The sequence below is a fragment of the Schleiferia thermophila genome, from assembly GCF_003337435.1.
Classification (GTDB): Bacteria; Bacteroidota; Bacteroidia; order Flavobacteriales; family Schleiferiaceae; genus Schleiferia; species Schleiferia thermophila.
Genome location: NZ_QPJS01000002.1, coordinates 57,672 through 173,014, shown reverse-complemented (window position 1 = coordinate 173,014; position 115,343 = coordinate 57,672). Strand labels below are relative to the sequence as shown.

The 115,343-nt window shown below is 41.1% G+C and carries 96 protein-coding genes, 3 tRNA genes and 1 riboswitch (2 of these 100 cut by a window edge); of the genes, 47 read left to right on the top strand and 52 right to left on the bottom strand.

Going from position 1 to position 115,343, the window contains the following annotated elements; genetic code table 11:
• The 5 genes from DES35_RS05905 to DES35_RS05885 all read right to left on the bottom strand — a co-directional run.
• On the bottom strand, window positions 1-530 hold the 5' end (the start) of the coding sequence (locus DES35_RS05905; RefSeq protein WP_114366101.1) for a SusD/RagB family nutrient-binding outer membrane lipoprotein. The gene continues 790 nt to the left of window position 1, outside the view; 530 of the gene's 1,320 nt are visible here — the first part of the coding sequence; the start codon lies at window positions 528-530; its stop codon lies off the left edge, out of view.
• 18 nt (window positions 531-548) lie between these two features.
• A complete protein-coding gene (locus DES35_RS05900; RefSeq protein WP_170125712.1) occupies window positions 549-3,740 on the bottom strand; it encodes a SusC/RagA family TonB-linked outer membrane protein in 3,192 nt (1,063 codons plus the stop codon).
• A 205-nt stretch (window positions 3,741-3,945) separates the two neighbouring features.
• Window positions 3,946-5,376 (bottom strand): O-antigen ligase family protein, encoded by a 1,431-nt coding sequence (locus DES35_RS05895; protein WP_125039399.1) that lies wholly within the window; start codon window positions 5,374-5,376, stop codon window positions 3,946-3,948.
• The gene (locus DES35_RS05890; protein ID WP_037359357.1) at window positions 5,373-6,404 is read right to left on the bottom strand and encodes a GumC domain-containing protein; all 1,032 of its coding nucleotides are present in this window, start codon (window positions 6,402-6,404) and stop codon (window positions 5,373-5,375) included. Before DES35_RS05890 ends, DES35_RS05895 begins: the two co-directional genes overlap by 4 nt.
• Before the next feature lie 274 nt (window positions 6,405-6,678).
• Window positions 6,679-7,701, bottom strand: coding sequence for a radical SAM protein (locus DES35_RS05885; protein WP_037359352.1), 1,023 nt, complete (start codon window positions 7,699-7,701; stop codon window positions 6,679-6,681).
• A gap of 196 nt (window positions 7,702-7,897) precedes the next feature.
• Between DES35_RS05885 and DES35_RS05880 the strand changes: the two genes are divergently transcribed.
• Both DES35_RS05880 and DES35_RS05875 read left to right on the top strand, forming a co-directional pair.
• Window positions 7,898-9,184, top strand: coding sequence for an acetyl-CoA hydrolase/transferase family protein (locus tag DES35_RS05880; protein ID WP_037359350.1), 1,287 nt, complete (start codon window positions 7,898-7,900; stop codon window positions 9,182-9,184).
• A 187-nt stretch (window positions 9,185-9,371) separates the two neighbouring features.
• A complete protein-coding gene (locus tag DES35_RS05875; protein ID WP_037359515.1) occupies window positions 9,372-11,561 on the top strand; it encodes a glutamine synthetase III family protein in 2,190 nt (729 codons plus the stop codon).
• A 68-nt stretch (window positions 11,562-11,629) separates the two neighbouring features.
• Here DES35_RS05875 and DES35_RS05870 read toward each other — a convergent pair whose 3' ends face one another.
• The 4 genes from DES35_RS05870 to DES35_RS05855 form a co-directional block, all read right to left on the bottom strand.
• The gene (locus tag DES35_RS05870) at window positions 11,630-12,037 is read right to left on the bottom strand and encodes a response regulator (RefSeq protein WP_051889345.1); all 408 of its coding nucleotides are present in this window, start codon (window positions 12,035-12,037) and stop codon (window positions 11,630-11,632) included.
• Window positions 12,034-12,579 carry a PAS domain-containing protein gene (locus DES35_RS05865; protein ID WP_114366099.1) on the bottom strand — a complete coding sequence of 182 codons (546 nt, stop codon included), beginning with the start codon at window positions 12,577-12,579 and terminating at the stop codon, window positions 12,034-12,036. Before DES35_RS05865 ends, DES35_RS05870 begins: the two co-directional genes overlap by 4 nt.
• Window positions 12,545-14,092 (bottom strand): PAS domain-containing protein, encoded by a 1,548-nt coding sequence (locus DES35_RS05860; RefSeq protein WP_114366098.1) that lies wholly within the window; start codon window positions 14,090-14,092, stop codon window positions 12,545-12,547. The genes DES35_RS05865 and DES35_RS05860 overlap by 35 nt, the downstream gene beginning before the upstream one ends.
• Window positions 14,093-14,166: 74 nt before the next feature.
• A complete protein-coding gene (locus DES35_RS05855; RefSeq protein ID WP_114366097.1) occupies window positions 14,167-14,358 on the bottom strand; it encodes a hypothetical protein in 192 nt (63 codons plus the stop codon).
• Window positions 14,359-14,396: 38 nt separating this feature from the next.
• Here DES35_RS05855 and DES35_RS05850 point away from each other — a divergent pair, with 38 nt between their 5' ends.
• From DES35_RS05850 to folE, 8 genes are all read left to right on the top strand, one after another.
• On the top strand, window positions 14,397-15,647 hold the full coding sequence (locus tag DES35_RS05850) for an efflux RND transporter periplasmic adaptor subunit (RefSeq protein ID WP_051889344.1): 1,251 nt from the start codon (window positions 14,397-14,399) through the stop codon (window positions 15,645-15,647).
• Between the two features lie 8 nt (window positions 15,648-15,655).
• Window positions 15,656-18,766: an efflux RND transporter permease subunit gene (locus DES35_RS05845; RefSeq protein WP_114366096.1), complete on the top strand. Its 3,111-nt coding sequence runs from the start codon at window positions 15,656-15,658 to the stop codon at window positions 18,764-18,766.
• Window positions 18,756-20,228, top strand: coding sequence for a TolC family protein (locus DES35_RS05840; RefSeq protein ID WP_114366095.1), 1,473 nt, complete (start codon window positions 18,756-18,758; stop codon window positions 20,226-20,228). The genes DES35_RS05845 and DES35_RS05840 overlap by 11 nt, the downstream gene beginning before the upstream one ends.
• A 67-nt stretch (window positions 20,229-20,295) precedes the next feature.
• Window positions 20,296-22,410 (top strand): prolyl oligopeptidase family serine peptidase, encoded by a 2,115-nt coding sequence (locus tag DES35_RS05835; RefSeq protein ID WP_114366094.1) that lies wholly within the window; start codon window positions 20,296-20,298, stop codon window positions 22,408-22,410.
• 76 nt (window positions 22,411-22,486) lie between these two features.
• Entirely contained in the window at window positions 22,487-22,930 is a 444-nt protein-coding gene (locus DES35_RS05830; protein WP_037359341.1) for a DUF1573 domain-containing protein, read from the top strand.
• A 68-nt stretch (window positions 22,931-22,998) separates the two neighbouring features.
• Entirely contained in the window at window positions 22,999-24,195 is a 1,197-nt protein-coding gene (locus tag DES35_RS05825; protein WP_114366093.1) for a pyridoxal phosphate-dependent aminotransferase, read from the top strand.
• Window positions 24,195-25,229, top strand: a complete 1,035-nt coding sequence (gene murB, locus DES35_RS05820; RefSeq protein WP_037359334.1) for a UDP-N-acetylmuramate dehydrogenase — start codon at window positions 24,195-24,197, stop codon at window positions 25,227-25,229. The genes DES35_RS05825 and murB overlap by 1 nt, the downstream gene beginning before the upstream one ends.
• 64 nt (window positions 25,230-25,293) lie before the next feature.
• Window positions 25,294-25,980 carry a GTP cyclohydrolase I FolE gene (folE, locus tag DES35_RS05815; RefSeq protein ID WP_114366092.1) on the top strand — a complete coding sequence of 229 codons (687 nt, stop codon included), beginning with the start codon at window positions 25,294-25,296 and terminating at the stop codon, window positions 25,978-25,980.
• A 252-nt stretch (window positions 25,981-26,232) separates the two neighbouring features.
• Here folE and coaD read toward each other — a convergent pair whose 3' ends face one another.
• The 4 genes from coaD to rfbA form a co-directional block, all read right to left on the bottom strand.
• Window positions 26,233-26,691, bottom strand: a complete 459-nt coding sequence (gene coaD / locus DES35_RS05810) for a pantetheine-phosphate adenylyltransferase (protein ID WP_037359329.1) — start codon at window positions 26,689-26,691, stop codon at window positions 26,233-26,235.
• Window positions 26,679-27,674, bottom strand: coding sequence for a D-alanine--D-alanine ligase family protein (locus DES35_RS05805; RefSeq protein ID WP_037359327.1), 996 nt, complete (start codon window positions 27,672-27,674; stop codon window positions 26,679-26,681). The genes coaD and DES35_RS05805 overlap by 13 nt, the downstream gene beginning before the upstream one ends.
• A 94-nt stretch (window positions 27,675-27,768) precedes the next feature.
• Window positions 27,769-28,380, bottom strand: coding sequence for a superoxide dismutase (locus DES35_RS05800; RefSeq protein ID WP_037359325.1), 612 nt, complete (start codon window positions 28,378-28,380; stop codon window positions 27,769-27,771).
• A gap of 93 nt (window positions 28,381-28,473) precedes the next feature.
• Window positions 28,474-29,343, bottom strand: a complete 870-nt coding sequence (gene rfbA / locus DES35_RS05795; RefSeq protein ID WP_114366091.1) for a glucose-1-phosphate thymidylyltransferase RfbA — start codon at window positions 29,341-29,343, stop codon at window positions 28,474-28,476.
• A gap of 149 nt (window positions 29,344-29,492) precedes the next feature.
• On the opposite strand from rfbA, the gene DES35_RS05790 reads away from it, so the two are divergent.
• Window positions 29,493-29,566, top strand: a tRNA-Ala gene (locus DES35_RS05790).
• A gap of 76 nt (window positions 29,567-29,642) precedes the next feature.
• Here the strand turns inward: DES35_RS05790 and metF are convergent.
• From metF to DES35_RS05750, 7 genes are all read right to left on the bottom strand, one after another.
• Window positions 29,643-30,596 (bottom strand): methylenetetrahydrofolate reductase [NAD(P)H], encoded by a 954-nt coding sequence (metF, locus tag DES35_RS05785; protein ID WP_037359319.1) that lies wholly within the window; start codon window positions 30,594-30,596, stop codon window positions 29,643-29,645.
• A 16-nt stretch (window positions 30,597-30,612) separates the two neighbouring features.
• Window positions 30,613-34,320 carry a methionine synthase gene (metH, locus tag DES35_RS05780; protein ID WP_114366090.1) on the bottom strand — a complete coding sequence of 1,236 codons (3,708 nt, stop codon included), beginning with the start codon at window positions 34,318-34,320 and terminating at the stop codon, window positions 30,613-30,615.
• Window positions 34,321-34,410: 90 nt separating this feature from the next.
• Window positions 34,411-34,527, bottom strand: a riboswitch (SAM riboswitch).
• 566 nt (window positions 34,528-35,093) lie between these two features.
• Window positions 35,094-36,935 (bottom strand): CHRD domain-containing protein, encoded by a 1,842-nt coding sequence (locus DES35_RS05775; RefSeq protein WP_037359317.1) that lies wholly within the window; start codon window positions 36,933-36,935, stop codon window positions 35,094-35,096.
• Between the two features lie 239 nt (window positions 36,936-37,174).
• Window positions 37,175-38,002, bottom strand: coding sequence for an anti-sigma factor (locus tag DES35_RS05770; protein ID WP_114366089.1), 828 nt, complete (start codon window positions 38,000-38,002; stop codon window positions 37,175-37,177).
• A gap of 3 nt (window positions 38,003-38,005) precedes the next feature.
• Window positions 38,006-38,545, bottom strand: coding sequence for an RNA polymerase sigma factor (locus DES35_RS05765; RefSeq protein WP_037359313.1), 540 nt, complete (start codon window positions 38,543-38,545; stop codon window positions 38,006-38,008).
• A gap of 888 nt (window positions 38,546-39,433) precedes the next feature.
• On the bottom strand, window positions 39,434-40,705 hold the full coding sequence (purD, locus tag DES35_RS05755; protein WP_114366088.1) for a phosphoribosylamine--glycine ligase: 1,272 nt from the start codon (window positions 40,703-40,705) through the stop codon (window positions 39,434-39,436).
• 12 nt (window positions 40,706-40,717) lie between these two features.
• Window positions 40,718-41,233 carry an acyl-CoA thioesterase gene (locus DES35_RS05750; protein ID WP_037359306.1) on the bottom strand — a complete coding sequence of 172 codons (516 nt, stop codon included), beginning with the start codon at window positions 41,231-41,233 and terminating at the stop codon, window positions 40,718-40,720.
• A gap of 276 nt (window positions 41,234-41,509) precedes the next feature.
• Here DES35_RS05750 and DES35_RS05740 point away from each other — a divergent pair, with 276 nt between their 5' ends.
• Entirely contained in the window at window positions 41,510-42,952 is a 1,443-nt protein-coding gene (locus DES35_RS05740; protein ID WP_037359301.1) for an NADP-dependent isocitrate dehydrogenase, read from the top strand.
• A 54-nt stretch (window positions 42,953-43,006) separates the two neighbouring features.
• Here the strand turns inward: DES35_RS05740 and DES35_RS05735 are convergent, their stop codons facing one another.
• On the bottom strand, window positions 43,007-44,014 hold the full coding sequence (locus DES35_RS05735) for a tetratricopeptide repeat protein (protein ID WP_037359300.1): 1,008 nt from the start codon (window positions 44,012-44,014) through the stop codon (window positions 43,007-43,009).
• Between the two features lie 31 nt (window positions 44,015-44,045).
• On the opposite strand from DES35_RS05735, the gene DES35_RS05730 reads away from it, so the two are divergent.
• The 7 genes from DES35_RS05730 (at window position 44,046) to DES35_RS05700 (ending at window position 51,480) form a co-directional block, all read left to right on the top strand.
• Window positions 44,046-44,828, top strand: coding sequence for an amidohydrolase (locus DES35_RS05730; protein ID WP_037359298.1), 783 nt, complete (start codon window positions 44,046-44,048; stop codon window positions 44,826-44,828).
• 55 nt (window positions 44,829-44,883) lie between these two features.
• Window positions 44,884-45,444 (top strand): hypothetical protein, encoded by a 561-nt coding sequence (locus DES35_RS05725; RefSeq protein ID WP_125039398.1) that lies wholly within the window; start codon window positions 44,884-44,886, stop codon window positions 45,442-45,444.
• Window positions 45,441-47,243, top strand: a complete 1,803-nt coding sequence (locus DES35_RS05720; RefSeq protein ID WP_037359294.1) for a tetratricopeptide repeat protein — start codon at window positions 45,441-45,443, stop codon at window positions 47,241-47,243. The genes DES35_RS05725 and DES35_RS05720 overlap by 4 nt, the downstream gene beginning before the upstream one ends.
• Window positions 47,240-47,557: a DUF4286 family protein gene (locus tag DES35_RS05715; RefSeq protein ID WP_114366087.1), complete on the top strand. Its 318-nt coding sequence runs from the start codon at window positions 47,240-47,242 to the stop codon at window positions 47,555-47,557. Before DES35_RS05720 ends, DES35_RS05715 begins: the two co-directional genes overlap by 4 nt.
• Before the next feature lie 319 nt (window positions 47,558-47,876).
• Window positions 47,877-50,360, top strand: a complete 2,484-nt coding sequence (locus DES35_RS05710) for a PAS domain-containing sensor histidine kinase (RefSeq protein WP_114366086.1) — start codon at window positions 47,877-47,879, stop codon at window positions 50,358-50,360.
• Window positions 50,357-50,836, top strand: coding sequence for a hypothetical protein (locus tag DES35_RS05705; RefSeq protein WP_037359290.1), 480 nt, complete (start codon window positions 50,357-50,359; stop codon window positions 50,834-50,836). Before DES35_RS05710 ends, DES35_RS05705 begins: the two co-directional genes overlap by 4 nt.
• Window positions 50,833-51,480, top strand: coding sequence for an HAD-IA family hydrolase (locus DES35_RS05700; RefSeq protein WP_051889339.1), 648 nt, complete (start codon window positions 50,833-50,835; stop codon window positions 51,478-51,480). Before DES35_RS05705 ends, DES35_RS05700 begins: the two co-directional genes overlap by 4 nt.
• Here DES35_RS05700 and mce read toward each other — a convergent pair.
• Window positions 51,416-51,817 carry a methylmalonyl-CoA epimerase gene (gene mce, locus DES35_RS05695; protein WP_037359287.1) on the bottom strand — a complete coding sequence of 134 codons (402 nt, stop codon included), beginning with the start codon at window positions 51,815-51,817 and terminating at the stop codon, window positions 51,416-51,418. The genes DES35_RS05700 and mce overlap by 65 nt on opposite strands.
• A 33-nt stretch (window positions 51,818-51,850) precedes the next feature.
• Between mce and pdeM the strand changes: the two genes are divergently transcribed.
• A complete protein-coding gene (gene pdeM, locus DES35_RS05690; protein ID WP_114366085.1) occupies window positions 51,851-52,519 on the top strand; it encodes a ligase-associated DNA damage response endonuclease PdeM in 669 nt (222 codons plus the stop codon).
• Between the two features lie 25 nt (window positions 52,520-52,544).
• On the opposite strand, the gene DES35_RS05685 is transcribed toward pdeM, so the two are convergent.
• The 3 genes from DES35_RS05685 to DES35_RS05675 all read right to left on the bottom strand — a co-directional run bounded on the left by DES35_RS05685 (window position 52,545) and on the right by DES35_RS05675 (window position 54,047).
• Window positions 52,545-52,958 (bottom strand): BrxA/BrxB family bacilliredoxin, encoded by a 414-nt coding sequence (locus DES35_RS05685; RefSeq protein ID WP_037359284.1) that lies wholly within the window; start codon window positions 52,956-52,958, stop codon window positions 52,545-52,547.
• Between the two features lie 40 nt (window positions 52,959-52,998).
• Window positions 52,999-53,466 (bottom strand): hypothetical protein, encoded by a 468-nt coding sequence (locus DES35_RS05680; RefSeq protein WP_037359282.1) that lies wholly within the window; start codon window positions 53,464-53,466, stop codon window positions 52,999-53,001.
• A 146-nt stretch (window positions 53,467-53,612) separates the two neighbouring features.
• The gene (locus DES35_RS05675) at window positions 53,613-54,047 is read right to left on the bottom strand and encodes a nucleoside deaminase (protein WP_114366084.1); all 435 of its coding nucleotides are present in this window, start codon (window positions 54,045-54,047) and stop codon (window positions 53,613-53,615) included.
• A gap of 473 nt (window positions 54,048-54,520) precedes the next feature.
• Between DES35_RS05675 and DES35_RS05665 the strand changes: the two genes are divergently transcribed.
• Genes DES35_RS05665 through DES35_RS05655 form a run of 3 tightly spaced genes read left to right on the top strand, consistent with a single transcriptional unit; the run spans window position 54,521 to window position 60,812 of the window.
• A complete protein-coding gene (locus DES35_RS05665) occupies window positions 54,521-58,831 on the top strand; it encodes a CusA/CzcA family heavy metal efflux RND transporter (protein ID WP_114366083.1) in 4,311 nt (1,436 codons plus the stop codon).
• Between the two features lie 46 nt (window positions 58,832-58,877).
• Entirely contained in the window at window positions 58,878-59,939 is a 1,062-nt protein-coding gene (locus DES35_RS05660; RefSeq protein ID WP_160171984.1) for an efflux RND transporter periplasmic adaptor subunit, read from the top strand.
• A gap of 42 nt (window positions 59,940-59,981) precedes the next feature.
• A complete protein-coding gene (locus DES35_RS05655) occupies window positions 59,982-60,812 on the top strand; it encodes a DUF3298 and DUF4163 domain-containing protein (RefSeq protein WP_037359266.1) in 831 nt (276 codons plus the stop codon).
• Here the strand turns inward: DES35_RS05655 and DES35_RS05650 are convergent.
• Window positions 60,803-61,231, bottom strand: coding sequence for an RpiB/LacA/LacB family sugar-phosphate isomerase (locus tag DES35_RS05650; protein WP_037359263.1), 429 nt, complete (start codon window positions 61,229-61,231; stop codon window positions 60,803-60,805). The two genes, DES35_RS05655 and DES35_RS05650, sit on opposite strands and share 10 nt — an antisense overlap.
• Window positions 61,232-61,675: 444 nt before the next feature.
• Here DES35_RS05650 and DES35_RS05645 point away from each other — a divergent pair, with 444 nt between their 5' ends.
• Window positions 61,676-63,103, top strand: a complete 1,428-nt coding sequence (locus DES35_RS05645; protein ID WP_125039397.1) for a toxin-antitoxin system YwqK family antitoxin — start codon at window positions 61,676-61,678, stop codon at window positions 63,101-63,103.
• Between the two features lie 194 nt (window positions 63,104-63,297).
• Here the strand turns inward: DES35_RS05645 and amaB are convergent, their stop codons facing one another.
• From amaB to gltX, 4 genes are all read right to left on the bottom strand, one after another.
• Window positions 63,298-64,809 carry an L-piperidine-6-carboxylate dehydrogenase gene (gene amaB, locus DES35_RS05640; protein ID WP_114366081.1) on the bottom strand — a complete coding sequence of 504 codons (1,512 nt, stop codon included), beginning with the start codon at window positions 64,807-64,809 and terminating at the stop codon, window positions 63,298-63,300.
• 14 nt (window positions 64,810-64,823) lie between these two features.
• Window positions 64,824-64,894, bottom strand: a tRNA-Cys gene (locus DES35_RS05635).
• 3 nt (window positions 64,895-64,897) lie between these two features.
• Window positions 64,898-65,245, bottom strand: coding sequence for a dihydroneopterin aldolase (gene folB, locus DES35_RS05630; protein ID WP_114366080.1), 348 nt, complete (start codon window positions 65,243-65,245; stop codon window positions 64,898-64,900).
• The gene (gene gltX, locus DES35_RS05625; protein ID WP_037360368.1) at window positions 65,235-66,734 is read right to left on the bottom strand and encodes a glutamate--tRNA ligase; all 1,500 of its coding nucleotides are present in this window, start codon (window positions 66,732-66,734) and stop codon (window positions 65,235-65,237) included. Before gltX ends, folB begins: the two co-directional genes overlap by 11 nt.
• A gap of 278 nt (window positions 66,735-67,012) precedes the next feature.
• Here gltX and DES35_RS05620 point away from each other — a divergent pair, with 278 nt between their 5' ends.
• Genes DES35_RS05620 through DES35_RS05605 form a run of 4 tightly spaced genes read left to right on the top strand, consistent with a single transcriptional unit; the run spans window position 67,013 to window position 72,311 of the window.
• On the top strand, window positions 67,013-69,142 hold the full coding sequence (locus DES35_RS05620) for a hypothetical protein (RefSeq protein WP_125039396.1): 2,130 nt from the start codon (window positions 67,013-67,015) through the stop codon (window positions 69,140-69,142).
• Window positions 69,129-69,563 (top strand): rRNA maturation RNase YbeY, encoded by a 435-nt coding sequence (ybeY, locus tag DES35_RS05615; RefSeq protein WP_114366078.1) that lies wholly within the window; start codon window positions 69,129-69,131, stop codon window positions 69,561-69,563. The genes DES35_RS05620 and ybeY overlap by 14 nt, the downstream gene beginning before the upstream one ends.
• A complete protein-coding gene (mnmG, locus tag DES35_RS05610; protein WP_037360363.1) occupies window positions 69,553-71,424 on the top strand; it encodes a tRNA uridine-5-carboxymethylaminomethyl(34) synthesis enzyme MnmG in 1,872 nt (623 codons plus the stop codon). The genes ybeY and mnmG overlap by 11 nt, the downstream gene beginning before the upstream one ends.
• A complete protein-coding gene (locus DES35_RS05605; RefSeq protein ID WP_114366077.1) occupies window positions 71,421-72,311 on the top strand; it encodes a class I SAM-dependent methyltransferase in 891 nt (296 codons plus the stop codon). Before mnmG ends, DES35_RS05605 begins: the two co-directional genes overlap by 4 nt.
• Here the strand turns inward: DES35_RS05605 and DES35_RS05600 are convergent, their stop codons facing one another.
• Entirely contained in the window at window positions 72,312-74,108 is a 1,797-nt protein-coding gene (locus tag DES35_RS05600; RefSeq protein WP_114366076.1) for a glycosyltransferase, read from the bottom strand.
• Window positions 74,105-75,214 (bottom strand): DNA polymerase III subunit, encoded by a 1,110-nt coding sequence (locus tag DES35_RS05595; RefSeq protein WP_114366075.1) that lies wholly within the window; start codon window positions 75,212-75,214, stop codon window positions 74,105-74,107. The genes DES35_RS05600 and DES35_RS05595 overlap by 4 nt, the downstream gene beginning before the upstream one ends.
• Before the next feature lie 71 nt (window positions 75,215-75,285).
• On the opposite strand from DES35_RS05595, the gene DES35_RS05590 reads away from it, so the two are divergent.
• Entirely contained in the window at window positions 75,286-76,479 is a 1,194-nt protein-coding gene (locus DES35_RS05590; RefSeq protein WP_114366074.1) for a phosphoglycerate kinase, read from the top strand.
• Here DES35_RS05590 and DES35_RS05585 read toward each other — a convergent pair.
• Genes DES35_RS05585 through DES35_RS05560 form a run of 6 tightly spaced genes read right to left on the bottom strand, consistent with a single transcriptional unit; the run spans window position 76,476 to window position 80,949 of the window.
• Window positions 76,476-77,174, bottom strand: a complete 699-nt coding sequence (locus DES35_RS05585) for an SDR family oxidoreductase (protein ID WP_037360356.1) — start codon at window positions 77,172-77,174, stop codon at window positions 76,476-76,478. The two genes, DES35_RS05590 and DES35_RS05585, sit on opposite strands and share 4 nt — an antisense overlap.
• Window positions 77,167-78,153, bottom strand: a complete 987-nt coding sequence (locus DES35_RS05580) for a spore photoproduct lyase family protein (RefSeq protein ID WP_051889434.1) — start codon at window positions 78,151-78,153, stop codon at window positions 77,167-77,169. Before DES35_RS05580 ends, DES35_RS05585 begins: the two co-directional genes overlap by 8 nt.
• The gene (locus tag DES35_RS05575) at window positions 78,146-78,967 is read right to left on the bottom strand and encodes a nucleoside phosphorylase-I family protein (protein WP_037360353.1); all 822 of its coding nucleotides are present in this window, start codon (window positions 78,965-78,967) and stop codon (window positions 78,146-78,148) included. The genes DES35_RS05580 and DES35_RS05575 overlap by 8 nt, the downstream gene beginning before the upstream one ends.
• 7 nt (window positions 78,968-78,974) lie before the next feature.
• Window positions 78,975-79,865 (bottom strand): ChaN family lipoprotein, encoded by an 891-nt coding sequence (locus DES35_RS05570; RefSeq protein WP_084180222.1) that lies wholly within the window; start codon window positions 79,863-79,865, stop codon window positions 78,975-78,977.
• Window positions 79,832-80,125, bottom strand: a complete 294-nt coding sequence (locus DES35_RS05565) for a putative quinol monooxygenase (protein ID WP_037360437.1) — start codon at window positions 80,123-80,125, stop codon at window positions 79,832-79,834. Before DES35_RS05565 ends, DES35_RS05570 begins: the two co-directional genes overlap by 34 nt.
• The gene (locus tag DES35_RS05560; RefSeq protein WP_037360351.1) at window positions 80,122-80,949 is read right to left on the bottom strand and encodes an SAM hydrolase/SAM-dependent halogenase family protein; all 828 of its coding nucleotides are present in this window, start codon (window positions 80,947-80,949) and stop codon (window positions 80,122-80,124) included. The genes DES35_RS05565 and DES35_RS05560 overlap by 4 nt, the downstream gene beginning before the upstream one ends.
• A gap of 103 nt (window positions 80,950-81,052) precedes the next feature.
• Here DES35_RS05560 and DES35_RS05555 point away from each other — a divergent pair, with 103 nt between their 5' ends.
• The 3 genes from DES35_RS05555 to DES35_RS05545 all read left to right on the top strand — a co-directional run bounded on the left by DES35_RS05555 (window position 81,053) and on the right by DES35_RS05545 (window position 83,689).
• Window positions 81,053-82,048, top strand: a complete 996-nt coding sequence (locus DES35_RS05555) for a PhoH family protein (protein ID WP_051889432.1) — start codon at window positions 81,053-81,055, stop codon at window positions 82,046-82,048.
• A gap of 9 nt (window positions 82,049-82,057) precedes the next feature.
• Entirely contained in the window at window positions 82,058-82,984 is a 927-nt protein-coding gene (locus DES35_RS05550; RefSeq protein ID WP_051889431.1) for a phosphoribosylaminoimidazolesuccinocarboxamide synthase, read from the top strand.
• Between the two features lie 102 nt (window positions 82,985-83,086).
• Window positions 83,087-83,689 carry a porin family protein gene (locus DES35_RS05545; protein WP_037360348.1) on the top strand — a complete coding sequence of 201 codons (603 nt, stop codon included), beginning with the start codon at window positions 83,087-83,089 and terminating at the stop codon, window positions 83,687-83,689.
• Here DES35_RS05545 and DES35_RS05540 read toward each other — a convergent pair.
• Together DES35_RS05540 and DES35_RS05535 are read right to left on the bottom strand one after the other, a co-directional pair.
• Window positions 83,686-86,187, bottom strand: a complete 2,502-nt coding sequence (locus DES35_RS05540; protein WP_114366073.1) for a bifunctional UDP-N-acetylmuramoyl-tripeptide:D-alanyl-D-alanine ligase/alanine racemase — start codon at window positions 86,185-86,187, stop codon at window positions 83,686-83,688. The two genes, DES35_RS05545 and DES35_RS05540, sit on opposite strands and share 4 nt — an antisense overlap.
• Entirely contained in the window at window positions 86,187-86,774 is a 588-nt protein-coding gene (locus tag DES35_RS05535) for a thymidine kinase (protein WP_037360346.1), read from the bottom strand. Before DES35_RS05535 ends, DES35_RS05540 begins: the two co-directional genes overlap by 1 nt.
• A gap of 41 nt (window positions 86,775-86,815) precedes the next feature.
• On the opposite strand from DES35_RS05535, the gene DES35_RS05530 reads away from it, so the two are divergent.
• The 8 genes from DES35_RS05530 (at window position 86,816) to DES35_RS05495 (ending at window position 95,867) form a co-directional block, all read left to right on the top strand.
• Window positions 86,816-87,538 (top strand): hypothetical protein, encoded by a 723-nt coding sequence (locus DES35_RS05530; RefSeq protein WP_037360343.1) that lies wholly within the window; start codon window positions 86,816-86,818, stop codon window positions 87,536-87,538.
• Window positions 87,538-88,230, top strand: a complete 693-nt coding sequence (gene rsmI / locus DES35_RS05525) for a 16S rRNA (cytidine(1402)-2'-O)-methyltransferase (protein WP_037360340.1) — start codon at window positions 87,538-87,540, stop codon at window positions 88,228-88,230. Before DES35_RS05530 ends, rsmI begins: the two co-directional genes overlap by 1 nt.
• Window positions 88,230-89,015, top strand: coding sequence for a TraB/GumN family protein (locus DES35_RS05520; RefSeq protein WP_037360338.1), 786 nt, complete (start codon window positions 88,230-88,232; stop codon window positions 89,013-89,015). Before rsmI ends, DES35_RS05520 begins: the two co-directional genes overlap by 1 nt.
• Window positions 89,012-90,991 (top strand): M1 family aminopeptidase, encoded by a 1,980-nt coding sequence (locus tag DES35_RS05515; RefSeq protein ID WP_051889429.1) that lies wholly within the window; start codon window positions 89,012-89,014, stop codon window positions 90,989-90,991. The genes DES35_RS05520 and DES35_RS05515 overlap by 4 nt, the downstream gene beginning before the upstream one ends.
• A gap of 47 nt (window positions 90,992-91,038) precedes the next feature.
• Window positions 91,039-91,947: a DMT family transporter gene (locus tag DES35_RS05510; RefSeq protein ID WP_244906324.1), complete on the top strand. Its 909-nt coding sequence runs from the start codon at window positions 91,039-91,041 to the stop codon at window positions 91,945-91,947.
• Window positions 91,948-91,977: 30 nt separating this feature from the next.
• Window positions 91,978-93,657, top strand: coding sequence for a Kelch repeat-containing protein (locus tag DES35_RS05505; RefSeq protein WP_244906323.1), 1,680 nt, complete (start codon window positions 91,978-91,980; stop codon window positions 93,655-93,657).
• Window positions 93,658-93,916: 259 nt separating this feature from the next.
• Window positions 93,917-95,416 carry a T9SS type A sorting domain-containing protein gene (locus tag DES35_RS11755; RefSeq protein ID WP_051889428.1) on the top strand — a complete coding sequence of 500 codons (1,500 nt, stop codon included), beginning with the start codon at window positions 93,917-93,919 and terminating at the stop codon, window positions 95,414-95,416.
• Window positions 95,391-95,867: a hypothetical protein gene (locus DES35_RS05495; protein ID WP_037360333.1), complete on the top strand. Its 477-nt coding sequence runs from the start codon at window positions 95,391-95,393 to the stop codon at window positions 95,865-95,867. The genes DES35_RS11755 and DES35_RS05495 overlap by 26 nt, the downstream gene beginning before the upstream one ends.
• A 371-nt stretch (window positions 95,868-96,238) precedes the next feature.
• Here DES35_RS05495 and DES35_RS05490 read toward each other — a convergent pair.
• The 3 genes from DES35_RS05490 to DES35_RS05480 all read right to left on the bottom strand — a co-directional run bounded on the left by DES35_RS05490 (window position 96,239) and on the right by DES35_RS05480 (window position 98,568).
• Window positions 96,239-96,309: transfer RNA gene (locus DES35_RS05490), tRNA-Gln, on the bottom strand.
• A 72-nt stretch (window positions 96,310-96,381) separates the two neighbouring features.
• The gene (locus DES35_RS05485) at window positions 96,382-97,806 is read right to left on the bottom strand and encodes a TonB-dependent receptor (RefSeq protein WP_114366071.1); all 1,425 of its coding nucleotides are present in this window, start codon (window positions 97,804-97,806) and stop codon (window positions 96,382-96,384) included.
• 51 nt (window positions 97,807-97,857) lie between these two features.
• Window positions 97,858-98,568, bottom strand: a complete 711-nt coding sequence (locus tag DES35_RS05480) for a DUF2461 domain-containing protein (RefSeq protein ID WP_051889427.1) — start codon at window positions 98,566-98,568, stop codon at window positions 97,858-97,860.
• Between the two features lie 80 nt (window positions 98,569-98,648).
• Between DES35_RS05480 and DES35_RS11540 the strand changes: the two genes are divergently transcribed.
• Both DES35_RS11540 and DES35_RS05470 read left to right on the top strand, forming a co-directional pair.
• Window positions 98,649-98,804 carry a hypothetical protein gene (locus tag DES35_RS11540; RefSeq protein ID WP_160172006.1) on the top strand — a complete coding sequence of 52 codons (156 nt, stop codon included), beginning with the start codon at window positions 98,649-98,651 and terminating at the stop codon, window positions 98,802-98,804.
• A 77-nt stretch (window positions 98,805-98,881) separates the two neighbouring features.
• On the top strand, window positions 98,882-99,937 hold the full coding sequence (locus DES35_RS05470) for a TerC/Alx family metal homeostasis membrane protein (protein ID WP_200876152.1): 1,056 nt from the start codon (window positions 98,882-98,884) through the stop codon (window positions 99,935-99,937).
• A 325-nt stretch (window positions 99,938-100,262) separates the two neighbouring features.
• Here DES35_RS05470 and DES35_RS05465 read toward each other — a convergent pair whose 3' ends face one another.
• The 3 genes from DES35_RS05465 to DES35_RS05455 form a co-directional block, all read right to left on the bottom strand.
• On the bottom strand, window positions 100,263-101,471 hold the full coding sequence (locus tag DES35_RS05465) for an ATP-grasp domain-containing protein (protein WP_114366070.1): 1,209 nt from the start codon (window positions 101,469-101,471) through the stop codon (window positions 100,263-100,265).
• A gap of 12 nt (window positions 101,472-101,483) precedes the next feature.
• Complete coding sequence (locus DES35_RS05460) at window positions 101,484-102,950, bottom strand: leucyl aminopeptidase family protein (protein WP_051889426.1); 1,467 nt, start codon at window positions 102,948-102,950, stop codon at window positions 101,484-101,486.
• Between the two features lie 148 nt (window positions 102,951-103,098).
• Complete coding sequence (locus DES35_RS05455) at window positions 103,099-103,719, bottom strand: polysaccharide deacetylase family protein (protein WP_037360417.1); 621 nt, start codon at window positions 103,717-103,719, stop codon at window positions 103,099-103,101.
• A 91-nt stretch (window positions 103,720-103,810) separates the two neighbouring features.
• Between DES35_RS05455 and DES35_RS05450 the strand changes: the two genes are divergently transcribed.
• The 4 genes from DES35_RS05450 (at window position 103,811) to DES35_RS05435 (ending at window position 108,318) form a co-directional block, all read left to right on the top strand.
• The gene (locus DES35_RS05450) at window positions 103,811-104,545 is read left to right on the top strand and encodes a YdcF family protein (protein WP_114366069.1); all 735 of its coding nucleotides are present in this window, start codon (window positions 103,811-103,813) and stop codon (window positions 104,543-104,545) included.
• A gap of 3 nt (window positions 104,546-104,548) precedes the next feature.
• Window positions 104,549-106,066 carry a M20/M25/M40 family metallo-hydrolase gene (locus DES35_RS05445; RefSeq protein ID WP_051889424.1) on the top strand — a complete coding sequence of 506 codons (1,518 nt, stop codon included), beginning with the start codon at window positions 104,549-104,551 and terminating at the stop codon, window positions 106,064-106,066.
• A gap of 74 nt (window positions 106,067-106,140) precedes the next feature.
• On the top strand, window positions 106,141-107,211 hold the full coding sequence (gene trhO / locus DES35_RS05440) for an oxygen-dependent tRNA uridine(34) hydroxylase TrhO (RefSeq protein WP_235183090.1): 1,071 nt from the start codon (window positions 106,141-106,143) through the stop codon (window positions 107,209-107,211).
• Between the two features lie 90 nt (window positions 107,212-107,301).
• Window positions 107,302-108,318, top strand: coding sequence for an NAD(P)H-dependent glycerol-3-phosphate dehydrogenase (locus DES35_RS05435; protein WP_260429779.1), 1,017 nt, complete (start codon window positions 107,302-107,304; stop codon window positions 108,316-108,318).
• A 334-nt stretch (window positions 108,319-108,652) separates the two neighbouring features.
• Here the strand turns inward: DES35_RS05435 and DES35_RS05430 are convergent, their stop codons facing one another.
• The 6 genes from DES35_RS05430 to DES35_RS05400 all read right to left on the bottom strand — a co-directional run bounded on the left by DES35_RS05430 (window position 108,653) and on the right by DES35_RS05400 (window position 113,819).
• A complete protein-coding gene (locus DES35_RS05430) occupies window positions 108,653-109,402 on the bottom strand; it encodes an HvfC/BufC N-terminal domain-containing protein (RefSeq protein WP_114366068.1) in 750 nt (249 codons plus the stop codon).
• Window positions 109,392-110,225 carry an HvfB family MNIO-type RiPP peptide maturase gene (locus DES35_RS05425; RefSeq protein WP_114366067.1) on the bottom strand — a complete coding sequence of 278 codons (834 nt, stop codon included), beginning with the start codon at window positions 110,223-110,225 and terminating at the stop codon, window positions 109,392-109,394. The genes DES35_RS05430 and DES35_RS05425 overlap by 11 nt, the downstream gene beginning before the upstream one ends.
• 228 nt (window positions 110,226-110,453) lie before the next feature.
• On the bottom strand, window positions 110,454-111,005 hold the full coding sequence (locus tag DES35_RS05415; RefSeq protein ID WP_037360310.1) for a sigma-70 family RNA polymerase sigma factor: 552 nt from the start codon (window positions 111,003-111,005) through the stop codon (window positions 110,454-110,456).
• Window positions 111,006-111,062: 57 nt separating this feature from the next.
• On the bottom strand, window positions 111,063-111,437 hold the full coding sequence (locus DES35_RS05410) for an HvfA family oxazolone/thioamide-modified RiPP metallophore (protein ID WP_114366065.1): 375 nt from the start codon (window positions 111,435-111,437) through the stop codon (window positions 111,063-111,065).
• Window positions 111,434-111,829: a hypothetical protein gene (locus tag DES35_RS05405; RefSeq protein WP_114366064.1), complete on the bottom strand. Its 396-nt coding sequence runs from the start codon at window positions 111,827-111,829 to the stop codon at window positions 111,434-111,436. Before DES35_RS05405 ends, DES35_RS05410 begins: the two co-directional genes overlap by 4 nt.
• A gap of 253 nt (window positions 111,830-112,082) precedes the next feature.
• Entirely contained in the window at window positions 112,083-113,819 is a 1,737-nt protein-coding gene (locus DES35_RS05400) for a DUF255 domain-containing protein (RefSeq protein ID WP_051889422.1), read from the bottom strand.
• 1,213 nt (window positions 113,820-115,032) lie between these two features.
• On the opposite strand from DES35_RS05400, the gene asnB reads away from it, so the two are divergent.
• A protein-coding gene (gene asnB / locus DES35_RS05395) for an asparagine synthase (glutamine-hydrolyzing) (RefSeq protein ID WP_114366063.1) crosses the window boundary here: on the top strand, window positions 115,033-115,343 show its beginning. The gene runs 1,522 nt beyond the window's last position; 311 of the gene's 1,833 nt are visible here — the first part of the coding sequence; the start codon lies at window positions 115,033-115,035; the stop codon falls past the right edge of the window.

Sequence of the window (115,343 nt, the reverse complement as noted above, 5' to 3'; positions counted from 1 at the left end):
ATAGCTTCATCGAGCAATGATTGGATGGTTTGATAGATTTGCTGTTGGGTGTCGTATCTGGGATTCAAATTGTCTGTTCCTTGTAAGGCTTCAGAATACGGAATGTCACCCCATATATCGGTGAAAAGCCCCAGATACATAGCCATCATTACTTTAGCAACACCGGAGTAGTTTGGCGACGTTCCTTCTGTCTTTTCAATGATGATTTTAAGGTCTTTCATTCCACCCGAATATCCGTTGGACCCCCATGTTTGATTAAAGTCACCTTCACCAATTTGCGCATATCGCTGATGTGCTAGCGACTGGCGGTCTGTTCCGGTCATTTGTTGAATAAACAATGAGGTCATTCGGGGGAGCACATCGCCTTGTGCCATGGCATATGATACCTGTGCACTTGGTAAAAGCACTCTCACGGACACATCTATGGGCCTTGTAGGATCTTCGGTATAGTCTTCAAGCCACTTTTTTGAACAGCTCACTGTGAGCCCTGCCAACAAAAGTGATGTTAATAGTAGGTTGATCTTTTTCATTGCGTTGAAATTTTAAATTTAGAAATTAGCTCTTACACCAAGGATGTACCCTCTAGTGTTTGGCATATTGAAGTAGTCAGCACCTTGGCTGTTGGTAGCGCCGGAAAGATTGGTTTCAGGATCAATACCGGTGTATTTGGTAAAGAGCAGCAGGTTTCTTCCGGTAAAGTTAATGCTCAATCCTTTGATAAATTTAGAACCTTCAAACACTTTGTTTGGCAACGTATATCCAATGGTCAGCTGACGCAGACGCACCCAAGAACCATCTTCAATAAACGGACGGCTGGCACCTGTAAAACCTGATAACGGACCGGCAGCGTATGAGAGGTGGTTGTTGGGAATTGGAGTGGTATTTGGCTTTCCGGACACATCCTCGCCATTAATGATGGTACCAGGAGCATATACACCGCTATTGCCTTTTACTACGTCGTTGAAAACAATAGTACCATTTCTATCGCCACCCACATCGGCATGCGTACCAAAGTAATAGAGTGCACCTCGGGTTCCATTCCAAATGTCGCCACCTCTACGGATATCCCATACCATGTTGAGCGTCCAGTTTTTGTAGGTTACTCCACCGGTGATACCAAGTAGCCAATCCGGGTTGGGGTCCCCTACTTTTACTTCAGTAGGCGAGTAAATGGGATAACCGTTTTCATCTACTAGCACATTTCCATCAGCATCTCTTTGCCAATCATCGCCAAAGAGGGTTCCATATGCCTCCCCAACCATCAGGCGCTGATTTGCTCCAAAGAATCCCCATGGAAGATTGATAACATCTACACCAGGGGCAAGCTCTAGCACTTTATTGCGATACCAGGTATACACTGCCCCCAGGTCTACACCCCAGTTGTTGTTTTCAAATATTCTGTAGTTTGCAGAAATTTCCCATCCTCTGTTTCTCATTCTACCTATGTTTTGAAAGAGCTGGTTGAAACCAGAAGATGATGCCACCGGGACGGCTACAATAAGATCGGTAGAAAGCTTGTCGTACCAGGTAACATCCAGATTGAGTTTGTTGTCAAAAAATCCTAGGTCAAGACCAAACTCTGTGGTAGTAGTAAATTCTGGTCCGAGCGCAGGGTTGCCGGCTGTATTTCCCAAGGTAAATCCTGTTGCACCTCTAAAGGGAAATTGAATTCCATCAATCCAACCCGAAAGAGAAGATGCGCGACTATAGTAAGTGCGGTTGCTACCAAAGGCCGGCTCAAGACCTACTTTGGCCCATGAAGCCCTGAACTTACCTCTCGAAAGTAGTCCTTCATTAAGTCCCAATGTTTCGCTAAATAACCAAGAGTAGCTCGCCGAAGGATAAAAAATTACTGTACTTACATCGCCAAAAGTAGAAGCTTGGTCGCCACGGGCTGTTAAGGTAATAAAGTGTTGATCATCCCAGGAAAGCTGTACTTCACCAAAAATACCTGCTATCCGGCGACGATCAATACCCTGACTTGCAATAATAGTGGACGCATTGCTCAGATTATAAAACTCTTCTACTGCCAGATTATCTCCCTGCACGAAGACATTGTCCAGCAATCTTTGGTTTAAATTCCAACCCACAAGATATTGTGTCTTCAGTCGCTCGTAATTTTTCCTGGCGGTGACTATCAGGTCACTGTTCCATTCGTGGTATTTGTAATTGTCTTCCAACAAACGTCCGTTTACAGCAGCTCTTGACTGGCGCGCTATAATCTGAGTACGTCTATCCTGATAAAAATCAGTACCTAGTCTCCACATTACGCTCAACCACTCCACTGGCACGTAGTCAATCTGAACATTCCCCTGAAGACGATTTACATTGTCAAAGAATGGGTTTCTATTGATGGTCCAGTATGGGTTGTCGTATCCTGTAAAATATCTCCTCTGAGTACCATCCGGGCTCAGGAATGCCTTTTCATCAGTTGGGTCCTTTACCCCATTGGAGTTGTCGAAAGATGGGGGTGTTCTCAGCAGACCAAGCATCAGACCAGAAGTATTGGAACCTTGCTGGATTCTGCGACCGCCAGAGTTTGCATAGTTGGCAGAAGCCGATACTTTTAATGAATTGGACACCCTTGCACCACCCGAAAGCCTGACGGTAGTACGCTGAAAGGTATTCAATGGAATTACGCCGTTTTCAGTGAGATTTGCAATCGATAGTGCATAGCTGGTTCTATCATTTCCTCCGGATAAGCTTACACTGTTATTGATTCTGCTTCCTCTCTGGAAAAACTCATAGGGATCATAGGCTTTGGCGGTTCCTTTTGAGCCAGGTACCATCAAAGAAACAACATCAGTCAACTGACCGTTGGGCAAAAATCCCAATTCACTGATTCTCGGTCCCCATGAAAACTGAGATAGTGGCTGTCCAAACAAGCGAAGCTGACCTCCATAACCTTGTGCATACTCGTTCTGAAGTTTGGGCAATTTGTTTACTTCCAAGATCTCCACTGAACCTGAGTATTCTATCTGGAAAGGCCTGTTGAAGGCTCCTTTTTTGGTTGTAATTAAAATTACGCCATTTGCACCCCTTGTACCATAAAGCGCGGCTGCTGCACCACCTTTGAGCACTGTCACACTTTCAATATCGTCAGGGTTGATGTCAATAGCCCTGTTCGAAAGTGCCACCCCTCCCCTTAAGTCTTGGGTCAAAAGCTGTGAGTTGTTGATCGGTACACCGTCCACTACAAAGAGAGGTTGATTGTCGTTTTGAGTGAAAGTAGACTGACCGCGTACTCTGATGTAACTGGAGGCACCGGCTGCACCACTTGAGTTTATCACCTGGATTCCTGCTGCCTTTGCTGAAAGTCCAGATACCATATTTGCTTCTCCTGATGCAGACACAGCATTTCCGCTTACTTCCTCTACAGAGTAGCCTACCGCTTTTCGCTCCCTCTCTATACCCAGAGCCGATACTACTACTTCTTTTAGTTGTTGGGTCTGAGGTTGCAGGTCAATGACCATATTAGGCTGTGCGGCTACTTCACGAGTCTGCATCCCCAATGAGCTGACCACTAGGATGGCACCTTGCTTGACACGGATTTCAAAACGACCATCAAAATTGGTCGCCACAGCATTTTTTGTGCCTTTTTCTACCACTGTAGCTCCAGGCAGGGTCTCCCCAGTGTTGGCTGCCCTTACTACACCTGTAACTCTTAACTCCTGAGCATGTGCCGAAGCCATACCCAGTAATAAGAGAAGGGTCATGAGTAAACTTCTCCTTTTTTTCATTTGTGTAAATTTTGTGTTAAACGCAAGGGCGAAATTGCATTGAAACCGTGAATAATGCAATGCTTGCATAAAATTTTTTTAACCGAAATTTGATATAAATGCGGTTTTTGTTACCAAATCTTTAATAAAATGCTTCGATCCTAATCATATAGGAGATTTGAGTTAGTGTCGGTTTCAAAAAAATTAAAAAAGTAACTAATTGAAATTAAACATTTTTTCCAGCCCTCTGGCGATAGTATAAATCGGCACAAACTAAAACCGAAATGAAAGAAAATACTGATACTGCTGATTTATCCAAATCCAAAAAATTGTTCAGCAAACCATGGGAAAAGTATGTAATAAGCCCAAAAAATGCCGCCAAAACCAAATACCTCGTCTCCGATTTTAACGCAGAATTGTAAATTTTGTGACCAAGTAGGAATATTTGAAGTACAATCGCAAGCACAAAAAGCAACCCAGGAAATCCCATTTCAGCCAATGGCCCCAGATATTCACTGTGAGCATTGCCCAGGTCCGCATTGTTTGTCGATATTATGGTTTTTTCATGGGGCTTTTGAAAAGGGGCATATTGAAACATATATGTCCCTGGGCCCCAACCTAGCACCGGCCTCTCTTTAAACATACGTATGGCCGACTTCCAGCGATTGATTCGCTCCAGATTCGAAACATCTGTACTGATGTTGGTAGCAGAAGTCACATGCTCTCCCAAATCATCACTCGATACCTTCTGATTCTTTGACAAGGACATATATATATCCGACCAATTGTATAAAATCAGACCAGCTGCCAGCACTACACCACCCAATACTACATACCATTTGATACGAAGTATTAACACCATCAGCACTCCAAAAGCTACTACCACACTAAGCCATGCCGCTCTTGTAAACGACAGGATTAGTCCAACTGTTAAAATCAAAAAAACTCCTATGTAAATTCCCTTTATCCAAGGTTGGTCCTTGATCAAAAAAGCAAACACAAAACTCACCGGAAAATACATGGCCAATGCCGCACCATAGTTCGTATGTTCCCTGAAAAAAGGCGTCATCACCCAGGTACTGGCCTGTTTGGTCAGTCCGTACTCGATGTGTCGCGCTATGGTATAAAGAATTACAATCACCAAAGGAGCCAAATAAAACCAATAAAACTTTTTAAGGTTTTCTTCCTTTTTCAGTAAGAGCGAAAACAAGTAATAAAAAACAACCACAAACCAAAGTCTGGCCAGAAAATACTTCATCGATACATAAGGCATCGAACTGGCCATTGCCGATATAAACATCCAGACCAGATACAGCATCAACGTCATTGACATCGGATGAGCAGAAAACCGAGGATGAAACTTCCCCTCCACAATCAGCTTGAGTATAAATAATATCAAAAGCCCAGCCATAAAAGGCTCTCCCGGTACTCCCACCGCAAACTTCAGGTCCTCAAAATATATCTCAACGGAAAAAGGAGTGCTCAGCAACAGAAACCAAAGCACCTTGTCCATAGCCAAAAACGCAAGAGCCGCAAGAGCCAAACCAAATGGAATGACCATGAGCAAATAATTCTCAGTAGCAGTAAACACCGCTACACAGATCAGATACAAAAGTCCTGAACCGTAAATCAGTCGATGTAAAACAGTCGCCCTCAACCCTCCAGCTTCGAATTTCGAATACTTTCCGCTGCAGCAATTACAATCATAGTAAATACAAATGCACTCAGAAAACTCAACAGCACAATCAGACTCCTGACCGGATACGTCTTCCGCTCAGCAGGATAAGCCATGTTTACCTTAAACGTCGCTGGCAAAAACTCATTCACATCCACTTTGGCCTGGTCATATTTGGTTTTCAACTTCACAAGTTCTTCCTTCAGAAGCGACAGCTCATCCCTGAGCGATACATATAGCCCACCATACTTAGCCAGAGTATCCAGCATGTTCTGAATCTCCCTTGCTTTCCTGCTTCCGGGACCTTCCTTCACTATAGCGCTACCCAACTGCTCCGTCAGAGCAGCTACCTGCCGCTCATAGTCATGTACCCCCTTAAACCTCAGTTCGGTCAGGCGGTTTTCCTTCTCCTCGATCTCCTTTGCCAGGCTATAGTACTCATTTTCCACGATGGCAAGGGCCTTTACCGCGCGTTCTTTCTGAATTTTGTTTTTTACCTCATCCAGTAGTTCAGCGATCCTGTTGGCTATCATGGCAGCCGTATCCGGTGACTCATCCAGCACCTTGATTTCCACCGACATAAACTCCGTCCTGCGAAAGGAAATGTTCTTTGCATACCTCTTGTTGAGTTTTGTGTATTTGTACCTTGCCTTCGGATTAATCCGGTAGTGGCGCATCAGATCAAATTCTTCAATTATCCTGTTTTTAATCTCATCCGAATTCAAAATCTGAAGCAACTGCTCGGCTTGCTGCTCCTCCCCAAACTGTAGCACATCCTGATTCACCCCAAACTGCTGAGGCAGCAGCGCCTTAGAAACCGAGTAGGTAGTCGACGGAAAAAGAATTACCGTACTCTTGTACCTCGGATATACAAAAGGAGGTGAGGAAAAAATAAACGACAATACTGCGGCAGACAAGGATATGACCAGCAATGGCCTGCGCCACCTCCAGGCAAACAGCACAATCCCCGATGAATCAAATATATTTTTCTTCTTTTTGCCACTTTTCATTGCATTGAAAAACTAAAATTTTCCGCCAAACCTACAAAAACGCGACTCATCACCCAAAATTCCGACATTCAATACATTGTAATATTTTTTTCAATCCCTTTTTATTTAGGGGCATGCCCCCCGCCGGCTTAAAGGCCGGCGGGGGTCGGTGTCCTCCGAGGTACGCTTCGCTTCCGTCCCGGCTGATACAGCCGGGACCCCCTGTCGGGGCTCTACGGCCACCTCATGCAAGCCGTGCAGCCTCCCCACATCGGGCTCACCTGAGCCGCCCCCTTCAAAACCCCTCACACGATGCACATAAAGGCACCTCAGCATTTTTGCCCTCCGACACCTTTTTCAGCATCCATTGGCGCTTCGCCTTCATGTAAATATCCACAAGACGCTCCTGTGGAAATCTCCCAATAACCCCTCTTCCATTTAAATCCGCACAGCACACCGTCACATACCCGTCAGCAAGCAATACCAAAGAATGTAGCAGCAGCCTGCATCCACGCTGATACCAAGGCAGTGGATTTGGAAGTCTTTTCGGTTCATCCTCCAGCTGCCCTCCCCAGCCATGATTGTACCTCACCTCATAATCATCCGCCAGTCCCAGCAAATCGGCAAATTCTCGATTCTTTCGCAAGGCGCCAGGCAACTGGTCATCTTCTATCAGCGAAATAAATTCTACACGCACTGCATTTGGATTAGTGCGTACCGCAGCTATCAGCTCACGTGCAGTCTTGCTGAAGTCGCCCCAACTGGCCCTTCCCCGGATGTATTCATACTGCTGTGGACTACCCCCATCCATGCTGATTCTCAATACATCAATGGCCCTTGTTTCCTTCAATGCTTGGAGTAAATCCCATCGCCCCACCGTACCATTGGTCAGTAAACTCACCTTTGGAAACCTCCTCCCATGCTCCAGTGCCTTTTCCTTAGCTTTTTCTACCAAAGACAACATCTCCACAATATTTGGATGCAAGGTGCTTTCTCCTCCATTGTGCAAGTGAATCCATCTCAAATATTGCAATCGTTCATCAAAGACAATCTGATTAAGTGCCTCTCTGAAAATATCTACATCCAATCTCTTCTTGGATTTTGAATGGTCCAGAGCACACCACCGACATCGCAGATTGCAGTAGCTTACAGGTTCAATGTAGAGCTCTCGAAAACTCCTCGATGGATTTCCTCTCGTATATTGTAACCAGTACTCCATTTGAAACAATGCAGCAGAACTTATCCTGGTCCACCTCCAAATCCATGATGCTCGCCCAAAGCGCTTGCTTAAATACCTTTTGATGCTTGCTGTGTCCATATGCGAAAAGACTACCTTCCAATCCCTGGCAAAAGGAAGACAAATCACCTTACTGAAAAATGACTTAGGTTAGCCATGACCAGTCTTAACTACACCACTGAATAACTAAACGCCCGTTAAACCACCCTGAACCTTAGAAAAGTCAGTTTTATCGCTATTCAGGCCCCATACCTTTGTTGTCAATTTACAATACTTTATGAGATACGTATCACCGGCAGAAGCTGTATCAGTAGTGCAGTCAAGTCAGAGAATTTTCTTACACGGAAGTGCAGCCACACCGCAGAAGCTTGCCAAAGCACTGGCCGAACGAAAAAATGAATTGTCCGATGTAGAAGTCATCAGCATTTCCACCCTTGGCCAAATGCCCCTGGCAGCACCCGATATGGAAGGCCATTTTTACATCAATTCCCTCTTCGTATCTGCCAATATACGCGATGCCGTCAACAGCCCGCGAGGTGACTATATTCCCATTTTTTTAAGCGAAATCAATCGCCTTTTTGAACTTGGAATTTTACCTATCGATGTGGCATTCATTCATGTTTCCCCACCAGATAAACACGGCTTTTGCTCACTAGGCACCAGTATCGATGTCGCCCGTTCGGCTGTAAAACACGCCAAAAAAGTCATAGCTCAAATCAACCCTAAAATGCCACGAACACACGGCGATGGCATCATTCATCAGTCCGATATAGAAATGGCCGTATGGTGCGAAGACGACCTCCCCGAAATAGATTACAGAAAAGAAATCGGCGATTGTGAACAAAAAATTGCGCAGCACATAGCCACCCTCGTTGACGACCGATCCACCTTACAGCTGGGCATTGGCAGCATCCCCGATGCCGTACTTATGGCATTGGGCAACCACAAAGACCTCGGCATCCACACCGAAATGTTTTCCAATGGGGTAGTGGATCTGATCAAAAAGGGAGTCATCACCAATACCTATAAGAAAAAACATCGCGGCAAAGTCGTCAGTACATTTGCCATTGGCAGCAGAGAGCTCTACGACTTTCTCGATGACAATCCCTCATTCAGGTTTCTGGAAGCGAATTACGTAAACGATGGGGCCGTTATTCGCCAGAATCCAAAAATGGTCTCCATCAACTCGGCCATAGAAATAGACCTGACCGGCCAGGTATGCGCTGATTCAATTGGTACGTATCAGTATTCGGGAGTCGGCGGACAAATGGACTTTATGCGAGGAGCCGCCCTTTCAGAAGGGGGTAAACCCATTATCGCCATAGGAACTACTACCAGCAAAGGACACAGCAAAATCGTCCCGACCCTAAAATCAGGCGCCGGAGTAGTAACCACCAGAGCACATGTGCACTACGTCGTCACCGAATACGGAATCGCATACCTCTATGGAAAAAACCTACATCAGCGAGCTTTGGCATTGCGCGATATAGCCCACCCCGACCACAGAGAAATGCTCGACAAAGCCATCTACGAAAGATTCAAAATAAAAAAATCGGCTTATTGAAAATTTTTTAATTTTTGGATTGTCGCGGTACTTTCCACAAAAATTTTTAGGGGGGGTCTTGTTGTAAAAATGCTTTTTTTTGATTATACCCCCCCTTTTTTTTGTGTGTTAAACCATTTTTTTGGTAAATTTTTTTTGTGGGGCTTTCAAAAGATGCTTCATTTGCAGCTAAAATTTAAACTTTATGATGACAAGCCTTCGATTCACAGCACTTTTTGAAAGTATCAAGCGAAAACCTGTAGAGTTTTCACTCCCAACAGCCAAAGTAAGCGCGGTATTTGGCAGCCATGTATTCAACGATAGGGCGATGAAAGAATTTCTAACCTCAGAAGCTTATGAAGCCGTATTGGACGCCATCATCAATGGCTCTAAAATCTCACGTGAAAAAGCTGACCAAATAGCAGCCGGCATGAAAGCCTGGGCTACAAGCCTGGGTGCTACCCACTATACCCACTGGTTTCAGCCACTCACCGGTGCCACAGCCGAAAAACACGACTCTTTCTTCGAGCCAACCGGCGAAGGACGCGCCATAGAGAAATTCAACGGAGGCCAACTCGTCCAACAAGAACCTGATGCATCGTCCTTTCCATCCGGAGGCATCCGAAATACTTTCGAGGCACGCGGCTACACCGCATGGGACCCCACCTCTCCTGCCTTTGTCATGGGAAATACCCTCTGTATCCCCACAGTTTTTGTGTCCTATACCGGCGAAGCGCTCGACTACAAAACCCCACTGCTCAAATCCATGAATGCCCTCGACAAAGCGGCTACAGCCGTATGTCAGTATTTCGATAAAAATGTAACGAAAGTATACTCGACCCTTGGCTGGGAACAGGAATACTTCCTCATCGACACAGCTTTGTACAATGCCCGCCCCGACCTGGTTATGACAGGACGCACCCTGCTGGGTCATGCGCCAGCCAAAGGCCAGCAACTGGAAGACCACTACTTCGGCTCCATACCGGAGCGGGTAATAAAATTTATTCAAGAGCTCGAATTCGAATGCTATAAACTCGGCATTCCGGTCCGTACACGACACAACGAAGTTGCTCCCAGTCAATACGAACTGGCACCCATTTTCGAAGAGTCAAACATAGCCGTAGACCACAACTCCCTTCTGATGGACCTGATGGACAAGGTAGCCCGACGGCACAATTTCAGGGTACTTCTCCACGAAAAACCATTCGCCGGAATCAACGGAAGCGGTAAACACAACAACTGGAGCTTAGCCACCAACACCGGCAAAAACCTGCTCTCACCCGGTCGTACACCAAAGAGCAATCTGATGTTCCTAACATTCTTTGTAAACACCATCAAGGCCGTTTACGAATACGCCGATCTGCTCCGGGCATCCATCGCCTCTGCACAAAATGACCATCGCCTTGGTGCCAACGAAGCTCCTCCGGCTATAATCTCAGTTTTTATCGGAGAGTTCCTCACCTCCGTGCTCAACGAGCTTGAGAAAGTAGAAGAAGGTAAACTCTCCCCGGAACAAAAAACTGAACTAAAACTCAATGTAGTAGGCAGGATTCCGGAAATCCTGCTCGACAATACCGACCGAAACCGAACCTCTCCTTTTGCTTTCACCGGAAACAAATTTGAGTTCCGCGCCGTAGGGGCCTCGGCCAACTGTGCAGGGCCTATGACAGTACTCAATACCATAATGGCTCAACAGCTTTCTGACTTTAAAGTCGAAGTTGATAAGCTCGTCGATAGTGGAATGAAAAAAGACGATGCCATCTTCAATGTGCTTAAAAAGTACATCATCACATCAAAACCTATCCTCTTTGAAGGCGATGGCTACAGCGAGGAATGGGTAGAGGAGGCCGCTCGCCGAGGTTTAAACAACATCAAGACAACACCTCACGCCCTCAAGGCCTATATCGACCCAAAAGCGATTAAACTTTTTGAAAATCAAGACGTGATGAACGAGCGCGAAGTGCACGCCCGCTACGATATTATGCAGGAAATGTACTTCAAAAAAATTCAAATTGAAAGTCGTGTACTCGGTGACATGGCCGGAAATCACATTGTGCCCGTTGCCATTAAGTATCAAAATACTTTGATCGAAAATGTGCGTTCGCTTAAGCTGATTCTGCCCGAAAACGAATACAACCTCGTAGCTAAAGAGCAGCTCGATATGATTAAAGAAATCTCTAGGCGAGTCTCCACCATTATTGCGCTCAAAGAAGAAATGATCGAAACCCGAAAGGTTTGTAACAAAATAGAAGATGCCGAAGAACGCGCTATAGCATATTGTGAAAAAGTGCTACCCTACTTCCAGAAAATCAGATATGAAGTCGACAAACTCGAACTCCTGATCGACGACCAGCTATGGCCTCTTCCAAAATACAGGGAACTGCTCTTTTCTAAATAATCCTGATAAACCCCACTTCTGCTTAAAGGCCGCCTCGAAATGAGGCGGCCTTTTTGTTGGCCATATATTCAAAATTGCAACTCCGAAAAAATACCCCCTTGTGTAAAAAATTTTATTACGTCTTCGCGGTTAATTGGCTTTACATAAAAAGCCGTAACCAGCTTGTGCTGTGATGCTATTTCCTTGTCGCGGCCATCAATCGAGGATGTAATCATTGCCACAGAACACTGAATCTCCGGTCTTCCTTCCAAATACTCCAAAAAGTCCCATCCGCTCATTCCTGGCATATTGATATCAAGCATGATAAAAAAAAACGTATCCTCGATCCCGCTATGCGCTTTGAGATACTCTACAGTGGTCTCTGCACTTTCAAAGTCTTTTATATCGAGAGGTAATTTAGTCGATTTGACTATAATGTTATGCAGCATCAAAGTGATTTTGTCATCATCAATATTTAAAACTTCATATCGTTTCATGAGACATCCTGTGTTTTGTCATTGATGAGGTGGATTATTTCGTCCAGTTCTTTAGCCGATGCATAGATAAGTTGATTAATACTTTTGGAATCGATGTTTTTTTCCACTTCATCATACATTTCAATCAGACCTAAGATCCTGGCCAGTGGTGCTCTGACAAGATGTGACTGGGTCCAGGCAATCTCTCGAAGTTTTTTATTCTGTTCCGATAGTTTATTCATCGTTTCCTTTTCTGCAGTGATGTCATGTATCGCCCCTATAATTCTGACCACTTGCCCATTCTCAGTCAATAAAATAGCCCTGTTGAGCACATATCTGTAGTTGCCAGAGCCATCAATAATTTTATACTCTGACTCCCAGTAATTCTTCTTATCATCAATGGCGCTCCGTATACTGTTGGATACTTTTTCACGATCTTCAGGATGACAAAGAGAAAACCATCCCTCCGGTTCAGGTGGTATTTCACTTACAGGATGCCCGAAAAACAATTCAACATTCTCAGTCCATTCAATTGTCCACGAGATCCCAATCCCAGATAGCATCTGTGCTGGCCTTAGAAGCAATGCTAAATCGCATATTGGCCATTTGCAATTTCTCAAGGTTCAGTTTTGCATCATTGATGTCTTTTATCACCCCAAGAATATACACATTCTCCTCGTCTTTATGTAAATAAAGTGAACATTCCACCCAAACTGGCCTCTGTTTGTATTTAAAAAACAACAGTTCTGATTTAAAATTGTCTTTCAGTGCTTTAAATAAACTCCCATTCTTTTTTGTTACAATTGTGGATAAAGTTTTATAATGTCTCTCTTCAAAGTATCCTTTAAAGAAAGATTTTCTGACTTCTGATATATCTTCCTCCGCTATATATTTCTTTGCTGATTCGCTAATGTATTCTATAAATCCCTTGCCCGGATCATAAACAAATATGATGTCATTTGTATAAAGAGATAATACATTGAGCAACCGGGTTTTTTCCTTTAAATCTGCTTTAATAGTTACTTCATTAGTTACGTCCACAAATACTCCGGTATAACTAATATTTTCGGCGATCTTTTGACTTTTAACCCTCTGTAAAATATACTTATATCTTCCTCCGGAAACCTCCAGACGAAATATTCCATCTAGTAAAGGTTCTTTATTGAGAAATCTTCTGTAATTTTCGTTCACAAAAGCGAGGTCATCTTTGTGCACAAATTGAAGAATTCGTTTCACATCATGCTCATCGGTAAATTCACATTCAAAAACTTCAACTATCTTTTGGGAGACAAATCTTTCACCCTCGCCCGAATTGTATGACCAAAAAGCAAAATTCAAAACCTCCTCTGCATTTTTTAGTTGTTCGAAATAAAGATCGCGCTCTCTCTGAGCTATAAATTCCTTGGTAATATTTCTTACAATCAATAAAGTGTTATTGGCATCATGTGCTACAAATCTGGCTTCATACCATTGACGTTTATTGTTTACCTCCAATTCATATCGGTAGGATTCCTTGTATTCATCATCTTTCCCCAGCCGTCTTTTGAGCTCATCAGCAATGTGTTCCGGCAGAAAAAGAGTTAAATCCTGACCCAACAGGTCCTCTTTCTTTACGAGAATATCGTCTTCATCGTGGTAATAAAAAAAATTTATTTTATGCGATGTATTTTCTATTAATAACAATATGTCAGGTATAGATTGCATTACTGATGAAAGCATCTTTTTGCTTTTCGAAACTTCTGCAAATAAATGCTTAATTTCAGTTATGTTATTGCAATAGCAAATGATGTACACACTTCCCTTCTGTACAATCCTATCTAAAGAGCAATTATATTGAAATGAAGTTTGGTCATAACGAATGCTAATTTCTTTTGAACACGAATTTATTTTACCTGTGATTAGCTCATTTAAAACTTCCTCAAATTCTGCAAAATCACTAAGGAGTTCATAAAAGTTTATTAACTTAATTTTACCATTTTTTTTGTTGTTGAAAAATTGATTTTTAAAATATCCCTGAAAATACACTTCGTCACTATTGATGTTATAAATCCAGGTAAAGGAGAAATTTTGTTCCAATGCATTGTTTTTAAGAGCTTCAATTATGCTAAGCTTATTTAGTAATCCGGAGAGATTTTTATGAGAAATGAAGGTTAAAAAAAGATCAGCAATCCTGATAAACTGACGAAAAGTAAACCTTTTATCGTTTGATAGTTGCTGGTTGTAAAATACGTTGAAAATTCCCTTTCTAAAGAATCTGTTATCAATATCCAGGCTATGCTAAAAGCTACATACGTAAAGGAAATAAAGAGTACTTTTTTCACCTGTGTATTATGATCTTTCAAAAATAATCACTTTTAAAAACCGATAAAAATTTTTATCAATGCAAAAAGTTTGGATTATTCGGACAATTATAATTTCTATAATTTTTTTACTCATCAGCACCTACGATTTTGATTTTAAAATTTTGAAGTCACTTAAATTGTGGAATTTAACACACATTACAGAAAAAGGAAAGGTTAGCCTATCTATACTTTTGCGGTTTGAATTCAATATGAAGATACGTCACTTTTGTAAAGCTATCGGCAGCTTGCTGGTCTTGATGTCGTGCCAAAATGTACAAGAAAATGTAGATACAGCAGAATACGTAAAGGTAATGAAAGTATCTACTACAGACACTACACTGGATGAAGAATTTATTGCTGAGATCAAAGCCTTGAAGAATGTGGAAATTCGCAGCAGGCTAAAGGGTTATCTGGAAGAAATTTATGTGGATGAAGGTAAACCTGTGGTCAAAGGTCAGCCAATGTTTAAAATCAACGACGAAGAATACAAACTCAATCTGGCTAAAGCTACAGCAAAAGTGAAAAATGCTATAGCTGCTGAGAAAAATGCAGCTCTTGAGCTGGAAAGAGTGCGACGACTTGCAGAATCCAGTATTGTCTCACCTAGTGAATTGACTTTGGCAGAAAGCAAATACACAGCCGCAAAGGCTGATGTAGAAGAAGCTGAAGCAGAAGAAAAAATGGCACTTTTTCAACTAAATTTTACCTTGATCAAAGCCCCGTTTTCCGGTTTAATTGACCGAATCAATCAACGACAAGGTAGTCTGGTGGACGAAGGTACCCTGCTCACTACAATAAGCGAGTTGGATAAAGTCTATGCTTATTTCAATATATCTGAAAGAGAGTACTTGCAATTAAAAAATGAGTTTAGCGACAATTCGTTTATTGGTCAGAAAGTCTATCTGAAACTTGTAGACGGAAACGTATATCCGGAAGCGGGGATGATTGAAACCATGGAGAGCGAATTTGAGGCAAGTACGGGGAATATTTCAGTTAGAGCTGTCTTTCCAAATTCCCGAAGGATACTTAAACACGGTTCTACGGGTAGAATCATTTTCAGCCGACAAGTGCGGGATGGCATTTTTATTCCTCAGCGGGCAGTAATGGAGATTCAGGACAAGTATTATGTTTATATAGTGGATACCAACAAAAGAGCCAAAATGATTGCCATAAAACCCAAAAAGAGAATCACAAATTTTTATTGGATTGAGAGTGGTCTGCAGCCCGGCAATCTTCTGATTACAGAAGGTATTCAGAAAATTAAAAACAACTCTCTGGTTACTTTTTAATTTTTCCTATGCTCGATACATTTATAAAAAGGCCCATTCTTTCGGCTGTAATCAATATATTCCTCGTATTATTGGGCCTGTTGGCCATCTTTAGCCTTCCTATAACTCAATTTCCCGATATTGTGCCACCTTCGGTAGTGGTAACGGCCAAATATACGGGCGCCAACGCTGAAGTATGTACCAAAGCTGTGGCCAATCCCCTGGAAAGAGCCATCAACGGGGTACCTGGTATGACATATATGAACACCGTAACCTCCAACAACGGCACTACGCTCATACAGGTATTTTTTAAAGTAGGTACGGACCCTGACGTAGCAGCGGTCAACGTTCAGAATAGAGTAACAACCGTACTGGACGAGCTGCCTGAAGAAGTAGTAAAAGCTGGTGTAACGTCCGAAAAAGAGGTCAATTCTATTTTAATGTTTCTCAACGTATTCAGCACAGACTCCACAGTAGATGAAGAATTTGTATACAACTTCGCCAACATTAACATAATCAGGGAATTAAAACGCATTGACGGTGTCGGATTTTGCGATATACTGGGCAACAGGAATTACTCCATGCGCATCTGGTTAAAACCCGAAAAACTGGCCATTCACAAAATTTCCACAGATGAACTGATCGCCATCATCAGAGAACAAAACATTGAAGCAGCACCCGGTAAATCCGGACAATCACTGGGAAAATTGCCCCAGCAGCAGGAATATGTACTGAAATATACCGGTAAATTCAACCAACCGGAACAATTTGAAAATCTGGTAATCAGGGCCATGCCTGATGGTTCACTGCTTAAACTAAAGGACTTGACAGATATTCAGTTTGGCGCATTTGACTATGGCATGATTTCCAGGACTGACGGTCGTCCTTCAGCCACAATAATGATCAAACAGAGACCCGGCTCCAATGCTCGTAAAGTGATAACGGATGTCAAAAAACGGCTTATCGAACTAGAAACAGAAAACTTTCCCGATGGGATGCAATACAACATTGCCTATGATGTAAGCCGATTTTTGGATGCTTCCATCAAAGAAGTGTTAAAAACCCTATTGGAAGCATTTGTTCTTGTATCTCTGGTAGTTTTTATCTTTTTACAGGATTTCCGTTCCACACTGATCCCGGCTCTGGCAGTGCCTGTCTCCCTTATCGGCACATTCGCCTTCATGTCCGTTCTTGGTTTTTCTATTAATCTGCTGACCCTTTTTGCCATGGTATTGGCCATCGGAATTGTGGTAGACAACGCCATAGTTGTGGTCGAAGCAGTGCATTCCTATATGGAGATAAAAAAAATCGATGCTCGACAGGCCACTTTTGAGGCCATGCGCGATATCCGAGGGGCCCTGATATCCATTACAATAGTTATGACGGCTGTGTTTGTACCGGTTGCTTTTTTATCGGGTCCTGTGGGGATTTTTTATCGCCAGTTTTCAGTGACCATGGCCATATCCATCATTTTATCGGGGATCAATGCCGTAACGCTCACACCCGCTCTTTGTGCCCTTCTACTTAAACCTCATGCGCACACCGAACACAAAGTGCCTAAAACTGTATCCGGTAAATTCTTCTTCTTGTTCAACAGATATTTCCATAAATTAACACGGCTCTATCGTCGATCCCTAATTTTCATGGCAGGCAGAAAAACTGTAACTCTTGCTCTGTTGGCGGCTTCATTCATAGCCACCTGGGGGTTCAATTCAGTTTTACCTACGGGTTTTATTCCCACTGAAGACCAAGGAATGATCTATGTAAACGTTACTACGCCTGCGGGTGCTACCATCGACCGAACCCAAGACGCGCTTCGACAATTGGACTCCATCATCCGAACATATCCAGAAGTCGAAAACTTTTCTACCCTTGCAGGTTATTCCGTAATCACGGAGTCAAACGCCTCCTCTTTTGGTATGGGGACAATTAGCCTTATTCCTTGGGATCAACGAAAGAGAACTGTTCCTCAACTCATCGAATCCCTGCAACATGATGTCAAATACATCACAGATGCTAAAATCGAATTTCTCCCTCCGCCGGCTGTTCCCGGCTTTGGAAATGCAGCAGGGTTTGAATTCAGATTGGTAGAAAAAGCCGGTGAAGAAGACCTGATGAAAATTAAAGATGTGGTCGATACCTTTCTATTTGCTCTTAAAAACAGAGTTGAAATTGATAACATTTTTACCGGCTTCGACCCGACTTTTCCTCAATATTTACTGGTAGTAGATCAGGAACTTGCTGCCAAAAACGGCGTAACCATTGCCAATGCCATGAGCACCTTACAAACACTGGTCGGAAGTTACTACGCTTCAAACTTTATCCGATTTGGGATGACCTACAAAGTCATGCTACAGGCTTCACCAGAGTACATTACTACGCCCGAAAACATCCTAAAACATTACGTAAAGAATGACAAGGGAGAAATGGTTCAGCTCAACACATTTATTAAAGCGCAAAAAGTTTTTGGGGCTGAGCAGATTACGCGATACAACATGTATACTGCCGCCATGTTCAACGGTGAAGCTGCCAAAGGCTTTTCCTCCGGAGATGCCATCCGGGCTATTGGCGAAGAGGCAAAAAAAATTCTCCCAAAAGGATATGCTATTGAATGGGCCGGCATCACCAGAGAAGAAATACTGGCTGGCAATCAAACCATTTTTATCTATTTACTGGTAGTTTTGTTTGTTTACCTATTACTGTCTGCGCAGTATGAGAGCTTTATTCTGCCTTTGCCCGTGCTCCTGTCTCTCCCCGCAGGGATTTTTGGATCTTTTATGTTTCTAAAATTTGCCGGACTTGAAAACAACATCTACGCACAGGTTTCCATCGTAATGCTCATCGGATTGCTGGGAAAAAATGCCATCCTTATTGTAGAATTTGCCAATCAGGCCATGAAAAGTGGTAAACCACCCTTTAAAGCATCTATTGAAGGAGCCGTCGCGCGCTTGAGACCTATTCTGATGACATCGTTTGCTTTTATCGCCGGTCTAATTCCATTGATCATATCCTCAGGTGCCGGAGCCATAGGCAATAAAACCATCGGCACTACAGCAGCAGGAGGTATGCTTACCGGCACCATGGTGGGGCTTCTTCTCATTCCGGGTCTCATTGTGTTATTGAAAAAAAATGATAGATAGACTGTATTCGTTTTGCCTGCCTTGCTTGAAGTTGTTGTTCACAGCAATACTAACCGGAGTATTCGGGTCCTGTTCGACTCCAAAAAAAATCCCTCTTACTATTGCTACAACACAACTTCCGGACGCACTTCATTCCTCATATCCCACAGACTCCCTGCACACCGGCAGCATTAGTTGGAGAAAATACTTTCTCGATACCATTCTCGTACGCCACATCGAAGAAGCTCTTCAGGTTAATGCCGATTTGATTCAAGCTGTTGCAAGAATCAGTCAATCCAAAGCTCAATATCTGGCTGCTACTGGAGCCCTTTTACCCTCTCTACAAGTCCGTGGCAGAGCCGGCGGTGAACGCTTTGGAAAATACACAATGAATGGTGTGGGAAATTTTGATACAAATCTCTCCGAAAGAATTTCCGATGACCAACGCGTAAATGAAAATTTTACCCCCGATTTTTTCCTTGCCTTCGAAAGCTCCTGGGAATTAGATGTATGGGGGAAACTTCGACAAGCTCGTAAGGCCAGACAACTGGAAATCTTAGCCTCTGAAGAAGGTTTGCATCTGATAAAAACCATGATAGTAACCACTATCGCCGAACTCTATTTTACCCTTCAAGCCCTGGATGACGAAAGAGAAATTATTGAAAATGAATTGAAACTTCAAAAAGACGGGCTGGAAAAAACAAAAATATTAAAGTCATCCGGGCGCACAACCGAACTAGCCGTAAAACAATTTGAAGCGCAAATCCTCAACACCGAGGCACTGCTGAGAAAGGTTTTGATAGAGATCAACGCCACAGAAAATGCAATCAACACCCTTAAAATGCAGCCCCCGGGCCCGGTGAAAAGAAACCAGGAACTGTTTGATGCCTCAATGGACAGTACCATCGTACTCTCAACTCCGCTACAGCTGCTTTTCAACAGACCTGACATCAGGCAATCTGAAGCATTGCTTCGGGCAGCTGGTGCTGATGTAAATGCCGCACGGCTGGCGTTTTTCCCTCAGTTGACTGTAAATCCGTTTATCGGACTAAATGCATTTAAATCCAACTTGTTTCTTAATCCTGCTTCCCTGGCTTTTGCTGCTTTTGGAAATGGTATTATTCCCATCTTTCAGCAAAATCAACTTAAAGCCAATTACCGATTCCAAAATGCCAGGCTACAGCAGGCACAAGCCGAGTACCAGAAATCCATCGTCAATGCACTGAATGAAGTAAACACCAATTTGGTCTCTTTTGAAGAATATTTAAAAATATCTAAAATCAAAGGAGAAGAGACCTCGACTCTAAAAATTTCAGAAACTGTAGCAAACGAGTTGTTTCTAAACGGATATGTATCCTATCTGGACCTGCTCACCGTAAGAAGAGAAGTGCTGAAGACCCAACTCGAACATGTAGAAGCCACCCTGAACAGAAAAATTGCCCGTGTCAGACTGTACCAATCTTTAGGAGGAGGTTGGTTTTAACAGAGGTTTTTACATTTTGAAAGAAGTAAAAATTAAAATTTGTAACAAGTTTTTAAACCCAGGAATTATGCAGAGAAATTACTACGGTCTGGCACTGTGTTCTTTATTTCTATTAGGCTGTGAAAATGAGAACAATCTCAAAGTCCAATATCCTATCACAGAAACGGTAGACATTTCCGATACTTATTTCGGAATCCAGGTTTCCGATCCCTATCGCTGGCTTGAAGACGACATGAGCGAAAAAACCGCAGATTGGGTCCAACAGCAAAACGAGGTTACTGCAGAATTTCTAAACAGAATTCCCTTTCGTGGTAAAATCTTCAACCGACTTGAAGAACTCTGGAATTATGAAAAAGTAAGCCCCCCTTTCACAGAAGGGGAATTTACCTATTTCTACAAAAACGACGGGCTGCAGAATCAATCTGTTTTATATCGCACCGACAAGTCTGGAAATACCGAAGTCTTTATAGACCCCAACAACTTTTCAGCAGACGGTACTACCTCACTTGCTGGCATATCTTTCACAAAGGATGGTTCCCTCGCAGTTTACCAAATTTCAGAAGCCGGATCGGATTGGCGAAAAGTGATTCTGATCAATGCTTTGACGAAAGAAATCCTCGAAGACACTCTGTTCAATATCAAGTTTTCCGGCCTTAGCTGGAATAAAAGCGAAGGATTTTTCTACTCAAGCTACGACGTACCTGAGGATGGAAGCATCCTCTCGGCCAAAACCGACCAGCACAAACTTTATTACCACAAAATCGGTACAAAACAATCGGACGATCAGCCCATTTTCGGAAATACCATTAAGAGAAGATATGTTGGAGGCTACGTCACAGAAGACAACAGCCTTCTGATCATCTCTGCCGCCAATACTACTACCGGTAATGAATTATACTACAAAGACCTTAGAAATCCAAAATCCGAAATTGTAACCTTAATTGGAAATTTTGACAACTCACATTCCGTTGTCCACTTTCAAGACGAACACCTCTATATACTTACCAATCTGAACGCACCCAACAGAAGATTGGTAAAAGCCCCACTCTCCAGTCCCGCACCAGAAAATTGGACTGATGTAATTCCAGAACGCGATATGCCTCTAAGCGTTAGTACCGGCGCAGGATATCTCTTTGCCTCATATCTCAAAGACGCAACCTCTCTCATCGAACAATACGACCTGAATGGCAACAAAATCCGGGATATCAAGCTGCCTGCCATAGGTACTGCATCTGGCTTCTCAGGTAAATGGAACGACACCATCCTGTACTACACATTTACCAACTATGTAATACCCCCTACCATCTACAGCTTCGACCCCACAAGCGGTGAATCCAATCTGTATCGCAAACCGGATGTAAAATTCAACCCCGATGATTACGAATCCAAACAAATCTTCTACACCTCCAAAGACGGTACTCGTATCCCAATGATCATCTCTTACAAAAAAGGACTTAAACTAAATGGCAAAAATCCCACAATTCTTTACGGATACGGAGGCTTCAACATCAGCCTTACTCCTTCTTTCAGCGTTTCAAACCTGGTATGGATGGAAATGGGAGGAGTCTATGCAGTCCCCAACTTACGCGGAGGCGGTGAATATGGCAAAAAATGGCACGATGCAGGCCGTCAGTTCAACAAACAAAATGTATTCAACGACTTCATAGCTGCAGCCGAATGGCTGATAGCAAACAAATACACTTCCCCCGATTTTCTGGCCATCGCTGGTGGTTCAAACGGTGGCCTCCTCGTAGGAGCTACAATGACCCAAAGACCAGAACTCTTTAAAGTAGCTCTTCCCGCAGTAGGTGTACTCGACATGCTCCGATATCACAAATTTACCGCAGGTGCAGGCTGGGCATATGACTACGGCACAGCCGACGACAGCAAGGAAATGTTTGAATACCTGTACAGATACTCCCCATACCACAACCTGCGCAAAGGCATGAACTATCCGGCTACTCTGATTACCACCGCAGACCACGACGACCGGGTGGTACCAGCACACTCCTTCAAATTTGCAGCCAGACTCCAGGCTGTAAACGACGGACCCAATCCCACTCTTATCCGAATTGAGACCAATGCCGGTCATGGTGCCGGAAAACCTACACGTATGATACTACAGGAGACCACCGACCGGCTGGCTTTTACACTCTTCTGTATGGGAAAAAAAGACATTTAATTCCATTTGCTTTTTTACATGTGACAATGGCATTGTAGTTGTAATTTTGTTTAAAAACTAAAAAACTTCGATCCCCATGAAAAAATTACTTTCAACCGCATTAGTCGTTCTGTTGGCAGCCGCAGCTTATGCCCAGAAGAAAAACGGACCGATTATCACCTTCGAAAAATCTGAATTGGACTACGGAAAAATAGCTCAAAACAGTGAGCGCGTTCGTGAATTTGTCATTGTAAATACAGGCAATGAACCCCTGATCATTCAAAATGCCACAGGAAGTTGTGGCTGTACAGTGCCCGAGTGGCCAAAAGAACCTATCATGCCCAAAAAGAAAGCCGTACTGCGCGTTAATTACGATACTTCCCGCATAGGACCCTTCAGCAAAACCGTAAAAATCTATTCCAACGCCATTAACAACGGACCGGACGGCACAGTAAGCTTTACCGTAAAAGGCGAAGTACTTACACCATCTGCTCAGGCTGCACCCATCAATCAGGAAACCAGCCCAGTAATGAACCGGTAAACCATCACCCTTTTCATAATTAACTTCGCCCGCCATCAGGCGGGTTTGTTTTTTAAAAAATCCATCATATGCCAGGAATATCTAAGAAGGGTCTTCAAATGCCCGAATCCCCCATCCGAAAGCTGGTACCCTTTGCTGAAGCCGCCAAGCGAAAAGGAACCAAGGTATACCATCTCAATATCGGCCAGCCCGATATCCCTACTCCTGAAGTAGCCCTCGAAGCTATTCGAAACTTCAACCACAAAGTCATCGAATACAGCCACTCCGCTGGCATAGAAAACTACCGTCGAAAACTGGCAGACTACTACGCCATTTACGGCATTGGCATCGAATATACCGACTTGATGATTACAACCGGCGGTTCCGAAGCCATTACCTTCGCCCTAAATTCCATTTGCGACCTCGGCGATGAAGTCATTGTTCCAGAACCATTCTATGCCAATTACAACGGATTTGCCATCTCAGCCGGCGTGAAGGTAATCCCCGTCACAAGCACCATCGACACCGGGTTTGCTCTCCCCGACATTGAGCAATTTGAAAGCTGGATCACACCTCGCACCCGCGCAATTATTATCTGCAATCCAGGTAATCCGACCGGTTATCTCTATAGCCTTCAAGAATTGCTCAAGCTGCGCGACCTATGCCTGAAACACGACCTCTTTCTCATAGCCGACGAAGTATACCGCGAATTTGCATACGACGGCACCCGACATCACTCCATCCTCAACCTGGAAGGATTGGAAGAGCACGCCATCGTCATTGACTCCGTATCAAAAAGATACTCCATGTGTGGCGTCAGAATCGGGACCCTCATCAGCCGCAACAAAAAACTCATGGCCACAGCACTGAAATTTGCCCAGGCCAGACTAAGCCCACCCACACTCGGACAAATTGCCGCCGAAGCAGCACTCGATACACCTCAGAGCTACTTCGATGCCGTCATCAGCGAATACACCCACAGACGAAACATCCTCGTTGACGGACTCAACAGCATCCCGGGAGTCTACTGTCCCAAACCTAAAGGCGCCTTCTACTGTGTAGCCAAACTACCGGTACACAATGCCGAAGATTTTGCCCGCTGGCTACTCGCCGAATTTTCTTACCAGGAACACACCGTGATGGTCGCCCCCGCCAATGGATTCTATGCCACACCCCACAAAGGTGAAAATGAAGTCCGCCTGGCTTATGTGCTCAAAGCTGACGATTTACAACACTCCGTCGAAATCCTCAGACATGCCCTTACCCACTACCCAAACAAAGCCTGATGCCACACCCGCCCATACCGCACTACCACTATGACCTTTCCAGACACAATACATTCGGACTTCAGCTTCATTGTGCTCTGTTTTACCACATCACCCACGAACACCAGCTCCTCACATTAGCCTCATCAGGATTTTTCCGACAAAATAAATACCTGCTTCTCGGAGGTGGCAGCAATATGCTCTTCGTCAACGATTTCTATGACGGAGCCATCCTTCACCTCGACCTCCGCGGCCGCCACATCCGCCCTTCTCAAAACTCCATGGCCACACTCACCGCAGCCGCCGGTGAAAACTGGCACCAAACCGTCCTATATGCCCTTGAAAACAACCTGGGCGGCATCGAAAATCTCAGCCTCATCCCCGGCAATTGCGGCACGGCACCCGTACAAAACATCGGTGCATATGGCGTAGAACTCTCTCAGGTGCTCGAATCCGTATCCGGCATTCATTTATTAACCGGTGAAAAAATCACCCTCTCCAACCAGGAATGCCATTTCGGCTACCGGGAATCTATCTTCAAACATCAGCTCAAAGACCGCTTTGCCATTACCTCCATCACCCTAAAACTCACAACCAAAAACCACCAACTCCACACCCACTACGGCACCATAACCGACGAACTGCAAAAAATGAACGTGACCAACCCCACCATACACCACATCAGCCAAGCAGTCATTGCCATCCGACAAAGCAAACTCCCCGACCCGGCCATCCTGGGCAACTGCGGAAGTTTCTTTAAAAACCCCATCATATCAGCCGAAAAAGCCAACCAACTCAAATCCCATTACCCCGACCTGCCCACCTATCCCACCCCCGAAGGAACGAAAATCCCCGCCGGATGGCTCATCGAAAAAGCCGGTTGGAAAGGCCGACGCATCGGAAACGTAGGAATGCATGAAAAACAAGCCCTCGTACTCGTAAACTACGGCAACGCCACCGGAAAAGAACTCTGGAACCACGCACAAACCATTATGGCCGATATCCAACACAAATTCGGCATAACCCTACAACCAGAAGTTAACATTATACACTGAAAATATTTGTAACAGCTTCACAAACATTACAGCTACCTTTGCGTACATTTTCAAAAGGATTTAAATGGAACTCAAGCCTTTGAAAGACCAACGCGAAGACTACTTCGGAGATACTCACACCGCCTCAAGCCCTGAGAACCCCCTCAGACCCGACGCCTTCAGCATTCCCAACGAAGTAAAAATACAAAAAATCCAAGACCACTTTCGCGCCATCATGGAAACCCTCGGCCTCGACCTGACCGACGACAGCCTCAGAGGCACCCCACTTCGAGTCGCCGAAATGATGGTCAACGAACTCTTTGCTGGACTAGACCCGGCCAACATGCCCACCCTGAGCACCTTCGAAAACAAATACAAATACGGCGAAATGCTCGTAGAAAAAAACATCGTCGTGTACAGCACCTGCGAGCATCACTTCCTGCCCATCGTGGGCCGTGCACACATCGGTTACATCAGCGCAGGCACCGTCATTGGCCTAAGCAAGATGAACCGTATCGTCGATTACTACGCCCGGCGGCCCCAGGTTCAGGAGCGCATGACCAAGCAAATCGTCCGTACCCTACAGCATGCCCTCGGAACCCCGGATGTAGCCTGTGTCATCGACGCCAAGCACCTCTGCGTCAACTCCCGCGGAATTCGCGATATCGACTCCTCCACCGTCACAGCCGAATATGGCGGACGCTTCCAGCAAGAAGCCGTGAAAAAAGAATTCCTTGACCTCATCGGCCTCAATACACAATTCGGAGTTTAAACTCAAATTTCAAAATCCTGTTTTTATTGGGCGCCTCCCCCGGCCGCTTTCCGCGAGCGGCCGGGGGCCGGTCTACGGCTCCTATTCCCCTTGCGGATCGGGTATAGCACATCGGGCTGCGGTGGCTCGCTCCCGCTCCGCCTCCTCGCCCGTGTGCCATATCACCCGCCCGCTGCGGCTCATATCCGCCTCCGCCCTGGCGCTTAACCCCCAATCCTCCACCCCCTACACTGCATTTCCTGCAGCAACCATCTACAAACGTACAGCCTCCGGCACCAGCAAAGTGTAATCACCTCCGTTCCTGATTACATCCCGCACAATGCTGCTCGAAATAGATGAATGACCGGCCGAAGTCAATAAAAACACCGTATCGATTTCAGGCATCAACTTCCTGTTGGTCTGCGCCACAGCTTTCTCAAACTCAAAATCAGCCGGATTCCGCAAACCCCTCAAAATAAAACGGGCATTTACACGCTTGCAGTAGTTTACCGTTAGTCCCTCATAAGAGTCCACCGCAATATTTGGTCTGTTTTGAAATGTTTTCCTGATCCATTCCATGCGCTGCTCAAGCGAAAACATATACGTCTTGCTCGAATTAACTCCCACCGCCACAATGATTCTGTCAAAAAGCTCGGCAGCCCTGCAAATCACATCATAATGACCTTTGGTGATCGGATCAAATGAACCTGGAAATACCGCTATTCGCTCCATTGAGGATTTTTTTTCAGTGCACTAAAGATACAGGCATCAAACAACTCCTCCAGAGAAATTCCCAGATATTGAGCCTGTTTCGGTAAAATGGACTGCCCGGACAAGCCAGGTACCGTGTTTATTTCTATTAATATCGGAGTGCCCGCCTCAGGCACAATATAATCTATTCTGACCAAACCCCTCAGCCCTAGTACTTTATAGACAATTTCAGAGGTCCTCTTTACAAATTCCGAAGCCTCTCTACTGATACGAGCCGGAGTGATTTCCTGCGACTGGCCACTGTATTTGGCATGGTAGTCAAAAAACTCCCCAGCCGGAACAATTTCGGTAGTCTCCATAGCCAGTACCTGACCAAATACATCCGAAACACCACAGGAAACCTCTATGCCTTTTACCATTTCTTCTATCAATACCAGCCGATCAATACGATAGGCTTTTTCAAAGGCCGGCATCAAACCGGCAGCATCCGTTACCTTCGATACTCCTATACTGCTACCGCTCCTTGACGGCTTTACAAAGACCGGATAGCTAAGGTCTCTTTCAATATCTCTTTCAGATGGCATCGAAGTAGTATAAATTCCTTTAGGCACCGCAATGCCCATTTTTTGAAGGTATGCATTACATTCCGCTTTGCTGAAGGTAAGTGCCATCGGCAGCACCCCTGCAGTAGTATAAGGAATCCGCAGCAAATCAAGCATCCCCTGCAAGATACCATCCTCTCCGGGTGTGCCATGTATGGCAATAAACACGACGTCAAACCTCACAAAACCACTCTCAGATCCAAATCCAAAAGGCTGCAAACTCAACGGCACTTCACCTCTGTCTGTCTGAACAAACAACCCCTCCTCTCGCACATCTACCAGATACTTTCTGAATTTCTCATCCGATAGATGCTCATAGACCACCTTTCCAGATTTCAAAGAAATTTCTCGTTCAGCGCTATACCCCCCGTAAAAAACGGCTACACAAGGTTTTCTATTCATTTGCAACAAAATAAAAGCACAAAACTACATGCCCATGATTGCACAAAAAAAGCCCCAAACTATGGGGCTTTTGAAGTTTGTCCTATTGGATGTTCTATTTAACGGCTTCCTGATAACGACGCGCTACTTCCGGCCAGTTAACTACATTCCAAAAAGCTGCAATATATTCTGGTCGCCGGTTTTGGTATTTTAGATAATAAGCATGCTCCCAAACATCCAGGCCAAGTATTGGGGTCCCCTTCTGCTCAGCAATATCCATCAGAGGATTGTCCTGATTCGGTGTACTGGTGATGAAGAGCTTCTTGTCAGCACCTACACAGAGCCATGCCCAACCGGAACCGAAGCGTGTAGCAGCTGCCTTGTTGAAATCTTCCTTCATCTTGTCAAATGAACCAAACTGACTATCGATAGCTGCGGCCAGTTCACCGGATGGAGTACCTCCTCCATTTGGCGCCATAATGGTCCAGAATAGCGTGTGGTTATAATGCCCTCCACCATTGTTTCTCACGGCTACAGAGAGTTTGCTGACCATAGACATCAGCTCTTCGATGCTTTTGTTTTCATACTCAGTGCCCTGAATGGCAGCATTGAGATTGTTGACATAAGCAGCATGGTGCTTTCCATGGTGTATTTCCATGGTCATAGCATCTATGTGAGGCTCTAAAGCTGCCTTGTCATACGGCAGGGATGGTAAGGTGAATGCCATAGGTATTTGGTTTTTTTGGTTTTACAAGAGCAACAAAGATAACCGCTCAAGGTTTTACCCCACAAAAACGGATGTCTATCATTCATTGACAGACTAAGTTTTGAATTTGAGTAAATTCAACAGATACTGCCCATACCCGCTTTTCATTAATGGAGCAGCCGCTGACTCCAGCTCCTGATCGTTGATAAATCCCTTGCGCCAGGCAATTTCCTCTATACAGCCAATCTTAAGGCCTTGGCGTTCTTCGATGACTTGTACAAACTGACCCGCCTGCATCAGTGAAGTAAAAGTTCCCGTATCGAGCCATGCCGTTCCACGCTCGAGCTTGCGAACCTCCAGTCTACCTTGCTGCAAATACACGTTGTTTACGTCCGTGATCTCATACTCACCTCTGGCACTGGGTTTTATTTCGGCAGCAATTCTTACTACATCGTTGTCGTAAAAATACAGACCCGGCACCGCATAGTTGGACTTAGGTTTTTTTGGTTTCTCTTCAATAGAAAGAACCCTGTTGTTTTCGTCAAATTCCACTACACCATAGCGCTCCGGATCGCTCACATGATAAGCAAATACAATTCCCCCATTTGGATTTTCGCAGGTGGCCAGCAGGCGTCCCATCCCTTGACCATAGAAAATGTTATCACCTAAAACTAGGGCTGCACTGTCGTGACCGATAAAATCCCTCCCCAGCACAAATGCCTGTGCAAGCCCATTGGGTTGGTGCTGTACAGTGTACTGAAAAGTACAGCCTATCCGGCTTCCATCACCCAGCAATCTCTGAAACAAAGGCATATCATGAGGAGTGGTGATGATCAGGATGTCTCGAATTCCTGCCAATAGCAGTGTGGATAGCGGATAGTAAATCATGGGTTTATCGTATACCGGCATCAACTGTTTGCTCACTGCTAGTGTAAGGGGGTGAAGTCGCGTACCGCTTCCGCCTGCCAATACAATACCTTTCATAGACGATTGAATTTATGGCCGTGAAAATAGGGGCTTTTCCCTCACAATCACCTAAATATTCCGGTGAATCTTTGAAAATATTCTACGGTCATGGATTTTGTTTTGATTTAAAAATACTGATTGTTACTTTTGCCGCCGTTTTTCAGAATGGGGAATTAGCTCAGTTGGCTAGAGCGCTACAATGGCATTGTAGAGGTCATCGGTTCGAATCCGATATTCTCCACTCCCTAAGTCTTCCGATGTGAGGACTTTATATTTTCAAGACACCTTTTTATCTCGGGTAACTGTGCTTTTCCTTATCAAAACACAGATTTAGCTACCTGGTAAATATTGTCGCTTTTCCCCATCGAGTAATAATGCAATACAGGAACACCTGCCTTAATCAACTCTTTTGACTGCTGAATGGTCCACTCAATACCAATCTGCCGGACAGCCCGGTTGTCCTTTGCTTTCAGAATTTCAATGGACAATTCATCTGGTATATCTACGTGAAACATGTGCGGAATCAGCGAAAGTTGCTTTTTAGTGGATAGTGGCTTCAATCCCGGAATGATGGGAACACCGATACCGGCATTTCTGCATTTGTCTACAAAATCAAAATACTTCTGATTGTCAAAAAACAATTGGGTGATGATGTAATCTGCACCGGCATCCACCTTTCTCTTCAGGTTTTGAATGTCGATGTGAAGATTCGGAGCTTCAAAATGTTTTTCGGGATAACCCGCCACTCCGATACAAAAGTTGGTGGGTGTGTTGTTTTCGATTTCTTCATCGAGATAAATTCCCTTATTTAAGTTTTGTATTTGTTCGACCAGTTGATAGGCGTAGTGATTGCCATCGGGCTCCGGGATGAAGTAGCGTTGTCCTTTTTGAGAGTCACCTCGAAGTGCAAGGACGTTTTGTATGCCCAGAAAGTCCAGTTCAATGAGCACGTTCTCTGTTTCCTCCCGGGTAAAACCTCCACATAGCAGGTGGGGAACGGCTTCTACTTTGTAGCGGTGCATAATAGCAGCGCAGAGCCCAACTGTGCCTGGTCGTTTTCGGATTACTTTTTTCTGGTACAAACCGTTGGGAAGAGGTTTCAGCACAGTTTCTTCCCGGTGGTAGGTCACATTGATAAAGGGAGGGTTGAATTCCATCAATGGGTCAATGTTGCCATACACATCGAAGATGTTGTCTCCTTTGAGAGGTGGAAGGATTTCAAAGGTGAACAGTGTTTTTTGAGTGTTTTTAATGATGTCAATGATTTTCATCAAAAAGCGGGGATTTTTAAAAGTTTAAAATGGGTTGCAGCCAGCGTTTTGCGGTTTCCAGATCCCAACCTTTTCTACAGGCATACTCCGCAAGCTGGGACTGGTCAATTTTACCTATTCCAAAGTATCGGGATTCCGGATGAGAGAAGTACCATCCGCACACCGAGGAAGCAGGCCACATAGCAAGGCTTTCGGTCAGGGTGGTACCGATGGAAGCTTCTACCTTCAGGAGCTTCCAAATCGTCAGTTTTTCGGTGTGGTCAGGACAGGCCGGATATCCCGGAGCTGGCCTTATACCTTGATATTGCTCACGGATGAGTGCCTCGTTGTCTAATTTTTCATTTGGTGCATACCCCCAGTATTCTTTTCTCACCCTCTCGTGCAAATACTCGGCAAATGCCTCTGCCAATCGGTCCGCCAGAGCTTTGACAATGATGGCCGAATAGTCATCCTTTTCGCTTTCAAACTTACCGGCAAGCTCATCCGCTCCAAAAATCGATACGCAAAAGGCCCCGAGATAGTCTGTATGTCCGCTGTCGACAGGCGCTACGAAATCAGCCAGAGCTAGATTGGGATGTCCAGAAGGTTTCGGTGTTTGCTGTCTGAGTGTATGAAATTTAAGCACATCCCCATTGTTTTGAAATACTAGAATATCATCGTCATCCACACTATTTGCCGGGTAAATGCCAAAAACCGCCTTGGCCACCAGCATTTTTTCGTTTACAATCCGGTCAAGCATCTGATTGGCGTCCGAATACAATTTTCTGGCTTCTGCACCTACTATGGGGTCGCTGAGGATTTTCGGAAAACGTCCTGCCAATTCCCACGCTTGAAAAAAAGGTGTCCAATCGATGTAGTTTCTGAGTATCTCGGCAGGAAAATCTGACAGTACTCTGTTGCCTTCCATGTTGGGATGCAACGTTCTGAAGTTTCGAAGGTCTATTTTAAGTTTATTTTCTCTTGCCTTATCGATGGGCAATAAGTCTTTTTCGGATTGCTTTTTCAGGTATCCGTCACGCAATCGCTGATATTCTTCTTTTACTTGCTGTATAAAAATGTGCTTTTGTTCGCTGCTTATCAACGAAGCAGCAACGGGTACAGACCTTGAGGCATCGAGCACGTGAACTACCGGACCTGAATATTCAGGCGCTATTTTGACGGCTGTGTGAGCTCTGGACGTGGTAGCTCCGCCAATCAGCAGGGGAATCCTCATTTTACGCTTTTCCATTTCGCGCGCTACATACACCATTTCGTCCAGACTGGGAGTAATCAATCCTGATAATCCGATGATATCTACTGCCTCGCGCTGTGCTGTATCCAGGATTTTATCCATCGGAACCATCACACCCAGGTCTATTACCTCGAAATTGTTGCAGGCCAAAACCACTCCTACAATATTTTTTCCTATGTCGTGGACATCGCCTTTTACGGTAGCCAAAAGAATTTTGCCTGCGCCTGATGACTGGTTTTGACTTTGGTTCTTGTTTTTTTCCTGGAGCAGATATGGTTCAAGCCATGCTACAGATTTTTTCATCACACGTGCACTCTTTACCACCTGTGGAAGAAACATTTTTCCTTCTCCAAACAGATCGCCTACCACGTTCATGCCTGCCATCAGAGGGCCTTCGATCACATCGAGGGGACGGCCTAACTTCTTCAATGCTTCAGCAGTATCCTGCTCGATATATTCATCGATGCCTTTGATCAGGGCGTGTTTCAGCCGCTCTTCTACAGGCCATGAGCGCCACTCCTCCTGCACAGACTTGGTTATTTCTGTACCTCTGAATTTCTCTGCATACTCAATGAGTCTATCGGTTGCATCCGGCCTGCGGTTAAAAAGCACATCCTCGATGCGTTCCTTCAGTTCTGGTTCTATTTCTTCATACACTCCGATTTGACCGGCATTTACTATTCCCATGTCGAGTCCAGCCTGAATGGCATGATACAAAAAAGCTGTATGCATCGCTTCTCTGACCGGCTCATTGCCTCGAAATGAGAAGGAGATGTTGGAGATTCCACCGCTTACCTTGGCTCCGGGAAGATTTTCTTTGATCCACCGCGTAGCACGAATGAAATCGATCGCGTAATTGTTGTGCTCAGGTATGCCGGTCGCAACGGTGAGAATGTTGGGATCAAAGATGATGTCTTCAGGGGGAAAATTTACGCGATTGACCAATATGTCATAGGCCCTTTGGCAGATGGCTATTCTTCGCTCAAAAGTATCGGCTTGTCCTTGCTCATCAAAGGCCATGACCACTACTGCAGCCCCGTAATCTCTAATTTTTTCGGCGTAATCAATAAATTTTTCCTCTCCTTCTTTCAGTGAAATGGAATTTACGATCGCTTTGCCCTGTACGCATTTCAGACCGGCCTCTATCACCGACCATTTCGAAGAGTCGATCATGATCGGCACTCTGGATATATCGGGTTCGGAGGCGATGAGATTCAAAAAAGTGGTCATGACTGCTTCGCTGTCCAGCATACCTTCGTCCATATTGACATCGATGATTTGGGCGCCGTTTTCTACCTGTTGTCTGGCTATTTCTAGGGCTTTTTGGTAGTTTCCTTCGCGAATAAGCCTGGCAAACTGACGAGACCCTGTCACATTGGTGCGCTCTCCTATGTTTACAAAGTTGACTTCCGGCCTTACAACCATTGGCTCAAGTCCGCTGAGCTTCAGATAGTGCGGCAGCTTTGGCAGGGGTCTGGGCTTGTACCTGGCCGCTTCTTCTGCAATCAGTCTGATGTGCTCAGGGGTAGTGCCACAGCACCCACCTATGATGTTGACCAGATTTCCCTGGAGAAATTCCCTGATTTGCGCCCGCATCATTTCAGGGGTTTCATCATATTGTCCAAAGGCATTGGGCAATCCGGCATTGGGATGTGCCGAAATGTGAAATTCAGCGTGTCGAGCCAAATCCGCCAGATAAGGCTGCATTTGTCTGGCTCCCAATGCGCAGTTGAGCCCAATGCTGAGCAGAGGTATATGTGAGAGCGAATAGAGAAATGCCTCAACGGTCTGGCCGGATAGGGTGCGTCCGCTATTGTCTGTGATGGTTCCGCTCACCATTATGGGGAGCATTTCACGATGGTGGTCTTTGAAATACCTGCGAATGGCATACAGGGCAGCTTTGGCGTTCAGGGTATCAAAAATTGTTTCAACCAGGAGAATGTCTACCCCACCTTCTACCAAACCTGCTACCTGTTCGTAGTAGGCATCTACCAATTCGTCGAAGGTTATGGCCCGGTAGCCAGGTCTGTTTACATCCGGCGATAGCGAGGCTGTACGATTGGTAGGTCCGATGGATCCGGCTACAAATCTGGGCTTGTGAGGAGTCCGCTCCGTAAATTGGTCTGCTGCCTTCCGGGCCAACCGTGCAGCTTCCACATTGAGCTCGTAAACAAGCTCTTCCATATGATAGTCAGCCATGGAGACTCGCTGGCTGTTGAAAGTATTGGTTTCCAAAATATCCGCTCCTGCTTCGAGGTATTTTCTGTGAATTTCTTCGATGATGTGTGGCTGTGTGAGAACGAGCAGGTCATTGTTGCCTTTCAACGGATGTGGCCATTGAGCAAAGCGCTCTCCTCGGTAATCCTCTTCGCTCAGATTGTATTGCTGAATCATGGTGCCCATAGCACCATCGAGTACCAAAATACGTTCAGAGAGTATTTTTTGAAGGATTTCGCTGCGGTTGAGACTTGGGGTGGCTACCTTTGCTTTCATCAGGCTCTTTATTTAGGTCTTTTGCCTATCAAGAGCCGGGGTCAACCGCTTTCCAGTATGTCAGATTTGCATTTGACCAATCTGGTCTGGCGCTCATCTGCATCTGAGCCCTAGAGAGCTCAGAACCGGAATTAGCACCCTGCTGCCCGTAGGTTCAGGGTTGCTAAGACTTCACAGGGCCGGTCCCTCCGTCTTTCTTGATAAGCAAAGCAAATGTAAGGTGCCAAAAGTCAATTTTTGCATGCGTGATTGCAATATGCACTTATTCTTTAAAATTTTATACTGGTAAACTTTCAAGCTCGACCTCTGAACCGAAATTCAGGCATCTAAAAACGAAACACTGGATAACTTGAAAAGTAGCCTGAGCACGAATACTTGTTACTTTAATATAAGTTGTTTTTCTACGTTGAACGAAATGTCATAATTGACCGATTTCTTTGTCGTTTGCTTTGATTTGCTACACAATAAACCTAAAATTACTTAGATTAACAAAAGCGAGGTTTCAGGAATTAAAGCGATATGCAGTGAATGGGATGATGCATTGGATGGCTAAGCTGAGTTGTAGCTGACTGGTGCGTAGTTCCTATAAGTACATCGCGGCCTGATATGGGCAGGATTAGCAAGTTTTTTCTGCTATTTGGCCGGTTCTTTTTAAAATAAAATCGAAAAATAGAGAGTGGGTTTCAAGAAACATTTTGAATGTTCTGCAGTCGGTTCTTCGTTATTTTCAGATAAAAAACCGCCCCAAAATACGGGGCGGTTTCCTTTTAATTTTACTTTTTGACAAACTTCTTTTGAATCGCTTTATTGCTTGTTTGCACTTTGATTATGTAGACCCCACTATTTAGGTTTTGTACATTTATTTTATGTACAATAGCGGAACCTGAAGGTAATTGTTGCGAATAGACAATTTTGCCGGTTACATCGCTGATTGATAGAAAAGAATTTTTATCAAATGTGTTTTCTATTTGCACATTAAGCCATTCTGCAGCTGGATTGGGATAAATTTTAATTGCGTCTGCTTCGGTAAAAAATTCTTCATCTATTCCAATTGTTTGACTTAAGCAGCTGGAATTTCTGGTTACTTGTCCTCTGATCTCCCCGTTGGGATGAGCCATGGTATGTACATTGACATACACGCTGTCGTGCCTGAATTGTATGGAGTTTTGAAGTGTAAAAGGCATCTGGTCAGAACTTTTCCAAAATCCAAAAGCACCGTTGTTCATCCAAAGTGGGGTAATATCAAAAATAACAGGGCCATTTTGACCTGCCACACCTTTGTGAAAGTGTATTGCGTTGCTCTCCAAACCATGGGATACAATCATAAAATGAGCATTGTCTTGATTGCGATCGATTGATACTATCCCTGTGCCAAATGCAGAAGTCATAACCGGGGGCACCTCCTGCATGCCATCCAAAGAAATGGTGTACCCTTCTCTTGCCACCCGGTATACCTGACCTCTGATTTCACCGGAAGGATGTGCAGCTGTATGAATGTTAATGTAGATATCTCCGACTAGTAATTGGTTGATAAATGCATTGGAAAGAGCAGCACCTGTCACCATTCCTGAAATTCTGTTGCCCATTATTGAGGATGTGAGGTCGACAGCTACTGGTCCATTACTTCCCATGGGAGCATTGTGAAAATGCGCGCTGGTAATGGGACCGCTCAAACCGTCCGCAACGATGTCATACCACAATGTATCTAAGGTAGTGTTTAACATCACTGTGGCCACTCCTTTGGCATTGGTAGCAACGGGTGGCACTTCCTGCATTCCGTCAATGATGGCATCGAAGTACAAATACCTCTTTTCATTCATCAATTGGCCCCTGATTTCACCTCCGGGATGCATGTTTGTGTGAACATTGATATAAATTTTTGATGACATCAGGCTGTCCAGTAACATCTGAGAGGGATTGTTAATGACCCCGCTAATTACATTGCCGTTGATATTGGAGGTTAGATCTACTGCAACACCCCCATTAACACCAATAGCACCATAATGCAGATGCGCAGCGGTGATGGGGCCACTCAGATTTTGTGTTACAATTTGATAGGTAATTTTTGACAAGTCTTTTGACAAATTAAAAAAGCCGACTCCGTATGCCGGGGTCATGACCGGTGGCACCTCCTGACTGCCATCCAATTTGGTGGAAAACGCCCAGTCTGTCTCCAGATAAATTTGTCCTCTAATTTCTCCGGCCGGATGAGCGGCTGTATGTACATTTATGTAATACTTGCCACTTAGTAATTTTGAAATGGTTTGCTGGGTCAGTTGCATTCCGGTTAAAATAGTGGAAATTCTAAATCCGGAAACAAAAGGTGTAAGGTCTATTACTACCGGTCCATTCATCCCCGGGTCACCTTCATGGATATGAATCCCTGTAATGGGGCCGCTCAACCCGGTAACTGTAATGTCGATACATGCCGTATCGCGCGTGGAATTAAGCAGAATGCCGGCCACCCCCAACGCATTGGTACTTACTGCCGGCACTTCCTGAGAACCATCCAGTTTTGCTGACATTAGCAGTTTTTCGGTGAGATGGCCGGTTACTGCATTTAGAGCATTCAGCAACATTCCAATTGCTAAAGAAAAGAGTTTTTGCTTTTTCATTTTTTTGATTTTTGAATTTCAGTAATACCTACGGATAAAATCAGATTTTGGATTACTGATGATATGTTTTTTCAAAAATTTTATAGGGCACAAGAACAGGAGCACATGTGGTAATTGCTGCTCATACATTCTAAAATTGGCTGGATACGGAACAATTGCTGTCCATGAAAAACAAACCAGTTGGAAAGGAAATCTGGGCTTTGTCCTGCTGTAGAATGGATGTTAAATAGAAGTGTTTCTTAAATAGTGCCTATCACATACATGGCTTCGAGCGTGGGCACCTGACTACCACCTTTTTTTTCCAATGTAATGGCAAAAGCATCTGCATCTTTGAAGCTTTTCATTTTCTGGACATTTAAGGCAGAAACCTCTTCTATGAGTCCTGCATCGAAGGGGCGCCCATCTACCAATGCCCACAGCTGAAATTGCTTGTCTTCAGGTGGCTGTGGCAGGTTATTGATAGCTACGTAAACTTCCTGCGAATTTTTGTTCCAGTATACGGTGGCAAGGGCCTCTGGTTGGATGCTGGTTCCTCTGAGCACAACTTTTTCTGTAAAGGGATCGAGCAGAAAATCAAATTGAGATCGGACCAGGGTGTATGCTTCTTTCTGCGCCTGTAGTTCTTTTTGATACAATTTTGATTCTGTTTCCAGCAGGGCAAATCGGTTGTTAGTTTCTTTTAGCTGGCTGTGCAGATACAAGCTGTATAGCAAAAGACCCGTGAATACAAACAGAACGGACGCAGCGGCTATCCATTTTTTGTGTTTGACCATTATGGCGGTAAGGTTTCCGGAAGCGCCTTTGAAGTGTGGTTTTGCTGATTGTGCCGTTGGTGCCGTGTCGTTTTGGATGGATAACCAGATTTTTTCTTTAAGGCCCTCGGGAGGATTGACCTTGTACTGCTCGGCATACCGCTGCAGTGAATTTTGTATGAGAAAGATTTCTTCTTGTATCTCCGGATAACATCTGGCCAGACATTCTACTCCTTTTGCATCGGTTTCTGATGCACTTCCCAGAGCATAATCCTCAAGTATGCCAGATGATATAATAAGCTCTTTAAGGTTCATGGATTAATCGTTTAAAATTTCTTTTAAAATTTTTATAGCTTTCCTTATTCTCGATTTTACAGTGCCTATTGGCAAATTTAACTTTTCTGAAGCCTGTTCCTGTGTGTAGCCATAGATGTAAACGGTCTCAATTACATGTTGGTATTCGGGTTTTAGATTGGAAATTACGTCTCTTAGTCCTATGTGATCGGATGTTATTTCATCAGTTGGTATTTTCTGTATATGTACGAAATGATCATCCATTCGGATTTTGTCCTGATTTTTTTTTGAGCGTGTGTAGTCGATGGCTGTATTTCTTGCGATGCGAAGCATCCAGGTGAATAATGTTCCTTTTGATGCGTCGTATGCATCGATATTTTTCCAAATTTTAATAAAGGACTCTTGCAATACGTCTTGTGCGTTTTCTTCTGATTTTACGATTTTTAAGATGATACCGTATAAAGTCGGGGCGTACATCTCATATACTTGATTAAACGCACCTTGACTTTTGGTTTTCAGAGCTTGTGCCAAATCATCTTTTATGAATGCGGGTTTTAATGGCATTTTTTATCATTTAAAGTGAAATCTGTATGGGTGGCCTGATGGGCAAAGTTAATTGCATGAGTTTTTTATGCCTGTGGGCTTTCTGATGTTCTTGCTTTAAATCATTAAATCTGCAAGGAAATGCAAATACCAGGGTGTTTTTTTCGGATTACAGGATCCGGTTTTGCAGGTTGCCGGGACAATCTCTCCGGGAACCGATGTTTTTTGTCATTACTATGTGGGTGATTTTTTACACGGTTTCTGCCACTGATTGAGAGACGAAGCTTCTGAGGGCAGTGGCCGGCTCTGTATTGGTATCGATAGTAGAATGCACTGCAATTAAATCTGTACCTCATTGTTTTGAGCAAAATTTTTTGGGTGCGGGATGTTGGCGAACAGGGATATTTGCGCGCAGGGTGTTTGAATGGAATCAGGGAAGCATTTGTTCTTCAGTTCACTTTATGGACTTGCAGAACGAGCCGGGGAGGCTTAATGGACTTGCGCTCCCTGATGGCGAAAGTATCCTTTGACGGGATGCAAAATTTAGAGATAAAATTGTGTAGGACCGGTCAGAACCTCTTTAAAACATTTTTAAGCCTCGTGCGACGGTTTCAGCAGTAACAACGGTCAGGAAAGAGGTAACTTCCGTTGGATTGTTTTTCAGAATTCTAGTTTCAGGTTTTTTGATTTTCGAGCATTTGGACGGAGGATGGACGTGTCTGATGCGCCAGGGCGAAGGCGGATATGAGCCGCAGCGGGCGGGCCTGTGTGGCACACGGGCGAGGAGGCGGAGCGAGAGCAAGCCACCGCAGCCCGCTGTGCCACGCCCGATCCGCAAGGGGAATAGGAGCCGCAGACCGGCCCCCGGCCGCTCGCGGAAAGCGGCCGGGGGAGGCGCCCAAAAAAACATTACAGAAATTCGTATCCGATATCGCGCCGATAGTACATCTGCTCAAAAGTAATGTGCTCTATGGTGCTGTAGCTGAGCTGCAAGGCCTGGCGGATGTCAGGTGCAAGGGATGTGACGGCCAGTACACGGCCACCTGATGTGGTAAGTAGGTTTGCCTGGCGATTGGTACCGGCGTTGATGATGTGGGTGTCGCGTGGCAATGTGTCGGGCAACGTGATGGGAAAACCTCTCTGGTACGTGGAGGGATATCCGCCGGATACGACCATGACCGTGGCTGCTGCCTGAGCAGTGGCCAGGGCGGTACGGGAGGAGCCGAGTTGGCCGTTTGCTATGTCGAAACAGAGTTGGAGAAAATCTTCGTCGAGGCGAGGCAGAATGACTTCTGTCTCAGGGTCTCCGAGGCGGCAGTTGTATTCGATCAGATAGGGTTCGCCGGCTACGGAGATGAGGCCAAAGAAGATGAAACCTCGATACGGAATTTGCCTTTGCCGGAGGCCTTGCAGGGTAGGCTCGATGATGCGGGTAATGACTTTGTGGCGAAGTGATTCATTGAAAAAGGGGACGGGACTGATGGCGCCCATGCCTCCGGTATTGGGGCCGGTATCGCCCTCACCAATGCGCTTGTAGTCTTTGGCCTCGGGCAATAGGACATAGTGCGCTCCATCGGTGGCAATAAAGACGGAAAATTCAATCCCTGATAAAAACTCTTCAATGACCACACGCCTGCCTGCCTGCCCAAATTGCTCACCGAGAAGCATGGCATCGAGCGTATCGGTTGCTTCGGTGAGTGTGTGGCAAATGACCACACCTTTGCCAGCGGCCAGACCATCGGCTTTGAGCACATAAGGTGGGGTAAGGGTGTGGAGAAATTGCCGGGCTTCGTCTATTTGACGGGATTCAAATGCGCGATAGGCTGCTGTAGGTATGCCCATTGCTTGCATAAAATCCTTGGCAAAAGACTTACTGCCCTCCAGCATGGCTGCCTGGGCCACGGGGCCGCAAACAAGTATTCCCTCTGTGGACAGCCGGTCGGCAATGCCGTTGACCAGTGGCTCTTCGGGCCCTGCAATTACCAGATCGATTGAATGCTTGCGGGCAAAGCCGATGATGGAGTCGAAGTCGTTGTAACCAAAAGGCAGATTGGTGCCAAAAGCATGTGTGCCTCCATTGCCAGGTGCAATGAAAAGCTGGTGAGTTATGGTGCTTTGGGAGATCTTCCAGGCCATCGTATACTCACGGCCACCGCTACCCAGGAGGAGGATTTTTTTCATGAATGTCTTGATTTACTCTTTGATAAAGAGAGCTTTGAGCTCTGTAGCCTCTTCGGGTTTCATTTTTCCGGAGAGTATAAGGGCTAGCTGGCGCCGGCGCAAGGCTCCATCGTAGCGTTTTTTTTCAAGCTCAGTTTCGGGCTCCACAGGCGGTACCTGTATGGGATTGCCGAGCTGGTCTACGGCTACGAAGGTGTAAATGGCTTCGTTGGCTTTGATGCGTTCACCCCGTGCATTTTCTTCGATGAACACATCTACAAATACTTCCATAGACGAATAAAATGCACGGCTTACTTTGGCCTCGAGCGTCACAATACTGCCTTCGGGAATCGGATGCTGAAAAGAGACGTGATTGACAGAGGCCGTCACTACTATCCGCTTGCAATGACGATGGGCTGCAATGGCCGCACAGCGGTCCATCCAGCTCAATAGCTGGCCACCGAAGAGATTCTTGAGATTGTTGGTATCGTTGGGAAGTACCAACTCGGTCATGATGGTAAGGGATTCGGAGGGCTTTTTAGGCTTCATTCAAACTACTAATTGCCATGCAAATATCCGCCTGCAGCCTGAGGAAAAGCGCAAAAAGAAAGTAAATGTAGCAGGAGGCTACAAATACGGCGCGGAAAAGGGTAAGAATACACCGGATAAAAGCTTTGGGGCACAAGTATTTTGTAAAGGGATCGTGTATGATGTACACCGTTTGTAATTGATTGATAACAAAATTTTTAGCCCTTTGATGGGATTTGTTTGGCCACGGATTGCGATATTTGCCCAATGAGCAACTAATTAAATAAATCACCAAATATGTCAAAAACAAGAATTACCGTAGCTAAAGGAGATGGCATAGGTCCGGAAATCATGGATGCCACATTGAAAATCATCATGGCTGCCGGAGCTCAAATCGAAATAGACGAGATCGAAGTAGGTGAAAAAGTATACTTGTCGGGCAATACGGCTGGTATTTCAAAGGAAGCCTGGGATATCATCATCCGCAATAAGATTTTTTTGAAAGCACCCATCACCACCCCGCAGGGTGGAGGTTACAAATCTCTGAACGTAACCACCCGGAAAACACTTGGACTCTATGCCAATGTGCGCCCATGCCGAAGTCTTCATCCCTTTGTAGAGACCAAACATCCGGTGATGGACGTAGTCATCATCAGGGAAAACGAAGAGGACCTCTATGCCGGCATTGAGCACCAGCAAACCGACGAAGTGGTGCAATGTCTGAAACTCATAAGCCGCCCCGGAAGCGAGAAAATCGTGCGTTATGCCTTTGAATATGCCCGTGCTTACAACCGAAAAAAGGTAACCTGCTTCACAAAAGACAACATCATGAAGCAGACCGATGGACTCTTTCATAAAGTATTTGACGAAATAGGTGCTGAATATCCGGACATCGAAAAAGAACACTGGATTGTGGACATCGGTGCTGCAAAACTTGCCGATACCCCTGAAGCCTTTGATGTAATCGTAATGCCCAATCTGTATGGGGACGTGCTGTCGGATGTAGCTGCACAAATCACCGGCTCAGTAGGACTGGCCGGCTCGGCTAATATCGGCGATGAATATGCGATGTTTGAGGCCATTCACGGCTCAGCTCCCCGTCGCGCAGGTCAGAATGTGGCCAATCCCTCCGGGCTGCTGCAGGGTGCCATTCTCATGCTCATTCACATAGGACAAGGTGATGTGGCTGAAAAAGTACAAAATGCATGGCTCAAGACACTGGAAGACGGTATACACACCTACGACATCTACAAAGAAGGCATCAGCAAAAAGAAAGTAAGCACAAGCGATTTTGCAGATGCCGTAATCGAAAGGCTTGGTCAGAAACCACAAACCCTGAAACCCGTGAGCTTTAAGGCTGGCACTGCCTTCAAGCTGCCTAAATACGAACGCAAAGCACCGGCCAAGAAAGACCTAGTGGGTGTGGATCTCTTCGTACACTGGTCCGGATTCAACGCCAATGAAATCGGCAAGAAGCTGGAAACCCTCAACAAAGACAATGTTTATCTGGACATGATTACCAATCGCGGTGTGAAGGTGTATCCCGACGGGTTTGAAGCTACTTTCTGCACCGATCACTGGCGCTGCCGATTTAAAACCAACAATGGCCAGAACCTGACCAAGCACCAGATCATCGACCTGCTTACACGCGCAGAAGCGGCAGGTATCGATGTAATTAAAACAGAAAATCTGTATTATTTCAACGGCGAAAGAGCTTTCTCTCTAGGCCAGGGACAGTAATCGTTCCCACCTATAGCATGAATACACTGACCCGCTGCGAACCAGCGGGTCTTTTTATTCCAAATTGTTGATCGCACGGGCTATGTGTAAAAATTTTGCCCTTACCTCATGGTAATTTGCTGGATTAATGGCGTAGGTGCGTTCCTCCAATTGCCTCGGCAGCTCTATTCTGACTTTAGAGCCTCGGTCAGGAGTCGTTTTCCAATGAATTTTACCTTGAAAATATTGCTTCTCACTGTCCATGACAAAGGCCGTATATTCTTTTTTGCCAGGATGGTAGTAAACCTGCAGAGCGAAGTCACTGCCACCGTCTATTTCGTCAAACAGTACACCTAGATTCGTCATTTTTATTTGGCTTTTGTGTGCATCGATTAACCCCATGGCCTGAGTGAAGTTTCCCTTTCGGGTGAGCACAAGTATTTCAGCAGATAAATTTTCATTGGAGATACCGGTAGCATTCTGCCACTTTTTTATAAAATAGTAAGCACTGTCGGGCATTTTCAGCGTGTAAAGGTAGGTGCGTATCAAGGCGTCGTACGCACTGTTTTGGAACCCCGGAGTTTTGAATTTTGACAAATGCTGCAGCAGAAATGCCTTTCCCCTCCGGTAATCTTCCTGCTCAGCCATGGCCTGGTAGGCTAGCCAGTAGAGGCTTTCATCTCCCGGACGCAGCTTGATAAGCATTCTGTACTCAGCCTCGGCTTCGCGGTTTTTACCTAGTTGCAGGAGTATTCCGGCACGTGTCTTTAGATAGGTGTAATTTCGAAGGTCGTATTTAAGGGCCTTTTCGGTGTATTCCAGCGCTTCCACCCACTTCTCCTGCGCCAGAAGCACCTGTGCCATCTGCCAGTAGGCCTCTTCCGTGGTATATCCACGCTTGATGACCTTGTACAAGATGTCTTCAGCTTTTCCGGGATTTTTGTGCCTGAAATATGCATCCGCTACCAGCAGAGCTTCCTCTCCTCGAAGTGAATCGATCTTGTTGCCATAGGCCAGCAACCTGGAATATTGCCCGGCCGCATGCAGCCTGCTGATATCTTGTGCGCGTACCTTTGTGGACAATGAAATCAGATGAAAAAAACTTATAAAGCAGATGAATAATGAATTTCGCATCAACCTGGTACAATACGATATAGCCTGGCACGATATCGAAGGCAATCACGCCAAAATTCAAAAACTGTGCGAAGATATGCCCTTCTGTCATCTGCTGGTGCTCCCTGAGATGTTTAACACTGGCTTTAGTATGCAGCCGGCAACCTTTGGAAACCGAGCTGCACACGCCGGACTGGATTTTATGCACGAGCTCACTCAGGTGTATCGCACAGCCGTTTGTGGCTCCCTTATCGCAGAAGATAACGGCCGCTACTACAACCGGCTTTACTTCCTCACACCAGATGGCCAGGAGTACACCTACGACAAACGCCATCTCTTTACCCTGGCCGGCGAGCATCAGCACTATACAGCCGGGCGCCACAAGATCAGCATATCGTATCGGGGCTGGAAAATCCTGCCACTGATTTGCTATGACTTGCGATTTCCGGTCTGGTCGCGCCAATCACCTGAAAACCCGTATGACCTGCTGCTCTATGTAGCCAACTGGCCGCAGCGCCGTAGCCATGCATGGCGCACCCTTCTGCCAGCAAGAGCCATCGAAAACATGGCCTATACAGCAGGCGTCAACCGCGTAGGCTACGATGCCTCCGGGGTGTTTCACAGTGGTGACTCGGCTGTGTATGATGTGCTTGGCCAGCAAATCACTCAACCGGCCAGCGACACCGAATGCATTCTAAGCGCAACCCTCTCCCTGTCCGAACTGCGCGAACTCAGGCACAATCTCGGCTTTCTCAACGATGCCGATGCATTTTCCATACAGTGAAGTTTTTAAACTTTTGCCCATGATGTACCTTTATCTCTTAAAACAATCACTCCACATGCATCGCCTCCTGCTCCCAATAGTGTTGATGATATCCGCTTGCAGCAGCAAATCCATCGATAGCCTACCGGAAGAAGACCTACAGGTGATTTACTACCTCGATACCCTCGAAGCCCAGATAGCCGAAGCAAAAAAAATAGCCAGACAATACAATCCCGAGCGCATGAAAACCATCCTGGCTGAATTGGAAGTGTACTACCAGCACTTCAAAACCAGCCCCAGGCAATACTCGCGTGAGTTCTTTATTTACGACCTCTCAGGCCTTGAAGACACTCGCCGTACGCTCACCAAATCCCTACCCGAATATCAAAAAATCATCCACGAACTTGACTTCAACGAAAAACAGATAAAAGCACTAAAAAACATGATTCGTTCAGCCGATTCGCTTAACGATACCCTCCGCATGTACATCGACCACGAATCGATCGCCATGCAGGAAACCATGACCAAATTTTACAAACGCATTCGAAACCCTCTAAACTACAAAGACAAATGGCCCGAACTGAAACGCAGACTCGACAGCGCCATGCAATACGACCTCCAAAATCCATTGCCTTGAGAACCCTTTTGATATCAATAGTCTCAGCAGTCACCGTACAAACAGCTGCACAAAATCCACAGCTGGCCGATACCTATTTCGAAAATAAAGAATACGACAAAGCCCTGGCCGAATACCGCGAACTCTACAAGCGCAGTCCACAGCGCCTTTTTTACCTGCGGATGTATCAGTGCCACCTCGAGCTCAAAGAATACAAGGAAGCCGCCACCCTCGCCGAAAAACACCTCCAACGCACCAACGAACCCGAAGGCATTTACCTGGCTGACGTCGCATTTGCCAAAGCCAGGATGGGCGACTCAAAAGCCGAGTCGAAAATCATCAACCGAATCCTCGAATCCATCGCTAAAAATCCCCAAAACGCCTATCAGGTAGGTCAGGCCCTCAGCGACAAAGGATACTTCGAAGCCGCTCTGCGCACCTATGAAATCGCCGAAAAAGCCAATCCTTCCTTCAACTTCACCTACCAAAAAGCCCTCCTCTACGCAGACCTCGGCCAACTCGAAAAAATGTACGATGCCTACATCGAAATCCTCGAACGCACTCCCTCCATGGCTCCGACCATCAAAAGCCTACTGGCACGCGCCATGGCAGCCGAAGGTGGTGAAGACGACCTCTCCTACATTGCCTCCCACCTGTACACACGCGCCTTTCAGCTCAAAAACCCTGTAATGGCCGATGTACTTACCTTTATCTACACCGAAAAAAACGACTACCCATCAGCCCTCGCCTTTCTGAAAGAATGGCACCAACGCACCGAATTTGGCACCATAGGCGAAATTTACCAACTCGCCCTCCATGCCATAAAACAACAAGATTATCACCACGCCATCGACGCCCTCACCTGGGTGCTCAGCCATACCACCAACGCCAGCTACCTCCACCGCGCCACCCTTGCCTTGCATGAAGCACGCGCCCGTCAGGCACTTGACCCCCAGTGGCCCCTCTCACACGTTCAAACCATCATCGACGAAAACCAAAAACTCCTGCAAACTCAGGGCCTTAGCTTCAACACCTCCTCACTGGCCGAAGCAACCGCCAAACTCATGGCCCAACGCACCGGACAAAAAACCCAGGCCCTCGAACTCATTGAAAGCCTCGTAAAATTACCCGGCCAACCCGCCGACGAAAAAGCCCGACTCCTCATGCTCAAAGGCGACATCTACCTCTCCATGAAAGAACCCATGATCGCCATCGTAGCCTATGCAAGAGCCGAAGAAATCGCCGAATCCGAAACCTTAAAAGACAACGCCAAACTCGCACGCGCACGCGCCATCTACTACAACGGCGATATACCCTGGGCTCTCGAAATATTTGAAATCCTCCAGGAGAGCACCTCCAAACCTACCTCAAACCAGGCAAGCTACTACGCCTCCAAAATAATGCTCAATTCAGGAGGCGACACCACCTACGAAGCCATGACCCTCTACGCCCACGCCGACATGTTCTACCACGTAGGCGAATATCAAAACACCCACAAAATCCTCGACTACATCATCAACACATACACCAACCACCCCATACAAGACGACGCCTATCTGCTCAAAGCCATGACCTACGAAGCCCAGGGCCACTACCAGCAGGCCGTAGAATGGTACGAACGCGTCTACACCATCTTCGGCTACGACCTCCTGGCCGACCAGGCCATCTACAAAGCAGCAGTCCTGCACCAGGAAAAACTCAACAACCCACGCCGGGCCATAGAACTACTCGAACTCATTGTCCTCGAATTTACCGATAGCTTCCTCCACCATCAGGCCCGCATGCGCCTGCGCACACTCCTTAGTCAAAACCCATCATGAAAAAACGATACATCTACAACGTCACCATCAACATCGACGACACCGTCCACGACGACTGGCTCCACTGGATGCGCACCAGACACATCCCCGATGTACTGGCCACCGGCATGTTCGACGAATGCAAAATATCCAAAGTCCTGGCCGACGACCCCCAAGGCACTACCTACGCCATCCAGTACATCGCCAAAGACCGCGAATCCCTTACCCTGTATCAAAACCTCTTCGCCCCGGACCTCCAAAACGAACATACCCAACGATACGCCGACAAATTCGTCGCCTTCCGCACCATCCTCGAAATCATCGACGAATTCTGAACCCACTCACTCAACACTCCAAAAACAAAATACTTCCTTTAGAACCTTGGGCGCCTCCCCCGGCCGCTTCCGACCGGCGGCCGGGGGCCGGTCTGCGGCTCCTATTCCCCTTGCAGGCAGGCCTGGCACATTGGGCTGCGGTGGCTTGCTACCGCTCCGCCTCCTCGCCCGTGTGCCACTAAGCCCGCCTGCTGCGGCTCATATCCGCCTCCGCCCTGGCGCATTACCCCACTGTACATACATCCCACAACAAAATTTACCTCCTAAACACACCAATGAAAATTAGTTTCAATATTTGCACGTAGAAAAGCTCCTCCTTATGTCAGCAGATATCGATTTCCTATGGGACCTGCATTCAGCATTTGAATTTTCCAACAGCATCGGAAACTCCAATCACCTGCACGATATGCTCTCCCAAAGCCTCGCCCCCCTGGTAAAAATACTCAGACTCAACAATGCACTCGTCCTAAAGCACCATCTACCCGAAAATCAAATCAAAGTATTCTACTCCGTAAAACCCTACGACGACCAGCCACATATCGCCCAAGCCATCCAATGGACCACCAACCTGATTAAAAACCCAACCCATACGTTCAAACACCATCTTCCCACCAAACCCGGACAAATCAACCCACAAACCACCATCTGGGAACTCAACGACTACGGTTTTCTGTTGCTCTCTGCCGACACCCTTAGCCACTCCGACAACTTTGTCAAATCCCTCTCCATCCCCCTTCAAAAACTAGCCCTTGCCTGTCGCAACTGCGAACTTTTCGAAGAACTCGAAAACGAAAAAAAACGCTTCAAGTCCCTCTTCGACTCATCCACCGCCATAACCGCCCTTGTCGATGAAAACGGACAAATACTCAATTGCAACAATAAGTTCAAAACCTTGGCCGGCGACTCCGCCCATCTGATTCAAAAAGCATCCATCGACCAAATCAACTTCATCAACCCCAAAGAAGACAAAAAGCTTCTCTTAAGCACCCTGCAAAAAGCCCTCAACACACAAAAAAAACAACACCTCCACATACAATCAGGGTATGATGACAAAATATACCACTTTGACCTGACCATCACCCCAATCCTTTACGAAGACTCCCATACCAAAGCCGCCTTAGTAGAAGCCTACGACGTAACCCCCATCTACAACCTTCAGCACGAATTGGAACGCGAAAGCAAACTGCTGAAAACCGTCATCAGCCTGATCCCCGACGCAATATTTGTAAAAGACAGCAATGGCCGGAGAATTATCTCCAATGCCAAAGATGCCGAATTTGCCGGACTCGACAGCATCGATGCCATGATTGGCAAAACAAACGACGAAATTTATCCATCAGAACATGCCTCCATCTTCAACGAAGACGACCACCAGGTACTGAACGAGGGCACACCCATCATCGATCAGGAACATTTTCTCATCAACAACAAAGGAAGAGCCTTCTGGCTACAGAGGTCTAAAGTCCCCCTCAAAGATGAAAACGGCCTGATATATGGACTAGTAGGCATCAGTCGAGACATCTCACAAATTAAAGAACTCATAAAAGACCTTAAATACCGGGCAGACTTTGAAATGTTGCTCGTCGAGCTCTCTGCCAGCTTCATCAATTCCATTCAGGGAGAGCTGGACGAAAAAATTAACCTGGCCCTGGAACGGGTAGGCCGCTTCTGTGAAGCCGACCGCGTCTATGTATTCCAGTACGACGAACCCGGTAAAGTAATGAGCAACACCCATGAATGGTGTGCCGAGGGCATCTCCCCTGAAAAAGATAACCTCCAGATGATACCCGCCGACCTCATTCCACAGTGGAATGAAAAACTGCAAAACCTGGAAATCATCCACATTCCCGATGTAAAAAACCTCCCCGATGACTGGCAAAGCGTAAGAGAAATCCTCGAGCCACAAGGCATTCAATCCCTGGTAGTAGTCCCACTTGTAGTCAATGAGCGTCTCATAGGTTTTGCCGGCTTCGATGCAGTTCGATTCAAGCGCACCTGGAGTGAAGAAGACATCCGCCTGCTAAGAGTCTTTGGCGACCTGATAGCCGTAAGTCTTCACCGAAAATGGACCGATGAAAAAATTCTCAAATACAACAGCACCCTCGAAAAAATCAACAATGAACTCAATCGCTTCGCCTACATCGTAAGCCATGACCTGAAAGCACCCCTCAGAGCCATCAACAATCTGAGCGAATGGATTGAAGAAGATATCGGCGATAAACTCGAAGGCGAAACCAGAGAACAATTCAGACTACTCAGAGGTCGGGTTCGTCGACTCGAAGACCTCATCAACGGCATTCTCGAATACTCCAGAGTCGGTCGCATACGCTCCCGGGTAGAGAGCTTCTCAGCCAACACCATGACCAAAGACCTCGTCGCAAGAATGAATTTTCCACCTCATGTTGAAATCACCATTCAAGAAGATGAAATTTCCCTGTTTTCAGAAAAAGCAGCCCTCGAAAAAGTTATGGCTCACCTCATTTCCAATGGAGTAAAATACAACGACAAGGAAACCCCGAAAATCCGGATTCAGTGGATTGACCACGGAAAGGAATTAGAATTTGTCATCACTGACAACGGCGAAGGCATACATCCCGATTTTCATGAAAAAATCTTCCTTATGTTTCAGACCCTCAAGGCCCGTGATGAGGTTGAAAGTACAGGTGTGGGGCTGGCCATCGTTAAAAAAATTGTAGAAGACAAAGGGGGCCGTATCTGGGTAGAATCAGAAGTTGGCAAAGGGTCTTCTTTCCACTTTATCTGGCCAAAATACGAGAAAAAAGAAACCTTGTTAAATGTATGAAAACCTGGCTGAAGTTAAGTTCCATCTCATCTTTTCTCCTGATGCTTTGCAGTTGTGCCACCCTGTTTTCTTCCTCTACCTATCCCGTTCATATCACCTCTTCCCCTTATAACGTTTCTTTTGATGTCTACGACAGGTTTCAGAACCGCATTCACACTGGCAGAACACCCGAAATGATTTATGTCTCCTCCTCATACCTGCCCTTTATCAGACAGAAATACACCGTGCTGGTCAACGACCCTGATTTTGAAAGTCAGATTAAGCAAATTACGTTTCATCTGGATGGATGGTATCTGGCCAATTTACTCTTTCCACCTTTAGCCCCTATTTCACTCTTGGTCATTGACCCACTTTCGGGTGCCATGTATACCCTTGATAGGCATTGCAGAGTACTCGATTTTCAGCTAAAAAACACAACCATCCGGTCTGAAAAAAACTATGCACCTCTCGATTCAACCTCTTTCGTATATCCATGAAGCCAGTAAAAAACATCATTTGGGACTTCGGAGTCGTACTTATCGATTTAAATTTTGACCTGTTTCACAAAAAATGCCGTGATTATGGTATAAAATCGGATATTCATATTCTGAACACCCACTTTTCGCACCTCTTCGAAAAAGGCCTCATCGATGAACACACATTCTTCCGCGAAGTCAAACTTTTATTTCCAGGATGGGTCAGCATTTCCACCATTAAAGAAATCTGGAACTCACTGATAGACCATATTCCCACAAAAAAGTTGGCCTTGCTGCACAAACTGAAAAAAAGAGGCCTTAATCAGGTGCTCTGTTCAAACACAAACCTCACCCACATTCGGCATATCTGGGAAAAACACGGTCCATTTACCTCTGCGTATTTCAAAAAAGCTTTCCTTAAACTGTATTTCAGCTACGAACATCAGACCCGAAAACCCGAACCTGAATTTTTTTATTTAATTCTGAACGAAATGAATTGGAAAGCTGATGAAACTCTTCTAATTGACGACAACGAACAAAATATCTCCACCGCCAACTCTTTGGGACTTCAGGTCCTTCACTACACCTCTCCCCAAAGTCTTAGATACTTTGACAAAGCTCAACCAAAACCCCATGAGCATCTCTCGGATGAACAAAACAAATAAGCTTGTTATCTGCTCCTTTTTTCGGGTGCTCATTCAGCAAAGTAAATCCCGAATTTCTCAATCGGTCCATCTCTTTGTAGATGTCTTCTACCTCGTAGGCCACATGATGTATTCCTTCCCCCCTTTTTTCGATGAATTTTGCAATCGCACTCTCGGAATTCAGTGCCTGCAACAATTCTATTTTATTAACACCTGCCAGGAAAAATGATGTGAGTACTCCCTCCGAAGCAACTTCCTCTCTTTTATATGGGCTGGTTCCAAGAAGCTGCGTATATCGTTGCTCTGCTTCAGTGAGGTTTTTTACAGCTATGCCAATGTGTTCAATTTTTCCAAACATTGTGGTTGATTTTAAAAACACGAAAATAAAACTTTGAACTCCATTAGACTGCCTTTGTACTACGGATATAATGTGCATTTGGCCGGGCATTCATTTCTTCTCCTGCCTCAGCGAGCACTGCTATGGCCCAAATATCATATATTGATTATTGCAGATGCACATATTGGAAAAGTTACACATTTTCGCAAAGCAGGAGTAGCTCTGCCGGTGGATGCCATTCTAACTCAAATGACCAGGCTTAAAGAGCTTATCCGTAGCATTGAACCAAAACAGGTAATTTTCCTGGGCGATTTGTTTCACTCAGATGTGAATTCAGAATGGGAAATTTTTAAATCCGAAATCCTCAGTTTAAATCGTACATCGTTTATTCTGGTCAGAGGTAATCACGACATTCTCCCTTCCGGACAATATTTATCAGCTGGATTGAAAATCTGCGATATATTTTCAACAGACGGAATCACTTTTGTCCATCAGGCCACCGAAGAGGTCTCAAAATTTGAAATTTGTGGTCATATGCACCCGGGCTACCTGCTTAAGGGAAAAGGAAAACAATCGGTACGACTCCCCTGTCTCTACAAAACAAACAACAAAGCCATACTACCGGCATACGGAGATTTTACAGGACTTTTCAACATTCAGCCCTCAACTGGTGAGGAGGTCTATCTAATTGCAAAAGACAAGATTATTCCCATTACTTTTTAATCCAAATTACATGGATACAACCCTCTCAGCAATTCTCCTCAAATGCAGAAATCAGATTCTGAGCAATCAGTTCGGCCGGTCGCCCCTCTATATGATGCCGTTCAATCATATGCACCAAGGTGCCGTCTTTGAACAGAGCAATGGAAGGTGATGAGGGCGGAAACGGCAGCATATACTCTCTCGCTTTTTTTACTGCCTCTACATCATTACCGGCAAATACCGTGATTAAATAGTCGGGTCTTTTGGCGTGTTGTACCGCCATTTTTACCGCAGGCCTTGCATTAGCAGCAGCACAGCCACATACCGAATTGACCACGACCAGTACTGTTCCTTTCTTATTTTTAATGTAGTCTTCTACTTCTTCCGCTGTTCTTGTTTCTGTAAATCCGGACTTAACCAGTTCTAAACGCATCGGGGCAATAAGCTCTTCAGGATACATACGATAATTTTTGGACAAAAATATGACATTTGGGACTGATTTAACCTGTCACCGATTCGTAGAAGTGGGGTTGATTCTGCGCTTTTTGCAATTCATTCAATATCTGCTTTATTTGCTCATCGTGCAGAAAACTTAATTCAAAACTCATTTCTTCTATCTCCCCTGAGTCTTCATATGCAATTACAAGCTTTTTTTTGAACATTCCCTCTTCCAACCTTACTTCGCGAATCATGTCTTTTTTCACAATTAGGTATTTGTCCAAGAAATCAAACATTGAAAAACCATTCTCAAACTCTATTATATCCGTAGTCGAATCCATCCTGAAGTATGGCCGGCCAAGAACCGCGTAAACCAAGACTATTAAAGCAGCAACTACGATAAAACTATATCCCCACAAGTATGGAATAGTGCTAAATGCTGCGCCAAAATATTCAGCAATAGAAAGTGCCGTGAGCACTAAAAAAGCTACTCTGAGCCATTTTACGTAATTTGGTGTGGTCGTTTTCATTGTCTGAAGAGGTTTTTATCCAATATGACCAAGCAGATGCCAAAGACCTTTCAGCACTTTATAATATTGATATACAAAAACTTATAAAATATTGCGGATTGGAATTATTCCTATTATGGGATTTATATTTCATAAATGGAAAGTGATCATCTTCTTAGTCTCAAAAAAAATTTTTTTAACAACTCTTCCGATTGGTTTTCAAATATTCCAGATACAACCTTGGTTTTTGGATGCAACAAACTACCATATCGACGGTATCCTCTCTTTGGGTCCGGAGCACCAAACACAACCTGTCCGATCTGAGCCCAATACAAGGCTCCGGCGCACATCACGCAAGGCTCCAGAGTGACGTACAGCGTACAGTTTTTCAGATATTTACTCCCTATCGCGTTGGAAGCCGCCGTGAGGGCAAGCATTTCTGCATGAGCCGTGACATCTTCCTGTAATTCAGTTTGGTTGTGCCCTTTAGCGATGATTACGTTCTGACTGACAATGACTGCACCTACCGGAATCTCGCCACTCTCAAATGCCTTATTTGCCTCATTCAGAGCTATGTTCATAAAATATTCATGGTCCAACATATTCGGTATGTTCTGTTTATTTTTGTCAGCATGAATGCGGTTCGAAAATTACTACTCTGGACTGCTCTGTCTATAGTACAGTTACATGCCGCCATACCGCATTTTCATTCAAATACACTACACCAGCATGATGCAGTCATCTTAACCGACCCAAACAGAGAGAATACAACCCTCTTATCCGTACTGGAAAAAATTTTTTCCTTCGACCAGGGGAAGGACCATCTTGAAGAATTCACGAAAAATAATTCCCTGCTTTTTTTCGTCTTTACACCATTTTTTTCCGATAAAAATCACTCCTTCAATCCGAGATATCTTTTTCAGGATAATAAATTACGGTATTGGCATCATTTCCATTACTTTAATGCTGGTATTTTCAGCAGCAAATCATTCCGAGGTCCACCCTTGTCCAAATAATCCTTTCTTTCTCAATTCTTTGATTCGGTAATTTCTTCATTTCATTACCTCGGAATTTTATGGTCAGAAAAATTATTTCTTATAGCGTTAACAATCCATTGTACGTATTTCTTGGAATAGTTCTGCTTACAGGCTGGGGCATCTGGTCTTTATTTAGGATTCCTCTTGACGCAGTCCCCGACATCACAAACAATCAGGCTCAGATAGTGACCTTTTCGCCAGCATTATCAGCCGATGAAGTAGAGTATTTCATCACAGCACCGATTGAGCGTAAGCTTGCCAACTTACCGGGAGTCAATGAATTAAGAAGTATCACCAGATATGGACTGAGTGTCATCACAGTGGTCTTTGAGGAAAACAGAGACATCTACACATGCAGGCAACTCATTGCAGAACAACTCAACATCCTCAGCGATGAAATCCCATTGGAGTACGGCAAGCCCGAATTGATGCCGATCACAACTGGCCTGGGCGAAATCTTTCAATATGTGCTGGTTATTGACCCTAAATACGAAAATGCATATTCCCTTTATGACCTGAGAACTATTCAGGACTGGATTGTCAAAAAACAATTAGCCGGAATACCCGGAGTCATTGACATTTCATCGCTGGGTGGCTTTGTAAAACAATATGAAATTGCCTATCATCCGGAAAAACTATCCCAACATGAAATTACCATCGATGATATCCGCACGGCAATTTTGGCTAACAATGCCAATGTAGGAAGTGGTTATCTGTCTTTCGGCAGTAATGCAGTGTATGTAAAAACGGATGGGTTGCTAAAAAACGAACAACAAATCAAAGATGTACCAGTAGCGCTGAAAAACAATATACCAATACAAATAAAGCATGTTGCAGATGTTCGTCCGGGACATGCACTCCGATACGGTGCATGTACAATGGACGGGAAGGGGGAAGTCGTTGGGGGTATTGTCTTAATGCTTAAAGATGAAAGTTCTTCCAAAGTACTGAAAAACATTCACGAACGAATAAAAAAAATAGAATCTACACTCCCACCAGGCATCACAATTTATCCTTTTCTGGACCGGTCGCATCTCATCCAAAGAACCATTACAACTGTGATTAAAAACTTAACTGAAGGAGCTTTAATTGTAGTTCTGATATTACTGCTTTTTCTTGGCAGCTACAAAGCTGCTTTAATCACAGCCAGTGTCATTCCCCTGTCCATGCTCTTTGCCTTCGGAATGATGAATGTATTTGGCGTATCAGCAAATCTAATGTCGCTTGGTGCCATTGATTTTGGAATCCTGGTCGATGGTGCAGTAATAATAGTTGAAGGTGTTATGCACCATTTCAACATTAGAAACAGCTCCCTTTCCATGGCAAACTTCAATATCAAAAAACAAGAAATTGCAACCATATCATCATCCATTTACAGCAAAGCATTTTTTGGAATCCTAATTATTCTACTGGTACTGTTACCTGTATTAAGTTTTGAAGGAGTAGAAGGAAAGATGTTTCAGCCAATGATCTTAACATTGTCGTTTGCTTTAATCGGTTCTTTAATTCTCTCAATGACTTATGTGCCCGTTGTATGTACCTTGTTTTTGCATCCCGATGATAAACATTTGAAATTTTCAAACATTTTTCAGAAAAAAATTGAATCCCTATACTCCCTCTTGCTTGAGAAGTCTTTTAGTAGAGGAAAAATAATCATTTTTATTGCTTTCTTATCATTTGTAGCATCAATTTTCATTCTGGTGAACCGTGGAGCTGAATTTGTTCCCAATCTGGAAGAAGGAAATTTAGCCTTACAGGTATTGATTGAACCAGGCTCGTCATTGGAATCAATGATAGCTACAACCACTAAAATAGAAAGTGTATTGCTCAACAATTTTCAGGAAGTCAAGCATGTTATTTCAAAAATTGGCTCTTCTGAAGTACCAACAGACCCAATGGCCATTGAAGAGGCAGATATCATGATAATATTACATTCAAAATCTTCATGGAAACACCGGGATAAAAATGAACTTGTAAGCGCTATGAAATCTCTCTTATCCGAAAGTTTCCCTCACATTCAAATGGAATTTTCACAGCCAATTCAATTGCGGTTCAATGAATTGCTTTCTGGAAATAAATCGGATATTTCTATAAAAATTTTAGGAGAAGACAGAGATGTGCTTAATTCAATATCAAAACAAGTGTTTTCATTCGCTAAAAACGTAAAAGGAGCGGCTGATGTACGCATTGAAATTAATACAGGACTCCCTTATCGCATTTATGAAATCAATAGACCTTTTGCGGCCATATCAGGTGTACGTGTATCAGATATCAATACTGCCTTACAATCATTCAGAGCTGGTATAGAAGTAGGACAATTTTATGAAAATGAAAAGAGATTTTCAATTGTAATTAGGTCAGCAGATACAACGAATAATGCATCGGTTCATTTCATTCCCATCAAAACTGCATATGGAAATTTACCCTTTTACCATTTTGTAAAAATCAGAGACCAAAACGGAACAAGACAAATTTCGAGAGAAAGGGGAATGAGAAAAGTAGAAATAGGCATTAATATAAGAGGGAGAGATGTAAAATCTGTAGTAAACGAAATAGAGAATTATGTAAAAAACAATGTAGAACTACCCCCAGGAGTACTCATTGATTATGGTGGTCAATTTGAAAATTTGCAAAGAGCCGTCAACAAATTAGAACTCATTCTTCCCATTGTAATTCTCATCATTTTATTTTTATTATATATTGCTTTCAACGATATTTCTATAGCCTTTTTGATTTTTTCGGTAGTTCCATTGGCCACTATAGGTGGGGTTTTTGCGCTGTTACTTCGAAATATGCCATTTAGTATTTCGGCATCCATTGGCTTTATTGCATTGTTTGGAATAGCAGTTTTAAATGGTGTTGTTTTAATGTCTGTTATTCAAAGAGAATTAAGGAATAATCCCGGGGAGAATATATATAAAGTTGTTCTTAAGGCGTGCATGCAAAGAGTCAGACCCGTACTTCTTACAGGTATGGTGGCTGCATTCGGCTTTTTACCAATGGCTCTTAGCACCTCTGCAGGAGCTGAAGTCCAGCGACCTCTGGCCTCAGTGGTTTTTGGTGGTTTAATCACTGCAACAATACTAACCCTTTTTGTCCTACCAAATACTTTTCTGGTACTAAAAACAATCAGAAAATTTATAAAGCATAAGTCATTTTTATTCACTGTAATTTTATCCATATTGTCTGGCAATTTTTCTCTAAATGCGCAACCAGAACAATTGGAAATATCACTCCATGAGGCAATAGAAATTGGTATGACAAATAACCTAAGTATCAAGAATTCTCTTATTCAAACTGAAATTTCAAGATTAGCAAAACTCACTGCGATTGATCCAGGCCCAACAACTATATCCTATACATACGGACAAATAAATTTTATCAACAACGATTATAATTTTGAAACATTTCAAAATTTAAACTCCATTACAAGACAAATTGCTAATTACAAGAGGGCGATAGTGGAGTATGAGTATACAAAAAATAATCAATTACTTGCCAGGAAAATATTGCGAAGAGACATTATAAATACATGGACAAATCTATTGTTTGCTAATTGGATTATGAATATATATAAACTGGAATACGAAAATGCCATAAACCTCAAGCAACAAATAAATTCATTAAAAAGTAATCAAGCCTTAAAACCAATAAATATATTGCTCATCGAAAACCAATTAAAAGAAATTTCTATTCGATATCAAACAGCTAAAAACAACGTATCTAGATATCAAAGTGATCTTAGAAAGATTTTATCACTACCGGCGGATATAGAAGTTATACCAAAAGATACTATTTTCAATCATCAACATGAGTTCGAAGCGTTACTTTTATCCGACTTATTTACAAAAGAAATAGAATTAAAAGAAATGTTAGCATATAGAGATATGAAGATAATGGAACAAATATTTTTCCCTGATATACAAATAGGATACTTCAATCAAAGTCTCGAAAAAGAAAGAGGATTTCGAGGAGTATACATTGGAATACAAATTCCCTTGGTTGCACATTCTGCTATAGCAAGAATTAAACAATCAAAACTTATGTATCTTATAGAGAAAAATAATGCTATTCAAAGAAAAATAGAATTAAGTAATGATTTGAAATTTTTGATTGATTCTTTTGAAAGACTATCAAAAGAAATTGAAGATTACTCAAAAAATCAATTAAATTACTCAATAAAATTAAAACAAACAGCATTATCCGAGTTTATAAATGGCTCTATTAGTTCTTTCGAATATGTGCAAGCTATTTCACAGATGATAAATACTGAAGTTACTTATCTACAGGTATTATTACAATATTATCTTTTAATAAATGAAATAAATTTTTTGTGCGATGAAAATTAGTTATTTTTTATTGCTTTTCATTACATTTCTATCGTGTAATAATCAATTGCAAAAAGAAAGACTTGATGGAGATGACAATGTCATAAAAATTGAAGAAACAGATTCGTTGTTTCTATCCAAAATTACTGTTACAAGTTTAGAAAAACAGAACTATTTTGATACACTAGAATTTATTGGTCTGATATCTGCACCCCCCCAAAGTATTCATTCTGTCTATTCCCTTATACCCGGATTTGTAAAAGAATTATCTGTTTACCAAGGTTCATTTGTTAAAAAGGGCGACGTGATATGTTATCTTTCACATCCTGATATTATGACCATTCAACAGGATTTTTTACGTGTCTATACACAATATCAAACGGATTCTTTGGAATATGTAAGACAATTAAAATTATTTAATGATTCTGCAACTTCTGCACGTACATTGGAAGTAGCTAAAAGCACCTTTTACAGTACAAGAGCACAACTTAAATCAATAGAAAAACTATTGATAGACATAAACTTAATTCCAAAAAATGTAAAAGATGGTAAAACCTATAGTCAGGTAGCAATTAAATCACCGGTAGATGGTTATATTAAAAGTATCTTTGTAAATTCAGGAGGTCTTGTACAACCAAATACACTTATGTTCAGTATACTGGATATACATCATGTTCACGTTGAATTGTTTGTAAATCTTGATATCTCAAAAAAAATAGACCTCAACGATACTCTAATAGTAAAGGACGCCAACGGCAATTTAGTAACATACGCTAAAGTGATTAATATCAGTCCGTTTATTGATGAAACATCAAAATTGGTCCATGTCCATTGCCATTTAACCGATACCAATTACGCATTTATTGTAGGCCAGCAAGTACAGGTTTTGATAAAAGGAGGTTTTCTAAAAGCATTTATACTTCCTAAGGAAACCTTGATATTCATTGACAATAAAAATTATATATTTATTAAAAAAGATGATAAAACGTTTGTCCTAAAAGAAATAAATCTAATCAAAAGAACATATAAAGACATTATTTTCAACACTATAGATGATGAGCAAACTATTAATAATGCTGTTGTAGAAGGAGTAGAAATTCTAAGAGCCAAACTTTTTGAAGAGAGCTGACTTATGAAAAGTTATTACTTTTGATTTAAATTAAATCGTTTTATGAAGCAGTTAAAACTGTATCCATTTACCTTATTTTTATTTATTATAGTTAATGCTTGTCAGTCAGAAGAAACTATTGAAAAATCTGATAACAATTTGATTGACTCAGTACAATACACTATTGTAACCAGAAGTAAAGAAGTTGGTACCTGCAGTAATGAAAATATGCAGTGTGCAAAAATTCAAATCCAATCTTTAGACATTAAGTCCGGCATTACAGACCAAAAGGCCGTAAATATTGAACTGGATATCATAAATGAAATCTTAATGATAGAAGGTAATGAAGCAGCTACAGCTAAGAATATTGACGATTTAATTGATGTATTGCTGGATGAATATAAAAATTTAATCAGTACAATAAAGGATTACTTTTTACCTTGGGAAGTAAATTATACAATAAATGTAGTAAACAATAATTTAGGACTTTTAACAGTAGAAATAAATTACTATAGCTACCGAGGTGGAGCACATGGTAATGAATATATAAAATATGTCAATTACAACTTATTTGATGGTGCAAAAGTACGTGTCGATTCTGCATTCGATATGTCGAAAGAATTTTTATCTCTATGTGAGCAAATTTTTAGAAAAAAATACAAATTGGATGCAAAGTCATCTTTAAGTGAATCTGGCTTTTATTTCAATGCCGACAAATTTTATATTCCAGATAATTATTATATAAGAGATAATTTACTACATTTTATTTACAACAGGTATGAAATCGCTCCATATAGTGAAGGTATTATAGAAATACAAGTCCCACTTTCTGACGTATTTCCATACATAAAATCCGAAGTGTTACAGGCTTTTGTAAGAAAACATCAAACTTGACAAGGTATTTTTCTTACGCGGTTTATATGTCTACCCCCCTCAAAATCGGTATTTAAAAATACACGGACAATCTCAATTGCATCATTATCAGACAAAAATCTTGCAGGTAACGAAACAATATTTGCATCATTGTGTAATCTGGCTAATCTGGCTATTTCTACATTCCAACATAAAGCACCTCTTATGTTTTTATGTTTATTTACTGTCATATTTATACCGTTACCACTTCCACAAATGGCTATTCCAAAGTTTACATTTCCTCTCTCCACCTCATTTGCCAGTGCGTGTCCAAAATCCGGATAATCTACGCTTTGGTCGGTATCTGCACCAAGGTCAATGAATTGATACTCGTTTAAAGTGTTTAATATTTTCACTTTCAATGAATAACCTGCATGGTCGTTGGCTATGGCTATTTTCATCATTATGGACATTTATACAAATGTAGGTGTTGAAAACTGTTGAAAAATTAGAGATTAATTTTTTTTATTATATGAGCTATGTTCTCTATATCAACATCGCTTAAAGATACAAAATCTCAGTTATAAAATTTTTTAAAACCGGTAGCCTTAGTTTAAGTCTAATTAACAAACAGTCAAACAACTGTAATTTTACTAACAAAACATGTTGATTGTAATTACTCACAGCTAACAATTTAAATAATAATATTTTGAATTTCAATACATTAATTAAATTTTGTGTGTTAAAAGTTGTGGATTAATTTTGAATACAGAGAAAATCAAGTTTTTAGATAATAATTTTTTAACACAATTAACACCCTAATAATAATACCTATCAAAAACATACTTTTCATTATTTTTTATTTATCTGTGGTGAAATTTGTTAATAGTCAAAGCAGCGATGTTTTGACTGAAGTTAAGTACTTCTATCCTGACGGAAAAGTGGCTAGTATAGGTTTTATGAGAAACAATAAACCCGATGGATACTGGATTTCATTTCATCCCAACGGTGTAAAAGCAAGTGAAGGAAACAGAGTGAATTATCTTCTGGATGGAAAATGGATCTTTTATGACTCATTAGGTAATATATCCAATATAACGGAGTATAAAAATGGATTTAAGAATGGAAGTAGCTTAAATTTTATAGATGGAGTACTTATCGATTCTTGTTTTTATAGTGACGATTTAATCTATGGAAAAAAATTTTATTATGAGGATAATTTTATTCGAAAAATTATTGAATATAAAGATGGACTGGAAGATGGATTAGGTTTTGAATTCGATGAAAAAGGTGAATTGTCTAAATTACTATATTATAAAAAAGGTATTTTATTTAAAGAACTAAAGGTAAATCAAAAAAATTCTGATGGACTTCTAAATGGTATTTTTGTTCAATTACATGATAATAATACCATTAAAGTTGAAGGTTTTTACAAAAATGGAAAAAAAAATGGAATGTTTAAGTATTATGCCAAAAGTGGCGAATTGATAAGATATGAAATATGGGAAAATGATAATTTAATGGATAATGTAAAAAGTTCTAATCTTCTTACTAATAAAGTTGAATATTTTACAGGTACTTTCAATAAAAAGAAATCAGGTTTTTATGTGTTTGATTCCATACCTGTAGGAAGGCATGATTTCTTTGATACAAACGGGGATTTACTTAAAAGTGAAATTTATGATTATAATGGAAGGATAATGGCTGAAGGACTGTTTGATTCAAATGGAAAAAGATATGGAAAATGGATTGAATATTATGAAAATGGGAAAATAAAAAGTATTGGACATTATAATGACGATTTGCCCGATGGTCATTGGAGGTATTATTTTGAAGATGGTAGCTTAGCTGAAGAAGGCGTTTACCGAAAAGGATTAATTGAAGGCGTATGGAAATACTATTGTATAAATCAACAAATTAGAAAAATCTCAAACTTTGTAGATGGTAAATTAGATGGAATTTCTGTTGAATATGATTGCAATGGCGATACAATTTTAATTTTAGAATATGATTACGGCTTAAAAAACGGAAGATATATCCGAAAGGTTAATAATTTTATTGAAGAAGGTGCTTATAAAGATGATAGGAAGGTTAATAAATGGAAATCATATACCTCTGAGGGTATCCTCGTTTCTGAGGTTTTTTACATAGAAGACTTGGCCAATGGACCTGCTACATATTTTCATCTAAATGGAAAAGTATCAATCAGAGGCATTTATAAGAGTGGCAAACGCAATGGAGTATGGAACTATTTTGATTTAAATGGCAACAAATATCTGACAGTAGAATATAAAGATGACATTACTGTAAAGATAAACGGAAAAAAATTGTAATAATTAAAGTTATAAGAATACTATTTTACATTTATTTTCTATCATAGAAAAATGTAACATAACTGATAATGTAAAAGATGTAAATTGTGGTGTATGGATTTTATCAATAATTAGGCTATTTTTTATTAAATAGTCTTATAACCAGGACATTAATAAATTTGTACAATTTCGAAAATATTGTATATATTATTTTTTTAAATTTCAAACTTAATTCCTTGTGCTAATGGTAGATTTATCCCATAATTGATTGTTGTTGTTTGTCTTCGCATGTAATTTTTCCAGGAATCACTACCACTTTCGCGTCCTCCTCCGGTATCTTTTTCTCCACCAAATGCGCCACCAATTTCTGCTCCGGATGTTCCTATGTTAATATTGGCTATGCCGCAATCGCTACCGTTTTGGGATGTAAATAGCTCAGATTCTCTGAGATTCAAAGTCATAATGGCAGATGATAATCCTTGTGCAACCTGGTTATTTATTTCTATGGCTTCTTGTATTGTTTTGTATTTTAAAAGATATAATATTGGAGCAAACGTTTCTTCCTGGACGATTGGATTGTCTTTTTCTACTTCAATCAATGTGGGTAATACGTAGTTTTTAGACTTAAGTTCAGAGGATTCAATTCTTTTACCTCCATAAAGCAGTTTTCCACCATGAAATACTGCGGATTGGATGGACTTTTCATATAAAATGACGGCATTCTCATCAATCAATGGGCCGTAGTGATATTGCTCATCATTGGGATCACCTATTTTGACCTGTTTATATGCGTGTACTAGGGCTTCTTTAACTCTCTCATAGATTGATTCCTGGATTATTAATCTCCTTGTTGATGTACAACGCTGGCCTGCCGTACCAATTGCTCCAAAAACAACAGATGGTATCACTAAATTGAAGTCAGCAGATTCTGTAATAATAATAGCATTGTTTCCTCCCAATTCCAGCAAGTATTTTCCTAGTCGTGAAGCTACATTTCTTGCTACTTGTCTGCCCATTCGTGTAGAACCAGTAGCTGAAATTAATTGAATCCTTTTATCCAAGGATAATTGCTCTCCAATTTTATAATCTCCGGTGAAGACAAATGAAATATCGGGTAAATTCATTTCTCTTACCAGATTAGAAACTATTTTATGCAATGCCAATGCACAAAGGGGTGTTTTTTCACTGGGTTTCCAAATATTTACATTTCCACAGACCCAGGATATAGTGCTATTCCAAGCCCACACAGCCATTGGAAAGTTAAAAGCTGTAATAATGCCAACCAATCCCAATGGATGCCAGTTTTCAATCATTTTATGTTCCGGTCTTTCGGACTGTATTGTTAAACCGTATAATTGTCTTGATAGACCTACAGCAAAATCACATATATCAATTATTTCCTGAACTTCTCCAAGACTTTCTCTGATGGGTTTTCCCATTTCAAGAGTTATTAATTGCGCTAATTCTCCTTTTTTATTTTGGACTTCCTGGCCAAATCGTTTAACAAAAATGCCTCTTTGAGGAGCCGGTATGTTTCTCCATTTTAGAAAATTTTCTTGTGCTATTTGTACAAATTTTTCGTACTGTTCAGCGTTAATACAAGAAACTCTTGCTAATAAGGTATTATCTATAGGTGATGTAGAATATAGGAGGTCGTTACTTGTATATTTATGATAACAGCTTAATGCTCCTGGAAGGGTTTCATTTTCATTAAATTGGAAGAACATAATAATGTGCTTAGAGGTTCCGACCGGATTCGAACCGGTGTACGAGGTTTTGCAGACCTCTGCCTAGCCACTCGGCCACAGAACCATTTCAGCTTGCAAATATAACAGAAACTTCTTCAACATTTCCATTAATAGGTGGATTTATTTTTTTTAACTCAATCTTACAATTGATAACTCCTGGGAGCTTTTTAATACGCTTGAACACCTTGTAGGCAAGAGTTTCTATTAATTTATAACTCTTTTGAAATTCTTCTTCAGTTATTTTATACACTTCTGAATAGTTTACAGTTTTATGTAATTCATCTGTAATATATGATGTATTTTTAGCTTGAATATTTATGTTAAAAATATATTCCCCACCGATAAGCGATTCTTCTTTTAAACATCCGTTATACGAGTAAAATTTTATTTTGCTAATCCTGATTTCAAAAGTCATCTGTAATTGTTTTAACTCTGTTAAAAAATTCTGTTTTTCCTAAGATATAATATATTTCTGAAATTGAAGGCCCTGTTTTAATTCCAAAAGTTGCAATTCTTAAGGGAATTCCAATTTCCTGAAATTTAATTTTGTTATCTTTTATGTATAGTTTGATTACTTTTTCTATATCTAATTCTCCATTTATATCGTTAATTTTTGTATGGATAAATTCATAAAAATTCGAAAGAATTTTAACGTTAATTTCTGAACTATTTTTTGATATATTATTTTTTACATAATTAAAATCTATAGCTCGTCGGTAGTCATCCAAAATTTCAGTCAATAAATTCACTCTTTTTTTATCTGTTTCAATTACTTTTGTTAAGATAATATCGTCGAAAGATATATCCTTGTATGTTGAAATTATATATTCTTTAATATAATTTGTTTCTGATTTTTTGAGGTGTTCATGATTGATCCATAAACATTTTTGATAATTAAATTTAGCACCTGATTTAGAAACTTTTTCAATTGAAAAATCATTTATAAGTTCCTCCATTGTGTAGATTTCCTTTTCCGTACCCGGATTCCAACCTAATAAGGCTAGAACATTTATAAAGGCTTCTGGTAAAAATCCTAGTTCCCTATAACCCGGTACGATAGTTCCATTATCTGAGGGGATTGAAAGCGGAAAAACTGGAAATCCATATTTTTCACCGTCTCGCTTACTTAATTTTCCATTGCCATCAGGTCTAAGTAATAGTGGGAGATGGGCAAATTCAGGCATTTTGTGTTTAATTCCTAGGTATTCGTATAAAAGTACATGAATAGGAGTAGATGGAAGCCATTCTTCACCACGAATCACATGACTAATGTTCATTAGGTGATCATCGACCACATTGGCAAGATGATAGGTAGGCATACCATCGCTTTTTAGCAAAATTTTGTCGTCGAGAACATTTGTATTGAAGATTACCGGTCCTCTGATTAAATCGTTAATTTTAACTTCCTGATTTCTTTCAGTCTTTATACGAATTACATATGGTGTGCCTTGCTCAATTAATCGTTTAGTCTCATCTTCTGGTAAAGTGAGACTATTTTTCATATATTGTCTGGATATAGAGTCATATTGCCAATTTTTACCCGGTTGCTGTACCCTTTGCCGGATTTCGTTTAATTCTTCTGGAGTGTCAAATGCATAATAAGCAAATCCCTTCTCAATTAATTGATATGCATATTCTTTATAGATTTCTCTTCTTTTCGATTGTTTGTACTGGTCCCGTTCCGATGCTTCAAAGCCTTCATCGGGTATAATTTTTAACCATTTAAGACTTTCAATAATATAATTTTCTGCATATTCTACTGTTCTACTTTGGTCAGTATCTTCTATCCTAAGAATAAATTTACCTCCGCATTGCTTTGCTAACAGATAATTGTAGAGTGCGGTACGAAGACCACCCATATGAAGAGGTCCCGTCGGGCTTGGTGCGAATCTTACTCGTATCATTCGTAATTTTGCACAAATGTATAATTGTGATTAGACATACGGAAAAGTGGAAGATGTTGAATACGGCAATAGTTGTGTTGCCCCTGATCATATTTGTTTTATTGTATTTCAGTATAAATACCTTATTATATTACTTAATTATTTTTAATAATTCATTTAAATTTACTGAAACCTCTTTTAAAGTTGTATCATTTTTATTTTATTTTGTATTAAGTGCAGTTATTGTGTATATTCTGTTTACGAGGATTTTCAAATTCAATTTTTTAGTAAATAAAATTTTGCTTGAAAAAGAAAGCTTCTTAAATTGGAGGTTTATAAAAGATCTGGAAAATAAAAATTCTGTTTTTAAAAATATTGAGCTACAAAGCAGATTAAAAAAATCATTTATTAAATTAAAAGATGTTATAATTTTTGTTTTTTTTACATTATTGTTTATTACTGTTGTATCAATATTAAATAATCAAGTTATTAATCCTTTAAAAACTTCTGTTTATGATACATATTTAAAAAAATTCAATATAGTTACCAATAAAAGTCTTTACCTAGAAGGTGATAGTTTAATTGTTATGACGGATAAAATCTCTGAAGATATCAGTATTGGGTATCAAGGAAATTTCAGTCTGTTAAATACTAATACTATTTATCTAGGATTTGTAAATGGCCAAAATAATTACATTACTTTAAATTTAGGGAACTATAATAAAAAAATTTATTTTGATGTTGTTAAAAAGCCAAAAATTATAAATTCAATTGTCGATGTTCGTTTTGGTGAAAATTATAATAAAAAATTTAAAAATGAATTTATTATTGATGCTTTCATTGATTCTAAGATAAGTATTTATTTAAATTTAGATAATGCTACAGAAAAAGGAAAACAAATAAATTTTTCATTAAAAAAAGATACGGTTATTAATATTGTATTTAGTAATGATAAAATAACTGATAGTGTTCAATATTATTTTAAAGGAAGTCAACCTATAGCTCCAAGCATTAATTATGAAGAATATGATCAAGGATATAAGATTTATATCTCTGATTTATATGGTTTAAAAAGATTGGAAGTGAATGAAGAAAAAAGAAACTTAAGTGGATTAGGATTTAGCATGATACTCAATAGTAGTAACAGTGGTATTTTCAGAGTAATGGCAGAAAATATTTTAAATCAAAAAACCTTTATTGTATTAAATAATAAAACTTCAGTTGATTATTCATACGAAACTTCTGATTCTTTTGATGGTAATGATATTAATAATAATTCAATGCATGATGACATTTTTGAAGATCTAAATAATTTGATAAAAACCTTAGACTTATTTTACAATAGTACATTAATAGAAAAGAAAGTGTATTTGGATATTAAAGAGTATTTACTAAAACAAATGAAAATTTTTAACAATTCGAACGATTTAAAAATAAAAAATGATATAAAACAAGATCTTAAAGAATTGAATGAAATTTTTAAAGAGATTTCTAATAAACAATTAGATACTAAAAATATAAATAATGAAGAGAAAAAATTGAATAACAACTTGAATAAATTTATGAATAAAAGGAACAGCATCAACACTCCTAATGAAAGTGATGGTGATGTTTTAACGGCGGAAGATGTTATCAATTTAGAAAATTATCTGGTGAATTTAAATCTAATAAGTCTAAATATTGATAAAAACATCTATAGAAATACCAGTCAATTAATTCGGGTTTCATCTTTGTTATCGGTCATTGACTCCCTTAATGTTTTATCAAATAAAAACAGAAAAATAGGTGAAATTCTATCCTTAGATATTCTGAGTATTAAGAATCTTGCAGAAAACAAAAATTCAGATATTTTAGAAGTACGGTATCGAATTAATAATTTAACAGTAAAAATTTACAATGTATTAAAAAATAGAGAAGTTTTGAATTCAATGTCAGGAGAAAACAAACAAAATTCGAATTGTTCGGATAGTAATGGAAACTCTAAAAAACCTGGATTAAGTGAGCTTTTATCCGATATTTTAAGTGATGGTAATTCGGGGAATAATGATAGTGAACAAGAAAATGGGGAGAACAAGAATGGAAAAGGTAATACATCTAATTCAAAAGATGATGGAAATACTAATGATATAAAAAATGAAAACAATAATAAAGGTCATAATGGAAACAGTTTATCTTTGGAGGAAATAGAAAAACAACTTATAAATAAAATTGGAAATTATGATAATCAGGATTCTGTTTTTAAACGGAAAATCAAATGGCTTGATTATTCCAGAACGGAAAGAATCAACCCTGATTTTGATAATAAGCGAAAAGGAAATTATGTAAATACCATTGAAACAGAACCATTTAAACTTACCTACGATAAACCAGAAAATCTTTTAATAATAAAAAAACAAACATTGCGTAAGAAGAAAAATGTTTTCTATTAATTCTAATTGTAAATATCTCAAAGTTGGAGATTTAAATGAAATTACTGAAATATGTAGTAATCTGTTTAATGTAAAGTTTAGAAAAATTTCATTATATGATTTAAGCATTGATAAAATTACTGAACTTAATTCTTCTTCATTGCTACACAATTATCCCACAGATGTTATTACATTTTCTTATACTATTAAAAAATTTAAAGATGTTGAGATTTATTTTTCTTCTGAATATTTAAAAAGCGATCTTAAGGAAGGAGAAAATTTTAAAACAGAACTCTACAGATTGTACATTCATGGTTTATTGCACGCTGCTGGTTTCAACGATCACACATTTGAAGAAAAAGAAAAAATGACTTCTTTCGAAAATCTTATTTTAAAAAAGTTTTTCAATGTTTCACGTGAAACACTAAAAAATGGTACCTAATAGAAATTTTGATGTTATTGTGGTAGGAGCTGGACATGCAGGAAATGAAGCTGCTGCTGCTGCCGCTAAGCTTGGCTCCAGGACTTTGTTGATTACTATGAACATGCAGGTCATAGGTCAAATGAGCTGTAATCCTGCAATGGGTGGTATTGCGAAAGGACAAATCATTCGGGAAATTGATGCCCTTGGTGGACTTAGTGGAATTGTATCAGACAATAGCACAATACAATTCAGAATGCTGAATAAATCAAAGGGTCCAGCAATGTGGTCACCGCGGTCACAAAATGACCGAATGATGTTTGCAGCCGATTGGAGGTTTCAACTAGAATCTCTGCAAAATCTTTCTTTCTTTCAAGATATGGTGACCGACCTGATTATAAAAAACGATAGAATTATTGGGGTTCGAACAAATTTAAATTTAGAATTTTTTGCAAAATCTGTTGTACTTACCAATGGCACTTTTTTAAATGGTACGATCTATGTTGGATTAAATAAATTTGGAGGGGGAAGAATGGGCGAAGGTTCTGCTAGAGGCATTACGGAAAGCTTAATTAAAGTAGGATTTGACTATGGGAGAATGAAAACCGGCACACCTCCACGTGTTGACGGGAGGTCATTAAATTTTTCAAAATTTGAAATACAATATGGAGATGATAATCCTGGAAAATTTAGCTTTACGAATACCTCCCCGGTATCTGACCAATTACCTTGTTACATAGCATATACATCGCCGGAAGTTCACGATCTATTAAAAGAAGGATTTGATGAAAGTCCCATGTTTACTGGCCAAATTTCAGGTACTGGTCCAAGGTATTGTCCCTCAATTGAAGACAAAATAAATAGATTCGCTCACAGAGACCGTCATCAACTATTTATTGAACCAGAAGGAAGACGCACTTATGAGATGTATATTAATGGATTTTCAACTTCTCTCCCTGCTGAAATCCAGTATAATGCAATTAGAAAAATTCCAGGTTTTGAGAATGCAAAATTCTTTCGACCAGGCTATGCTATAGAATACGATTATTTTCCACCAACACAGCTCAAACATACTCTTGAAACTAAATTAGTTGAAGGTCTGTTTTTTGCCGGACAAATCAACGGTACTACTGGTTATGAAGAAGCAGCTGCTCAAGGCATTGTCGCAGGTATTAATGCACATAAATCAGCACACAGTGAAAAGCAAATTACAATTAAACGCAATGAAGCCTATATCGGTGTGCTAATTGATGATTTGATAACTAAAGGTACGGATGAACCATATCGTATGTTTACCAGCAGATCAGAATTTAGAATGCACCTAAGGCAGGATAATGCTGATGAAAGACTTACACCTATAGGTTATCAGATTGGTCTAATTGATGAAAGCAGATATCAGGAATTTTGCCTTAAATATACTAAACGAAATAAATTAATTAATTTTTTACAGGATTTAAGTGTGGAACCGACTGAAGTAAATCCTATTTTGCTTCAAAACAATTCAACCCCAATTAAACAGAGTTTGAAGCTCATCAATTTAATTTCAAGACCAAATATTACATTGTATGAATTTAAAACCCTTCAACCTTTGAGTGAATACATTGAAGAAAATAAACTAGATTCAGAAATTATTACTTCGGCCGAAATATTTATTAAATATCAGGGATACATACAAAAAGAAAAGGAATTAGCGGAAAAATTATATAAATACGAAAATCTTGAAATACCCTATACTTTTGATTATGATAAAATACAATCACTTAGTTCTGAGGCAAGGGAAAAATTAAAAAAAATACGTCCACAAACCATTGGTCAAGCACAACGAATAAGTGGTATTAATCCCTCAGATATAAATATTATTTTAATTTTTATGGGACGATGAATGATGCAACATGTACGCTTTGTGGAAATAAACATTGGGTTGAGAGGAATGAAAAACCTATTGCCTGGCGTTCAACGTTTGAAAAATTCAGCTTATTTGAATGTACAAATTGCGGAGTCATAAAAACGTTTCCGGAGATAAAGGAATCAGAAATCCATGATTACTACAATTTTCAAAATTATGACTCTCATGCCGTGACCACTAAATCCGAAAGCTTTTTTGGCTTTTTATACAATCAAATAAGAAATATAAATGCATATCAAAAAATAAAATTACTTAAAAGGAATATTGGCAATAATAAGACTTTTAATCTTCTGGATTATGGCTGTGGAAATGGAAGTTTTATTGACACAGCAATTAGAAATTCTATACATGCAGAAGGAGTGGAATTTGATGAGCATCTTGTCAAATCGCTGAAAAATAATGGAAAAATTGTATATTCTGTCAATGAGTTTTATTCATTACAGAAGACGTTTGATGTAATTTCGTTATTTCATGTATTTGAGCATTTACAAAATCCGAATTTTAATCTGGAAGTATTCAGAAGTAAATTAAAACCTAATGGGTTATTGGTCATAGCACTCCCAAACCCTGATAGTTATGATTGTTTTTACTACAGCTCTGAATGGGCGGCTTGGGATGTTCCAATACATTATCATCATTTCAGAAAGGATTCCATTGTACAATTTGTGGAATCCAATGGATTTGACATTTTGAAAATCAAGCCACTGTATTTTGATGCTTTCTATATATCGTATTTAAGTGAAAAAATCAAAAAAAATAAAGTTCCTATGTTCAGGGGTTTTTTAATGGGTCTATACAGCAATATTTTAGCTATAAAAGATGGAAATTATTCTTCATTATTATATGTTTTCAAAAAAAATTAGTCAAGTTGTCATGGATTTTTCATACGCATCAATATAGAATTGAATAAGATTATTCCAGTCAAAATTTTCACTAAAATCCTCCAGCTTATTTCTCATTATCATTCTCTGACGTTGAGAAATTTTTACAAATTGAAACAAAAATTTAGTCAAATCAGATACCAATTGCTGATGAGTCTTTTCCAGTCTTTTTAGGACATATACTCCACTGTTGTAAAAATCTTCTTCCATATTCATTACATACCTTCCAAATCCAGATAGGTCTGAAGTAACTGCAGGTACTCCTCTAGCAATACATTCTAAAGGAGTATAACCCCAAGGCTCGTAGTAGCTTGGAAAGATTCCTAAATGACAACCGCGGACAAACTGTCCATAATCCATGCTAAAAAGGGGGTTGGTAGATACGATAAAATCAGGGTGATAAACTACTTTTACTTTGTCAAAAGGACTGTTGAAAAGCTGATGAAATCGTAAACCATTTAATATTTGATCGTCAACGTCGTTTACGAGATTATGTGTTACAATTATAGGCCATTTATTTGATTTCCAGTTAATTATAGTGCGTCTATATCTTAATTTCCAATATTCATCAACCAGCTCGTTCAAATCAGGCAGGTTGTGGTCATGTGTTGAAGCAGCTTTGTAAAATAGTTTTTCAGCTATTTGTTGTTCAATGGCTGAGCAAGTATTTTTTATTTCATCAAGTTTAGCTTTTTGTTCCAGTACATCAGGCAGAATATTCCAGGTTTGTGATTTAGTAATAAAAAAGGTAATTATAGTCTGATCGATATTGGCCTCTATCATCAGTTTATTGAGATTTTTCAAAGCTTCAATGGTTACATCAAATCCTTTGTTTTTGTACTCATATCTGCCAGAGGTAAAGAAAAAAAGTGTTTTAGATAAGTCAAACGTATAGCTGGGAAAGAAGTGAGAAATTGCAAATGTTTGAATTTTCTTTTTGTAATTTTCATGACGTACTTGAATTTCGTGATTCGCTGAAAATCTGGCCAAATTCAATCCGTTAGGTGTAATTACATCAGGCTTTTTGCCCAATAAATAAAGACATTCGTTTGCGGTGAGTTCGCTTACTGTTGTAAACGTATCAGAATTTTGGGCAGAAAGCTTTTCAATCTGATACATGGATGTGATACCGAATCTACGCGCATGTTCTTCAGCATTGTAATATGGCAATTTTTGATAAAATTCCGGATCGTTCATGGCCAAATAACGTCCAAGCATGGTGGCATGAGTTGTAAAGACGGTTTTAATCTTAAGACCTTCTTTTTTGATATCGAGTATTGGTATAGATGCCATCCATTCATGGAAGTGAGCAATTACTGTATGTGTCCCCTTAAACTGATTGACGATACGGAAAAAGGATCTCAATGTATCTGACCACATTATAACTTGATCGTACAAATCGTCATTATCTCTGGGTTCTATTGCGAAATCCTGAAACAAATGGCGCTTGAACACATCCAATCTGTTGTATACAGCGATAGGGTTTATTAAAATAATTTTAGGTCTTCCACTGACGAGCCATCGGCCATATCTGACTTCAAACCCTAAATCTCTTAAACCCTTAACTGTTTTTGAAAAAAAATCCAAACTGTCGTCTATTTCTTCAAATTCTGCACTGATGGAATCGTTAATTAACGGCCCAAGTAAACAATAATTTTCACCAAAAACTTTTGTAATAGAGGGCAATTTACTTCTTATCACGGTGTAAATTCCTCCCAATTGATTTCCTACTTCCCAGGATACTTCAAAAAGAATTGTTTTATTGTTTATTTTTTTCATATTTCTATTATTTCATGTATACGGTTGGACTTATTGTGATATCGATAAACTTTACTCATTTTTATAATCATTGACAAAAGTGTCATTTTTATAGAAACATTTCTTTCTACTAAAAAAATACTTCGTTCAATGATTTCTGAAAACATTTGAAATATATGATAATTTACAGCTGATCTTGACCTGAGTTTTGTACTAATTTTATTCAGAAAAAATAATAAAAAGTATTTTGTGGTCTCTCTGCCTTTATTGTTGAGTTGTTCTATGAATTCTAGAATTTCAAGATAATTGTTTTTAATCCCAAAAATATACTGTCTGAATGCTTCAAAATAATGTTCGTATTCACCAACAGGATTTTTGTTCATCAGCATTTCAGCCATTAAACCCATATGTGAGTCTGTAAGAATGCTAAGTGCCTCAAAATCCTCTGAATATACTGTATTTAAGTGATTTTCAAGGGCAGCTTTTGCCTCTTGAGTGTTTGGCTTATTGAAAAATGTCTTTTGGCATCTGCTTAATACAGTTGGCAAAATACTATGGATATCGTATGATACTAATAAAATTAATGTTGAACCATTCGGTTCTTCCAAGGTCTTTAAAATAGTATTCATTCCTTCCGTATTAATCAACTCTGGATACCAAATTAATACTACTTTTCTTCCCCCATAATAAGATTTTAAATTCAAGAAATGTATTAGTTCCGAGCATTCTCTTTTTGGAATTGCAAAACTCTTTTTTTCCTGAGCTAATTTTTGTCCAAACTGCATTAAATCCATATAAGGGTTTTTTTTGAATTCTATTCTAAAGTCAGATAGAACATCTTTAGATGACTCAATTTTATCTTTTATAGATGGAAAAGGCAAGATCATCCTGAAATCAGGATGGGATAAGGTTTCTACTTGTTTACAAAAGATGCATTGGCCGCAGGCATCGGATTCTTTTTTATTTTCACAAAAAATATATTTAATGTAAGCAAAGGCTGCAGGCAATACTTCACTGCCTTCATGTCCATAGAACAATTGTGCATGGCTGATTCGATTTTGTATAACATTGTTCTTCAGATTTTCTAATTTTTCTTTGTTTGAAAACAACTTTGAGAAACTCCACATAATCGGAAACTAAATTTTTACAGTAATTTTTAATCGCTTTTGTTTCTTTGTAGCCGTAAATATATTCAGAAATGAAAACAATAGATGATTTTAATTTTTCAAATCAAAGAGTATTGATCAGAGTTGATTTCAATGTTCCACTCGATAAAAATTTACAGGTAACTGATGACACTAGAATTAAAGCTACCATACCTACTATTCAAAAAATATTGCAAGACGGTGGCTCGGTGATATTAATGTCACATTTAGGAAGACCTAAAAAAGGCCCTGCTGAGGAGTTTTCACTACGACATACAATATCTGCTATTCAACGTCATTTGGGTAAAGAAGTGCTGTTTGCCGATGATTGCATTGGCGAGAGTGCATACACTCTTTCAAAATCTCTTTCAAAAGGTAAAGTATTGCTATTGGAAAATCTTAGATTTTATGCTGAGGAAGAAGCGGGTGATGAGCAGTTTGCTCAAAAGCTGGCAATGCACGGAGATTTCTATGTAAATGATGCGTTTGGAACGGCACACAGAGCGCATGCTTCGACTGCAATAATCGCTAAATTTTTTCCAGGAAAAAAAGCTTTTGGATATGTAATGGCTAATGAAATACGAAATGTTTCACGTGTGCTTCAGGCTACCGAAAAGCCTGTAACAGCCATTATCGGTGGTGCAAAAGTTTCGACAAAATTGGGTATCATTCAAAATTTGCTGCAAAGGGCGAATAACATCATTATAGGCGGAGGAATGGCCTACACTTTTGTAAAAGCTTTGGGAGGTAATGTGGGCAAATCATTGGTCGAGGATGACCTGCTGGAAAAAGCTAAAGAAATTTTAGATGAAGCAAAACGCTTGGGTGTAGCTATTATTTTACCAATTGACTCCGTAAATTCTTCTGAATTTTCTGAGAATGGAGAAGTGTGCATTACTGCCATTGACTCTATTCCAGATCAAATGATGGGCTTGGATGTAGGACCAGAAACAATACGAAAATATCATGAGGTACTAAGCAATTCCAAAGTTATCCTGTGGAATGGGCCTGTAGGCGTATTTGAAATGAAGAGGTTCGAAAAAGGTACGTTGGAACTTGGAAAAATGATTGCTGAAGCCACCAAATCAGGAGCTTTTACATTAGTAGGTGGGGGTGATTCTGTAGCTGCTGTAAAAAAATTCTCACTGGAAGACCAGGTTTCTTACGTCTCAACAGGAGGTGGAGCCATGCTTGAGTACCTTGAAGGCATTACCCTGCCTGGAATAGCTGCTATCCTAAATGATTAGTCAGGTTTGGGAAGCTTTTTGTCCAATCTAAATCGCTGAGGCCTTACCACTATTTCAAAAGGAATGTAATCAGTAGCATTTTCTAGTAACTCTAAAACCAACTTTCCTAACTCTTCCGGTTGTATTGAAAAGATAGGATCGTTTACAGGGTTAACCTCGCTTTTGCTGTAGAAGCCTGAATTTACAATGTCTGGAATTATCAAAGTTGTTTTCAGACCGCTGTTCCGATATTGTTCAAAGAGGTTTCTGGTTAAATGATGCAGTCCAGCTTTAGCAGCTCCGTAATAGTTGTTCCATTTTTTTACTTCAAGACCTGAATAACTGCCAATCACAATCACATGGCCTTTGTTTTTTATTAGTTTTGGCAAAAAGGTCTTAATGAGCAGAGATGGGGAGATGAAATTGAGTATTTCAATTTCAGCAATTTCTTCCAGTGAATAGGATTCGGCCGGTTTTATCACATTGGCTCCAGCGTTGAGTATTAAGATATGGGCATCCATATCAGAGAGCATCCGACATAATTTTTTACTTTCATTTATATTGGATAAGTCACAGGAGATTTCGCGGATTTTTATGTTTCCAACAACTGTTCTAGATATTCCCGTAATTGAGAAGTTTTCCGTTTCTAATAATTTGTCAACAATACATTTACCAATTCCTTTAGAATGCCCGGTGATAATGACATTTTTATTCATATTCAAAGATTTTTGTAACACCAATTTGTTCTAATTCAAATTTTACAAGCTGAATCAATTTTTTCTTCTCATTTTCTGGATAACCTGCATGCTGATGATTTCTTTCATAGGGATACCACAATAAGGAACTTTCCGGTCTTTGTGCTCGGATGTTGTTTAGATAGTTGGTATGCATTCTGAAGGTTCCTATGCTAAACCCATAAATTTTTTTCAGATCAATTATCTGGGTAATATATTTTATAAAACGAGAGTAGATTTCCTGATATCCTTTTATTTTGATAATCGGGTCAATACACAGCATTACTCTCCAACCCTGAGAGATCGCGTGATTGATTGCTTTAATTCTGTGCTCAAGAGAAGGTGTAGAGTGTTCATATGCCGATAGTATTTCATTGGGTGAAATACTCCAGGAAAGGATCACATTTTTCAAAGGTTTCTTTGTAGAAAAATGAGATTTCAAGCCGCTTTTTGACCGTATTTCGATGGTAATGTTGGGGTCGGAAGCTGCATAATCTATCCACTCCGAGCAATAGGGGTACCAATGTTCAAGAGCTGGTAAATCTGTATCGTAAGAAATAGCCATGTAAAAAGGCTCACCCAGGGAGCTGCTTAACTTTCGGGTTTCGCATATAAAGTCCTGATTGTTGAGAAACAATACAAGATGAGGAGTCGTAAACATTCCCTGTAAATAGCAGTATTCACAGTCAAAAAGACAATTGATTGCCAGGGTATTGTAGTAAAAGTTTTTCGATTCGATCACTTGAGTTAAAGGACTTGCTTTATAGAAGAATGTGTCCCTTCTTTTTGCTAAAATGATGGATTGATAGTTTTTTTGGAAGCGCCAGTTCCCACCTTTTTGGTTTAAGACGTCTTTATAAGAGTCAATAAATTCGATATGTTCAGGATGAATTTTTTTTACAACGGCGGCATATTCATTTTCTACGAGTGTATTTTCTATATAAATTACTTTTTTATTCATATTTATTTAACTCATTAAGTATTTCAGCAAATCTCCTGTCTCTATCGGTAAATTCACGATAGGATTTTTGAAGAAGTGTGTCTACTACTTCTTTAAATCCTAAATTTTTTAAATATGTAAGACGTTCCATTAATAAATTTTTTTGACTAAAAGAAAGTCTGTTTTTTGTACAAAATACTTCAAATTTATCTCTAAATGAATGCATTGTACTTTCGTCATTTTTAAAAGACATAATTTTCTGAAATAATTGTTTTACTCCGGACCAAACCATCGGGCATAAATCTGTATAGCCGGATAGAGAGTTTTTAATCGATACTAATGTGCCGTCCCTGTCAGAAATATATTTGAAAATCTGAAATTGATGATGGTTAAGAAAATATCTTGCAGACGCAAATAGACCATAGGCCTCCATGTCGTACATCCAGTTTGGATTTTCAGCCATTTTTACTTTGTCAGCTGGTGTATTTACCGTATGCAAATGTGCGTATTTTTCTTCTCGACATATGATATCTGTGTAATGTGTTTTGCTATCGTAATAACTGATTGCAGATGCTTTGTACCACTGACCCTGGATTAAACCAAAACTTCCAGCCAATCCAACATTAACTACTAGGGAAGGAAGTGGCTGTGTAGAAAGGTATTCTGTCAAGCGAATGCTCGCATTGAAAACCCCTATTCCGGTGATCAGAATAGAAGTATTTTCGTCGGTTGCCGTATGAATAAATGGCCTTTTTCGGTTACTTTTGGCATCAGTGATCTCTATAAAGGGCTTTGCCTCTTGAATGGTAGCAAAAACAAGTAAAAGTTCGTTCATGTTTCTGTTAGTGAGTTCTGATCATATCTGACGGAACGACAATGATGAAATCCGCTTTACCTCTGTGTTCTTTTTCCAATTTTTGAATTTGATTTTGTCTTACCGTAGTTATTGAAATTATTTTCACATTGGATGTATATTGCTGGATGTACCAAATAATCCCCTCGAAATTCAGAGTATGATAGGCACCATTAAGGTGAAGGACCGTATGTCCATCAGCAAGTTTTTTTGCTATGGTCCAGGCCATGGATGCGTCTTTAATTGCCTGCGCTTTAGGAAAGTTTTCTCCTCCATGACCAGGTACCATTTCAAGCATTTTTTTATAGCCGGGAAGGTCCGGTTCAAAAGGGATTGGAAGAGGTGGCAGTTTCGATTTAAGTTCGGACTGAATCGTGTCCAGATAGGTGAAACCATATTTGTATACACCGGAAGCCCAGGCTCTCGGAACGTTTGAACCAAATACAACAATTTTGTTGTCTACAGCCCATTTCACCATTGGAGCATAATCTGTGGAATAATTGGTCCACAATGACTTTGCATTTTTTAAAAATGTGTGTTCATCAATGGTGTGTGATACATATTTTTCAAGTAGGTCAGCATCCGTCCATTCTATCATTTCCAATCCCAGGGCGAGGTTTCTGACAGTCTTGGAAAGTTCTTTGAGTACTTGTAATTGCAAATAGTGAATTATCGGGTCATCGTGATATTCTCCGAAAAAGACCAGATCTGAGGTACGAGCAGTGTTTACAAGTTTTTTCCAGGAAACCTCTTTCCCTTTACTGTTAAAAATTTTAAACAAATCCGGTTTTTTCTGTGCATTTAAATGCAGCGACAGTCCAAAAAAGGTAATAAATACTATCGGTCTTATTCTAAATGGAAAATTTCTTCTGTGCTCCATGCTTCAGGTTTATCTGCGAATAAGCGTTTTGTCTGAGTCCAAACAGTTTTGAATACTTCACTGTTTCGGTAGTTTTCCAGACTTTTTTCATCCTCCCAAATCGAAATGGTAAAAAACACATTTGGTTGATTTAAGTTGCGAATAAGCTTTAAACCTTTACAGCCGGGCTGATTTCGGATCAAATCTTTGGTTGCATCAAAAAGTTTGAGAAAATCCTCAGTTTTATGTTCTGAAAAAGTCATTTTTACGATCCGTATCATATTAAATGTATATTGACCAAGTCGTTGTGTTTAATCCCAAACAAACTGGAAATGCCTATACTTTTCGCATATCCTTTAGGTTGATGCGTATTTGCACTGTTTTTCAACCCCAGTTCCAGAAAACCAGATGCATTAAATATAGCAAACATCTCAGATTCATTGATTGATGAAAGCTCTTCATATGAACCAATGATTTTTTTTGTAGCGTGGTTGCGAATTATGATTTCAAAGGGTGATTTAAGCAAAATTTTTTCAAATAGCTTTTTGTGAAAGTTAGTGACAACATTTCCATATTCATCAATAAAAATGACCTGTCCAACAAAGAGCTGACCACTATTCTTAGCAAATGGCTGTTGAAAAAAAGGAGTTCCGATGTCTTGTGTTTCAATCCCTATGTCGGTCAGTGAGGCTCCCCTTGCTAGGGAGGCAGCAGCTTTGGCCAATGTCTGTGCTTTCCATGTATGTCTATCCCCGGAATTAACCGGAATTTCAACGACCTTAACAGGAGTGGAAAAAAAATTGATACTTGGAATAAAACCGTTATTAAATGAAATATAGTATTGACCTTCGACCATAGAGCAAAGAATTTTGGCCGTGGAGTTGGGTGGATTTTCGTTTATACAAATCAGATGAATGCTTTTTTCAGGAAAGAAAGGTTTGCAAAGCAGATGGAGTGCAGCTGCTTCGGCTACTTTGAAAGTAGATATTTGATGAGATATATCTATGATTCTGCAATTTTCGTAATGTTGGTAAATCAATGATTTAAGTGAAGCCACAAAATGATCCCTTAATCCATAGTCGGAGGTTAATGTGATGATGGACATTCCGGTAGTGGGCTTTGATTAGTGGCTGGAAAACATTTATTTTGCAGACAAAGTTAAGATAAGAGGTTTTAAGTAATCATTTCACAAAAAAACAGATAAGCATTTGACAGAAAAGGCTTTAGAGTTAGAAAAATCCTTGCCGGGCAAGATCTATGGAACCAATAATAAATACCTTAACATCATACAAGCGCATTTTCCAGCCTTGAAGATTACTGCCCGAGGCAATGAATTACGAGCCAGTGGTCCGGAAGAAATTTTAATCGATTTTGAATCAAAGATCGAACACATCATTACGCACTTAGAGAGATTTCAATCTATTTCGGAGCATCAACTGGAGAGAATATTGGTGTCTTCTGCAGAGGAGAGAAATAAGATGCTCAGCGAAAGTGCCAGGGAAAAAGTGCTTTTGTACGGTGTAAATGGTCACATCGTCAAAGCACAAACTCCAAATCAGCAAAAAATAATAGATGCCGTAGAAACAAGCGATATGGTATTTGCTGTGGGCCCCGCGGGCACTGGAAAGACTTACACCGCTGTAGCGCTGGCAGTCCGCGCTCTTAAAAATAAACAAGTGAAGAGAATTATTTTGACCAGGCCGGCGGTGGAGGCTGGGGAGAATCTCGGATTTTTACCTGGTGATTTGAAGGAAAAACTGGATCCATACCTTCAGCCTCTTTACGATGCTCTGCTGGACATGATACCCCACGAAAAATTGGTTATGTATATGGAAACAGGGGTTATTCAGATAGCCCCATTGGCTTTTATGCGGGGTAGAACGCTTGACAATGCATTTGTGATTTTGGATGAAGCACAGAACACTACAGAGGCTCAGATGAAAATGTTTCTCACCAGAATGGGAAGATCGGCCAAATTTGTGATAACAGGGGACTTTACACAAATTGATCTTCCAAAAAACCAAAAATCAGGTCTGATTCAGGCACTGAAAATCGTGAAGGAAATAAAAGAAATTGCTGTTGTGAAATTGGATGAGATGGATGTGATCAGACATAAATTGGTCAAAAAAATCATCAATGAGTACAACAAATATGAACACACAGGCATCAGAAAAGTCAATCCCGAAGATATTAATATGATTTAAAAAATTTTAATGAGCGATTGCTTAGAAATCCCCGGAGTGAAACATTTCTACAGAGGAAAAGTTAGAGATGTCTATTTTTTTGAATCTGGAAAGGTGGCTATGATTGCTACCGACCGAATTTCTGCCTTTGATGTGATTTTACCAAGGTCGATTCCCTACAAAGGAGCTGTATTGAATGGAATTGCTACTCATTTTCTGGAAGCCTCGAAACACCTGGTACCCAACTGGTACATCAGCTCACCGTTGCCATTTGTCAGTATCGGATATGCAGCAGAACCGATCAAAATAGAAATGGTGGTGCGAGGTTATCTCGCAGGCCATGCCTGGCGTGTATATCAGGCGGGCAGCAGAGAGTTGTGTGGCATAAAACTACCTGAAGGCTTGAAAGAAAACGACAAGCTTCCCGAGCCGATCATTACACCGACTACAAAGGAAGCCGTAGGAGTGCACGATCAGGATATTTCGGCAGAAGAAATTTTGAAAAGAAACATTGTAACCGAAAAAGAGTGGGACACACTTGTAGATTATTCCTTCAAACTATTTGAACATGGTTCGCAGCTGGCAGCAAACAGAGGGCTTATTTTAGTAGATACAAAGTATGAGTTTGGAAAAGATAAAGAAGGTAATCTGGTTCTTATTGACGAAATTCACACACCGGATTCGTCGCGGTATTTTTACCGGCATGAGTATAATGAGCGGCAATCAAAAGGACTCGCTCAGCAGCAACTTTCCAAAGAATTTGTCAGACAATGGTTGATTGAAAACGGTTTTCAGGGCCGGCCGGGGGATAAAATACCAGTAATGACAGATGAAAAAGTACTCGAAATCAGCGAAAGGTATATGCTGCTTTACGAAATGATTACCGGAAAAAAGTTCAACAGATTTGCCTATCCAAGCCAAAGTGAAATAGTGCAAAAAATATTGTCCAGCCTTTAATGGAGAAAAATTCGAAAACACATATGTAATATCCCTGGTACGTGAAAAAACAAAACAATTGAAATAGTTTCTTTATTAGTTTGCAGATAAAAGTACCTAACAATGAAAAACCTGTTATTCGCCTTGTTGCTTTTCTCAGGCTTAGCGGCAACCGCTCAATTTGATTTAGGTTTTAAGGCCGGGCTTAACAATACGAGATTGAACATGGATGACATTAATAATCCCGGTCAAATCGTCGAATCACTACAAGCTGGTGAATCAAAATACGGTTTTCACTTCGGTGTATTCAGTGCGATCAACTTTCTTACGTATCAGGTCAGAGCAGAGGCTTATTATTCATTAATAAATGTAGAATACTCGGGCAGGAATGCCAACAATGAGCCAATTTCGGAATCAGTTGCTGTGAGCCGATTGGATTTTCCAGTCCTGTTTGGGTTAAAATTGGGACCTGCACGTGCCAACATTGGCCCTGTGTTGAGTTATAATTTTTATTCTACCAACGATGTGCTGGACAATGGTCTGAAAGATGGAAGCTTAGGAGGTCAAATAGGAATAGGCCTGGATTTCTGGAAGCTGATGGTGGAAGCAAGATATGAATTTGGACTTTCCCGATTTGCCAATCAAGTAAAGGTCGAAGGACAAAGTATTTCAACCGATTCGAGAGCCTCGCTCTGGATGATATCCATAGGATATAAGTTGTTTTAACTTTCTTTAAAATACACCCTTTTTACCCTGGTTCCTATAGAAGTCAGCACTTCATAGGGTACCGTGTTCATGGCTTGTGCCAGTTTTTCGATGGCTTGGTTTGGTCCAATGATTTCGACAGGGTCACCTTCTTCAACATCCGGTATGTGGCTGACATCTACCATGGTCATGTCCATACAAATCCTTCCTATCACAGGGCAATAAATACCCTTGATATAAACGCCTCCGCGGCCATTGCTCAGAATTCGCCGAAACCCGTCGGCATATCCCAGAGCTATGGTTGCGGTTTTCATTTTTTTTGTTGCTACAAACGAACGTCCATAACCAATGGAATCCCCGGGTTCCAAATCTTTTACCTGAGATACGAAAGAGTGCCATTCGATAGCGGGTTGCAAATGAATTTGTAAGTCAGGTCTGTGCGAAATGCCATACATTCCGATACCGATTCTGACCATTTCACTTCTCTCATCCATATGGTCAAGAATTCCGGCAGTATTGAATATATGCCGGATAGGATGATACCCCAATACCTTATCGATTTGATCAGCAGCTCTGTGAAATTGTTCGATTTGCCAATGTGTAAACTTGTCTTCTTTAGGATCGTCAGCAGCAGATAGATGAGAAAGAATGCTTCTTACGCGTAGTGTCTCTTTCAGCACGGATAGTTCATTTAGTAAAGTCTTCAATTGAGTGCTTTTAAAACCAAGTCTATGCATTCCCGTATCAATTTTAATATGAATGCTCAGGGGAGAATTGGTTTCAAAATTTTTCAAGAAGTTGATTTGTCCAAAACTAAAAATCTGAGGCTCAAGATTATTCTCAAAAATCAGGGGCAATAGATGAGTATGGGCGTTCATTACCATCACGGGCATGGTAATGTGAGCATTTCTCAGCTCTACTCCTTCGTCGGCATATGCGACAGCCAGATAATCTACGCCTAATGAGGCAAGATAGCGTGCAAGTTCAAAGGAGCCGGAGCCGTAGGAGGCTGCTTTTACCATTGCCATCAATTTGGTTCCCACTGGCAGTAAGGATTTAAAAAAGGAAAGGTTTCTACCAATTGCGGATAGATTGATTTCCACTCGCGTTTCATGGAGACTGGCCGAAAGCTGTTCGGCTATTGATTCAAATTGAAATTTTCTGGCACCTTTGAGTAAAATATCGGATTGGGTCGGAGGATTTTTTTTGAGGTAGCTCAATAAATGTTGTGTAGTAGTGAACACTGCTTTTTCAACAGGTAGTTCAGATAATTTTTCAAATTTGTCGGCTCCTACATACAGTACTTTGGTATCTGATAGTTTTTCTGATGATTTCAGCGTTTCGAGCAGTGTGGAAAACGCCATTTGTTCATCTGCTTCTGTCAATTGGTCAAATTCTGAGAGTACAATTATTTTTTTTCGGTACTGGCCAGAAGTCAGTAAAGTTTGTAATGCTTGCTGCAGTGCTTCTGGATCAGAAGTATAACAGTCGTTCAGTATCATGCAATCATTGAGCCCCCTGGTCCATTCCATTCGCATTCGCACCTGAAAAAGGGTGGGAATCTTTTCAATCAGCTGTAAATTTCCGTCAGTAAGCACCAGGCCTGCACTTAGCGCAAGTATGAGATTTTTGTTGGAAATGATGTCTTTAAAAGGAGAGGAAATTTTTATTCTTTCCAAATCGTAGTGTTTGCTGGAAAAAAATACTTCACCTGAAGCATTTGTTTGAAATGTAAAATCAGCCTTTGTACAAGTGGAAGAGACCGTTAGCAGTTTTTTTTCGGGATAGATTTTTCTAAAGTAATCGACTACATCTGGCTGATCGGCGCCGACAAGAATAGATTCACAGGTATAAAAAAGCCGGGCTTTTTCGGCCAGTTTCTGTTCTCTGCTCTGAAAACCAGCATCGTGGGCACTTCCCAGGTGAGTAAATACGCCAATCTGTGGCTGGATGATGTGCCGTAGTCTTTCCATTTCGCCAGGAAGAGAAATCCCGGCTTCGATAATGGCAAACTGATTTTCGGCAGAACATTTCCAAACCGAAAGCGGCACGCCGATTTGAGAATTATAGCTTAAGGGGCTCTTCGAGCAATTATAATGGGGATGCAGAAGATCATACAGCCACTCTTTTACCATTGTTTTTCCATTGGAACCTGTAATTGCGATAAATCGGGTCTCTAACAGCTGACTTCTATGGTGAGCGGCCAGCTGCTGAAGAGCTTCTTTAGTATCTCTGACCATTAAGTAGGTTACATCAGGTCTCAATTGTTCTGGAAGACAGTCCACTACACAGCAGAACATTCCCTTTTTTGCAGCTTCATCTAAAAAATTGTGACCATCAAAATGAGGACCTCTCAAACAAAAAAAGATGCTCTCCGAAGTTTTAACACTTTGACGGGTATCTGTCCAAAGGTTCCGAATCAGGATATGATTATTTGCTTGAGAGCCAAAAATGTCGGCTTTAAGAATATGTGCAATTTCTACTACGGTATAGGGCTTGGGGTGATTGACAGGGAGCATCAGTTTTGTTCTTTTTTACGTGCTTCTATAAATGCGCGTCTGCTCAGTGGTTCATATTCTTCTTTTTCACCTAAAAAGATTTGGTCTTTTACGGGTTTTTTCCTGTAACTAAAGTGGGCCAATTCACCTGTTCGGGTACAGATAGCATGAACCTTGGTTACATATTCGGCAGTAGCCATCAGAAACGGCATAGGGCCAAAGGGGCGACCTTCACTATCCATATCAAGTCCGGCTACAATCACCCTGATACCTCTGTTGGCCAGTTGATTGCATACCTCCACTATGCCGTAATCAAAAAATTGGGCTTCATCGATACCTACTACATCAATTCCATCACTCAGAAGGAGTATAGCCGAGCTGTTATCTACCGGTGTGGAGGGAATTCGGTTTTGATCGTGCGATACAATGTCCGAATCGTGATATCGGGTGTCTACAGCAGGTTTAAAAATTTCCGTTTTCAATCGCGCAATCTGCGCCCTGCGAAGCCTTCTGATTAATTCTTCCGTCTTTCCGCTAAACATCGGACCACAGATTACTTCTATCCAACCGACTTTTGTATTTTCGCTTTTGTATCTTTCCAGAAACATAGGACAAACAAACTTCAAAAGTAGACTTCAAAGTAAAACCGATGATCAAAGAAGTAAAATCAGCACTTGATGAATTGTGCAAAGAAATTTTAAGCAGTGAAAAAACAGATTTAAATCAATTGGTAAGCTGGTCTAGAGAACTGTATGAGAATCTGGTTGTGATCTCTTACCTGGAACACAACCAGGCTGTGGGTAAAACAGCGGATGATTTCGAGGAATCCAAAAAATTAATTGTAGATACAAAAGATGCAAATGAAACTATAATTCCACCTTCCGAGTTTCAGCAACTTTCGCAACCCAATAAATCTGACCAAAATTTGAAGACTTCTGAAAGTATTGATATTCACGAAAATAATAATGTATTTCTCCATCAAAAAAGGCTCACTATTAAAGAAGAAAAAATACATGTAGATACATATATACCCGGAGGCTCAGTATCTGAGAAAAAAGTTGTATCAAAAGCAGAAAAAACCCTTTCGGAAGTCACCATTGGATTGAATGAACGACTCGCTACAGCGTCAAACTTCACTCTTGGACTTAATGATAAAATTGCATTTACCAGGCATCTGTTTGAGGGCAATGAGAACAAGTTGTCGGAGTTGGTCAGAACAATCAATCAAGCCAATCAGTTTGAAGATGCGATTCAGCATTTCTACCAGACAGTTTCAGAGCATGCTCATTGGCAGGACAAGAAGGAATATGTAACTCGTTTTGAAAACCTGATCAGAAGAAGGTTTGGAAAGCCTGAAATCATTGAAGATTGATGGGAAAGCTGTATGTAGTGCCAACGCCCATAGGCAATCTGGAAGACATTACACTTCGCGCGCTGAGAATTTTAAAGGATGTGGACATCATTTATTGTGAAGACACCCGCACGAGTTCCGTGTTGATGGCGCACTACCAGATCACCACTCCCCTTAAGAGCTATCACATGCACAATGAACATGCAGTGACAGCACAAATAGTAGGCAAGCTTCTCGGAGAGTTCAAGGCTGCTCTTATATCGGATGCAGGCACCCCTGCCATCAGTGATCCCGGATTTTTGCTCGTCAGAGAGTGTATTAAGGCCGGAATAGAGGTTGAATGCCTTCCCGGCCCTACTGCATTTGTACCCGCTTTGGTAGAGAGCGGTCTTTCCTGTGAGCAATTTTTTTTTCTGGGATTTCCTCCGGTGAAAAAGGGGAGATCAACCTTTTTCAATCGACTAGCAGAAATCGACGAAACAATCGTACTCTACGAATCTCCACATAAAATTGAAAAAACTCTGAACGACATAGCGGTACATCTGGGACCTGACAGGAACATCAGTGTAAGTAGGGAACTGTCCAAAAAATTTCATCAAACACTCAGGGGGACAGTTACCGAACTTACCGAAGCGATAAAAAAACAGCCCTTACGAGGTGAAATTGTGATCGTGATTGGAAAGAAGCTACACAGAAAAGAGCACAGCACATAATGAAGAATGCCTGGTTGTACGAGCTGAGGAGAGCCGATACAAATTTTACATCTTACCTGTTTGGTACGATGCACCTGGTATGTGAAGATCGGTTTACATGGCCTGAAAGGCTACAGGAGGCTCTTAAAAACTGCGGGGTGCTGTATCTGGAAACAGATCTTCAAAATGAGACAGAAATAAGTTGGGACTTTTTAAGCTCCTTCTCAAATTTAAGAGAAACACTTACAAATACTCAATGGCAAAAGCTTTGGGAATTAAATGAAACCACGCTTCATTATCCAAAGGAAGAACTGGCCCATCTGCATCCCTTTTTTATTTTGACTCAGCTTCAAAATCAAATGTTTGACTGTAAAGTAATTTCCCCTGAAGAAGGATTACGAGCTATGGCATTTCAGTATGGATTGGAAGTGCGCGGTCTGGAATCATTGGAGGCTCACCTGGGAACCATCGGCCAAATAGAGAAACATGAACATATGAACCTTCTTCAGGATTTACTCGAAAACTATGATGAATTAAAGAAGTTGTTTACTGAGATGACAGATTGCTATTACAATGGCGACGTGGATAAAATGAGTGATTTTTTCAATGACAATTCCAAATTGGTATTGTCTAAAGCTGCTGAAGAAGTTTTCTTAATCCGAAGAAACAAAAGCTGGTTGCCAGAGATTAAAAAAGCTGCCATTAAAAGTCCGGCATTTTTTGCTGTGGGGGCTGCTCATTTGATTGGTGAGCATGGATTATTTTTATTACTGGAAAAAGAGGGTTTTACAATCCGGAGTATATGAGATTCACAATAGTGTATTTATGGGCTGCTGTTTTGGTTCATTCTTTTCAGGTAAAAGCTCAGATGTCATCTGAAGGACCGCTATGTACCGACGAAATGATATGTAAAAGACCGATAGTCCTGAAAAGCTTTTTGAGAAAAGCAGGCCAACTATCGTCACCAGTGATGGCGAAATACGACATTCTATATCACAGACTGCACTTCCAGATCAACCCCGCATTGCAGCCAATAAGTGCCTCAGCAGTTTCCTATTTTAAAGCCACGGTGGATTCAGTTGACTTAGTGGTTTTTGATCTTAAAAATTCAATGACGATAGATTCAGTGAAAAGTCTGAGAACCGGCCAGACGCTCAACTTTCAGCATCAGTTTCATCAGGTCAGCATTGTACTTCCTGCGGTGTTGTCAAAGGGACAAACGGATAGCCTGGTCATTTACTATCGGGGTGTACCAGTTGGCAGTGGGTTGGGCAGTGTAGGCCGAATGACCTATCCCTTCGGCAGTGCTTTCTGGACATTGTCACAACCGTATGGTTCGCCTGACTGGTGGCCGTGTAAAGACGGGCTTAGCGATAAGATAGACTCCATAGATATACTAATTACAACCCCAGTGCCTAACAGGGGAGCTTCGCTGGGAGTGCTGGTGAGCGATACAGTAATCAGCGGATTCAGGACCAGTTATTGGAAACACCGCTATCCGGTGGCACCTTATCTGGTAGCAGTGGCAGTGGCACCTTATGTGGTTTTTGATCAAGTGATCGTGCTGCCGTCGTCGGGACATTCCTTACCGTTTGTAAACTATGTGTATCCCACGGATACTCCGACTGTATATCAAAGTGTGCAGTACGCCCATCAGGTGATGCAGCTATTTGATACACTTGTTGGTCCTTATCCGTTTAAAAATGAAAAATACGGCCATGCACGCTTCGGGTGGAATGGAGGGATGGAGCATCAGACCATGAGTTTTATGGGTGGGTGGCAACAGGATCTGATCACCCATGAACTTGCGCATATGTGGTTTGGCGACAAAGTGACCTGCGGCTCCTGGGCAGACCTATGGCTCAACGAGGGCTGGGCAGTATATCTGACGCAGCTTACCTATGAGCACATAAAACCCGGACTTTATCAGGCGTATAAAACAAACGAAATCAATAAAATTACCTCCCAACCGGGAGGGTCAGTTTATACATTGGATACACTGAATCTGAGCAGACTTTTCAGCGGAAGGTTGACCTATTCAAAAGCTGGTTATGTGCTTCACATGTTGAGGTGGCAGATCGGTGATTCAGCCTTTTTTGCCGGCACAAGAAATTATCTCAACGATACGTCTCTGGCGTATTCTTTTGCGCTAACACCTGATTTTAAATACCATATGGAAGCTGCCTGCCAGTGCTCTCTTAGCGATTTCTTCAATCAATGGATATACGGCGAAGGATATCCTACCTATCAAATCATCTGGTGGCAGGATGGAGACACCCTGCGAATGGATATTTCGCAGACAACAAGTCATACATCAGTACCGTGGTTCAGCATTCCTGTACCGGTGCGTATCACGGACAGCAACCAGAATCCTATCGATTTAAGAATTGAGGTGCCTGCTGCAAGTTTTTCATATGCTTATTATTTGCCGACAGGAGCCGCCACAATCAGTTTCGATCCTGAATTGTGGTTGATCTCAAAAAATAGTATTGCCCTACATATTGGTCAGCTTCAGGAACTGCAGCCTAAAATTGACATATATCCCAATCCTGGAACTGATGTACTCAAGGTGCAGCTGGGGTCGATTATTCAATCATTGAAATCCATTAAGGTGACGTTTCCGGACGGTAGAATACTAATGACCAAATCATCGGAGCAGCTGACTGTAGAAAATACTGAAATTCATCTGCTGACTTCGCATTGGCCGGCAGGAGTTTACCTCATCGGAGTGGAAACTGACCAGGGGTTGTACCACAGAAAGTGGGTTAAGAAAACAGACTAAAAACTGCAATACTTTTGTCTCCATAGATGAAAAAGTAAAGAAGGGATTTGAGTCAGTTCAGCGCGAGATTGCGCATGCATTTCATCGTCTTTATATGGGGTTTTACAGGCATACTTGGACATTTGATCACCATAGATGCATTTACCCTGGTGTGGCATCGGATGTGGATGGCGACTGTAGTGCTTGCCATTTATTTATTGCTGATCGGACGAAGTTTTAAAACTACAGCTAAAGAGGCAATACTCCTTATGCTTGCCGGCTCCATTATAGCCGCACACTGGGTAACCTTTTTTTACGCGATTAAGGTCAGTACGGTATCCGTGACATTGGCCTGTCTGAGTACGGGAGCGCTTTTTACAGCATTTCTGGAGCCGATTTTTTTCCGTAGGGCGATTGATGTGCGTGAGATTGTGCTCGGGCTGTCCGTAGTTGTGGGACTTTACATCATTTTCAACTTCGAAACCAGATACACTCTTGGAATCGTGATAGCGTTGACCAGCGCTTTCCTTTCGGCTTTGTTTTCCGTTATTAACGGAATCATGGTAAAAACACTGAAACCCAATGTGATCACAACCTATGAATTGACCGGAGGTTGGATGGCGCTATCGGTATTTTTTCTGCTCACAGACCGGCTCAATCAGGAATTGTTTACAGCGCCGATGTCAAAAGGTTCCTGGGGATATCTCAACGGCGACTGGACAATGATCTTCATATTGGCCAGTGTATGTACGGCATATGCCTTTATTGAAAGCGTAAAGGTGATGAAAGTACTAAGTCCCTACAGTGTAATGCTCACCATCAATCTCGAACCGGTATATGGAATTTTGATGGCAGCACTTTTCCTGGGTGAAAGTGAACAAATGAGTTATCAGTTTTACATTGGCACCGGTATAATACTTTCAGTGGTATTTATTGAGGCCTATCTGCGCAGGCAAAAGCAAAAGATTACCAGCTGATGACATTTTACAGATTTGAAAATCCAATTGATGAACAAAATCATTTTCAACCAACGAATTTTTGCTTATTTTAGCGCGAGGATCTTCCATATGAGCATTCGCGATTTTTTGGCATGTGTGGTGCTATCAGCTGTAAGTGCACTTGACGGGTACGGCCAGATATCAGAATTTCCGTTCCAGGTGTCTCTTGTTCCTGTGACAATTCCCAATCTTCCCGGACTTCATTCCTATACGATTGCACAGCACAATGGCAAATGGCTGATAATCGGAGGAAGAAAGGACGGCATTCATGCCCGTCAACCTTTCAATTCATTTCCGGCATCTCAAAGCAATACGGATATTTTTGTAATTGATGTGGCAAATGGTCAGTTCTGGACCGCTAGTCTAAATGTGCTACCTACCGGTCTAAGAGAGCAACTCCAGTCAACGAATATGAATTTTTATCAAGATGGGGATACTCTATACATTATAGGAGGGTATGGTTATTCTGCCTCTGCAAACAACCATATCACTTATCCATATCTGACTACTGTACAGGTAAGTAGCTTAATTCAATCCATTGTAAATAATCAGAGTATTGTTCCTTATTTCAAGCAAATTCAGGATACAATATTTCAGGTGACTGGTGGTCATTTAAAAAAAATCAATGATTTGTTCTTTTTGGTTGGTGGGCATACGTTCACCGGACGATACAACCCTATGGGTAATCCCACCTTTACGCAACAATATACCAACCAAATCCGAAAATTCAAAATCAACAATTCAGCCAATCAGGTGAGCTATTCTGATCTAAGTATAACAACGGATCCGGTTCACCTTCGCAGGAGAGATTACAATCTATTGCCGCAGATATTGCCTAATGGTGAACAAGGACTTTTGATCTCCGCAGGAGTTTTCCAGCTGAATGCCGATTTGCCTTTTCTTCATCCGGTAGAGATCACGTATAGTAGTTATCAGCCAATTACAGGTTTTAGTCAATATCTTAGCCACTACCACTCACCCGTAGTTTGTATGTATGACTCCGTCAAGAAAATGATGCATTCACTTTTTTTCGGTGGAATAAGTCAATATTATTACCAAAACTCATTGCTGATTAAAGATGATCAGGTCCCCTTTGTAAGTACCATCAGCCGTTTGCAAAAAGATTCTGCGGGCAATCTGACAGAATATGTCATGCCTGTCCAGATGCCTGGATTGAAAGGTGCTGGAGCAGAATTTATTTTAAATCTAAGCATACCACATTTTTCCAATAAAGTGATCAAGCTTAATGAGATCTCACAGGGAGCATTTTTGGCAGGGTATATTTACGGAGGTATTTCAAGCCCGACTTTGAATCCTTTTTCGGCAAATCAAACCAACACCACCTCTGCTGATGCCACCATTTATGAAGTTTGGATTACCAACTCTACGACATCGAATTCAGAATTCAAATTGGATGGAAAGAATCCATATGACATAAAAGTATTCCCTAATCCTGCAACTGGTGATTTTTCATTTTTATTTGACATTGAGAAGCCCACAAAAATTTCGTACATCCTTACCGACGGATCAGGGAAATTGCTTAAGAGAAGTGTAAATCAACTGTTTCAGCCAGGTCAACACAGTATTCGGATTTCTCAGGACAACAGCATATCCACAGGTGTAGTTCATTTGACAGTGGTCTTTGACGACCTCTATTACGCAACACAAAAAATTACCATCAACAGATAGTCCTGAGGGGATTTTGCTTTGCCACAATGTGTTTTATTTTCGATGAATATCGGCCTGGGGGATATAATACCATTGGTGCTATTAAGAGTTTTTATCATAAAGTATTCTTACTGAGTAAGACTACCAAAAAAACGATTTAATATCGGCAATTTGGTATGAATTTAAGCATACAGCTATTAATGTATGAGAAAAATAACAATTCAAAAAATCAGAGCCAAAAAGTTTTGATACATTTGAACATTTAATCAGATTTCTCAGCATGAAGACTCGAATTTTTTGGTTGTTGTGGTTGCTGTACTTTGTGGCAAACGGACAAAACATCCTGATCGCATCGGAAAATCTCAGCGAATTGTTTGCGAAAAATCCCATACCCCGACTGACACCTGCCGGTGTAATAATCGGCAGCGATATCTCACTTGACGAGCCACTTATCGTTAGGAATGTAACAGAGGATGAAGTGTGGGTTCAGATAAATATCCCTTCACAGCGAGAAAAAGTGAAGGTCCAATATTATCTGAATGGTGAAAAGAGGGAAGAGGAATTGTATGCCAATAAGATTGAAAGCATAGCATTGAGCGGCACAGGGGAAATGGTACTTGAGTCGATTAATGGGGCAAGAGTTACGGCTGTGTGGCAGTTGGAAAAGCAGACAGCAGATTTCGGAACTTCAGGCTCCTGCAATGTAAATGCAAGATGTCCGGAAGGCGATAATTACCAACTGCAGCGCAGAGCTGTGGTACGGATGAATGTACCTATTGGTGGATTTATCTACTACTGTACAGGTGCCATGATCAACAATACGGCTATGGACAAAAAGCCCTATCTGCTTTCGGCTGAGCACTGTGTGCTGGACGACAACGATGTAATCATTGATTCGGCAGCTTTGGCATCCATCATATTTCGGTTTAACTGGGAGTCACCTACTTGTGCAAATCCGTCAAGTCAGACGGGGTTGCCCAATCAGATTGTAACCGGTGGCAGACTCAGAGCCAGGTCGAATGACGGGGGGGGTGCTACAGGGTCAGATATGCTCCTGCTGGAGCTTGCTATACAGCCACCGGCTAGTTATAATGTGTTTTATGCAGGATGGAATAGGTCCAACATTCCGGCCCTGGGGGGAGCGGGCATACATCACCCCAGTGGCGATATCAAAAAAATCAGCACATTTACCATGACTTTGCAAAGCGGGACCTTTCAGCAGGCGGCCGGTGCTTTTTGGCTTGTAAACTGGGTGGCCACACAAAGCGGTCATGGGGTGACAGAGGGGGGCAGTAGTGGTTCACCCCTTTTTAACTCGGCTGGTGAAATAGTGGGAACGCTAACAGGAGGATCAGCTTCGTGCAACTTTCGGACGGGTACGGACTTTTACGGAAAATTTTGGTATCACTGGGATAAAAACGGCACAACCAACAACAGGCAATTGAAGCCCTGGCTGGACCCTTTAAATACCGGGGTTACCAGTTTGGCAGGACTGTATGTCGGGCAGGAGGAATTTTACAAGGACCCGATGCACTGGACCCTTATGCCCAACCCAGCAAAAAATGGTCGTATTACACTCAGATACGAAGGCACTGAAGCATGTAAAGACGCTGAAGTGAGTCTTGTGGACCTGTCAGGAAGGGTGCTACTGAAGGAACATATCGGGGAAGTAGAGACAGGGCACGTACATCACTTTGTATTCAACAAACCAGGTGTATACTTGATAGGTGTCAGAACAGATAAACACAGATGGTATGAAAAAGTGGTGGTGGCTGATTAGTGGTGTGCTTTTGGCTTACGCAGCTTGTAAGACCAAGAAAAACATTGATGCACCGATGGCTGTGAAAGAAGATATCCCGGAATCGGCAAGCAAACCTGCTTGCGAGCCCGTAGTCGTCGCTGCATTTCAGACGATGGAAGATTCAGCAGGAGCTCAGGTAGCCATTCCAAAAGAAGTGTATCAGGACGGAAATTGTTTGCGAATCACATATCAATACAGTGGTTGTCAGGAAGGTAAAGCAAAGCTGGTGTGGAATGGTCTTTTACTGAAAAGTTATCCTCCCCAGGCTTTGCTGGCAATGTATGTGTCGGATGTGGGGGACTGTGAACGACTGTTGGAAGGTTTTGGAGAATTTGACCTGAATGTTTTGGCTCAGCATACGGATAGTATTGTTATGCTGAGGTTCAGGGATTTTGATGGCAGGCTGCCTTATTATCTAAACAGGGATTAATGTTTATACTCGATTTAGGTTGGTGAGGATGGGATGTGGAAGCCGGGATGGCCTATAATGCCGGATAGGTGCATGAGTATGGATGAATAAGGGATGAGCAGTTGGGTAATCAGGGGGAATAGTGGTGGAGGGCCTGGAGTTGCTTTGAGCGCCTGGGCGGAGGCGGATATGAGCCGCAGCGGGCGGGCAGTATGGCACACGGGCGAGGAGGCGGAGCGAGAGCGAGCCACCGCAGCCCGATGAGTCATGCCCGATCCGCAAGGGGAATAGGAGTCGTAGACCGGCCCCCGGCCGCGGGCAGAAAGCGGCCGGGGGAGGCGCCCAAAAGGAGAAAATAAAAAACCCACCGCTGGAGGTGGGTCATTCTAAAGTTGCCCGAGCTGGATTCGAACCAACACAGACGGAACCAAAATCCGTAGTCCTGCCATTAGACGATCGGGCAATCCGTGAAACGGGCTGCAAATATATAAAGGGCTAAAAATTTTCCAAACAGTATCTGGTGCAAGGGTGAAGTTTATGTGGCAACTTCTTTATGAGGCTCATAGCCAAAGAGTTTCTTTGACTTAATGATGTTTTCAACACCTTCAGGCAGCATATGTTCCCATCCGGATTCGCCTTTTTTAATCATCCTTAACACGCGGGGTGAGAAAATATGAAGAATGGAGGGGTCGTAGGTTTCGATGTCTTTGATCCGCCCGTTGAAGGTCAGATAATCGAATAGGGGGCGCAGGCGTGGATGTACCCACATGTTTTTGGAGGTTTCGAGGGGACTTTCGTCTGTAGGTTTTGAGGGATAAACATAAATTTTTATGTCGCGGGAAAACATGATGCCCATGGCCTCTAGGATGCCTCCTGGGAGGGTTCTGTAGTATTTTTCATTGAAGATGTCCTTCAGGCTGGAAACTCCAAGGATAATGCCCAATCGCGCTTTGGTAAACTCGGCGAAGTAGTGCACGAGTTTGTAATATTCCTGAAAATTGGAGATGAGTACTTTGTAACCGAGCGAGCAAAGAATTTCAGCGCGGTCCAGAAAGTCTTGTTCGTCGATTTCGCCCTCGGCACGGAGGTTATTGAGGGTGATTTCGAAGAGGACTTCGACGTTGTCTTTTTTGACGCGCGGATCTCTGATAAAGTATTGGTAGCCTTTGGTCATCATGTCCATGTTGACCTTGGTGACGGGGCGGAAGCTGCCGCGCAGAGCGAGGATGTTTTTTTTGTAGAGCAGGCCTGCGGGGAGGAGGTTATTGCCGTCGGGGCCGAAGATGACGGCGTCTGTAAATCCGTTTTTGATGAGCTGGAGGGAAAGGAGGCGGTTGTCGACGCCTTCGAAATCGGGTCCGGAGACATTGATCATATCGATTTCGACTTTTTCGCGGGAAAGGTTGTCGTAGAGGGATTTGAGCAGTTCGTTAGGATCGTTGATGATGTGGAAGCAGGCGTATATGAGATTTACGCCCATGACGCCGATGGTTTCCTGCTGGAGGACGGCTTCGTTTTCTTTTAGCCGGACGTGGAAGATGACTTCGTTTGGCGGGCTGTCTGGGGTAAGCTGAAATTTACATCCCATCCAGCCATGTCCTTTGTAGCGTTTGGCGAAATCGATGGTGGCCACGGTATTGGCGTAGGTAAAGAAGCATTTGTTGGGGTTTTTGGAGCGGTCGATGCGCTCTTCGACGAGCCTGTATTCCTGGGCGAGCATTTTGCGAAGGCGACTTTCGGTAACGTAGCGGCCGTCGGGTTCCCGACCATAAATTGCATCGCTGAAATCTTTGTCGTAGGCGCTCATTGCTTTGGCCACGGTGCCGGAGGCTCCTCCAGCCCGGAAAAAGTGACGGACGACTTCCTGACCGGCGCCGATTTCAGCAAATGTGCCATAGATGGATTGGTTTAGGTTGATTTTCAGGGCTTTTTGCTGGGTTGTAAGAATGTAACGCTCCATGGCTGGTATGCTTTGATACAAAGGTATGCAAAGGGGTCTTTGGTGCAGGGCTTAACTTTTATAAAAAGGCTTTAAAATAATGTTGGGCTCATCATCGGCCTGGAGTGCCCGGTTGAGAAAATGAAGCAATGGTCTGAGGGGGAGCAGATGTTGTATAAGCAGTTCTATGGTAGCTGGTTCGGTGAGTTGTGAATAGCGGAGAGGGCGGGTAGCGGTGAAGGATTTAAGCTTGAGGTAGCGAATGGCCGGGTGGTCGTAGGTATAACCTTTGGGTGGGCGGGAGAGGGTGAAATGGGGATCGAAGTCGAGGTCGCCGTACATCTGGACAAAATCTGGCTGATGAAGGATTTCGGTGAATTCATCCCAATAGAGGTCTATGTCTGTGCGAACTTTTTTGAGTGGCTCTGACATAGGCATGTAAAGCCCGCCTCCTACGAAGCTTTCTTCAGGGTCGAAGTGTACGTAATATCCGGCAAGATCACCTTTACGCCCACCCGGGGCAAATCCAAGGGATACGTGTGTTTTGTAGGGTCGTTTATCGGGTGAAAAGCGTATGTCGCGATTGATGCGAAAAAGGCATTGGTGAGGCTTTACATCGGCCAGTGAGGGGTCTGCTTGCTGAAGGGCTTTGAGGATTTGGCGGGCGGCTTGCAGAAGTTCGGTTTTGTAGTATTCGTAGCGGGTGCGATTGGCGGAAAACCAATCTTTGTGGTTGTTGTCGCGTAGATTTTCGAGAAACTTAATACTTTCTTTTGATAGCATGGAAAAAATTTAATGAGTTCGGAAATATATGTGATGTAATGACCGTTAAGAGGGTAGGAATGTTTAAAATTAGGTTGTTTATGGAAAAAACGATTACCCCTTGCAGCAAGAATGAAAAAAAAGGCAGAAAGTCTGGAGGTGCGAAGAAAGAAACCCTTCAGCGCCTGTTGAATTATTCAAAATCTGCCAAAGCCGTCGCCATAGGAGGTGAGCGGTGGTTGATACATCTGAATTAACCTAAGATTAATTTCGGGGGCACTAAGTTTGGATTTTCCAAGAGTGCCGGGCAGGTACTTTTGTGCTTGAAATGCACATGAGCGAGCAGCTTTTTTTCGGGATTTTTATTGCGATTATTTTTTTGATTCTTGCTTTTGACCTTGGTGTATTCCATAGGCATAAGCACGAAGTATCGTTCAGAGAGGCTTTGATATGGACAATAGTGTGGTTTGGCTTGTCAATGGGGTTTTATTTTTTCCTCAGAGGATATGGTCACTTGCTGCACAATCCTGAATCAATCGATGATTTGGTGTCCATCACAACGCGCTACAATCAGAAACTCGATGTGAAGGGTTTGAGCTTTGAGCAGGCGCTTCAGCGATACCGAAATTTAATAGCACTTGAATATCTGACGGGTTACTTCATCGAATACAGTTTGTCGGCGGATAATTTATTTGTAATTTTATTGATTTTCAGAAATTTTGGTGTAAGAAAAAAGGACTACAAGACCATTTTAATTTGGGGCATTTTGGGTGCAGTGATCATGAGGTTTGTGTTTATTTTTCTGGGAGCAGGTTTGATTCAACGGTTTCATTTCCTGTTGTATGTATTTGGTGTGTTTTTGATCTATTCTGGATTTAAAATTCTGCTGAGCAAAAAAGAAGATGAAAACCTCACACCCGAGGCACATCCACTTGTACAGCTGGTGGGCAGATATCTGAATGTGTTTCCACGAAATGTAAAGTCGCTGCTGATTTTCCGTCATAAAGAGCACAAGAAGACGTATGTGACACCCTTGTTTGTGGTGTTGTTGGTTGTGGAGTTTAGCGATGTAGTGTTTGCGGTAGATAGTGTTCCGGCAATTTTTTCCATTACACTGGATCCGTATATTGTGTTTTTTTCAAACATCTTTGCCATATTGGGTTTAAGGAGTCTGTTTTTTTTGTTGGCCCGGGTCGTGGATTTGTTTCATTATCTCACATATGGGCTTGGAGTGCTTTTGATATTCATAGGGTTCAAACTGGTATTTGAACGTTATTTCGACCAAATGGGCATCGATGCCAGGGTTTCTTTGGCAGTGGTAATATTGATCCTGTTGGTATCAATAGTGGCTAGTCTGGTGCGAGGTGCTCTAATTAGCAGCAGAAAGTAGCAGATAATTGTTGTGCGATGAATGTGAAGAAATGGTTTCTTGAAAACGTCAAAAAATTTTCCTATTTAGCAAAATCCGATCCTTTTTGATCGGATGATTTCATCAACTATTTTACAGTATTAATTAGTTACATTTCATTTATTAGTTGAGAAAATTTTTTTTACTTACCGGTAGTTTTTATCAACGATAGGCCGATGAACCCTGAAATGCACCAGGCGTAAAAATCCAGAAATTGGATTTCAATTCAGTCGGGCTGATGTGAGCAAATGCATATGTGCTTGACATATATCATAAAGAAGACTGATTAACTAAAAAAGCCGTGATATCAGTGTGATGGCTTATCTGGCACAGGAGCAGAGGCGTGGTAGTGCTCTTTTACGATTTGTGCATATTTATCCAGAAGTTCGATGATTCTTTGGTGATTACTGCTGTGAATAATCAGGGCTACATGATGTTCTTCGGGAATGTGGCAGTATATTTCTGGGTCGTTGAATGGGGATAGATCGGGGTGCTGCTGTCGGGCAAGTGAGATGAGAATTCCTGAGTAATGCCTTTTTACTTCCGGGAGTTGATATGCTTCACCTTTAAGCAAAGCGGATTCAAGGCGTGCCCATTCGCGCCAGAGATTTATGCCTGAGGCAGCTTCCACCATGGTACCCAGGTGCGCCCCTCCTACTCTTGCAGAAGTTTCCAGGAAATAGAATTCCCCGTCTTCATGGCATTTGATGTATTCGGTGTGTGATGCGCTGTTTTTCATGCCAAATGCCTTCATGACCCTGTTGTTGAACTCTTTGAGAAGGATGTCGTCATCGGAGTTGTGAGGTAGGGTAGCTGACCTGAAAATTCCAGCTCCATGGGCCACATCGAAAGGGGTAGACAGGTATTTTGAGGTCCAGTTAAATGCCATTTCCCCGTTTATGGTAAGAGCATCTACATGATATACATCGCCGGGTTTAAACTGTTCTACAAGATACATATGCCGTTTGTCGCCCAGTTGGTGGATGACTTCCCAAAGTTGGTCTGTGCTGTGCACCTTTCGGATGCCGGTGGCGGAAGCTTCGCTTCTTGGTTTAACCAGCCAGGGGGTAGGGATTTGATTGGCAAAGAGGTTGATTTCCTCATCGTTGAAGAGTGGGGAGAAAGCCGGCACGCGTAGACCTGCATCGCGGGCTTTGATGCGCATGGCAAGTTTATCGCGGAAGTATCTTGCGGTGGTTTGTCCCATTCCGGGTATGCGGAATTCTTCACGTACAGCAGCAGCTTTTTCGACATCGAAATCATCGAGTGCGACAACGCGGTCAATTTTGTGCTTTCGCATCAGCCAGGCTACACCTTTGATGAGGTTGTTGATGTTTTCGGGGGAGTTTTCATCGCTTTCCATGTAAAAGACCTCATCGATGCTTTCCCATGCCCAGGGTTTATTTTCAAGCTTTTTTTTGGTCAGTAGAAATACAGTGTTGCCTTCTGCTTTGCACTGTTGAAGAAATTCGTTGCCTTTGAAGTAGAAAGTGATGCAGAGAAAGGTCTTTTTCATGGGAGATGGAATTTAATAGATGCTTTCTATGGTTTTGACAAATTGATAGAGCAGCTGGACACCGAATCCGGAAGCATTTCGCTGTTTTCCAAATTCAGATGATGTGAAGGCAGTGCCAGCTATGTCGATGTGAGCCCACCTGTTGGGGTCGTCTACAAATTCCTTTAAAAACAAGGCTGCACTGATGGCTCCTGCTGTGGGTTTGTTTGAAAAATTGGCCAGGTCGGCTACATCGGAATGGAGGTCTTCCTTGTAGTCGTCGTCGAGGGGCAAAGGCCAAAGTTTCTCTCCGGTGATTTGACCTGCCGTGCGAAGGATGTTTTGGAAGTTTTCATCAGGGCTGAAGAGGGCTGCATAGTGATGGCCCAAAGCCCGGGCAGCTGAGCCGGTAAGTGTGGCTATATCTATGATGTAGTCGGGTGAGTAGTTTCGGCTTATATAGCTCAATGCATCGGCAAGGCATAACCGGCCTTCGGCATCTGTGTCTATTACTTCTATGGTTTTGCCATTGTATGAGCCGATCACATCTCCCGGTTTGGTGCTTTTTGCGTCGATGGCATTGTCGGTAAGCGGTATGGCTGCAAGTAATCGTATTTTGCGATGGTTCAGCGCTATGGCCTCTGCAGCTCCCAGCACAGCTGCTGCTCCGCACATATCGCTTTTCATCAGAAAAAGATTGTCGGATGGCTTTAGGTTGATTCCTCCTGTGTCGAAGATGACTCCTTTGCCTACCAATGCCACAAGGGGAAGGTCCGATGCAGACATGTTGTATTTCAGTAGGATAAATCTAGCCGGTTGCTCGCTGCCTCTGTTTACTGCCAAAAGAGCCTTGAATCCTTCGACCATAAGTCTGTCCTGGTCAAAAATTTCAATTTCCAATCCTGCTTTTCGGGCCATTACTTCGCAATAAGCGGTCAGAAAGTTGATGTCTTTTTTGTTAGAGGGTGCATTGCCGAGCGTCATGGCATTGAGTTGGGCATTCGCTACGACAACTTGCTGAAGTACATCCTCGCGAATATCATCGGCGTAGGGAGTCACAAGTTGCAAGTGTGCTTTGTCACTGTCGAGACAGTGGAACAGTTCTTCTGTGGTTTTGTTTTTACCGATTTTCTGGAGGGATACTACACAAGCATGCACCCAGGCTCTGGCCAAAACGTTGGTAAAAGCCTTGTCCGTAATCGTAGTTAAATCAATTGCCCAGTTGCCCGAGGGAAAATCCTTTACTTCACGAATGACCTTTCTGAAGTCGGCTGTAATAGCAGAAAAGGATTTTGATGCATTTACTTTTATCAGAACGTAAAACTTCTGGTCAATTAGGATATGAAGCTTGGCAATGCTTTTTTTGCTTAAAAATTCTTTAATCAGCCCGTTTTCATTTGCAAGCCGTGAAAGAATAACTTCAGAGGACTCATCTTCTGTGATTGGCACAAAGCAAAGGGCCGTATCGATTGACCATTGATGGGTAAAATCAATTTTCATTGAGGTCAGGAATTACAGCCGTAAATCTAATAGCAATCTTTTAACATTTTAGTAAAAATTTCTCGGAAGGTTCAAAGTTGACAATTTTACTTCGGAGTAATAAAGATGTTTTCTATGAAACAAACTGGATAGAAAAAACCCGGCCGCTTTAAACTACCAGTTTAGCCATATTCCAACCTTCCTGATTTAGAAACTTTAAGATTTCAGGCAGCGACTTGCTCATATTGTTCCATGCTTTTTCTGAATCGTGAAATACGATGATCGAGCCATTTTGAACATTGGAACGGATGTGACTGCATATGGATTGGGGTGATAAGGTGGGATCCCAGTCGTAGGTGACCAAATCCCACAGCACAATCTGATACCTGCGCGACAGGTATCTGAATTGAGAAAATTTTATTCGGCCATATGGTGGTCGGAATAACCTGGACCGGACGAGGAGGTCACATTGCTTAATGTCGTCGAAATAGATTTGATTTTCGGTAAAAAAACCATTGAGGTGATGATAGGTGTGATTTCCTACGGAATGTCCTCTGTCTGAATACCATTCGGTGGTGAAATCCGGGTGCTTACACATGTTGTTTCCTATGAGAAAAAATGTGGCAGCAGCATTGTACTGCGCCAACAATTCACATACGAAGGGTGTAATTTGCGGATGTGGTCCGTCGTCGAAAGTGATGTAAACTGTTTTGGTCTCCTTAGCAGGCAATGTACACCAGGCTCCAGGATAGAGTTTGGAAAATATTGCCGGCATTTTTCTGATTCTCATTTCCAAATGGCAAATTTTTATGGTTTAAACGGATTCTAAAATTGCGAAAAATACATACGTTTGTCAAAGGATTTAAAAAAACTATCGGACGATGGTGTTTAAAAAGCTACTTAAAGCCTTTCTAATGCTCACACCGCTTTTGGGCATTGTTTTGTTGGTACTGAGTCTGCTGAATCTGAAAGGAAATTCTGCAATCCGGAAACTACTGTTGGGTGTGGTCATTGCTTTTTGGCTTTTCAGTACTCGTCCGGGAGCCTGGCTTCTGATGAAGCCTCTCGAAAGCCAGTATGATCCCATAGCTGAATTAGCGGAGGAAGACCGAAATGCTTATGTAGTGGTGCTGGGAGGGGGCTGCAGTGCCAGTGGCCATTCGGATGCAGAGCGCTTAAGCGAAAGTGCGCTACGCCGTGTACTGGAAGGTGTCAGGATCGGGCAAATGTATCCGAATACGGAATTGGTCTTCAGCGGAACGAGCTGGCGGGGCACTTGTGACGTGGGTGAATTAGGGGCTATATTTGCCAAAAAGCTATTTCCGTCCGAGAGAATAAAAATCCAATACGACTCCCGCGATACCAAACAGGAAGCCGAAGTCTTTAAACTGCAGTTTGGAAAGTCGCGCCCGGTAGTAATCGTCACAAGCGCTTCGCATATGCCACGTGCCGTAAAAAACTTTAAAAATCAAGGAATAGAGGTTATACCTGCCCCTACTGACTATAAACTGAAACCGGCGAAATTCTGGATCTCAGACATACTGCCTTCCGTAGAAAATCTGAAAATATCCGAGACAGCACTACACGAATACCTGGGACTGATTTTAACATTTTAGGATATGATAAAAAAGGCCGTAAAAATACTTTTAGCCGCGATTGCCGGATCAGCTGCACTTGTGCTCTGGAAAACGTTTACCTTCACTTCTCCTTTAGCTGATGTAAAACCCTCTGAAGAGCCAATCAATTGGAAAATTGACGAATCGAATGCTGTAAGAAAACTCAGCCAGGCACTCACATATCCGACCATCAGCCACAAGCGTGAGATGATGGATCTTGAAGCTTATGATGGATTTCTTCAATTTCTTTTTCACAGTTTTCCGAATGTTTTTTCAAAACTTCAGATAGATACCGTAAACGACTACACCTTGCTGATCACCTGGAGGGGAAGGGATACCACTCTGGCTCCGGCCATGCTGATGGGCCATTACGATGTGGTGCCGGTAGAATCTGCCACACTTGATCAATGGGAAGAAGCTCCCTTCTCTGGCCGGATATCCGATGGGTACATTTACGGCCGAGGAGCTATAGACAACAAAACTCCCTGCATTGCTATCCTCGAAGCCGTTGAAAACTTACTGTCATATGGCATTGAGCCGAAGCGAACATTGCTCATTTCCATAGGCCATGACGAAGAAATCGGCGGCAATGATGGAGCCGTGAAAGTAGTCGAAAAGCTCAGCCAAAAAAGAATTGAACCAGCTATCATTCTCGATGAGGGTGGGACAATGGGGCTCGGTCTTGTGCCCGGCCTTATGGCCCCCACGGCACTGATCGGCACTGCCGAAAAAGGGTATTTAAGCCTGGAACTGCTGGTTAAAGGCTCTGGAGGGCACTCCTCGATGCCAGGCCCGGACAACACTTTGAGCATCTTGTCACGTGCCATGCATCGGCTCAACGAAAACCCATTCCCGTTTGAATTGTCCAAACCCGTCGAAGGCTTTCTGGAGTGTGCAGGCCCATACATGGACTTTCCAGCCAGGATGGCTTTTGCCAACAAATGGCTTTTTAAAAAATTGATATTCAACTCATTCTCAAAAACCCCCCAAGGCGCAGCCATGATGCGCACTACTCAAGTACCTACTGTAGTAGCTGCAGGCGTAAAAGACAATGTGATTCCTAATGTTGCAAAAGCAGTGTATAACTTTAGACTGCTCCCTGGTCATACAGACAGTTCAGTAATCAAGAGAGTAATTAAAATTATTAACGATCCAAGAGTCACTGTTAGAATGCACCCAGATGCTCCTTACACTCCCGGAAGTCCATCATCTCCGCACAGTGATCACATCTTCAGACAATTGGTTTCTGTGATTAAGACCACATTTCCGGAGGCAGTTGTTTCCCCTTATTTGGTACTCGGTGCTACAGATTCGAGGCATTTTTACCAGGTTTGTACACATGTCTATCGGTTTAATCCCATTCTGCTCAAGCCAGATGATTTGTCCAGAATACATGGCATCAATGAGCGGGTAAGCATTTCAGATTTTCTGAGGGCTATAGATTTCTATGCTCAGTGGATTCAGGACCTCTGTGTTCGAGATGTTCTGAGTGCATCTATACAAAAGAGCTCAAAGATGTAAAGAAGCTTTTGCAAAGCATTCATTGACTGTGGTGGTCATATTTTTTTGCCTGCTGACTGCTATATTTTTGCCCGATGAAACCGATGTTGTTAAGAACTATGGATCCAAACGCGCACAAAAAAGCGAGATTGGTCAATAGGCTCAGCAGAGAAGAACTGCTCAAAAAACTTGAAAATGAAAATTTCAGGCGAATAACCTTGTCTTTTTATAAATATGTGCTCATCGATGACCCTAATTCCCTGCGCGATCGTTTGTTTTCCATGTGGAGCCGGCTCAACTGCCTTGGCAGAATTTACGTGGCACGAGAAGGCATCAATGCACAAATGAATGTACCCGAACATCACTTTGATACTTTCAAAAAAGAGCTGTACTCCATTCCAGAGTTTGAAAACGTGCCCATTAAAACAGCCATCCAAGATGACAATAAGTCCTTCATTAAACTTACTGTAAAGGTAAGACCGAAAATTGTAGCGGACGGCCTGGACGACAATGCCTTTGATGTAACCAACGTCGGAAAGCATTTATCTGCCAGCGAATGGAACCAGATGATGACCCTACCCAATGTGAAAATTGTAGACATGCGCAATTTTTACGAAAGTGAAATAGGGCATTTTGAAGGTGCTATTTTGCCAAAGGCCGAAACCTTTCGTGAAGAGCTACCCGAGGTGCTAAATCTGCTGAAAGGCAATGAGGATGCACCTGTATTGCTTTACTGTACGGGAGGAATACGTTGCGAAAAAGCCTCCGCCTATTTAAAACACCATGGATTTAAACATGTCCATCAGCTTCATGGAGGCATTATCGACTACTATAGACAAGTAAAACAGGAAAATCTTGAAAATAAATTTCGAGGTAAAAATTTTGTATTCGACAATCGTTTGGGGGAGCAAGTGAGTGAGGAGGTCATTGCCCATTGCCATCAATGCGGTAAACCTTGTGACACGCATCGAAATTGTGCCAATAAGGCTTGCAATATTTTGTTTATCCAGTGCGATGAATGCGCAGCTCGGTTCGAAGGGACTTGCTCGAAAGAATGCCAAAAGGTCCTGCACCTACCTACAGAAGAACAAAAGAAAATTCTGCAACAGGTAAAACAAAAAAAGACCTTTATGCGATACCGGCGTTGGAAACCAGAGTGTTCCTAATCCGAAATCAAAAATCTCATAACGTCTAAAGCCTGAATTCTCCATTAGGCGGGAATACATACTTTTGCCCACGCCATTTAATTTTCCAGGTTGGTTTTATCGGAATTTTATAACGTTGAAAACAAAAAAATAGCTGTACTGGGTGGGGGCAGTATGGCTACAGCTTTAGTAAAAGTTCTAAGCGAGAACAATGAAACCGTTTTCTGGTGGATGCGCAATCAGGAGGTCATAGAACACATCCAAAAATATGGACATAATCCCCGCTACTTAAGTAATGCAGAGCTCAATACCGAAAACATCCACATCAGCCAAAACATTGATGAGATTTGTGAACTGGCTGATATCATCATACTTGTAATTCCTTCAGCCTTCCTGCGCGATGCTATGGAAAAGATAACGGTAGACATTTCGGAAAAAATCATCTTTTCATCCATCAAAGGCATTGTGCCGGGAGTCAATATGATCGTAGGTGAGTATCTCAATGCTGTCTTGAACATACCGCTTGACAATATAGGCGTAATAGCCGGCCCGTGCCACGCTGAAGAAGTTGCCTTAGAACGACTCAGCTATCTGACATTAGCCAGCATCGATATGGAGCATGCCTATGTGCTGGGGTCCCATTTGAGCTGCAGGTACATGCGCATACAGATCAGCGACGACATTTACGGTACCGAATATGCAGCCGTACTAAAAAACATATATTCCATAGCTGCAGGCATTTGTCATGGTTTGGGCTACGGCGACAATTTTCAAGCTGTATTAGTGAGCAATGCACTCAGAGAAATGAAGCGATTTATAAAAGCTGTTCATCCGATAAAACGCGATATAGCAGGCTCAGCCTACATGGGCGATTTACTGGTTACGGCGTACTCCCAGTTTAGCCGTAACCGGACCCTCGGAACCATGGTAGGAAAGGGTTACTCGGTCCAGGCAGCCATGCTTGAAATGCGCATGGTAGCTGAAGGCTACTATGCTACTGAGCTGATCAGGAACATCAAAAAAGCATACGATGTAAAAATGCCTATTGCCAATGCAGTGTATAAAATTCTTTACGAAGGCAAACCTGCTGCTAAAGTGATCGAAAAGCTTTCTAGAAAGTTCACCTGATAAGGACTAAACCTTTAGGCAATGTAATTTTCAGTATTTATTTTTTCATTACTTCAAAGCTCTTCATTCTATTTGCCTTGAATTTTTGAAGATTTTCCATATTCCAATATAGATAAAACATAATTGCTTTGTTTTAATGAAATTCATGTTGAAAATATTAATTGCACAAAAACAAAAACTCTTTAAGTAATAACATAACCCTGGATATTAAAAAATAATTCAAACAGTGTAACGATGCCAAGCTATACCTCTAAAAAATTGGGAGATATTTTTAAATATGTTTTTTTGATTTAAAGCTTCTTGATGTTATTTATTTATAAAAAATTAACAGAAATCACTTAGCAAATCCAAGTATTATTTTATTCTCATACGCTTGCTTGATAAAATGCACAATCGCTTCTTCGTTTTCTGAATAGGAATTGAAAAATTTTTTCAGCAGCTCTTCAATGCTTAATGGTCTTTGATGAAGAGCTTCTATAATTAGGTAGGCAAATCGATTTAATTCAGTAAAAATTACTTGTTTACTTTCAGGATGTCTATAAGCCAATAAGAAGTATTCACCCTTATGTTTCTTTTTAATTTTTCGGGGATGAAGTATATGTACTGGATATTGAAAATATAAAACTTGTATTTCAGGATTTAATACCACCTTATCTGTTGCAATGTTCCCTTTTTCTGAAAAGTTTGGAAAAGGTTGGTCAGGCATCATAAACATTTCTATTTCAGCCCATTCGAATAAAAGTAAATCAGATAAAAACGGATATTTCAAGCATAACTTGGTTTGATTTTGTATGATATAATCCATAAATTCTTTGGGCATTGCCCATACCTGAGGTGTCTGACATTTAAAGTGAGAAAAAAATTGATGTGTAAGATTCATCATCACCCTTTCACTTAAAAAATTTGTGGTAATAGGATATGCATTACTGATCCCGTCATAAATAATATTAAAAATTAATTCTCTGTAATAGCGTATACCCTGCACTTTAATACCATCTAAATGGGTTATTATGGTTTGATCACCAGTTCTTGTAAATTGTGCCAATAAGGATTGCTGTCTTTTTGTTTTTTCCTTAAGATACATGTTCCTTTTCTTTTTGTAAGGATTTATTGTACAGGCGTTTTAATTCATTGATTTCAGATTGAATTTCTTTCAAATCAGGAATATTAAAATCTCGCTCCAACAACACCGGAATAGGCTTTTGTAACCATTTAAGCGAAAATTCAAAAAGGCGATATACCGGATTGATGATTGGTTCACTATGTGTGTCTATAATTAAGTTATCATCTACTTGTAAATGCCCTGCCATGTGAATATATGCAATTTTATCTCTGGGAAGTAAGGTGATAAATTCTACAGGATTAAAACCATGATTAAAACTATTGACATATATGTTATTTACATCGAGTAGTAGTTGACAATCACTTTCTTGTACTATTGCGTTTACGAAATCAATTTCTTTCATTTCCGCTGCTAAAGGCGAATAATAACTTACTATTTCTAACACAAGCGGGCGTTCAAGTATATCTTGAACACTTTTTACTTTCTTGACTACATGTTTTACTGCATCTTCAGTAAATGGAACAGGTAAAAGGTCATATAAGTGAGCGTTGTCGCATTTTGAAAAACTTAAATGTTCTGAATAAATTACTACGTTATTACTATCTAAAAATGTTTTCAGATCTTTTAAAAACTTAAAATCAAGTTCATCTGGACTTCCGATGGACAAGGAAAGGCCATGAGTGAATAAAGGATAGTCCTGTAATTTTTTATCAAATAATTTTTTCCAATACCCACCTACATTCATCCAGTTTTCTGGGGCTACTTCTATGAAATCAACACTTAATGAATCAGGATTATTTTCCCATTCTTCTGCAAAGTCTTTTCTATAACCGACACCGATCATAGTTTTAATTTTTTTAACAGTTCTTGTTTTTGCATAATAATATCCTGTTCATCTATATTTAGATGTTTTTCAATTTGATGTTTGATATATTCATTTATTAAGGAGTTTTCCTTAGTATATATTTTACATGATTTGCAAATCATTATATGATAATTGCTAAGCATTTTCTCGTACCATTCGAGTTCCTGAATCTCAGATTTATGTAAGTATCGGGTATATTTTCGGCAGTTAATCATTTGTAACTTTTAATTTTGATTGAATGCAAACTTTTAATTGTAATTTACTTCTATGCAATATCTGCCATAAATTATCTTTGGTTATATTACAGATCGTACAAATTTCTTCTGTCTTTTTGTTTTGATAGAATCTCAACAGGAGTACTTGTTTACTTTGGTCTTTCAGTTTGTTAATACAGAATTTTAAAAAATTTATAATTGCCTCTTCGCTGTTTGAACTGATCCATTCTTCTTTCCATTGCCCACCTCTCTTAAACAACTTTTCTTCTAAGTTTTCCTGAATCATTTTCTTTTCAATATTTTTTTCTCTAAAATACATCGATATTTTGTGATTTAAAATGCCAAAGATCCAGGTTTCCATGGAGGATTTTCCTTTGAATGTAGACAGACTTTTGTATGCAGATAAAAATGTCTCTTGGACTATGTCTTTAGCCGATTCTTTATCTCCAACCTGAATACAGGCATGTTTGTAAAATTTTTTATAATGAAGATTAATGATGTCCTTGAATTCGGTATGTATATCCTTGTTGATAAGTTGATTCATAACGGTATGCAACTTTGAAATGACCCCTGAAAATTTTCAGGGGTCAGTTATCAGTTTTTACTTAGGCTGTTCAGTTGTTTTCTTTTCCCCACATTTAGCTTCTCCGCATTTGCCCTCTTTTGTTTTTGATTTGCTCTCTCCACATTTAGCTTCTCCGCATTTTGCCTCCTGGGTTTTTGATTTTGATTCACCACATTTACCCTCGGCGCTTTTTGATTTTTTCTTGGAGACTTCTGATTTACTTTCTCCACACTTCAAATCATTTAACATTTTGGATAAGTTTCCATAGTGGATGAGCCCTGAACGAACCTCAAATCCTGAACCAAGTATCGAGATTTCAGGATTTGCTGGATTGGCATTAAGATTACTTAAAGCTGCTAATGATAGGGCGGCAGCTGCTCCTCTAAGAAGATTTTTTCTTTTGGTTTTCATACTTTTTGGTTTTTAAGGTTAATTATAGATTTACCGTTTATATAGTTGCTGTTTTGTTTAATTCCTGACAAAAAAATACGTTCCAAGCAAAATTTTTTTATTGCATTGAATTGCAGTAACCTAAAACACTTTTGACATCTGAAAATGTCCATTGCGATTAAAATACCTTGTTTGAATGACTCACGATATAGATTGCCTAAGTAATATCCGACCTCAGATACTAAATCTTTTATTACAATGTGTGCTGAAATTATCTGGTTTTGGCTTACCAGAAATCTATACTTATAGTATATATGATATTTACGAACTAAATCGTTTGGTAATTTTTTAATGTTGATTGCAATGAGACTTTTCATATTTAAAAAATTTGGGAGAAGTTCTTTTTTACTCATTCACTGAATTTTCCGCAACAATTCAGAAAAAGTTTACTTCAAACATCTAAGTACATTTTAGATTGCTCTTCGATTGAGCATTTATAAAAAATATATGTAAGATCTCTACTTATGGTTATCTGAAACATCCTGTCTATCATTTTCCAATAGAAATTAAATTTAAGTAATTTGATTTTCAGCCTTTTCATTTTAAATTTTGTTTATTTGTATATTAATAATAATTTTTTAAAAATAATTTGATACAAGCATTATATTAGTTTTTTAGAGATAATAATCGGAAAATGTTAATCTTTAGCTCCTCTTTTTCAAAGAATGGTTGGGAGCAAAAATTTGAAGTGCAGAACAAGATTACATCATCTTCAAATGATTTTGTTAATTCCTTTTTGTCTTCATCAAGATAATTTTTTTGTATAATGAGCGGAAAGTAATAGAATTTAGGAATTGAAAGAAGCTCCCTTCGTATTTCATTATCCTCACTGGAGCTAATTACATAAAGCCCTGTGAATGGTTCTGATTTTATTTCTTCTGATAAACTGATGATTCCGGGCTCAATAACCATTTCATTATATACATCATCTGTACATAACCAAGTCAGTATTTTTTCCGGAAATACTTCGAGATCTTTCTTTTTTGAAATTTTTGCATAAAAATTTATCAGTCTACCGGCTTCTATATTTTCACTTATTACAGGTAGTGGTTCTATATAGCCTTTTGTAGCTCTGAAACTCAAAAAATAATCATTTTCCCAAAGATGTTTTATGATGGCCGATATTAGTCTGTCGGTCTCATTTAAATACAAGGTATCGTTTGTGAATTTAAAAAGAGTAATGAGCGCTTTAAGCATTGATAATTGGTCCGCAAGAGCCTCTGGATGATCGTAGTTAAGTACATGCTGATATAAACCTCTATTTTTTACATAATTGTTCATCAGCATATTTATAATGTTAGCTGATTTTTCCAGATATGTATTATCACCTGTATATGCATACAAATAGCAATAACTTTCAGCCAATTTAGCATTGCCTTCTGTTGTGATTGTACTGTCTATTTCAGGAATTCCCAAAGAGATTCTTTCTTTATCGCTAAATTTAAAGAAATTGGTACTTTTTACACCTTTTACAAGGTCAGCATCTTGTGCATTGCTGTAGCCCCACGAATCTTGATGTTTTAAAAATCTTTCGTTGTAATCTTTTATTTTGATAGCTGCGTCCAGATATTTTTTATCATCGGTAATGTAATAATACCATAGATACATTTTAATATACCGTGCCTGAACTGATAAAAGTTTTTCATAATGTTGATGGATCCAATCGTTGTGTGTTGAATATTGAAAGATTCCTCCCCATACGGTATCCAAAAGATTCAGGGAGTTAGGAAGTGTAACAGTTAGCCATTTTTTAAAAATTGTCTCATTTTGATGGTTTATGGCGTACTCAAACATTTCAAAGTCCAATGATTTTTGCGGTGATTTAAATCCTCCGTTTACTGTGTCAATTAAAAGGTAAAGGTCTTCTTTTATTTTTGACAGGTTATTTCCTGAACTTTTCAATATGTTCTTTTTCGATGCATAATGATTTGTACCACCATTTTCCTTTATATCTTTCAAGATGGATAAAAATTCATAAGCTTCAATGTAACCAGCTTCCTTAAACACTTCCTGTGCATCCGAATTAAATATTATCGTTGCCGGCCAGCCATACTCCCTGTATCTATTGGCCAAGTCTGGTCTTTTGTCATGATCTTCGTAGCAAACTATAAAATGTTTGTTTAGATAATTAATAACTTCAGGATGTTGGTAAGTCTTCTCTTCCATCACATGACACCAATGACACCAATTAGCCGCAAGATGAAGAAGAATGTATTTGTTCTTCTCTTTAGCTTTATTCAAAGTGGCAACATTAAAAGGCTCCCATTTTATTTTTTCGATTTGCTGACCTTTTGATGATATGGAGAAAGCGATGACTAATATCATCAGTGCCGTTATTCTCATAATGTTTCTCTTGTGTAATGCTGCTATACTTACGATTAAAGATTACAGAAAGTAAATGAGGTCGAATAATTTTACTGAAATTAACTAAAGATTAATAAATGTTTTAGAAATCAAAGCGCGAATTCTATTTTAAAAAGATTAAGTAATGGATAATCAAAAGAATAACAGTTCTGTCTTTTAAAGATATCTTTTTATTGCTTTGGATCCATATTCGAAAATACCAGCCCTGTGTGCAAACAGAGCCGAAGAGGTGCTATCATTAAAGGTATTAACCTTTTCCAGCGACTGGTCGACTGTTTTTAGTCTCCAAAAATTATTCATTTCAGATCTCGGTGATTCTATGAAAACTGTCAAAGGATTCAATTAATGAACTTTAATATGTGTGTAGTCTTCGGTTTTCTTACATTCCTCTGTAGATTACAGCTCATTGCTTTATGATCATTAGATCAATGATGTCTTACATGTGTTTCTGTAGTGACTTATGGACATAAATTTAAATTGGCAGAAAATCTGTAAGTGATGTAATTTATTTAGTTGAAGAATTTGTCTTGAACTACGGGAAATTTTGTCTTTTTTACTGACTATTTATGAAATATATACAGGGTATTTTAAAATTGATATACTGGGTGATTTAAAAGCAATCTTACAATTGACACTTTATCATTTACAGAAGCGATTGGGTAACCGAAAAACTGGAAACACTATTTATTAATACTAATTCATTAAAAATTTTTTAAAATAATGATAATGAAGTGGGTAACCAATTCAATACCTTTTATTGCATCACGTGTTTCCGGTGAGCAACACTGTATGATAAGCACAAGAATACATAACAAAAACACAGTTTAAAAGACTACAAAATAAATCAACGAATAATGTTCAAAAAAAGTGAACATTAAATTTGATCAGCAACATGATTTATATCTTTAAGAGCTCATTTCTGATTCGGTTTTTTTACAGCTTGATTCTAAAAGTAATACTACCAGACTGAAATTACAAAAAGTTTAAGCAGTTTAATTACTGAATCCAACTAAAAAATATTATTTTAATAAAAGTTGAACATTGTACTATTTCAAATTAAAATTTAATAATTCTGCCTTTTTTTGACATAAAATAAATAAAAATTAGAAACAGGACAATTTAGATCAAAAAAATATTAAACTGAAGGTTTTCTACAAGATTTTTGCATCTTGGTTATTCAATTCGTTTTGAAATGTGTGGCATTTCCGGATTCATTGATTTCACTTTAGATAAAGAGGAGGCAGTTAAATGTATTTTCCACATGATTCAAGCCCAACATCATAGAGGGCCGGATGACCGCGGATATGCTAATCCGGCACCTGGTGTATGGCTTGGTCACAATAGACTTGCTATCATAGATCTTTCATCGGATGGTCATCAGCCCATGAGCAGGGCGCATTTTACCATTACGTTCAATGGCGAGATTTATAACTATCTCGAAATTAAACAGGAGCTTTTATCCCATGGATATAAGTTTACGACCTCGTCTGATACAGAGGTTAT

What these genes read in the sequence shown, in the direction of transcription:
- DES35_RS05850 (WP_051889344.1), top strand. Translation starts at nt 14,397, where the DNA reads ATGCAAAAAGTTTGGATTATTCGGACAATTATAATTTCTATAATTTTT.
- DES35_RS05585 (WP_037360356.1), bottom strand. Translation starts at nt 77,174, where the DNA reads ATGAATAAAAATGTCATTATCACCGGGCATTCTAAAGGAATTGGTAAA.
- DES35_RS05805 (WP_037359327.1), bottom strand. Translation starts at nt 27,674, where the DNA reads ATGAATAGAAAACCTTGTGTAGCCGTTTTTTACGGGGGGTATAGCGCT.
- DES35_RS05710 (WP_114366086.1), top strand. Translation starts at nt 47,877, where the DNA reads ATGTCAGCAGATATCGATTTCCTATGGGACCTGCATTCAGCATTTGAA.
- trhO (WP_235183090.1), top strand. Translation starts at nt 106,141, where the DNA reads ATGAAACCGATGTTGTTAAGAACTATGGATCCAAACGCGCACAAAAAA.
- DES35_RS05470 (WP_200876152.1), top strand. Translation starts at nt 98,882, where the DNA reads ATGAGCGAGCAGCTTTTTTTCGGGATTTTTATTGCGATTATTTTTTTG.
- DES35_RS05450 (WP_114366069.1), top strand. Translation starts at nt 103,811, where the DNA reads ATGGTGTTTAAAAAGCTACTTAAAGCCTTTCTAATGCTCACACCGCTT.
- DES35_RS05515 (WP_051889429.1), top strand. Translation starts at nt 89,012, where the DNA reads ATGAGATTCACAATAGTGTATTTATGGGCTGCTGTTTTGGTTCATTCT.
- DES35_RS05890 (WP_037359357.1), bottom strand. Translation starts at nt 6,404, where the DNA reads ATGAAAAGTGGCAAAAAGAAGAAAAATATATTTGATTCATCGGGGATT.
- DES35_RS05570 (WP_084180222.1), bottom strand. Translation starts at nt 79,865, where the DNA reads ATGGAGCACAGAAGAAATTTTCCATTTAGAATAAGACCGATAGTATTT.
- DES35_RS05520 (WP_037360338.1), top strand. Translation starts at nt 88,230, where the DNA reads ATGAAGAATGCCTGGTTGTACGAGCTGAGGAGAGCCGATACAAATTTT.
- DES35_RS05405 (WP_114366064.1), bottom strand. Translation starts at nt 111,829, where the DNA reads ATGAGTAAAAAAGAACTTCTCCCAAATTTTTTAAATATGAAAAGTCTC.
- DES35_RS05740 (WP_037359301.1), top strand. Translation starts at nt 41,510, where the DNA reads ATGTCAAAAACAAGAATTACCGTAGCTAAAGGAGATGGCATAGGTCCG.
- DES35_RS05545 (WP_037360348.1), top strand. Translation starts at nt 83,087, where the DNA reads ATGAAAAACCTGTTATTCGCCTTGTTGCTTTTCTCAGGCTTAGCGGCA.
- DES35_RS05725 (WP_125039398.1), top strand. Translation starts at nt 44,884, where the DNA reads ATGCATCGCCTCCTGCTCCCAATAGTGTTGATGATATCCGCTTGCAGC.
- DES35_RS05700 (WP_051889339.1), top strand. Translation starts at nt 50,833, where the DNA reads ATGAAGCCAGTAAAAAACATCATTTGGGACTTCGGAGTCGTACTTATC.
- DES35_RS05565 (WP_037360437.1), bottom strand. Translation starts at nt 80,125, where the DNA reads ATGATACGGATCGTAAAAATGACTTTTTCAGAACATAAAACTGAGGAT.
- amaB (WP_114366081.1), bottom strand. Translation starts at nt 64,809, where the DNA reads ATGTTCTTCCAATTTAATGAAAATGAAACCCTTCCAGGAGCATTAAGC.
- DES35_RS05770 (WP_114366089.1), bottom strand. Translation starts at nt 38,002, where the DNA reads ATGAACCTTAAAGAGCTTATTATATCATCTGGCATACTTGAGGATTAT.
- rfbA (WP_114366091.1), bottom strand. Translation starts at nt 29,343, where the DNA reads ATGAAAGGTATTGTATTGGCAGGCGGAAGCGGTACGCGACTTCACCCC.
- DES35_RS05595 (WP_114366075.1), bottom strand. Translation starts at nt 75,214, where the DNA reads ATGTGGAGTTTCTCAAAGTTGTTTTCAAACAAAGAAAAATTAGAAAAT.
- purD (WP_114366088.1), bottom strand. Translation starts at nt 40,705, where the DNA reads ATGAAAAAAATCCTCCTCCTGGGTAGCGGTGGCCGTGAGTATACGATG.
- DES35_RS05765 (WP_037359313.1), bottom strand. Translation starts at nt 38,545, where the DNA reads ATGCCATTAAAACCCGCATTCATAAAAGATGATTTGGCACAAGCTCTG.
- metF (WP_037359319.1), bottom strand. Translation starts at nt 30,596, where the DNA reads ATGAAAATCATTGACATCATTAAAAACACTCAAAAAACACTGTTCACC.
- murB (WP_037359334.1), top strand. Translation starts at nt 24,195, where the DNA reads ATGCCACACCCGCCCATACCGCACTACCACTATGACCTTTCCAGACAC.
- DES35_RS05590 (WP_114366074.1), top strand. Translation starts at nt 75,286, where the DNA reads ATGAAAACAATAGATGATTTTAATTTTTCAAATCAAAGAGTATTGATC.
- DES35_RS11755 (WP_051889428.1), top strand. Translation starts at nt 93,917, where the DNA reads ATGAAGACTCGAATTTTTTGGTTGTTGTGGTTGCTGTACTTTGTGGCA.
- DES35_RS05835 (WP_114366094.1), top strand. Translation starts at nt 20,296, where the DNA reads ATGCAGAGAAATTACTACGGTCTGGCACTGTGTTCTTTATTTCTATTA.
- DES35_RS05705 (WP_037359290.1), top strand. Translation starts at nt 50,357, where the DNA reads ATGAAAACCTGGCTGAAGTTAAGTTCCATCTCATCTTTTCTCCTGATG.
- DES35_RS05840 (WP_114366095.1), top strand. Translation starts at nt 18,756, where the DNA reads ATGATAGATAGACTGTATTCGTTTTGCCTGCCTTGCTTGAAGTTGTTG.
- folE (WP_114366092.1), top strand. Translation starts at nt 25,294, where the DNA reads ATGGAACTCAAGCCTTTGAAAGACCAACGCGAAGACTACTTCGGAGAT.
- DES35_RS05665 (WP_114366083.1), top strand. Translation starts at nt 54,521, where the DNA reads ATGGTCAGAAAAATTATTTCTTATAGCGTTAACAATCCATTGTACGTA.
- DES35_RS05845 (WP_114366096.1), top strand. Translation starts at nt 15,656, where the DNA reads ATGCTCGATACATTTATAAAAAGGCCCATTCTTTCGGCTGTAATCAAT.
- DES35_RS05530 (WP_037360343.1), top strand. Translation starts at nt 86,816, where the DNA reads ATGATCAAAGAAGTAAAATCAGCACTTGATGAATTGTGCAAAGAAATT.
- DES35_RS05485 (WP_114366071.1), bottom strand. Translation starts at nt 97,806, where the DNA reads ATGGAGCGTTACATTCTTACAACCCAGCAAAAAGCCCTGAAAATCAAC.
- DES35_RS05900 (WP_170125712.1), bottom strand. Translation starts at nt 3,740, where the DNA reads ATGAAAAAAAGGAGAAGTTTACTCATGACCCTTCTCTTATTACTGGGT.
- mce (WP_037359287.1), bottom strand. Translation starts at nt 51,817, where the DNA reads ATGTTTGGAAAAATTGAACACATTGGCATAGCTGTAAAAAACCTCACT.
- DES35_RS05460 (WP_051889426.1), bottom strand. Translation starts at nt 102,950, where the DNA reads ATGAAAATTGATTTTACCCATCAATGGTCAATCGATACGGCCCTTTGC.
- DES35_RS05800 (WP_037359325.1), bottom strand. Translation starts at nt 28,380, where the DNA reads ATGGCATTCACCTTACCATCCCTGCCGTATGACAAGGCAGCTTTAGAG.
- DES35_RS05535 (WP_037360346.1), bottom strand. Translation starts at nt 86,774, where the DNA reads ATGTTTCTGGAAAGATACAAAAGCGAAAATACAAAAGTCGGTTGGATA.
- DES35_RS05650 (WP_037359263.1), bottom strand. Translation starts at nt 61,231, where the DNA reads ATGAAAATAGCCATAGCCAACGACCATGCAGGTTATTCATTGAAAGTG.
- DES35_RS05540 (WP_114366073.1), bottom strand. Translation starts at nt 86,187, where the DNA reads ATGCTCCCTGTCAATCACCCCAAGCCCTATACCGTAGTAGAAATTGCA.
- folB (WP_114366080.1), bottom strand. Translation starts at nt 65,245, where the DNA reads ATGACTTTTGAAATCAGGATTAGCAAAATAAAATTTTACTCGTATAAC.
- metH (WP_114366090.1), bottom strand. Translation starts at nt 34,320, where the DNA reads ATGAAAGCAAAGGTAGCCACCCCAAGTCTCAACCGCAGCGAAATCCTT.
- DES35_RS05505 (WP_244906323.1), top strand. Translation starts at nt 91,978, where the DNA reads ATGAACAAAATCATTTTCAACCAACGAATTTTTGCTTATTTTAGCGCG.
- DES35_RS05605 (WP_114366077.1), top strand. Translation starts at nt 71,421, where the DNA reads ATGAATGATGCAACATGTACGCTTTGTGGAAATAAACATTGGGTTGAG.
- mnmG (WP_037360363.1), top strand. Translation starts at nt 69,553, where the DNA reads ATGGTACCTAATAGAAATTTTGATGTTATTGTGGTAGGAGCTGGACAT.
- DES35_RS05575 (WP_037360353.1), bottom strand. Translation starts at nt 78,967, where the DNA reads ATGAACGAACTTTTACTTGTTTTTGCTACCATTCAAGAGGCAAAGCCC.
- DES35_RS05880 (WP_037359350.1), top strand. Translation starts at nt 7,898, where the DNA reads ATGAGATACGTATCACCGGCAGAAGCTGTATCAGTAGTGCAGTCAAGT.
- gltX (WP_037360368.1), bottom strand. Translation starts at nt 66,734, where the DNA reads ATGATACGAGTAAGATTCGCACCAAGCCCGACGGGACCTCTTCATATG.
- DES35_RS05550 (WP_051889431.1), top strand. Translation starts at nt 82,058, where the DNA reads ATGAGCGATTGCTTAGAAATCCCCGGAGTGAAACATTTCTACAGAGGA.
- DES35_RS05400 (WP_051889422.1), bottom strand. Translation starts at nt 113,819, where the DNA reads ATGAGAATAACGGCACTGATGATATTAGTCATCGCTTTCTCCATATCA.
- DES35_RS05425 (WP_114366067.1), bottom strand. Translation starts at nt 110,225, where the DNA reads ATGATCGGTGTCGGTTATAGAAAAGACTTTGCAGAAGAATGGGAAAAT.
- DES35_RS05825 (WP_114366093.1), top strand. Translation starts at nt 22,999, where the DNA reads ATGCCAGGAATATCTAAGAAGGGTCTTCAAATGCCCGAATCCCCCATC.
- DES35_RS05870 (WP_051889345.1), bottom strand. Translation starts at nt 12,037, where the DNA reads ATGAAACGATATGAAGTTTTAAATATTGATGATGACAAAATCACTTTG.
- DES35_RS05715 (WP_114366087.1), top strand. Translation starts at nt 47,240, where the DNA reads ATGAAAAAACGATACATCTACAACGTCACCATCAACATCGACGACACC.
- DES35_RS05750 (WP_037359306.1), bottom strand. Translation starts at nt 41,233, where the DNA reads ATGAAGCCTAAAAAGCCCTCCGAATCCCTTACCATCATGACCGAGTTG.
- coaD (WP_037359329.1), bottom strand. Translation starts at nt 26,691, where the DNA reads ATGGAGCGAATAGCGGTATTTCCAGGTTCATTTGATCCGATCACCAAA.
- DES35_RS05685 (WP_037359284.1), bottom strand. Translation starts at nt 52,958, where the DNA reads ATGTATCCTGAAGAGCTTATTGCCCCGATGCGTTTAGAACTGGTTAAG.
- DES35_RS11540 (WP_160172006.1), top strand. Translation starts at nt 98,649, where the DNA reads ATGGAAAAAACGATTACCCCTTGCAGCAAGAATGAAAAAAAAGGCAGA.
- DES35_RS05865 (WP_114366099.1), bottom strand. Translation starts at nt 12,579, where the DNA reads ATGCTATCTGGGATTGGGATCTCGTGGACAATTGAATGGACTGAGAAT.
- ybeY (WP_114366078.1), top strand. Translation starts at nt 69,129, where the DNA reads ATGTTTTCTATTAATTCTAATTGTAAATATCTCAAAGTTGGAGATTTA.
- DES35_RS05775 (WP_037359317.1), bottom strand. Translation starts at nt 36,935, where the DNA reads ATGAAAAAGCAAAAACTCTTTTCTTTAGCAATTGGAATGTTGCTGAAT.
- DES35_RS05655 (WP_037359266.1), top strand. Translation starts at nt 59,982, where the DNA reads ATGAAGCAGTTAAAACTGTATCCATTTACCTTATTTTTATTTATTATA.
- DES35_RS05885 (WP_037359352.1), bottom strand. Translation starts at nt 7,701, where the DNA reads ATGGACACAGCAAGCATCAAAAGGTATTTAAGCAAGCGCTTTGGGCGA.
- DES35_RS05830 (WP_037359341.1), top strand. Translation starts at nt 22,487, where the DNA reads ATGAAAAAATTACTTTCAACCGCATTAGTCGTTCTGTTGGCAGCCGCA.
- DES35_RS05560 (WP_037360351.1), bottom strand. Translation starts at nt 80,949, where the DNA reads ATGTCCATCATCACATTAACCTCCGACTATGGATTAAGGGATCATTTT.
- DES35_RS05600 (WP_114366076.1), bottom strand. Translation starts at nt 74,108, where the DNA reads ATGAAAAAAATAAACAATAAAACAATTCTTTTTGAAGTATCCTGGGAA.
- DES35_RS05480 (WP_051889427.1), bottom strand. Translation starts at nt 98,568, where the DNA reads ATGCTATCAAAAGAAAGTATTAAGTTTCTCGAAAATCTACGCGACAAC.
- DES35_RS05875 (WP_037359515.1), top strand. Translation starts at nt 9,372, where the DNA reads ATGACAAGCCTTCGATTCACAGCACTTTTTGAAAGTATCAAGCGAAAA.
- rsmI (WP_037360340.1), top strand. Translation starts at nt 87,538, where the DNA reads ATGGGAAAGCTGTATGTAGTGCCAACGCCCATAGGCAATCTGGAAGAC.
- DES35_RS05730 (WP_037359298.1), top strand. Translation starts at nt 44,046, where the DNA reads ATGAATAATGAATTTCGCATCAACCTGGTACAATACGATATAGCCTGG.
- DES35_RS05410 (WP_114366065.1), bottom strand. Translation starts at nt 111,437, where the DNA reads ATGAAAACCAAAAGAAAAAATCTTCTTAGAGGAGCAGCTGCCGCCCTA.
- DES35_RS05580 (WP_051889434.1), bottom strand. Translation starts at nt 78,153, where the DNA reads ATGAATAAAAAAGTAATTTATATAGAAAATACACTCGTAGAAAATGAA.
- DES35_RS05455 (WP_037360417.1), bottom strand. Translation starts at nt 103,719, where the DNA reads ATGAGAATCAGAAAAATGCCGGCAATATTTTCCAAACTCTATCCTGGA.
- DES35_RS05495 (WP_037360333.1), top strand. Translation starts at nt 95,391, where the DNA reads ATGAAAAAGTGGTGGTGGCTGATTAGTGGTGTGCTTTTGGCTTACGCA.
- DES35_RS05680 (WP_037359282.1), bottom strand. Translation starts at nt 53,466, where the DNA reads ATGAAAACGACCACACCAAATTACGTAAAATGGCTCAGAGTAGCTTTT.
- DES35_RS05675 (WP_114366084.1), bottom strand. Translation starts at nt 54,047, where the DNA reads ATGTTGGACCATGAATATTTTATGAACATAGCTCTGAATGAGGCAAAT.
- DES35_RS05430 (WP_114366068.1), bottom strand. Translation starts at nt 109,402, where the DNA reads ATGTATCTTAAGGAAAAAACAAAAAGACAGCAATCCTTATTGGCACAA.
- DES35_RS05415 (WP_037360310.1), bottom strand. Translation starts at nt 111,005, where the DNA reads ATGAATCAACTTATCAACAAGGATATACATACCGAATTCAAGGACATC.
- DES35_RS05465 (WP_114366070.1), bottom strand. Translation starts at nt 101,471, where the DNA reads ATGAAAAAGACCTTTCTCTGCATCACTTTCTACTTCAAAGGCAACGAA.
- DES35_RS05445 (WP_051889424.1), top strand. Translation starts at nt 104,549, where the DNA reads ATGATAAAAAAGGCCGTAAAAATACTTTTAGCCGCGATTGCCGGATCA.